Source organism: Psychroserpens luteolus (assembly GCF_021032705.1).
Taxonomy (GTDB): domain Bacteria; phylum Bacteroidota; class Bacteroidia; order Flavobacteriales; family Flavobacteriaceae; genus Psychroserpens; species Psychroserpens luteolus.
Genome location: NZ_JAHVXI010000004.1, coordinates 115344 through 230686 on the forward strand (window position 1 = coordinate 115344; position 115343 = coordinate 230686).

Below are 115343 nucleotides of genomic sequence, written 5' to 3' on the forward strand. Positions count from 1 at the left end.
TGCTATAACAACTGTGATGAATGCTAAAGAAACCCAAAAAGTAATTATCAAAAATGCGAGAGATAAAGTAGAACAATTAGATTGGAACCATATCAAAAAGAAATGGTTTGATATCTTAAAATAAGTGTTAAAAACACACATTAATTATTATATTTACACAACACCCTAACAAACTAATGAGTCGTAAAAAAGATATACATTTCGAGATTTCTGAACGTAAGATATTGTTACGTATTTTAGATGTTTGTCTTGTTCTTTTAGGCTTGTATGTTCTTGAACAATGTGTCGATTATGATTACCTAACTATTTCTCAAGAAAATATTGTTCCGCTCATCGTTTTAGCAATATATATTACCGTTTTTGGAACTATCTTTGAAATTTATGATCTTCAAAAGTCAAGTAAGTTAGATGTCACATTCAGAAACATCGTATTAACCGCATCTACAACAGTACTATTTTATTTGTTGACACCAGTATTGACGCCCTTTCTACCAGAACAAAGATTACAAATAGTTTATTTTTATTTGATTATTATTACAACGATTTTTCTTTGGAGATGGGCTTATATTGTATTTATATCGTCACCTAGATTTTATAAAAAAGTACTGCTAGTAGGAGAAATTTCTAATATTGAAAACATTATTAAGCCGCTTAATCAGTCAGATCCAAATTATAAGATTGTAGGTTTTATCAATTCTGAAACAGAATCTGAATCACCAATTAAATTCAAAGGTTTAAAAGAGTTTGAATCTAATGAGTTAATGAACGTGATCAAAAAAGAAAAAATTTCTGAAATATTGATTGCTAGCTATAATTCTGAAACCATAACTCCAGAAATATATCACGATCTTATAACGCTTTTAGATCAAGGGTTTACTATAAGGGAATATACCCAAGTATTTGAAGAAATCACATACCGTGTCCCAATTCAATTTGTGGGGAAAGACTTTTATAAATATTTCCCTTTTAGTAGAAGTAACCAAAACACGTTGTATCTCTTCTTTCACCGAACTTTTGATATTTTCTTTTCGATATTAGGTTTAGTTTTTGGCTTATGTATTTTGCCTATTATTTTCATCGGAAATTTGATTGCCAATAAAGGACCTCTCTTTTATTTTCAAGAACGTGTTGGTCAAAATGGAAAGTTATTTCAAATCGTCAAGCTTCGCAGTATGATTGTCAATGCCGAAACAAGTGGTGCGAAATGGGCTCAGAAAAATGACTCTAGAATCACAAAGTTTGGTATGTTTTTAAGACGCTCTCGTATTGACGAGATTCCTCAATTTATTAATGTGTTGAGAGGAGATATGAGTATAATTGGACCACGTCCCGAACGTCCATTTTTTGTGAATGAACTCTCTCGAATCATTCCTTTCTATGAAACACGTCATATTGTAAAACCAGGACTTACTGGTTGGGCTCAAGTCAATACTCGCTATGGCTCATCTGTAGATGATAGCCTTACAAAATTACAATACGATTTATTTTATATTAAACATAGAAGTGTTTTCTTAGATATAAATATTATCGTAAAAACACTAAGTACCATTTTATATTATCGAGGACAATAAATAGTAGTTAGTACTTTTCCTTTTTTCTTCGGAAAAACCCAATCAAGAAGACAAAGATTAAAATAAAAATGCTAATTCTGGCAATATAATCTCCTGCCTTAACATAAAATGTAATGTGATCATTAGTGGTAATTTGACCAGATAAAGCCCCTTTTTCATTGTAGGCTAGACTACTAGTAATCTCACCTTTAGCATTTATAATTGCAGAAATACCAGTATTTGCACTTCTAGCAATATCTCTGCGCGTTTCAATAGCTCTTAATCGCGCATAACTCAAATGTTGCTTATGGCCTTGTGTTTCATTCCACCAGGCATCATTGGTGATAATAGACAAAAAGTTAGCATTATTTCTTACATAACCCGTTACAAATTCACCATAAACAGATTCATAGCAAATTATCGGTCCTACTTTGAAATTAGAATTTGACGATGTAAAAACACCTCTATTATCCTGAGTAGTTTTCATGGCAACTGTACCGCCAAGATCAATCATAACATCACCCAGAATTGGTTTTAATATGCTTTGATATGGGAAGTTTTCAATACCGACAACTAATTTTGATTTATTGTATTGTTGGATCGAATCTGACGTGTTTATCAAAATAGCCGAGTTATAATCATCATACCATGTAGTTGTATTGTATTGATTAGTTTGCGAACGCACTTTAGTCTTGTCTTTAAATATGTCAATAAATGAGATGCCTACTAGTAAGTTCGTATTTGGGTGTTTTGTAACGTAGCCTTCAAGTCTGTTTCTCAATAAAGAGTTTTCAAATTGCTTCAGACGTGTGCTTTCTGCTAAAAATGTTTCTGGAGCGATGACAAAATCTGTAGAATCTGTCATCTTCGAATCTGCAAGCTCTTTTAACAGGTCTAAAAACTTCATATTGGTCATGTCATACTTTTCAGAATAAGGATCAATATTAGGCTGTAATGCTATGATATTTACAGTTTCGCCTTTATGAGAATAGGTATTATAGATGACTAATGAAATTCCAATTGGAATACTAATAAGAGCAGCACATTTTAATAAAGTTGATTTTACTACTGCTTTAGACTTTTCTTTTTGATATGAGAGTACACCTTTAAAAACAATGACGTTTAATATCCAAACCCAAAGGGTGCCTCCAAAAGTTCCTGTATACTCATACCACTGTATCCATGTAATAAATTCTGAAAAACCATTACCTAAATTCAACCAAGGCCAAGAAAATTCCCATCCAAGATGTAGTTTCTCAAAGCTAATCCACAGTGCAACTAAAAACAATAGTGCTCGGTTTTGCGATTGTCTTTTTGCATACTTATGATAGAGTAATAGTAAGGTTGCCATAAGCGCTGTATTAACAAAAACAGCAAAACAAGCACCAAATAAACTGGCATGTCTTAACCAGCTAGTTGTTGTAATGTTCCAAATAAAAAAAGCGAGATAGGCGAGTCCAAATATGGCCAGTCCTTTACGTTTCGTATCAGAGAGTCTTAATTGCCGTTCGGCGAGTAGGAGCGGCACAAAACCTATAAAAAGCAGCAGTGGGAACCCATAGGTTGGCCAGCCTAAAGCTAAGAGTACTCCTGAAATTATGACGAGTAAAATTCGGTTCACTATCTAAAGATACTAAAATCGAGTTTTAATGAAAATACATTTGAATATAAAGCAGCGCTTTGGTCTCCAATATCAGTAAAGGCATAATCCAATTGAATACCTCTATATTTAAAACCTAGCCCTAAACTTGGTTGAAAAGTTAGGTTTTCAGAATTATCAATTTGCAATTCATTTTGAAAATTACCAACTCCAGCTCTAAGGAACACGAGGTCTGTGTACCCAAATTCTAATCCTATCGCTGGATTTACACTGGCAAAAGAGGTAGATACAATATCGTTGTTTTCTTCAAATCTTACATTAAGATCAAATGATGTTAATAAGGAGTAATCGTAATGAAATATAAATTTCTTTGAAATTCCAATTTGCAATTTTGGAATGGTAAGTTCTGTTTTTTCAGGAACTGTTTGGTTTTGTCCCTCTATAGCATTTTGAATATCTGCCAGTTTATCGTCATCAAAGGACCAAGCATTGAATGTAGTCGTAATGTCTCTTGCCATGATTCCAAATTTCCAATCATTTCGAGTTTCAAACTGAATACCTGCATCTAATCCAAACCCCCAAGAATTTGCAAAATCCCCAATAATACGACGTACTAACTTTGCATTTACACCATAACTTAAACCATCAAGCGGTAATTTTCTAGCATAAGAAAAAGTTAAGGCATAATCTGCTGTAGAGAATAAACTCACACGATCATAATTAATGTTTCCTTGATCATCTATTAATTGTGTGGTATCTAAAATATCATCCACTCCAAATCTAATAAGTGATAAAGCAATAGCACTTCTATCATCTAAAGGCTTAGCAAAAGCGATATAGTTATAGTTGGCAATATTTGCAAAATAGCTCGAGTGTAAGAGTGCCAATTGGTTGTCTTCAAGATGAACTAATCCAGCGGGATTCCAATACCCTGAGTTCACATCGGCAGTATGAGAAACCACACTATTACTCATACCTAGAGCAGCTGCATCCACACCAATATTTAAAAATTCATTTGAATATTTGGTCTGAGCAGTGCAAAAAAAAGTAATCAAAGTCGAGACAATGAATAAGTATTTTTTCAACAGCAAAATTTTTTTACAAAGATGCACATTATTTTTCACCTATTAAACTGTAAATAACACTAGATATTGTGCATGTTTTGTGTTTGTCGTAAATAGTTTGCTATTTTTACACAAATCTTATTTATGTCTGTGAAAAAATACATTCCTAATTTTATCACCTTACTTAATTTACTCTGTGGAAGTATTGCCGTTATTTTTGCTGTACACAATAACTTTATTGCAGCATCGGCTTTTGTTTTTCTTGGTATTTTCTTTGACTTTTTTGATGGATTGGCAGCGAGAAAACTCAATGTGCAAAGTGCTTTAGGTGTACAATTAGATTCGCTGGCAGATATGGTCACTAGTGGGCTGGTGCCAGGTATTGTAATGTATAAGCTTATAGCAATGAGTATTAATGCTCCCGAGGTAATTACACAAAAGGAGTGGAATGCTAGCTTTAACTTTAGTGATTTACATATAGCGCCTCTTGCGCTCATAGGTTTATGTATTACGTTAGCTTCGGCATATCGTCTGGCCAAATTTAATATTGATGAAGACCAGCAAAGCTATTTTAAAGGCTTGCCAACACCAGCAAATGCATTACTCATTTTATCTTTGCCGCTAATCATAGAGTTTCAAAACAGTAGTTTCGCTACAACCCTTATTTTGAATCAATGGTTTTTAATTGCTTTTACTGTGTTAAGTTGTTATCTACTCAATTCGAATATTAAATTGTTTGCTTTAAAATTTAAAGATTTCAGTTTTGCTAATAATAAGTTCAGATATTTACTTATTGTCTCTACAATAGTACTATTGGCTTTTTTACATTTTTTAGCAATTCCAATAATTATCATCTTGTACATCATTTTATCTCTAATTAAAAAATAACCAATTACTCATGTTAGAAATTATTTTCACGCTATTAATGCTTGTTATGTTGCAGGCTGTATTAGGATTTGATAATCTGCTTTACATTTCATTAGAATCTAAAAAGGCACCGATATCTGATCAAAAACGAGTTAGAAAAGTTGGGATACTAATAGCAATCGTACTTAGGATTGTTTTGCTATTTGTTTTGGTATCTATAATTGAATTTTTTCAAGAGCCATTTTCATTTATGACAGGAAAAATAGAAAACGTACTCGATTTCGCGTTTAATGGTCATAGTTTGATTGTTTTAGCAGGAGGCGGTTTTATAATTTATACAGCTATAAAAGAAATTTGGCATATGATTGGTAAAGCAGATTTGCACGATGACGTAGGAGAAGATTCAAAAAGCAGAAAATCGGCTAATGCTGTAATTACGAGTATTGTTATAATGAATTTAGTATTCTCTTTTGATTCTATTTTAGCAGCAATTGGCTTAACTAACGAAATAGAAAATTCGACAACAGCTTTTATTGTAATGGCTATAGCTATTGTTGTGAGCGGACTTTTAATGCTGTTATTAGCAGATAAAATTTCGACATTTTTAGCAAAAAATAGAATGTATGAAGTGTTAGGGTTATTTATCTTATTTATTGTTGGTATTATGTTAGTTACCGAAGGTGGTCACTTAGCACACTTAAAGATCTTCGGAAATGAGATTGTTCCAATGAGTAAAACAACATTCTATTTTGTGATTGCTGTTTTGGTGGTTACAGACATTGTTCAAGGTCGCTACCAAAAAAGATTAATAGCAGAACAACAACATATTGAATCGCATTCTAAAACTAAAAAAGAAGACGCATAAATCATATATATGAAAGACTTACAATTCCCCATTAATTTCACATTTAATGTGACCACAATTTCTAATGATTTTACAGCAACAGATGCTTCTGGTAGAACTATTGCCTATGTCAGACAGAAAATGTTCAAACTTAAAGAAGACATCAATATCTATAATAATGAGAACAAGAGTAATCTTACACATAACATCAAAGCCGATAAATGGATCGATTTTTCTGCAGCATATAGTATGAAAGATGCTCAAGGAAATGAGATAGGTAAAATTGCTAGAAAAGGTTGGGCTTCCATTTGGAAAGCACATTATGAGCTTATAGATCAGCACCAGAAGTTACAATATCATATTAGAGAAGATAACGCTTGGGTGAAGGTATTAGATGGTGTTTTGGGTCAGATACCACTAATTGGTGGGTTTACAGGCTACTTATTCAATCCTAGTTACACTGTAAGTGATTTAAAAGGACAAGCTGTTTGTCAATTAAAAAAAGAAGCATCATTCTTTGGAAGAAAATTTAAACTCTCAAAGCTTAAACCTATAGATAATGACGACGATGAACGTATCATCTTAGGCTTTATGATGATGGTATTGTTAGAAAGACGTAGAGGATAAAGTGATAAGAAACGCAGCTGTTTTACTGATGTTTATAGTGGTTGAAAACTAAAAGGATTATGAAAAAAATATTAATTGTTTCGGTATTGTTACTTGTTGTGAGCTTTGTTAAAGCTCAAACACTTCAATCACATAATTATAGTACTATTGGTTATATAAAAAAAGATGGTACAATCCAAAATAGCAGTTATTCAACTATTGGTTATATAAAAGATAACGGGACCATCCAAAACAGTAGTTATTCGACTATTGGTTATATAAAAGATAACGGAACCGTCCAAGATAATAGCTATTCTACATTAGGTTACATAAAAAAAGACGGAACTGTTCAAAATAATAGCTACTCAACCATCGGTTACATAAAAAACGATGGGACTGTGCAAGACAATAGTTATTCTACTATTGGTTATGCTAAGGGAATCAAAAAAGAATGGGCTGCTATCACATTCTTCTTTTTCGATTTTAACCAACAGAATTGAATTAAAAAAATGTGTGATTTCGTTAAAATAGAAACGAGTTTTAATGACATGTAATCATTAAATAATGTTTAGAACTCTAGCTTCTTTTTGCGCAGTTCGAAGTTTTGACCTAGATATACTTTACGCACCATTTCATCACTAGCCAACTCTTCTGGGACTCCAGCTTTAAGAATGCTTCCTTCAAACATCAAATAGGTTCTATCGGTAATGGCCAGTGTTTCTTGTACATTATGATCTGTAATCAAAATACCAATATTTTTCTTTTTAAGTTGTGCAACAATACGTTGAATGTCTTCAACAGCAACTGGGTCAACACCAGCAAAAGGTTCATCCAAAAGAATAAAATCTGGATCTGTGGCAAGTGCACGTGCGATTTCGGTACGACGACGCTCTCCACCAGACAAAAGGTCACCTCTATTTTTTCTAATATGACCTAAACTAAATTCATCAATCAAGGATTCCATTTTCCTTTCTTGCTCTTTCTTACTCAATTTGGTCATTTGAAGTACACTCAAAATATTATCTTCAATACTCAATTTTCTAAATACTGAAGCCTCTTGTGCGAGATATCCAATACCGTTTTGAGCACGCTTATACATTGGATAATTTGTAATGTCTGTGCCTTCTAAAAAAATGTTTCCGCCATTTGGTTTTATTAAACCAACTATCATATAGAAAGAAGTGGTTTTACCTGCTCCATTCGGACCTAGCAATCCAACGATTTCTCCTTGCTTTACTTCAAGAGAAACGTCTTTTACAACTTTTCGCCCGCTATAGGACTTCATTAGATTTTTGGCTTTTAATGTCTTCATAAACGCTAAAATAGCAAATTCAAAATGACTCGCTTTTTAATTTATTAAAAGTTTAACTCTGAGATTCTAAGGCATCCCAATATTCATAGGCTTTGCGTAAATGTGGGATAACAATTGTTCCTCCTACCAAAGTAGCAATACTCAAGGCTTCGACAACTTCCTCTTTATTTAGACCAGTTTTGTAGCTAGATTCCAAATGATATTTGATGCAATCATCACAACGCAATACTGTAGATGCTACCAACCCCAAAAGTTCTTTAGTTTTTTTATCAAGTGCACCTTCGGCAAAGGCATTAGTATCTAGGTTAAATATACGCTTGATAATTTTGTTGTTATCGGCGAGAATGGCCTCGTTCATCTTAGAACGATACGTGTTAAATTCAGAAACTGGATCAGACATTAGCTTTTTGTTTTTTATTTTGATTTTTTACAACAACTTTAGAAATGTAAATACTCACTTGATATAAAATTAATATAGGAATAGCCACAATAACTTGACTTGTTACGTCGGGAGGCGTTATGATTGCAGCTAAGATCAAAACAAGTACGAGTGCAAATTTTCGATACTTTCTCATAATCTTTGGAGTCACTAGTCCAATTTTAGTTAAAAAGAAAACTACGATTGGAAGTTCAAAAATGAAGCCAGCAGCTATTGATGATGACCTAACAGTTGAAATAAAGGAGCTCAAGTCAAATTCATTTGATACTTCTGTACTTACTATAAAGTTTCCTAAGAAATTTATAGTAAGTGGAGTCACAACATAATATCCAAATAATACACCTAAGAAGAATAAAAAAGACGACGCTAAAATAAATCCTCTCGAATGCTTACGTTCATTTGCATGTAAACCAGGACTGATAAACTTCCAAAATTGATAGATAATGTATGGAAAGGCTAGAATAAAACCTGCAAAAATAGAGGTCCATATAGCCGCCGAAAACTGACCAGATACACTGGGATTTTGAATTTTAAAAGGAAATTCAGCCGCACAGAACGTGGTGTCTTCTATTCCAACCATTGTTGATATGTCGCACAACCATTGATAGGTTGGAAAGCTCATGCGTTTAGGAGCAAATATGATGTCTTCAAAAATAAAGTCACTAAATATAAATGCTACTGTGCCGCAAATTAATATTGCTACTGTAATACGTATTAAATGCCACCTTAAATCTTCAAGATGATCTAGAAAAGACATTTCCTTTTCTTCGGAATTCTTTTTTGCCATTATATAATACCTTCTTTTATTAGATCATGTAAGTGAATGACACCAGCATATTCACCGTTTTTTTCAACTAGTAGTTGAGAGATGCCATGAGTTTCCATAAGTTCCATAGCATCAACAGCCATGGCATCTTCATCAATTCTTTTTGGGCTACTGCTCATGATATCCTTAGCAGTCAAGTGAAGGAATTCATCACTTTTTGTTAGCATTCGTCTCAAATCACCATCGGTTATTATTCCTGCAATCTTATTATTGTCAACAACAGCAGTAACACCAAGCATTTTTTCTGAAATTTCAACAATAACGTCTCTAGCAATAGTGTGAAGTTCCACTTTTGGTTTTTGATTAACTGATGATAAATCACTTACTCTAAGATACAAGCGTTTTCCAAGAGCACCACCAGGATGATATTTGGCAAAATCTTTACTTGAAAAACCACGTAATTCTAATAAGCAAACGGCTAGAGCATCTCCAATAACCAATTGCGCAGTTGTACTCGTGGTAGGTGCTAAATTGTTCGGACAAGCCTCTTGCTCAACATAAGCATTGAGAATAAAATCGGCTTGTTGAGCTAAAAACGATGAATCATTACCAGTAATAGCAATCATTTTGTTTTTAGCATTTTTAATTAATGGCACTAACACTTTAATTTCAGGTGTATTTCCGCTTTTAGAAATACAAATTACAACATCATCCTCTAAGATCAACCCAAGATCACCATGAATGGCATCGGCTGCGTGCATAAAAACTGATGGTGTTCCAGTAGAATTTAGTGTAGCCACAATTTTATTGGCGATGATAGCACTTTTACCAATTCCTGTAATGATAACACGACCTTTAGAATTGTATATTAAGCTAACTGCGTTAGCAAAATCGTCGGTTAATAAATCACTTAAATTGGCAATGGCATCACGCTCTAAATCTATGGTTTTTCTAGCGGTTTCTAGGATAGATTGTATACTGTTCAAAATTAATTTTTTTTGAGTTTGATGGGTTTAAAGAAATTGTTATCTTTAGGTTTATGCAAATGTATCAAAAATACTAATAGGGATTAATGAGTATAAAAGAAATTGATATACATTCTGCACTCAAACAATACTTCGGATTTACAAAATTTAAAGGCCTTCAGGAAAGTGTTATTAAAAGTGTTGTTGCTGGTGAGGATGTATTCGTTATAATGCCCACAGGAGGTGGTAAATCATTATGTTATCAACTTCCTGCATTGATAAAAGAGGGAACAGCAATTATTGTATCACCATTAATTGCCTTAATGAAAAATCAAGTAGATGCGATTAGAGGTGTTTCAAATGAAGAGGGCGTCGCTCATGTTTTAAATTCTTCACTAAATAAAACAGAAGTTAAACGCGTAAAAGAAGACATTACCAACGGCGTAACAAAACTATTGTATGTCGCACCAGAATCCTTAACTAAAGAAGAACATGTAGAATTTTTGAGATCGGTGACCATTTCATTTATGGCTGTAGATGAGGCTCATTGTATTAGTGAATGGGGACACGATTTTAGACCAGAATATAGAAACCTACGACACATCATTAAACGTATTGGAGACAATATCCCAATTATAGGTCTAACTGCGACGGCAACGCCTAAAGTACAAGAGGATATATTGAAGAGTTTAGATATACAAAATGCCAAAACCTTCAAAGCGTCTTTTAATAGACCTAATTTATACTACGAAATACGTCCAAAAACCAAAAATGTAGATGCAGATATTATTCGTTTTGTAAAGAAAAATGAGGGTAAATCAGGTATTGTTTATTGTTTAAGTCGTAAACGTGTTGAAGAATTAGCACAAGTCTTACAAGTTAACGGTATAAAAGCTGTGCCTTATCATGCAGGATTAGATCCCAAAACGCGTGTTAAACATCAAGATATGTTCTTGATGGAAGATTGTGATGTTGTGGTTGCTACCATAGCTTTTGGGATGGGAATTGATAAACCAGATGTACGTTTTGTAATTCATCATGATATTCCTAAAAGTATTGAAAGTTATTATCAAGAAACAGGACGTGCTGGACGAGATGGAGGAGAAGGTCATTGTTTGGCATACTACGCTTACAAAGATATCGAGAAGTTAGAGAAGTTTATGTCTGGTAAACCTGTTGCTGAACAGGAAATTGGTCATGCTTTGTTACAGGAAGTTGTCGCTTTTGCAGAGAGTTCTGTGTCGAGACGAAAATTCATTTTGCATTATTTTGGAGAAGAATTTGACAACGCTACTGGTGAAGGTGGTGATATGGACGATAATGTGCGCAACCCTAAAAAGCAACATGAGGCCATGGATCATGTTGTGACTTTATTACAAACTGTTGACAAAACAAATGAAAAATATAAATCTAAAGATTTAGTGCAAGTTTTAATTGGCCAAACCAATGCCTTGATTTCTTCTCATAAAACAGATATGCAACCATTCTTCGGAATAGGAAAAGATAAAGACAAGCGCTATTGGATGGCCTTGATTCGTCAGGTTTTAGTTGTAGGATTCCTTAAAAAAGATATTGAAACTTATGGTGTTTTACGATTACCAGATGCTGGTAAAGCATTTTTAAAATCACCAAAATCATTTATGATGACCGAAGACCATGTGTTTGATGAAGGTAGTGACGATGGTATTGTTACGGCAGCTAAAGGTGGCGGAGCAGTAGCGGATGAAACGCTTATGAAAATGCTTAAAGATTTGCGGAAGCGAAATGCTAAACGTCTCGGAGTTCCACCTTTTGTGATTTTTCAAGATCCTTCTTTAGAAGATATGGCGCTAAAATACCCAATTACATTAGAAGAGTTGAGTAATGTGCATGGTGTAGGTGATGGAAAGACAAAAAAGTATGGAAAAGATTTTGTTGCTCTCATTGCTCAATATGTAGAGGATAATGATATTGATAGACCAGATGATTTTGTTGTGAAAAGTACAGGTTCTAACTCTGCAATCAAACTATATATTATTCAAAATGTAGATCGAAAATTACCGTTAACAGACATCGCATCTTCAAAAGGAATGTCTATGCCTGATTTTATAAAAGAAATGGAAGCTATCGTATTCTCTGGGACGAAACTTAATATCGACTACTGGTTAGATGATATTTTAGATGAGGATCAACAGGAAGAAATTCACGATTATTTCATGGAGTCTGAAACGGATAAAATTTCAGAAGCCATTGAAGAATTTGATGGTGATTATGACGATGAAGAACTACGACTATATCGCATCAAGTTTATTAGTGAAGTCGCTAACTAGAATTTATATCATTTAGTAAATACTGGAGTATATTCTAAAAATAAATGTTAAATATTTTTTATAGTTAGGAATCCTAACTATATTTGTTGCGCAATAATGCATAACTAAAAATATATCACATGAGTAAATCAATTTTTTACCACGCAGGCTGTTCGGTTTGTGTGAGCGCAGAACATGACATTGTTAACTTAGTAGGTAAAGACAATGTTGAGATTGTTAATATAGGCGAAGATCGATCTAGAATTTCAGAAGCTGAAAACGCAGGTGTAATATCTGTTCCTGCTTTAGTAACGCCCAACGGACATACATTACATATCAACTTTGGAGCGTCAATGGCAGACGTGAAGGGTTAATTTTTTAATTCATATAGTTAGGATTCCTAATTTAATGGAGTCCTAACTATTCTATATCAACAACAAAATGAAAACAATAATTTTATCAATAACAGCAATATTTATTTTAAGTACAACATGGTCTTGTGCGCAAGACAATCCATATAATAATGACGACTTCAGTATAAAAGAGGTCACTGTAACCCATAAAGCAGATTTAGGCCTAACCGTTTGGGAAATAGCAGTAAAAGGTAAAGCAGCACATACGACTCCAATAAAAGCAGGACAATTAGACGGTGCTCCTGTATTAGGTTATGTATTTCCTACGTCTTTAAAACCGACAGACGTTGGTTTTAATCAAACCAATGGAATAGTAGCACTAGCATTAACATCACATCCCGATTTTGATGATACGCCTCTATGGGATGAAAATAACGACAGGAACTATGATAATGATGGTATTATTTGGCATCCGCATTGGGTGGTTTTACATGAAGACAAAAGAGTGGCTGGCGGACTTTCAGTTAAGCAATTTAAAAAAGCAGATAAGACCGTTGTTTTACCACCAACTAACCCTGGAATGCCTATGTATATGGATTCTCCTGGCTATCCTGTAACAGCAAATGATAGTACAATTAAAGTTGTTGTACCAGATTATAGAATTAATAATCAAGTTGATTTTAATTATGATGGTGTTACCGCTTTTATGAAAGTGAATACGAGTAATGACAATCTACCAATGCTAGGCGTATATAATGTATTTAGTGTTGCTAGTGGAGATTTATCATTGCCTTATAAAGTGAAGAAATAATGAAAGTTTCTGTTTGGGATACCTATGTAAAGCGTGATGACGGACGAATAATGCATTTTGATATTCTGGTGCCTAGTGAAGTTACCGATGAGGTTACAGTGTTTAACTTCGGAAATGAATATTTAAAGCGTAAATCTATTAATAATAAGGTGTTATCTGTAAAAGAGTGTCGTTTATGCCATATCGAACAGGCGACGCAAGACATCGAGCACGAGATTCTAAATAAGGGTTATTTTATTATTGAAATGGAACATTGTGATTAATTTAATTAGGATGACTAACTTTGTCCCGCAATTAAAGCGGGACTTTTTTTATGAAAAACAATAGTATTTTTAATCCAGATCAACAGCAAAAGGACTTGTCAAGTAAAATTGTTACAGGTCTTGAACGTATCTCCGAAGTATTTAAAATATTACTTTGGGAGAAATCAAAAGTTGTGGGTTTGAGTCCAATTCAAATTCAAATTCTTGTTTTTATTGCTTTTCATAAAGAACAGCTGTGTAATGTAAGTCATCTTGCAAAAGAATTTAACGTGACCAAGCCAACAGTTAGTGATGCCATTAAGATTTTAGATAAAAAAGGTCTGATTATTAAAGACTACTCATCTTCAGATAGTCGTCGCTATACAATTCAATTATCTGGAACTGGAAAGACGATGATTTCAGAAATACATGATTTTGCAAACCCTCTTAAGTCTCAACTAGATCATTTTAATCAACCAGAATTAGAAAGCCTATTTGAAACGATTAGTGAGCTTATCTATAAACTCAATAGAACAGGTGTGTTGACTGTGCAACGTACTTGTTTTGGATGTCAATTTTATCAAAAAAATGAAACCTCAGATTATTGCAGATTACTCGAAAAAGAACTGATGAGTAAAGATATTAGACTTGATTGTCCTGAGTTTGAAGAAAAGTAATTGATTATTTTTTCTTCTTGTTATTAATTACTGAAAAAGTAATCTCATGCTTTTTACAGGTCAAGACTAATTCATTCAGTTTTGAATTGGTAATTTTTGCTGCATCTTCTTCTTCAATTTGAAAATCAATTTTAGTAATGCTACGTCCTTTTACATCGGTAGGGTCAGACTCAAATTCAACCGAGTCAGATTCTAACTTTAGCTCAAAGTTTTCACCTATCATAATCAATTGTCCTCCTATTTTTGTTTTGACATGAAAATTTCCAACAATAACCGTTTGAAAGAAATAATAACCGCCAAGTTCGTTTAGCCCAGCATACAAGACATTTTGTTCAGCAATAGCATATGGTTCATGCTCGATGTCGTTAGTAATAGCCTCAATTGTATCTAAAACAGCTTTAGTTTCTGATGGTTTAGAATTTCCGAGGGCAGATTTTAGTTTAGTGAAGAAACTCATGGTATTGTTATTTTAGGCAAAGCTAATCTTATAGCATTCAAATTCCAAATCTTGTTTCTCACTTCTAATAGAGTTTGTTATCTTTGCACCTCAATTTAAATAATACACGATGCAAGACGGTTTATACGCAAAATTTAATACAACAAAAGGCGAAATTTTAGTCGCTTTAGAATATCAAAAAACACCAGGCACAGTCGGTAACTTTGTAGCTTTAGCAGAAGGAAATTTAGAAAATGCAGTGAAGCCTCAAGGTACTCCTTATTATGATGGCTTAAAGTTTCACAGAGTGATTCCAGATTTTATGATTCAAGGTGGTTGCCCTCAAGGTACTGGAACTGGAAATCCAGGTTATAAGTTTGATGATGAGTTTCATCCAGATTTAAAACATGATGGGCCAGGAGTACTATCTATGGCTAATGCTGGACCAGGAACAAATGGAAGTCAGTTTTTCATCACACATGTTGAGACACCTTGGTTGGATAATAATCATACAGTTTTTGGAAAAGTAATTGAAGGTCAAGATGTTGTTGATGCTATTGCTCAAGGTGATCAAATTGATACTTTGGAAATTGTGAAAGTAGGAGCAGATGCTGAAGGTTTTAATGCTATTGAAGCGTTTAGAGTGTTTGAAGGCGCGAGAGAAAAAAGAGTTGAGGCAGAACGTGAAGCTGCAAAAGCTGAGTTAGATAAATTAGCGGCTGGTTTTGAAGAAACTAAAAGCGGATTACGTTACCAAATCATTCAAAAAGGAAGTGGAAAAGCTGCCGAGGCTGGTAAAATGGTATCTGTACATTACAAAGGACAATTGGCAGACGGAACTGTATTTGATTCGTCATACAAAAGAAATGCACCATTAGATTTTCAAGTGGGTGTAGGTCAGGTTATTCCTGGTTGGGATGAAGGGATTTGTTTACTTAACGTAGGTGATAAAGCACGTTTAGTTATTCCAAGCGATCTAGGTTATGGATCTGCAGGCGCAGGAGGTGTGATTCCACCAAATGCAACTTTGGTTTTTGATGTAGAATTAATGGATGTAAAATAATCTAATACCGCACATAAATAAAAAAGCACCAAGACTCTGGTGCTTTTTTATTTATAAATCTAATTGTTTTTATAGATTAAATCTACAATTAACTCTGCGGTATTCTTATTAAAAGTGACTTTATAAGTTGAGTTTTTAGTGTCATTTTCCTTGATGTAAAGTTCATTAACTAAGGTCAATTTATTTTTAGAAATATAATAATCTAAGTCTACTTTGTCTGTATCAATTGTAAATTTCGAAATCTTTTTATTGTTTTCACACGTACATTCTGTTGAAGTTACATCTGGGATATTAATACCAGTCCTTAATTCGATATTATCGATATTAAAACGCTCGCAGGATTGCGAGTTGTAAATATATCTTCCAAAACCTTGTAAACTACCATAGAGTATGAGCATTAAAAGTCCAATTAATGCAATACCAAGAAGTAATTTTTTCATGAGTTGTTGGTATAGTTTACAATAGAACGGATAAGATTATGAGTTATTATTATTTTGAAATTTAGATATAGTATTTTCTACTATTACTAGCTTTTCTGGCTTAAAAACGTTAAATTCAGTATATGATTAGTGTAAAAGAAACCCCTTTTTATGATAAGGTTTTAAAAGAATTCAATTACGATTTTGGAGATATTTTCGTGTTTGATGGTTTTATTCTTTCTGAAATGAAAGAGGGTCTCACAATCGGTTGGGAAGAGCATATGATTAGAATGTCTGAGGATATTGCTCAATTTACAGGAAATGATGGTTCAGATTTTATCTATATATCACATCGTATTCATTCCTATTCCATAATGCCGAGTGACTGGCTTAAGTTTTTTAAACACAGTTATACACTCAAAGGTTATGGTATTGTTGGATATACTCAAGGTAGTATTTTGAATGCCGTTATTGAAAACTTATTTTTTCACAAAAAAATTAAACGCTTTTCCAATTTAGAAACTGCTATTCAATGGGCAACAGATAAAGTTTTAGCAGAATTTGAAGATTAATTGACATTCATTATTCTTCTAAAGTTTCATTACTTTATTATTCATTACTATATGACTTTTGCTAATTATTTGGTTTTCAATAATGTAGATGACACCATAGATTGTAAGCTTAATTTTTCTTAATAATTAAGTTATTTCCAAGTCAATTATTTCAATAAATAATTTTATTTTAATGCTATGATTAGTGTTAAAGATTCTGCTTTATATGATAATGTATTGAAAGAATTCAATTACGATTATGGTAATGTTTTTGTTTTTGATGGCTATGTTATTTCAGAAATTAAACAAGGCATTACCTTTACTTGGGATCATCATGCTAAGCAAATTGTAGAAGATGTGACTTCTTTTTTAGATACAGACGGAAATGATATTGTCTATATTTCTCATCGTATATATTCGTATGCTGTAAAACCAAATGATTGGCTCAATTTTTTTAAGCATAGTTACAGTTTAAAAGGCTATGGTGTTGTTGGTTATACTCAAGGAAGTGTATTAAATACAGTTATAGAAAACTTGTTTTTCCATAAAAAAATAAAGCGTTTTAATAGTTTAGAAGCAGCTGTTCAATGGGCAACGGATAAGGCATTAGCAGAAGTTGAAAATTAAAAAAGCACTCTTTTAAAGAGCGCTTTTTTAATTAAGACAAGACGTTTAGTAATTATTTGCGTTTCGCAATAAACGTTCCGTTAGGCTGTATGGCTTTTAACTCATTAATTTTACCGTCTTCAGATTCTATAAATTCAATTTTAAATCCTTCCAATGTTTTAAATGAGAATTTATGTTTTGCAGTTGGAACCAATTCATATTCGGGTTGCCCTTTGATGAATAAATAAAGCGCTTCATCTTTTATATACACTTTAAATCCTGTTCCCGAAATATCATATTCTCCTGCATACAATTCTAATGTTTTAGAATCTACATCAATCGTATTTGGAGTACGTTTAAATACGATTGCATCTACAGTAGGTTCAATTTTTAATTTAGCCCCAGAAATATCACCAGCATCATTAGAATTAAAAGTGATTTTTAATGATTGTCCATATTCTGTGGTATCTATCTTTCCATCAATAATATCAATAAGTTCAAATGTATCATAATGGTAATGATGGAGATATAGTTTATCTGAATTAACCTCAGTAAACAACGAGTCATTTTCTACCACAATTTCAAATGTTCCATAACCTTTGTCAGAATAGTTTCCAGTATAATCTACATTGATATGTGAAGGCTTTGTGTTTTTTACATTAGATGTTTCCGAATCTTCCTTTGCCTCAGCTTGCGCCTTTTTGTTTTTCTCCTGTCGCTCTATATAACGACCAACCCAATCAGAACGCTCTTCGTTTAACATACGATCTGAAATTGTATTTCTTACCAAAGAAGGAACAGCAGACCCATTTTGATTTGCTAATACGACAATCCCTAAGCTATCACTTGGAAAAAATGCAACATTAGCTGAAAAACCGTTAATATTTCCACCATGTTCCACACGATAATGTCCTTTGAATGATTGTAAAAACCATCCATAGCCATAATTTGCAAAATGGATATCTGGAAAATCCTCATCAGGAGTATTTGGACCAACAACCATCTGTGAGCTCATGGCTTCGTTTATATAATTTTCAGGTATAATCTCCTTATCATTATATTTTCCTTCATTGATCCACGTGATCAACCATTTCGACATGTCGTTTACACTACTATTTATACTTCCGGCTGGAGACATGCCAGCAATATCATAGTAATCCATTTTACTAATGATATCGCCTTTTTTAAGTTCATAACCTAAAGCTGCATTTGAGCTTGATTTCATTTCGGATATGGTCGCATTAGATCTGTTCATATCTAATGGTTTAAAGAAATAATCGTTGATGTTATCTTCCCAACTTTTACCTGTTATTCTTTCGGCAATAACACCTTGGGCTAAAAACCCAAAGTTATTATAATACCATTGTTGTCTAATTCCAGTAAACGGTTCTTGATACTTCATTCGCATTAAAAGGCTATCCTTACTATGTGAAGGAAAATAATACCAGGACCCATCATGTCTAGGCAAACCAGTGCTATGTCGCATTAGATCCTTAATAATGATATTGTTATTCATATCGTCGTTATAGAATTCTAATTCTGGAATATGATCTCTTGGATTGTCATCAAATGATAGTTTATCATCTGCTCTAAGCAAACCTAAAATTGATGATGTGAACGCTTTAGTTGAAGAACCTATTGCAAAAAGGGTATTGGCATCTGCAGGGATTTTATTCTCATAATCTCTGTAACCAAATCCTTTGGCATAGATAATTTTATCGCCTTCAACGACTGCAACAGCAAATCCAGGCGCTTTAGTAGCTTCTAAGATTTTATTTAATTCTTTTTCAACACCTTTAAGGCGTTTATCCTGAGCTGAGATTGTAGATGCTATAAATAGACTGAAAACGAGTAAAGCTAATTTTTTCATTGTTGTGGTTTTTGTTAAAATAGATACTTGATTAGTAGCTATATGAATAGATAAGTTACTCTTTTTTTGAAATTTTTACAATTCATCTATTAAAAATTACAATTCGGTCAAACTCTTTTTTTTAATGAAAGCTTCTATATGATATTTGCCTCATCAATCAACACTGAAAATTTCAGATAAAACAAACCATTATGAATACTGTAATTAAAATTTTTATTTTTCTTTTATTTAGTCAGATACTATCTGCTCAAACCAATTTTGAAAAAGGAATGGAAAAGGCATTTAAGCTTTGGCAAGAAAATAAAACAGATGAAGCAGAAAACATGTTTGAACGCATCTCTAACGCAGAGACCGATCAATGGCTTCCACATTATTATATTGCACAAATCAACAGTTTAAAAAGTTGGGGAGAAAAAGACGAGAAGGTCTTGAAAGCACAGTTAGACAAGGCACAAGAGCATATTAATAGTGCTATGTCGATAAGTAAAGAAAATCCTGAAATATTAGTAATGCAAGCACAAGTTTTAACCAATTGGGTAGCGTTTGATGGGAGAACCTATGGGATGAAATATGGTGGAAAAATAGCAGAACTCTATAGTAAAGCGTATACAATAGCACCAAAAAACCCTAGAGTTGTTTTTGGCAAAGCCGAATGGGGAATGGGAAGTGCTAAATATTTTGGTCAGGATACAAAGCCCTATTGTGCTGAGATAGAAAAATCCATTGAACTTTTTACTAACTTTAAACCTGAAAGTGATTTACACCCAAATTGGGGAAAGGAACGCGCAGAACAAGTTGTTAACTCTTGTAAGGAATAAATATTATGACAAAATCAATTAAAAATATCATTCTAACTTTTATTATCGGATGTATTGTATTCGTTATTGGAAATGCACTTTCAGACGGGTTTGACTTTAAATCGGTTAATGATTTTTTAATTGAATTTGGATTTTACCAATTGTATGCTTTTGCATTAGGTTATAGCAATATGGGATTCTTCGATTATATGGAGAATCGCACTTGGAAAAAAGGCGATACGATTAAACGTATTCTTGTTGGAATCATTGGGTCAACAACCATCACATTGATTGTCCTATTTCTTTTAAGAGTATTTATTTCAGTTATTATTTATGGTACACCCTTTGACGTGTTTATTGAAAGAGAGACATGGGAAGGTTATAGTTTTGGGCTCTGGATCACACTAACCATTGTATCTGTGTTTCATATTATTTTCTTTTATAATAGATATCAAAAGAACAAGATCAAAGAACAAAAGGTTATTGCTGGTACTGCAAGCGCAAAGTTTGATGCTTTAAAAAACCAGTTAGATCCTCATTTTTTATTTAATAGTTTAAATGTACTAACAAGTTTAATAGAAGAGAACCCTAAAAATGCACAAAAATTCACAACCTCTTTATCTAAGGTATATCGCTATGTTCTAGAACAAAAAAATAAAGATTTAATTACAGTAGATGAAGAACTAGATTTTGCCAGAACGTACATGTCGCTCTTAAAGATGCGTTTTGAAGATAGTATCATTTTTGAAATTCCTGAAAATGCATCAAATCCAGAGAGCAAGGTTGTCCCTTTATCATTACAATTACTATTGGAAAATGCCGTGAAGCATAATATGGTTACAACCAATAAACCATTGCATATTAAAATTTTTGAATCTAATGGTATGCTCGTTGTAGAGAATAACCTTCAGCCCAAACAAATAGTAAAAAAGAGTAGTGGTGTAGGCTTAGAAAATATCAAACAACGCTATAACTTATTATCAAATAAAACAGTATCAATCAATCAACAAGCAAATAGTTTTGCTGTAGCAATACCAATGCTTACAAAACAAGTATCAATTATGAAAGCAATAGAACCAAAGTCAAAATTTGACGATAGATATGTAAGAGCACGTAAACGTGTAGAAGAATTAAAAGAATTTTATTACAGCCTGCTGTCTTACTGTATAGTTATCCCTTTTCTAGCATTTATTAATTATTATACATCATGGCATTATCAATGGTTTTGGTGGCCTATGTTGGGTTGGGGAATAGGTTTAGGATTTCACGCCTATAAAGTATATGTAAATGATGGTGTACTAGGAAACAATTGGGAAAAGCGTAAAATCGAAAAGTTTATGCGCGAAGAGGAAGAAAAACAACCTTGGAACTAAAGTTTAGAAATTATGGAAAACAATATAGAACCATACGGAAATAGAGATTCTCAAAGATCTTTTGAGAGAGAAGAAGCCTATTTAAGAGCACAGAAAAAAGTAAAAGCACTTATCGGATTTTATTGGCATTTAGCCTCTTATGTGCTTGTCAATTTATTTATAATCATTGTAATTGTTGTTAATGGTGGAAAACTATTCAGTTTTGGAACATTCGCTACAGCACTCTTTTGGGGAATAGGTTTAGGCTTTCATTATTTGGGTGTTTTTGGAGCAGATTTTTTATTTGGAAAGAACTGGGAAGCACGTAAGATTAAGGAAATGATGGATAAGGAAAATAAACATTGGGAATAATGAAAACAAGTACATCTAAATATCGTGAACGCTATAAATTTGCAGAACGAAGAGTAAAGCGACTTAAAGGATTTTATACGCATTTGATCATTTATATTATTATTAATAGCATAATTGTCTTTAGTAATATTAAAAACTTGGATGATGGTGAAAGCTATTTTCAATGGCACAACTTCATCAGCTTATCAGTTTGGGGAATGTTTCTATTAATACATGCCGCTTCGGTATTTATTCCAAATTTTATTTTTGGAGTACAATGGGAAGAACGTAAGATTAGAGAATTTATGGAAAATGAACGTTAAAACTGAGCGTAATTATATAGTTATGAAATTAAAAAAAGACCAACAAAAGCAATTCATAAAAGCGAAGGAAAAAGTCGAACGCATTAAAATATTCTACTTGCATTTAGTGCTATATATTATAGTTGTCGCGCTCATTTCATATAATTTTTACATTATTGAAGATGGACCATATACTAGTAATATTACAGCATTAAATGTTTCGGTGTTAGTGTTATGGACACTATTTATTGGGATACATGCATGGCGTGTTTTTAAAGGTAGATTTCTTTTTAAGAAAAGTTGGGACGAAAAAAAAATAGATAAGTTTCTAAAGGAAGAAAAGGAGGAAGTTGAGACCACTTTTTGGGAATAAAACCTTTAAGTGACTTTGTAAGTTTAAAACAAAAATTAAATAAATTTAAGGTTAATGAATATCATCATCATAGAAGACGAAAAACCATCGGCAAGACGTTTACAACGAATGCTAGCAGAATTGCAAATTGAAGCTCATACCATGCTGCACTCTGTTGAAGAATCCATAGATTGGTTTCAAAACAATGAGCATCCAGATCTTATATTTTTAGATATTCAACTCAGTGATGGCTTATCGTTCGAAATCTTTGAAACGATAGATATTAATTCGGCAGTTATATTTACTACAGCCTATGATGAATATGCTTTGCAAGCTTTTAAACTTAATAGTATAGATTATTTATTAAAACCCATCGATGAGGATGACTTGGCTAAAGCCGTGTCAAAGTATAAGAATCGCACACCAAAACAGCAATCGGTTACTTTAGATTTTAATGATATTAAAAAGCTATTGGTCAATCCTATAGAACGAGAATATAAAAAGCGTTTTTCGGTAAAAGTTGGTCAGCATTTAAAACTGGTTAATATTGATGATATCGAATGTTTTTATAGTGAAAATAAAGGGACTTATGCTTATACTTCTGAAGGAAGAAACTATTTATTAGATACAACACTTGAACAATTAGAAGATGAACTAGAGCCACATAAATTTTTTAGAATTAGTCGAAAGTTCTACGTTAATATTAATGCAATCAATGATATGGTAAGTTATACCAACTCTAGACTTCAGATTAAATTAAATACATTTAATGACCAAGAGGTTATTGTAGCTAGAGAGCGCGTAAAAGATTTTAAAGAATGGTTGTCTTAAAATATATCGAAAATATCTCCTAGAGAGTCACCTAGTCCGTCTAATAGATCTTCTGTACCAGAGAGCAGACCGCCAAGTAATTCTGTTTCTAAAAAAATGTCGAGCAACAATAATTCTGCAAGGGAAGTGTTCCAATACTCTTTAGATTTTTTCTTGGACTCCGCTTTCCACTCTTGATATTGCTGTTCTGCTTTAGGCGCAATTACCATAGGTTTATTGGTTTCCGAAGTATTAAGCATACGATCATAGGCCTCACGCTTTTTTGTATTGGACAAGATATTAAAGCCTTCTACTAAGAGTTCAAAACGAGCTCTAGCACCTTCAGATGAATTCTTGTCTGGGTGATACATGGCAATCTCTTGACGAAATGCTCTTTTAATCGTTTCTAAATCTGCCGTTTTCTCAATGTTGAGTAGCTGATAGTAGTTTTGTAATTCCATATTAGTTTATCTTATGATCAGTTGCTCTATTTCGGTTTTAAATGTGTGTTTATCGTCTACAGAAAGCAATAATGTCGTATAAGATTTTGGTTTTCCGTAGAGAAAATTTAAATGCTGAGGTGTTTTTAAGTGAATAATAATGTTGCTATTTTCCATTTCACCTAACAGCGATAATGTCTTCGTCTCTTTATTTTTTTTGTCAATAGCTGAGGAGCCAACGAAGTCAATAGTTTTTATAGCCTCAATAGGGATTGTTGTATCACTTAAAATACCAAATCGTAAATGTAGATAATCATTATTAATAACAAGAGGTCGCTTAGGTACAGATCGAATAATACCAATGAGTTGTAAAGCAGAGTAAAAGCTTAACCCTGTAAGTATCCAAGCAAACACTGGACTCCATCTTATAACAAGTAAATGAACTACTGTCATTTCTATTCCAATTACAAAAATGAACGCACTTAAGGTGGTTAAGATTCCCGAATCTTTATAATTAGAAAATTCATTGGCTTTTAATCTTATTTTTTTAAAATTGAAAAAACCATAATAAATAAGAGCAATCTCATTAGCGACTAACTTTGCAGCTCCTTCTGGAAATATTGAAGCACAAGTCTTTTTTAGAATATTATAAAAGTCAGATTGTTGTTTGGATAAGGAACTATAGTATCGTATAGCTTTTCTAACCTTTAAAATTACAATAGAGAAAACGCTTAGCTCTATGATAGGTATTAGCCAGGTCTTAACTAAATCTAAGGTGTCTTGATTTGCAGTTGGAATAGTATACGAAGCCACTACCACGCAAAGTATGAGAAAAGGAGCTATTGTAAGATTTGAGATTTGACGCTTTCTAATTAATAAGAAATAGATAAATGGAATGGTCACAATGAAATCTATAGTTATAAATACAGATAGTTGACTTTGATGCGTTGAAAATGCGCCCGAATTTAAAGTGATTACTAATGCCAATAGGAGAGTGAAGGGAATTAAAAAGGCGATTGCATTTTGCTTTAAAAAGGATGGTTTGGTCATAACGTCTCATTTTAATATCAATTGTTGGACGTTTTTTGCACAAAAATGTTACTCTTTTTTACACTTAAAACTCTAAAAATTACATGTTAGCTGAAATATTTGTCCTTGTATCTCCAAAGTTATAGTTTTCAGAAACAAAAATTTAGCTATGAAACTTAAAATCAGTCTATTATCAATTTTGTGCGTAATTTGTACGCTTAGTTTTGCTCAGGATTGGAAAATATATCCTTACGCACCAGCAGGTCAAGTTGCATTTCCAGTAGATGAAGGTCGTCATACAGCCGAACCTATAGAATGGTGGTATTCAGCAGGCCATGTTGTTGGACAAACATCTGGCAAGAGCTATAGCTTTATGTACACTTTTTTTCATTATCCACAGGCTGGGTTTGACGGATTCCGGATTTTAAATATCACCGATGATGATACTGGGATATTCCTTCAAGATGTAAAGCCTTTAAATTATACGACACTATCTGCTACTGGTTTCGATATTGAAGCTTCGGTTTTTTTAGCCGGAACAGAATTTTGGCGTAATAAAGAGGATATGAGTAATACACCTATTCCTTTTGAGTATGAACTCTTTGCATCAACGACCAATGCTGGTTTAGATATTGAATTTGAAACTTTAAAACGTCCATTAATTTTGGGCGATGATGGTTATTTACTTCAAGGTCAAAGCAATTATACCTACTATTATTCGCAAACGATGAATGAAATTACAGGTTCGATTACATTTAACGGAACTACAGAGACAGTGGTTGGAACGGGTTGGATTGATAGACAATATGGGAATTTTAATCCGTTAACAGGTGAGAAATATGAATGGTTTAGCATGCAATTATCTAATGGTATGGACTTAAATCTATGGAATATCTTTACACCAGACCGATTGATTCCAGATAATGACAAATACAAGATTTTGTCGGCTTACGTTGATGAAAACACGCAATACACGACAGACGATTTTCAGATTGAACGATTGGCATTCAATTGTATGCCAGATGGTGAACAGTGTTATTCAAAACAATGGCGATTGACCTCTGTTGTGAATAATTTAGATCTTATAATCACAACCTTACATGACAATACCGAAGTACAATTACCATTTCGGTTTTTTGAAGGTGCCACCTCAATAACAGGAACCGTAAATGGTGTGTCTGTTACAGGGATTGGTTTTGCAGAGTTGCTTCATGATTACGAAGATCCGGATGTGACCATTACATCACCATCTTCAGGAATTTATGATACGTCAATGCCAATTACTTGGACCCTCAATAATCCAGATGATGGTCGTCCAATTTTTTACGACCTAGAATATAGTATAGATAATCAAAACAGTTTTAACCCTATCGCTACAGCACTAATCACTCCTTCATATTTATGGCAAAACCCTAGTATTTCTGAAGGTGATAACGTGTGGTTTAGAATTTCAGCTTACTCTATAGATGGGGTTTTAAATAATACGGTAGTTAGTGAGTCGTCATCGTCGGCAACATTGTCAACCAACCATTCGTTTTTAAATTCTATAAAAGCCTATCCAAACCCAGCAACCTCTGTTTTTAATGTAACATTTGCTTCAGCGCAATCAGGGCATTATACAATTGTGGACATAAGCGGACGCATTATATTATCTTCGGAAATAGGAAATGTTCAAAGTACGAGCGTTTCAACTAAAGATTTAAAAACGGGAGTTTATTTTATGTTAATTAAGACTGATGAAGGACAGGCGAACTTGCGATTTATCAAGCAGTAATATTAATCTTCGATACGATTATCGTCAAACGCTGATGGTAACAAATTAGGAATCAGTTTGGCAAATAAAGGCAATAGTATCGCACCTCCTGGTAGCATAAAAATAGCCAAGCTTGGAACTGTTTTTAAAATATCGAGAAGCTGATCTTGCATCTGTTTTTGCTCTTCTTTACTGAGATCTGAATGTGTGGATTTTGTAATCAGACGCATTAAATCCTTACTTTGTTTCATCTCTTTAACCAAACGTTTGCTGTTACGTCTAATTAATTTATTTACCAATTGTGATGAATTCTCATAGAAGTTACTGATTGGATTGGTCTGCAAAAATAACATGACTTCCTTTTTATGTTTATCATGAAATTTAGAGACACATAAAATAGAATCCTGTAATTCGGAAAGCTCTATCGTCAAGAGTTTTGCCAATTGTTTTAAAAACTGATATTCTGATTTTTCTAAGATCTCATCATCCCAAACCGACAAACACATGAGGTCGATAAGATATTTTTTTTCATTGAAGTTGATATTGTAATCAATATCGTAGATGAGGTCTTCAATATCAGTATCATCATCTTCAAGGAAAGAGGTAGACGATTCAAAAATATCAATAATCTCTTTGTCATAATCGGTAATCTTGCTTTTCGAATTTAAAGATTGATACAAGGTTCCAACAATGATGCTCTCCAAATTTGCGGCATAGGCCTTTGGATCGATCTGTTCTAATAAATACTTATCAAAGGTTAATACATCAACAAATAAAAGTGAGTTGGTGATTGATTTGTTAAAATTCCGCGTTAAGATGTTATCATCAATTTGAATACGATCATGAATAAGGCGCTCCAACATTGAATGATCACTTTTGCCAATCACCAATTTGTCCCAAAGTGATAGATCAGCAACCTCCAAGGCTTTATAAAAACCTAGTAGATCTTTGATAAATTCTTTTGCTGTAAATGTAGGCTTATGAAAATGATAGATATGATATAAGCCTGTGATGAGATTTACTTTAGCTAATTCATCTTCAGAATAGTTATGAATCTTCTCAATTTTATCAGTAAGACTTACATTAACACCATAGATAAAACCATAGTTTTTTAAACTAACATATAGTTTGGTGTAGTTCTCAAAAGGAATACCCTTTTTAGAAATTTGAGAGCAAAATTTTTCAATCCAACCACTGGAAGATGGGTTCATTTCTTCAATTTTAGATAGCGTAAAGTTAGTTTTTTCTTTTAATAATCTCGTGCTTTTTTAGGTTAACAAAATTTTAACAAAACCCGCTTTGTGATTTTCTCGTAGGTAGAAGAGAGACAAATAAACAATTAACAAAATCTCATTTATTATGAAAAAATCAAAAATTTTAATTGGAGCTGCAGTATTAACTATTGCTGGCTTTTTTACAATCGCAGCCGATCATATTGATGCTCCTGCGGTTATTGGCGGTACAAGTGATATTGCTGATGTTTATGCTTTTCAAGGGCAAAACACTAATAATATAGTATTAGCTGCAACTGTACAAGGAATGCTAAGCCCTGCAAGTACTGCTGGTGCATCATTTGATGAAAATGTGTTGCTAGAGTTTAATGTTGATAATGATGGTGATGCCGTTGAAGATTTAGTGATCCAAGCCATACCTAGAGATGGTAAGATGTATTTCTTTGGGCCAATAGCACCTTCGCAATCTGGATTAAATAGTACTATTTTGGCAGATACTGCCATACGTAATGAGGTTGATATCACAGCATATGGAGGAAGCGCTGTTGTCGAGGCTAACAATGGAATGACCTTTTTTGCTGGTCCGCGTGATGACCCCTTCTTTTTCGATTTCGCTCAGTATAGTGAAATCATTGCTGGGAATGCGACGAGTTTTAACAGTCCAGGATCAGATTCCTTTGAAGGTACAAATGTACTTGCCGTTGTAGTGGAGCTTCCTAAATCTATGCTAGGATCAGGTGATTCTGTAAATGTATGGGTAGAATCAAAAAGAAAACAATAATTACAAATAACTTAAATCAAAACACATGAAATTCAATAATATAAAATTAGTAGCAATCGCATTACTGGTATCATTTTCTGCTTACAATTGTAGTAATGATGACGATAACGGTCCAACAGGTCCAACAGGTCCAAACTTTACTGGAACCTTTGCTCAACAAGATCAAATGGCTAGGCCTGCAATTAATACGGTTTTTGTTGAGATGGTCGATAAGAATACTTTTAATACAACCGTGCCTTCAAATCAAGGCGCTGCTTTTCAATCAAAATTTGAAGCTAAGCTTTTAAGTTTGAACCCAGGCTATACAACCAATGCTTTAGGTTTTGACGCTTCCGCCTTCACAGGAGCTTTAGCAACTGATGTATTAACTGTATCTCTAACAGGAACGACAACATTTTTTGACGGAACGAATGTTTTAACAGGGCGTACTTTAGCAGATGACGTGATCTCAACCGAATTACTATTGATCTTTGGCGGTCCAACAGGAGCTGATAATCCTGGATTAACAGACGATAATGTTGATGCTAATGATAAACCATTTCTGTCATCATTTCCTTACCTAGCGTCACCTTGGTAATGAATTAGTCCTTACTCTGAAATGGGCTATAACAAGCCCATTTCAGAGTTACTTTCAAAACTATACTGATTATAAACTCAAAATACAATTCCAATGAAATATAAACATCTTTATCTAATCACGATACTAACACTAATGCTATGTACTAACTGTGCAAAGACTGCAGAAGCAAAAGTCTCAGATGCCAATGACTATGATGTATATTTAGCTACTACAGAAAATCTAACAGTAGATCGTGCTAAACAAGACGAACTATTCTGGTCTCAAAAACTAGAGCAAGCACCAAACCAATTCCCATATTTGGGAAAATTGGCATCAACCTACACCGAATTGTTTTCAGCTACAGGCGATGTTGCCTACTTAAAAAAGGCAGAAAAAAAATTACTTGAGGTAAACGAAATTACGACCTATGGGAACCCGTCCTATTTAAGAGGCTTGGCTTATAATTACATTTCACAACACCAATTTAAAGAGGCTTTAGAGCTATTAATTAAAGCGGAGTTGCTTGGAGAAAACCTTCAAATGACTCAAAAGATGCTGTTTGATGTATACTTAGAATTAGGGAATTATAAACAGGCACAATCGTACTTAAAACGATTTGAAAACCTTAGTGATTTCGATTACCTCATTCGTTTATCAAAATGGAGTGATCACAAAGGCAATTTAGATGCTGCTATCAAATACATGGAAAAAGCGATGGGAATAGCAGAGTCGTCTAATTTAAAACACCTTAAACAATGGTCGTACACCAATATAGCTGATTTTTATGGTCATGCAGGTGAGATCGATAAATCCTATCGGCATTTTTTAAAGGCTCTAGAACTAGATCCAAACAATGCATACGCAAAAAAAGGAATCGCTTGGATTGTTTATTCCCACGAAAAGAATCCAGCAGAAGCGTTGCGAATATTAAATGACGTAACCCAATCTTACAAAGCACCAGATTATTATTTGCTGAAAGCTGAAATAGCAGATTACATGGGACGTGGTGTCATGAGTGAGGCAGAACTTGGCTTGTATAAAACTGCTATGAAAGATGAAGCTTATGGAGATATGTATAATAAGTACAATGTACTACTACATGTTGACAAAAAAATAAACCTTGAACAGACCATAGCTATTGCTCAAATAGAAGTTGATAATAGACCAACACCACAATCATATGACCTATTGGCTTGGGCTTATTTTAATAATGGGAATTTAGGCGCTGCATTGAACATTGTAGAAAAGCACATTATTGGAGAAACCTTCGAACCAGAAACCTTATATCATGTGGCTGAGATCTATAAAGCTGCTGGAAAGCAAAAAGAGTTAGAGCCGCTAAAAAAGGAACTATTAGCAAGCATCTTTGAATTAGGGCCAACAATGACGTCTAAAATCACGAAACTATAACCCATGAAGACCACTTGGATCACATATTTATTATTTAGTTTAAGTCTTAGTGTGTTTTCACAGGAGTTGCGACCAATGCCACTAGATTTTGAGACTATGATGACCAATGCGGTGGACTTTAATTTTGAAGAACCTATAACTTCAAACGAGGCGTGTCTTTTTCAACTAGGAACTGACTTGTACAATTTGCAAGTATTGAGTTTTACAAAAGATGAGTTTTCATTGAGCATTAACACAAGGCTAGAGGAGGAGTTACCTTATGAGGATAATCGTTATGACTATGCAGGGTTTTATTATCTGGACATTGGGATTAGTTATGCTATCAACACATTTAATTTTAGTTTGTCTGTTGAGAATATATTTAATCTGGATAATGATGGTTTTAGTATTGATCCAATTCTAGAACAATCAAATGGAATTATTAACGAGTATTTCTTTTCTCATGAAACAGATGCTATAATATCGTTTGCAATAAGTTACACCTTTTAATTTAGGGAAGTTGATTGATGAACACTAACATAAGATAGAATTGGTTTAAAGGTATATCATAGATCTCTTATGATATATCAGGGTTTTTTTGTTAGTGGAAAGCACCTGCTCTTTGGAGTAGGTGTTTTCTTTAGTACTCATAATAGGTGATTTTAGTTTTATAAGTTAGTATGACTGATCGTAATGCATCGGATTAAAAAATTTCTTACAGATTTTATCTATAAAATAAAATCCCCATAGTAGACTACAAATTATAAGTATTAATAATGCAGTTTCTGTGTTTAAAACACTTTCCGCATAAGAAAGATCAATATCTAACCCTATACTTGCTATGATTGTTGAAAGAATAGCTAAAACAAATCCACATAGGATCATATATGGAAGGAATTTAGCAGAAAATATATGTTTACGCTTCGAAGTCATTTCGTTTTCAACTTTCAGCGTTACAGCTTCCGAAAATCCAAAAGAAGGCGTGTCTTCATCTACTTTATAAAGTGTAGATTCAATTTGACTAAGCAGCTCAAATTCTCGCATACAATCTTTACAATTGGCAAGGTGCTTTTTTACCAGTAGTGTTTGGTCAGGGCTTGTGTCTCCAACCAAATAGTGCCACAACGTATTACTGTCTATATGTTTCATTTTTAATTATAAAAGATCATTAATTTCATGTTTAAATGCTCTACTAATCATTAACCTAAGAGAATTTCGAGCTCTGTATAATTTTACTTTTACATTACTTATTGTCATTCCTGTAATTTCTGAAATATCTTTTACCGATCTATCTTGTAAGTAATATAAACTTATAATTGTCGCTTCTTGGGTATCTAGTTTATTAATGATTTTCGTTAGTAATTCTTTTCTATTCTCAAGACTGGTTAATACAAAGGGTGTTTCTAACTGTTGGTATACGGCCTCGTTTACTTGGCTAATGTCTGTTTTTTTTATCTGCTTTAGTCGTTTGCGATCAATCGCTTTGGTATAAGCAATTTTAAGTATCCAATTGGGGAATTTGGTATGATCTTTTAACGTTTTCAACAATTTAAATCCTTTTATAAAAACATCTTGTGCTACTTCTTCGGCCTCTTCTCGATTTCTCAAGATTTTTATACAGACAGTAAATACGCTACGCTCATACTTCTCAACCAGCGCGCGATACGCTCTTGGAGAGTTCGAATCGATAATGTTTTTTATTAATAGTTGGTCGTCTGTCATTGATATATTATAAATGACGTGTTTAGATTGCTAAATGGTTACAACTTTTATTTTTTTAATTGTAACCAAAAGTGATTAGCACAACGTCATTACTTATAGAACACCTTTAATTTAATCTTTTTGACATTATGAAACTATTTGCTGTTGCCTTACTATTTCTAACGAGTGTTATTCTCATCGTATCTCTATTTTATATTATTACAAATACACGTCATAAGGAGAGGATGGCTTTAATAGAAAAAAACCTTGATCCTAAGACCTATTTAATCAATCAGTTTATGCCGCAAACATTACGTGCAGGTATGTTATTAACAGGTGTAGGTTTTGGGTTTTTAATTGCACTACTGTTAGACGAATATATTTTAACATCTGTAGATAACCCTGCAATTTATGCAGGTTCAATTCTGCTCTTTGGAGGTTTGGGATTACTGTTATTCTATAAGATCAATAAAAAAAAAGAAGAACATTTAAATCGCTAATTATGAAACTCATCAATCTTAAATCGAACAAATTCATCATCATTATTGTGTTATTAACATCTCTTTTTACTGTGGATGTTCAGGCACAAATACCAGGACGTCAATGGGAACAATATCAAAATGTGACAGACGCGGGATTTTCTGAAGAAAAGCTAGCTTTGGTAAGTCAACAATTCAATAATTCTCAAGGTTCAGCACTTATGGTTGTTCATAGCGGAAAAGTGGTCATTGCACATGGTGATATCACGCGCAGATATATGGTGCATTCAATAAGAAAAGCATTTATGAATGCACTCTACGGCATATATGTAGACAGAGGAACACTTAATTTAGATGCTACACTTCAATCGATGGGTATAGATGATATAAATCCTTTAACGTCAGAAGAGAAAAAAGCGACCATAGAAGATTTACTTTCAGCGCGTTCAGGTGTTTACTTACCGTCATCTTATTCGCCAAGAGGAATGGAAAAAAACCTGCCAGAAAGAGGGAGTCATGCATCTGGTGCACATTGGTATTATAACAACTGGGACTTCAATGTATTGCATACTATTTTTGAACAGCAAAGCGGAAAGGAATTTTCTAAAGCGTTCGCTAAGCAGATTGCAGAACCTATTGAAATGGAGGATTTTAGGCAAGGTGATATTTTCTTAAGGTATGAAAAAGAGCGATCTATACATCCTGCTTATTTGTTTAATATGTCCACTAGAGATATGGCAAGATTTGGAGTGTTATATCTCAACAACGGAAAATGGAAATCTAAACAAGTCGTACCAGCCAATTGGATATTGAAATCTACGTCGATAGTCTCTTCAGATTTAGGAAGATTTGCCGATAGAGAAGGTTTTGGTTATCTGTGGTGGGTTTCTAAAGGGATCAAAGGAGAGCCTATGTATTATACTAGTGGTTCAGGAGGTCATAGAATTATAGTACTGCCTCAGTCAGACTTGGTTGTTGTTCATCGTGCGAACACTTATGAAGGTAGAAATGTAAGCGAAAGTGAGATTAAACAATTGGTAGAAAAAATACTTGAGGCAAAATCGGGAGCAGTAAAAAAAGATGCAGCAACAATTAGGTTAACACCAAGTTATAATTTGCCTAAAACAATAAAACTTGATCGTTCTACTTTGGAAAAATATACGGGAAGCTACAAGCATCCATTTCTAGGGTATTTTAAAGTACGAAACGAAAAGCATAAAATGTTTTTAGACACTAATGTTGGTGTTTTTAGGTTATTTGCTACTAGTACAGATACATTTTTCCCTGAGGATTTAGTGACTCCAATGCAATTTGTACCTGCCCCTGACAAAGAGAGCAAGTACACTATTAAACCAATGTTTTCAAAAGACAAACAGCTACAAAAAGCCATTATGTATTACTAGTAAATACGTTTTAATAACTCCTACCTTATAGTTAGAGAGTGAACTGATAGAAGACACTTACACTTTAGATGTAAGTGTTTTCTTTTTATCTAGTACACGGTTAGATATATGACGATGTTTTTCGTGAGAGATTTATCTAAAAAGAAAAATCTTCTCGTTTCCCATTTCGTACAATCCATGATAGATAATCAACACCTTTATTTGTAAATTGATTTAACGGTTTTTAACAGCAGTTACAGCTGCTTTTAGTCGTTTTGCAAGATCCTTAACTGTTACTGCTTCTGCCAATTTTGGTAAATTAAGCTTATCAATCTCTTCGTCGCTTAGATCTTCCTTTTTTAGTAAACGATCTAATAAACTATGAGCCATTCGTAAATGTATATCGTTTGGAGGTGTTGTGTTTTTAATGCCTTCAATAGTCTTTGGATGTTTGTTCACCTCTACAACTGGGATGTCATTACGTACAGGGTTGCCTTCAAAGACATTTTCAAAGGTTGGCGCATTAGCTGTTCTAGCACCTAAACCCCAACTAGATTTTGGGATGCCAAACATATTAAGTATGGTTGCTATTACTGAAGTGTGATCATATGGTGTATGGCCTTCAGCTCGAAATACTGTGAATTCTTGTACACGTGGCGATATTAATAATAAAGGGACACGTACACCAAAACGTTTGAAGTTAAAGTGTTCTTCTTTTTTATCTGGTATTGGTGTACCATCACTTGCCCAAGGTTCTGTAGCACATGGTGATGGTCCTACATGATCGTAAGTACCACCGTGCTCATCGAAGTTGATGATAAACAAGGTATTTGCCCAGGCCTCTTTATTAAATGTCAAATGATCATAAATCTTTTTTACAAAAGTTTCACCAGGAATTAAATTTGTTGGTGGATGGTAATCGTTTCCATTAATACCAATATCATGGTCGTCAACAGTTATTTCTAATCCCCATTCGGGTTCTAGAAAGCAAACTTTTGGCAAGGTGCCAGCTTTAGCGCGCTTAAAAAAGACGTCTATTTTATCAAAATGCGGATTGAAAATTTCAGGCTGCAATTGGGTCATAATATCTCGGGTATACGTATAGCCTTCAACACCTATAAAATCTTCTATCCAACTACCATGACTATAATAATGCATCCAATCTGATGGTTGATCAAACCCATTATCACTTAATACATTCCACATAGTTTTTTGGTTAAACTGTTTTCCAACAGGTTGACCAGCATGTGGCGGGATATGGCTAAAGTTTCTATTATTTACAAAAGCTTCTAACTGGTCATCGTTATTATAGCCTAATGAATTTCCTGCTGCAGCAAAGGCACGATTACAGTTGGTTTGTGTAGGTACGGAGCAAAAGTAATGATCAGAAACACTAAAGGCTTTTGCCAAGCCATTAAGTACAGGCAGGTCTTTAGGTGTATAGGTTTGCATAATTTGATGTACTTGATCATCATAACTTGCAAAGTCTTTATAAAATCCACTCATTGGAGGTTTTTTTCCACAGGGTTGGTTGACTGCCGTATCAAAAAGTTGCACATTCACATGTTGGTACTTTTCATGTGGATCATGAATAGGAACATTCATATGGTCAACACCTTTTACGACGAAATGTTTATTGCCATATTTGTCATAATTAAAATAAGTGTGTTCTTTGAGCCCGTTATAAGTAGGCTTATCTTGTGGAGGGATATTATTTATTAATGGTTTGGTTTTTTCATCATATAGCCATCCCAATAGTTGGTCTAATGACCTGTTTTCGAGCATTAAATAGACAATGTGTTTGATTTCAGTTTTCATGATATTATAAATTGGTTGGGAGAGCGTTATAGTTATTCTTAAATGTATGATTCTACAGTGACAGTATGTTTTCCATTAGCATCTTCTACAATGATTGTACTAGGAATATTTACCATGCCTAATCCTGAAGTCCATTGCGCAGTATGGTATGTGGCTAAATTAAATCCAGCATTTGAGTTGTTTTGCATAAGTTGGTATTCAAATTTCCCACGAACAGGTTCAAAATAAAGTTTGACTTCAGGTGTTGGGAAATACCAACCATTGGCAATAATTATTAATACATTGTCTCCAGTATTTACATAAGGACGCTTATAAGCTTTATAAGCTAAATCGTGTGCACTTGCTAATACAGGTGTTCCAGATGTTGCTTGTTTGCGATGTTGTTGTAATAACTCTTGTGCTTCTTTTGATTGTAATTGTTGAATAGCATCTTCTTTTGAAATTGACATAACTAAAATATTTTGATGATATCCAAAATTACAACATCATAGTAAAGGTGTTATGCGTATAAACACCTGATTTTCAGTAAAAAAATATCAAATTTGTGTTTGATGCTCTTTAATAACTAATTTCTTTTTCATTTAAGGTTGTGACACCACACCTAAGGTATAGAGTTGTTCCATGGTTGGTGAATCGCTTCCACCAGTTGGTTCTAAGGTGATGCCAAATGCCTGACTTTCATTGTTATTAGCAATGGTAAATATTTTATTATCGTCGTCGTTAAAGTTATCTATGGTGCCTAAACTAGTTGGTGTTAATGGGTTTAAGGTTAGTGACCAGACTTGCCATACTTTTCCAGATGGTGCTTGAGGTAAGCCTTGAGCGTCTAGATATATAGTATTATCGGTTTTATTCCAGTAGACTTTTGCATAGCTGCTTTCAAAATTGCCTTGACCACCTAATGGGATTGAGATAATATCTTTGTCACGTAATATATTAAGTAAGTTCTCTTTTACAGCCAAATCGGTTTTGGCTTGTTCTATTTGTTGTTCGAGATAGAGGTTTTCAATATCCATATCGGAAACCTGAGTTTCCAATTGTTGCTTCTGGTTGATGGTCCATAACAGTCCTGCAACAACAATTAAAGCAGCAGCCCAACCTGTGTAAGCAAACCAGTTGGTTTGTGATTGTGACATCTTTACGACCTTGGTATCATCCTTATCAAATCGTAACTGGTCTTTAATGCGTTGTAAAAGTTGAGTGTTTTCTCCAGGGGATATGGCAGAAGAGAGTTCGATTACAGCAGCTTCGATCTCTAACACTTCTTGAAGAATTTCTGGATGCTCTTGCATAAGTGTATAGATCTCCTTATTCTCTTGTTCTGAAAGAGAACCAGCGACATACTGTTCCAGTATTCCTGAATCTATGTAAGCTTTTATATCCATACTATTCTAGCACCATAGCTCTTAAATCTTTGATGCAATTTCTATTTCTTGTTTTAATCGTTCCTATTGGGATATTGAGTTCTTCGGCAGCTTCTTTTTGGGTATAGCCTTTAAAGTACAAGAACTCTATTATTTTTTTACATTTTTCACCAAGTGCTTTTACATATTTTGTAATGCCAATAGCGTCTATCTTATCATTCAGGTTTTCAGAGCTTTCTAAAATATCTACGAAAAATTCGGCATTGAGGTTTTTGCCAGAATTCTTGAAGGCCTTAGATCGTGTTTTATCAATAGCTGCATTACGAGCAATATTCAAAAGCCACGTAAAAAAACGCCCTTTGCTAGAATTATAAGAATCGGCTCTATGCCATGCCTTAATAAACACATCTTGCATCACCTCTTCAGCAATATCATGATCTCTCACAATATTATAAATCACACCATGCATACTATTACTATACATCGTATAAAGCTTTTCAAAGGCTTTTTCGTCTTTGTTTTGAAATTGTGTAACTAAGGTGTCTAATGACATAAACAACACTATATGAATGTTAAAGATAACAGAAAAAGCTACACGATGGTAGCTTTTCTATGAACTTAATGTTGCGATTCATTATTCTATAATGCCACCACAACTCACACGACTTCCGGCTGCTCCAGAAGGTTGTGATTTAAAATCGTCAACACCTTGGTGTACGATAATCGCTTTTCCAAGAATATCTTTAGTATCATCGCCACAACCAATACACCATTCGTTAGTAACCTTGGTAATGGTTGCATGGCCTTTATCATTTGCTGTAAAGTTACCAATGTCTCCTTTGTGATATCCTGTTTCGTCACCCCATTTTCCATGTTGTTGTCCAGTTGGATTCCAATGTCCTCCAGATGATTTTCCGTCATCAGATGAGCAATCTGCTTTTTCATGAATATGAATGGCATGCTCACCTTCAGTTAAGCCACTCAGAACGGCAATCATAGTCACTACACCTTGATCTTGCGTAAATACCACATTTCCAGTGACACCACTATTGCTTTTAGAATCAAGTGCTAAAGTTACTTTTTTCTTGTCCTTATAATATGCAGGCTCATCAGTAACTGTCGGACGCTTCTTTGTGTTATCTTCAGCTGGTGTTTCAACCTCGGTGGCATCATTAGAGACTTCTTCTTTTTTATCTTTTTTACACGAAAAGTTTAAGCACAAGGCTAACATAGTTATGTATACAATAGAACGTTTCATTAGTTATTTGTTTTAAGTATTATTGAAGTTGAAAGATAATCATTATTTGAAATGATAAAAAACAATTCCATCAAAATTGTTTGAGCCATAGTTTGGGATCTGTGATACCTCGTTTGAGATTTTCGGTAAGCAAAATGGCTTTATCTACTCTAGTCTGCGTCGATTTATAGCGTTTGATTGTATAGATGATGCTGCGTTGCCTGCCTGGTGTTAATGCTTCAAAAATAGTATAGGCCTCATGGTCGCTCATTAAGACTGCATCTAACTCTTCTGGCATGTCTACACCATATTTGGATTGATCTTCAAAGAGTTGCATTTCAAAATAGTCATTCATAAATATACCAAGAGCTTTCTGTTTTTCATTACTAAAATACATCACACATAAACCGTTTTTTTTCGGAATTAAAGCGCCATGATAATTGATGCTCTGTTCCTTGAATGTTACCACAACTTTGACCCGTTTATGATCGTTTTTCAGAAATAAATGCGCAATAGCTTCAGGTAAAATAATACTCTGCTTGTTGGCTAAGGTAACTTCAAAGGGTTCACTTTTAAGCATAAAATATATCCGATTTAATTTATTTTCAAGATATGATATATATCATGTTTTTTGCAAACAAATGCACGTAATTTTGAGTTATAATTGTTATAGGTATGTGCAATTCATTAGTCAATAAGTATAATGTGGCTGGACCACGTTATACAAGTTATCCAACAGTTCCTTATTGGGACAACACATCTTTCTCATTAAAGCAATGGAAAGCGTCATTATCTGTGTCTTTTAACGAAAGTAATAATACAGAAGGTATTAGTCTCTACATTCATTTGCCTTTTTGTGAAAGTATGTGCACGTTTTGTGGTTGCAATAAGCGTATTACAAAGCGTCATGATGTTGAAGGTCCTTACATTAGAGCAGTACTAAAAGAATGGAGTTTGTATTGTAATCTCTTAGATGGGCGACCAAAAATTAAGGAACTTCATCTTGGAGGAGGAACACCAACATTCTTTTCTCCTGAAAACTTAGAATTTTTAATCAAAGGAATTTTGAGAAAAGCAAATCTCGCTGAAGATTATGAATTTAGTTTTGAAGGACATCCTAATAATACAACCCGTGAACATTTACAAACACTTTATAACTTAGGGTTTTCTCGTGTGAGTTTTGGAGTTCAAGATTATAATGAAACCGTTCAAAAAGCAATTCATCGTATTCAACCTTTTGACAATGTAAAGCAAGCAACACTTTCTGCTAGAGCGATTGGTTATACATCTATTGGTCATGATATTATTTTTGGTTTACCATTTCAAACCGAAGCTCATGTTGCTAAAACTATTGAACTCACCAAAACATTGATGCCAGATCGTATAGCATTTTACAGCTATGCACATGTGCCATGGTTAAAAGGAAATGGACAACGCGGATATAAGGAAGCAGATTTACCATCAGGTGCATCAAAGCGTGCACAATACGAGTTAGGTAAAAGTCTACTTAGTGAAACAGGCTATCATGAAATAGGAATGGATCATTTTGCTTTGGAAACCGATTCACTATTTCGAGCAATGAAGACCAATACATTACACCGAAATTTTATGGGGTATACAGCCTCTAAAACACAAGCAATGATTGGTCTGGGTGTATCCTCTATTAGCGATAGTTGGTATGGGTTTGCTCAAAATGTGAAAGGCATTGAAGAGTATTACCATTTGGTAGAGCAAAACATAATTCCGGTATATAGAGGTCATATTTTAAATACAGAAGATCTCATTGTTAGACAACACATCTTAAACCTGATGTGCCATTTTGAAACCCAATGGACTGATAAGTCATTATATATAGATGAACTAAAAGATATAGCCATTAAATTAAAAGAAATGGAAGATGATGGGTTGGTTGAATTTCATAAAGATGCCATCAAAGTAACTCAAAAAGGGCAACCATATGTGAGAAATGTTTGTATGGCCTTTGATGTATTGCTACAACGAAGACAACCAGAAACCAGATTGTTTTCAATGACAGTTTAAATGATTGTTAAATTAATACTTGAGGTTTTGAAAGACCTCTAAAACATGTAACTTACGAACACTTAACCCAAAAACATAATCAAATGAAAAAGATAATAGTACCAATAGATTTTTCCGAATATTCTGAATACGCCCTAGAAACTGCAGCTATTCTTGCTAAACGAAATAATGCTGAAATTTTAGCATTGCATATGCTCGAGATTGAAAAAGGACGTGTAACCGATTCAAGTAATGAGCTCAATGAAAAAATGGTGTTCTTCTTGAAATTGGCCGAACAAAAGTTTGACAATTTTTTATCTAATGACTACCTCGAAGGTGTTAGTGTAACACCTATTGTAAAACATTTTAAAGTATTTAGTGAGGTTGCTGAAGTAGCCAAAGAACACGATGCTGATATGATTGTCATGGGGTCTCATGGCGCTAGTGGTTTATCTGAGATTTTTGTAGGCTCGAATACCGAAAAAGTGGTACGTCATTCTGAAATTCCAGTATTGGTGGTGAAACAGAAACCAGTGAATTTGAGTTTTGATACAGTGACGTTTGCTAGTGACTTTTCTACTGAAATGGTAGAACCTTATTTAAAAGCACGACAGTTGTTCGATAACTTGAAATTAGTCCACGTTAATGTGCCAGGAGAAGGTTTTAGTAGCTCTTCGGAAATGGAAGTGAAAGTGGCCGATTTTCTTAAAAAAGCCGATGGTAATTTAGATAAGCTAAATGATGTGCATTATACATCAGATTATACCGTAGAAAAAGGGATTTTAAATGCTTCTAATCTTTTAGGAGCTGACCTTATTGCTGTTCCTACACATGGTAGAAAGGGCTTGGCTCATTTTTTTACTGGAAGTGTTTCTGAAGATGTTGCTAATCACGCATCACTCCCTGTGATAACGTTTAAAATATAGTTTTAGTTAGTTATTAGGTCAATTACTAAAACAAAAAAAAGCTTGGGCGATTAGCTCAAGCTTTTTTAATTTTCTGATTTACAGACTACTCACTGTCTTCAACTTCAATTTCAGTGCCTTCAGTTTCGCCATCAATTGGCATTTTTTCTTTTTTAAGATGTGTGTCTAAAAATTTAAGAATTCTACTGTAAGATTCAATTTGGTTTTCTTTTTTAACAAAGCCATGACCTTCATCTTCAAAGAGGACATATTCAACAGGCACGTTGTTTTTTCTAACGCCCGCAACAATTTCGTCAGATTCTACCTGCAACACTCTAGGATCTTGAGCACCTTGCAATACAATCAAAGGTTTCGTTACCTTATCTGTGTGAAATAACGGTGAGATACGTTTTAAGCGCACAGAATCTGCAGAAAATGGGTCGCCCAATTCTTTATAAAGGGATTCTCTAAACGATTCCCAATATGGCGGAATACTTTTTAATGTTCGTATCCAATTGGTCACTCCAAATAAATTTACACCAACGTCAAATTCTTCAGGAGTATAAGTTAATGCAGCCATAGTCATATAGCCACCATACGAACCTCCAATGATTCCAATTTTATCACCATCAATTTCAGATTGAGTCGTTAACCAGTTTTTACCTTCAACACAATCTTGTAGATCTTTCTCTCCGTGATTTAGATCATCCATTTGATAGAATGTTTTTCCATAACCACTACTTCCACGATTATTAACGGCTAATACAGCATAACCATGATTAACCATGTACTGAATTAAAGAGCTAAATCCCTGACGTGTTTGTCCTCCTGGGCCACCATGAACCCAAACCATAGCTGGTACTTTGTTTTCTGCCGATGCTTGATGAGGTAAGTAATAAATGGCAGGAATAATAGTGCCATCAAATGATTTATAACGGATCACTTTTGCAGTTACAAGATCTTCAGCATTGATATCGTCATTAAGAACATCTGTAAGCTTGTGTTGTTCTTTAGTATCTAAATTGTAGGTGTATAAATCTGAAGGTGAATTTGAGCCACCAACATACATGCGCATCCATTGTTCATCATCACTAAAACTAACACTCGTAATACTTTTATCACCAAAATCAGGAAGATCTATAGGCATAGACGTTTCAGTATCAATAACTTCTATGGCATTTTTTCCATCTTCATTAACATAAACGACCATATAGGTCCCTTCAGAAGTAAATCCACTTCCCATAATATCCCATTTCTTCTCTACGACTTTTTTCTTTTCTTTTGTCTCCAAATTATAAGACATTAAATATGAAAATTCAGCACCATCATCTGTAGTATAATAGAACATTCCATTGTCTTTTGAAAAATCTTGAGCCGAATTTCCACTTTGTGTATCATTGATTTTTGTCATTTCTTTGGTCTTCGAATCATAGACAAATAGATCACTATCATTCGTATTTACTGTTTTTGAAAGCGCAAAATAATTCTCATCATCAGACATGCCACTAAAATTTAGTCCGTCATTATTTTGATAGATCATTTCTGAAGCATAGTCATCAATAGACATTTTATAAACGTCAAAAAATCGAGGGTCTCTTTTATTTGAACCAAAGTAAAGGTGTTTGTCGTCTTTTGACCAACCATAAAAACTAGATTTGGCTCCTTTTTCTGGAGTGATATCCTTTATTGTGCCATCTAATTCTCTAACAAATAAGTGATCAATTTCATCACCATTTCCATCAGCATTTAATAGCATTCTGTCATCATTTGGAAAATATGAACGTGCAGTTATTGACGTGCTATCCGATTGCGTTATAGGTGTCATTTCACCTCCTGTTGATGGGATCGTATAGACGTTGTAAATTCCGGAACGATTACTCGAGACTAGTAATTTACTATTGTCTGCCGAAAAACTTCCGCCTCCAACGGCTTCGTTATCCATAAATTGTTCAATAGTATATTGCTTAATTTCTCGTTTGGCAATAGCCTTGTCATTTCCGTCCTCTTTACATGAAAGGAGAAGGGCTACTAGGCATAATCCTAAAAGTTTTGTTTTCATAATGTTTGTTTTAGTGTGTTGCTAATCTAATTTAAAAGTCTTTAAGTCTTTAAATGGATTTGTTTGTACCTGTTCCATTTTTGTACGATAAGGAGCCCAAGTTTCAGTGAAGAACGTATTGACTTCATTAAGCACATCTTCTAGAGCTTCTTTTGCGTTTTTAATTAATGTGGTTTCGGTAGTTGTAATACCATTTTGTCTGGAACCTACATAACGTCTCGCCAGACCCAAACGTTGCATCACAGTAACCTCAGGATTTCTTGTAATCCCTTGTCTACTGTCTTCTTTGCCTAAAAATTTATCGACAATACTATCAATACTTTTTACAACCTCTTTAGAAGCTTTAATATCATCTTTGTACTTGTCTTTATCTAATTTACCGAGTAAAGATTGGTAATCTTTAGCAATGTTTTTGTTTTCGATAAGTTGTTTTACAGCATCAGCTGCAGTTTGTTGCATGGTCTCCAAACGCTTTGAAGTATCATAAACGGCATTGATGTTAGCCATAGATACATTAACTCTAGGATCTAGTTTTACGGTTACCATTTCTTCGGAAGACTGATCGCCAAAACTCATCACAGCTTTATAACTTCCTGGCTTTACAGATACACCACCTGGTTCACTAGTACGTTTTCTAATGCGCTTAGAAGGAAAATCTACTCCAGCTTCATTCATAAACCATGTCCATTTGTATAAGCCAGTAGAATCTGGAGCCTTACGTTTTAGGGTTCTTATTAAACGATCACCATCATAAATTTTAAGATGGATAGAATCCCATTTCACTTTTTTAGCTTCTTTTTCTTCTGAAGCCATATCTTTTTTATCTGCTTCTTTATCTTTTTTTCCTTTTTTGTCTTCGGATGCTTTTTTCTTCGCATCGATTTTCACAAAATAGGATAAAATGGCCCCATAACCTCTATTATCTCCATGATACATGGCATCTGCTCCAAAACGACTTCCTGTAGGCTGTTGGTAAGCAGCTTGATAGGCCGTTGGAGGTTCGAAAAGTTCAAGCTTTTGATTGAGTACTTCTTTGTTTTTTGCTAAGGCACGTAACGGACGAATATCATCCAGAACCCAAGCCGCACGACCAAAAGTTCCGATAATTAAATCGTGTTCACGCGGATGAATTACTAAATCTTTTACAGAAACTGTTGGAAAACCATTGGTCCATTTGGTCCACTTATTTCCAGCATCAAATGAAATATAGAGACCGTCATCAGTTCCTAAGAACATCAGATTTTTTTCTATAGGGTCTTCAACAATAGATAAGGTATAACTTTGAGCGTCGTTAGCATCTACGATTCGTTGCCATGTTTTTCCATAGTCTTTTGTTCGGTAAGCATAAGGTGTATAATTAAAGCGTCTGTAATCATTTGCAATGAGTAAAGCTTCACCTTTATTTTTATTAGACGCTTTTATTTGTGCAATCCAACTTCCTGCAGGTAAACCTTTGATGTTTTTTGTAACATCATTCCATGAATCTCCACCATTTGTTGTGTAATGTACTTTTCCATCGTCTGTTCCAACCCATAACATATTGCGTTCGAGCGGAGAAGGTTCAATGACTAAGATTGTTGTATGATTTTCTGCTCCTGTGGCATCCATTGTCAGACCGCCACTTTCAGATTGTTTTTGCTTTTCGGGATCGTTCGTTGTTAAATCTGGAGAAATAACGGTCCATGTATCTCCTTTATCTGTTGATTTGTGAACAAACTGGCTTCCAAAGTAAAGTGTGCTATTATAAAAAGGGTCAATATTAATAGCTGAATTCCAATTAAAACGCAATCTTACTTCTGGATCTGGATGTGTTGGTCTCACCGAATAATTATTTCCTGTTTGCCAGTCGTATCGACTTACAAAACCTTGTTGACTCATCGACCATCCGTATCTAGAATCGTCCTTGTCTGGTACGACATCAAAACCATCACCAAAACTTATTTCTTGCCAATAACTGTTACGAATTCCCTGAGATCTCCATACATAAGCCGGCCCTCTCCAAGAGCCATTATCCTGCATTCCTCCGTAAACATTATACGGAATCTCGTTATCGACATTGATGTGGTAAAATTGAGCCACAGGTAAGTTTCCAATAAAACGCCATGATTTTCCACCGTCTTTCGTGATGTTCATACCACCATCATTACCATCAATCATGAAATTTCCATTTTTTGGATGAATCCACCATGCATGATGATCTGGATGAACACCGTTACTCACGCCATAGGCAGGCATCAATTGTCTAAAGTTTTTTCCGCCATCTTCAGATACATTCACATAGGTATATATAGAATACACGCGATTTTCATTTTGCGGATCTACATAAATTTCAGAATAATAAAATGGACGGTTACCGATATCTCTTTTATTATTGATCATTTTCCATGTAAAACCACCATCTTCACTTTTATATAAGGCATTTTTCTTTGCTTCAACTAAAGCGTAAACAATATTGGGTTTATTAGCAGCTATTGCGACACCAATTCGGCCAAGATTCCCTTTAGGAAATCCTTCTTTATCTGTGATTTTTTTCCAAGTTGCTCCACCATCATGAGTGATATGTAATCCAGATCCTTCACCACCAGAATTAAAAAACCAAGGTTCACGTTTGTGTTCCCATAGCGTTGCAATTAACTTGTTAGGGTTTTTAGGATCCATAATTAAATCTGCCGCTCCAGTTTTATTATTAGCAAATAAGACTTTATTCCATGTTTTACCACCATCTGTAGTTTTAAAAACACCACGTTCTGGATGTTCTCCCCATGGCGAACCTATAGCCGCTACATAAACAATATTAGGATTTGTTGGATCGATAATCACACGATGAATGTGACGCGTTTTTTCGAGTCCCATCGCTGTCCAACTCTTTCCGCCATCTAAAGATTTAAAGATGCCATAACCACCATTTAAACTATTTCTAGGATTACCTTCTCCCGTTCCAACCCAGATGACACTCGGGTTTGATTGCTGAATGGCAACAGCACCAATTGAAGCCGTGACTTCATCGTCAAAAATTGGTGTCCAAGTAATACCTCCAGATTCACTTTTCCAGAGACCACCCGAAGCCGTACCCACATACATAATATCAGGATTACTATGAACGGCGTCAATAGCAGTTACACGTCCAGACATACCACCAGGGCCAATATTACGAGGTTCCATGTTTTTTAATACATCAAGCGAAATATCTTGAGCAAAGAGAGATAATGATGCAAAGAGAAGCATCAGGAAATTTATTTTTTTCATTTGTGTTTGGTTTAGTTGCTTTAAAGATAAGCAAAAGATGTGGTCAAGTTATTGGTTGGTAGAAGCGTACTTAAAGTTTTAACATAAATATGAAAGAAGACTGTATTCATTTTTAATTAGGACAATTTTATCCTTAATATGATAATTGTCATATTTTATGAGGTCTCTGAGTCTTAATTTTGTTAAATAAAATCGATTTAATATGAAAACAGCACTAAGACTAATGCTCGTATTTTTTGTGACACTGCTATTGAGTTGTGGTGGCAAAGAGGAGGAGAAAAAAGAACAGGTTACCGTTGTAAAAAAAGAAAAAACGGTAAAAAAGGATACGCCTAAATCAACTTCAGTAAAGGCTTCAGAAAAAGTAGATCTCACTAACAAAGGTGTAGGACCAATTACCTCGTTAACGTTGAGCGATGGAATAGATCAAACACTGGCAGATGAGGGAGCAGAGGTTTTTAAAAAAATGTGCACAGCTTGCCATAGACCAAACAAAAAGTTTATTGGTCCCGCTCCATCAGGGATTTTAGAAAGGAGAACACCAGAATGGGTTATGAATATGATTTTGGATCCAGAAGGTATGGTTAAAAATGACCCCTTGGCAAAGGAACTTTTAATTGAGTTTAACGGCTCACCAATGGCTAATCAAAATCTCACTGAAGCAGAGGCAAGAGCCGTATTAGAGTATTTCAGAACACTAAAATAACATATTATGAAAACAGCCAAACAATTCTTTTTTGTTCTTGCATTTGTAGCATTGATTTGCTCTTGCAAAAATGAAAATAATGATGCCTCAACGAACACGACCGCTACTGAAACTAAAGCTAAATCTAATGAAAAAACTGGTCAGGCTTTTATTAAAGACGATGAAAGTACGCCAACAGTTTTAGATATAGCGATTGGATCAAAAGATCATTCAACCTTGGTCGCAGCTGTACAAGCTGCAGAGTTAGAAAATGCCTTAGTTAATGCAGGACCATTAATGGTTTTTGCACCAACTAATGATGCTTTCGCTGCTTTACCAGAAGGAACAGTTGACAATTTATTAAAGCCAGAGAATAAAGATGCTTTGGCTAATATCTTAAAATATCATGTGACACCAGGTAACTATTCTAAAGATTTTTTAAAAAAATTCAAAAGACTTGGTCAAGCCAATAATCAATATGTTAAAGTTGAAGTTATAGATGGTGAGCCTATGATTGGAGGAGCGAAGATATTAGGTAGCGTTAAAGCTGGCAATGGTATTGTACATGTTATAGATAAAGTACTGTTGCCACCAACAGAAGAATAAAAACACTAATCAAATTATTAAGAAAACATGAAGAATTTATTTAAATTAAGTATTGCTCTTGTATTCATATTTACAACGTATACAAGTTGTAATAACTCAAAATCATCTGATAGTAAATCAGGTGCATTAGCAGACAATGTTGCCGAAAAAGTTTATGTGGCGCCAGGAGAGCATGATGAATTTTATGCATTTATCTCTGGAGGATTTAGTGGGCAATTATCTGTTTACGGATTGCCTTCTGGACGGCTCTTTAAGGTCATTCCTGTATTCTCTCAAGATGCAGAAAAAGCCTATGGGTACAATGAAGAAACAAAGCCAATGTTAAACACATCACATGGTTTTGTGCCTTGGGATGATGCCCATCACCCAGATATTTCTCAAACTAACGGTGTCGTTGATGGACGTTGGGTATTTATAAATGGGAATAATACACCTCGTATAGCAAAAATAGATCTATCAACTTTTGAGACAACAGAAATTATAGAAGTGCCAAATAGTGCTGGTAATCACAGTTCTTCATTTGTTACTGAAAATAGTGAGTATGTTGTAGCTGGAACACGTTTCTCTGTACCGATTCCTCAAAAAGATATGCCTATTAAAGATTATAAAGGAAACTTCAAAGGGTCTTTAACATTTATCTCTGTTGAACCTGAACATGGTCATATGGATATTAAATTTCAATTAATCATGCCAGGTTTTGATTATGATTTAGCACATCCAGGCCGTGGTGCTTCTCATGGTTGGTTCTTCTTCTCAACATATAATTCTGAGGAAGCAAGTACACTTATGGAAGTAAATGCTTCCCAAAATGATAAAGATTTTATTGCTGCAATTAACTGGAAGAAAATTGAAGAGTATGTCAATAATGGAGGTGGAACAATGATGCCAACAAACTATGCGCATAATGTCTATGATGAAAGTACACACATGGCAACATCTACAATGAAAAAAGAAGTGAGAGTTGTTAATCCGTCTGAAGTTCCTGGTGCAGTATACCTTCTACCTACGCCTAAGTCACCTCATGGTTGTGATGTTGATCCAACCGGAGAGTATATTGTTGGTAACGGTAAATTATCTGCTAATTTAACAGTACACTCCTTTACAAAAATGCTGGATGCCATTGAAAACAAAAAATTCGCAGGTGATGCTTATGGAATTCCAATTATCAATTTTGAAGATGTATTAGCAGGTGTTGTAGAGCAACCAGGGTTAGGACCGTTACATACAGAGTTTGATGACAAAGGAAACGCATATACAACATTCTTTATTTCTTCTGAAGTTGTTAAATGGAAAGTAGGAACTTGGGAAGTTTTAGACAGGCAACCTTGTTATTATTCAGTGGGTCACTTAATGATTCCGGGTGGAAATTCGCAAAAACCTTGGGGTAAATATGTGGTAGCCATGAATAAGATTACTAAAGATCGTTATTTACCAACTGGTCCAGAAGTGACGCAATCTGCACAGCTTTATGATATCTCAGGTGATAAAATGGAATTATTATTAGATTTTCCAACGATTGGAGAACCGCATTACGCTGCTGGTTGCCCTGCAGATTTAATCAAACCCCGTTCTAAGAAGATTTTCAACCTTGAAGATAATAATCATCCATATGTTGCTAAAAGTGAAATGGATACTAAAGTAGTTCGTGATGGAAAAACCGTACATGTTTATATGACCACCATACGTAGTCACTTTGCACCAGATAATATTGAAGGTATTAAAGTAGGAGATAAGGTGTACTTCCATATTACCAACTTAGAGCAAGATTATGATGTGCCACATGGTGTAAGTATGATTGGAGCTAATACTTCTGAATTATTAATTATGCCAGGTCAAACAGAAACTTTCCTTTGGGAACCAAAACAAGTTGGGGTATGGCCATTCTATTGTACCGATTTCTGTTCTGCGCTTCATCAAGAGATGCAAGGTTATGTTAGAGTTTCACCAGCAAATTCTGATACGCCATTAAAATGGTCACTTGGGGAAGACATCGAATAATTAAATAGCATAGGAGGATTTTGTTTTAGTGTTTATTTTCCTATACAAAAAGGCGAGAGTTATTTTTTCGCTCTCGCCTTTCTAATCTAAAACACTAAAAAAAACACTAAATATTTCAAGATGAAAAAGTCAAATATCATCATGTTACTTGCGGCTATTCTGCCATTAGGATTGTTTTTATTTCCACTTTGGAAGATTACATTGGAAGCACCACAATATCCAACACCATTAGGGATGTACATACACATTAATGACTTTTCTGATGCTAATCCACATGACATCAAGAATATAAATTTGATGAATCATTATGTTGGTATGAAGTATATACCAGAAGCGATTCCAGAGTTTAAGATATTCCCTTTAGGTATTATCATTACTAGTGTAATAGGTCTTCTTATTGCATTTAAAGGAAATTATAAATGGTTTTTAGGATGGTTTATTTTAATGATTGCTTTGAGTGCAGCAGGGATGTATGATTTTTATTTGTGGGAGCATGATTACGGTCATAATCTTGACCCTAAGGCAATCATGAAATTTACTAATCCTGATGGGACTCAAATGGGGTTTCAGCCACCATTATTTGGAAGTAAAGACATATTAAATTTTAGAGCACACTCTTATCCGCAATTTGGTGCTTTATTTCTAGCCTTAGGTATTGCAACTTCATTTGTTGCTTTTCTAATTGGAAAGAAAACACATAAAAAATCTATGACTATGTAGACAAGATCAAAACACTAAAACACTAAAATCATGCAAACACTAAAACACTATTCAATTATTGCATTATTACTACTCTTATGTAGCTGTAATGTCTCACCAAAACCTATAGATTATGGAAATGATGGTTGTCATTTTTGTAAAATGACTATAGTAGATAAAGTACATGCAGCAGAAATTGTTACTACAAAAGGAAAAGTATACAAGTTTGATGCTACCGAATGCATGGTAAACTTCCTTGATGAATTTGATACCTCACAAATTAAACTGTATTTATCAAATAATTATACCGAGCCAGAAGCACTTATAGATGCTACTAAAGCTACGTTTTTAATTAGCGAGAATATCCCAAGTCCGATGGGTGCTTTTTTATCAGCTTTTGAGAATAGGACCGATGCAGAAAAGGCAAAATCTGAAAAAGGAGGAACACTTTACAACTGGAGTGAACTTCAAGATCATTTAAGCAAGAATTAAAATTTATTTCAATTAAAATCGAATCTTATGAAACGTATATATATGCTTTCAATACTCTTTGTATGTCTATTTTTAAATGGCGTACAAGCTCAAAACCCAGATCAATGTGTGCATTGCAAGATGACTATTGAAGATAATTTGCATAGAGCTTCGGCTGAAAAAAATGAAGAAATCATTCAGTTTGATGCTATAGAATGTCTTATCAATTATTTAAAAGTTACTAATGAATCATTAGTGTCTTCTATGAAAGTTTCAGATTATAATACAGGAGAACTCATAGATGCAGAAACGGCTATCTACTTAAAGAGTAAATCCATTCCCAGCCCGATGGGAGCTAATCTTTCAGCATTTAAAACTAAAGATATTGCTAAAGATGTTAAATCAAGAAAAGGAGGAGAGATCTATTCTTGGGAAGAGATTAAGTTAAAATTTAAAACTTCAAAATTTGGAGCTTTAGATCATACGCATCATGATCATAATAGACCTGATGCTCATGCACCTATTGGTGTGATGGGAGACCATTTACATCAAAAAGGTGGTTTAATGGTGTCGTTTAGATATATGAATATGGTAATGGATGGGAATAAATTTGGCACCAGTGATATTAGCAATAATGAGATCTATAATAGTTTTATGGTAGCACCTCAAGATATGACTATGGACATGTATATGTTGGGAGTTATGTACGCTCCTTCTAATAAACTCACATTGATGCTTATGCAAAATTATGTTACAAAAAGTATGGATCTTACTGCAAGAATGATGATGAATGAGATGGTTATGTTTAGAGATTTTTCTACGAGTTCTAGTGGGTTTGGTGATTTAAAAATTAATGCGATGTATGGCTTATTTAATAATCACAAAACAGCATTGCATTTAAATGCAGGGATTAATATTCCTATTGGTGGTATTAAAAACAGAGATGATACACCAATGTCAGATAATATGAAACTACCTTATGCTATGCAATTGGGAAGCGGTACTTTTGATATGACATTAGGTGCGACTTTAAAAGGTAATTATACCAATACATCATGGGGAACACAATTTTTGAGTATATTTAGAATAGGAGAAAACAGTGAGGATTATCGTTTTGGAAACCTATATCAACTAAATATTTGGGGTGCTTATAAGCTATCTGACAACTTTAGTATTTCTGCTCGTGTATTAGGATTAACAGAAGGCAATATTGAAGGAATGGATACAGAGCTCAATCCAATGATGGTGACTACGGCAAGTACAGCTAACTATGGTAGTGATAAAATAAAAACCTTTTTAGGTGTTAATGTGTCGTTTCCTGAAACGTCTAGTTTGAAAAATTTTCGCTTGGGTTTAGAGGCAGGGGGCCCAGTATATGAAGATTATAATGGTATTCAGATGAATGAAAATTTAAATCTCAATTTTGGATTAAAATATACTGTGTTATAAATGAAATCTCTGGTTCTACATATCATTTTATGCCTTTCACTACTAGTCAGTAGTATAAGTTTTTCACAAACGGTAGAGGTTTGTGATAGTTGCTCAACGACAACATTAAAAAATGCTATAGCAAAAGCCAACCCTTTTGACACTATAAGTATTAAAAAAGGAACCTATAAAGAGTATGGTATAAAAGTAGACAAACCGTTAACCATTATTGGTGAAGATTATCCTGTTATTGACGGACAATTAAAAGGGGAAGTGATTACTGTTATATCTGATAATGTTACTATAGACGGCCTTTTTGTTATTAATGTTGGAACAAGTTATACTGAAGATTATGCTGCAATTCGTGTTAGAAAGAGTAAGCATTTTGTGATTCAGAATGTGGTTTTAGAAAAACTGTTTTTTGGAATTTATATTGAAAAATCTAGCTACGGAAAATTATATCATAATAAGATTATTGGAGATGCTAAAGAAGAGTATAATTCTGGAAATGGGATTCAATTGTGGTATAGTAATCACATTGAAATTGAGCATAATTACGTAGAGCATGTACGTGATGGGATTTATTTAGAATTTTCTGATGATTGCTTAATCAAAAACAATGTTAGTGCCGAGAATTTGCGTTACGGATTACATTTTATGTTTTCTAATAATGATATCTATCAAGATAATACGTTTGAAAATAATGGAGCTGGAGTGGCAGTGATGTTCTCTAAGAAAATCAAAATGTATAATAATATTTTTAAAGAAAATTGGGGAACCGCATCTTATGGGATGCTTTTAAAAGAGATTAATGATGCCGAAATTATTGGGAATACTTTTGAAGAAAATACTATAGGAATAAACATAGAAGGCTCTAATAGAATTTTGTATAAACACAATAATTTTAAAAAAAATGGTTGGGCTGTTAAAGTCCGTGGCGCTTGTTATACAAATCGATTTATAGAAAATAATTTTCTATATAATTCATTTGATATTGCTTATAATAGTAAGATTAATGACAATGTGTTTGACCGCAATTACTGGAGTAATTATACAGGTTACGATTTAGATAAAGATGGTATTGGAGATGTACCGTACCGACCAGTAAAACTATTTTCATATATCGTAAACCGAACACCAGAAACCATTATTTTACTTCGAAGTTTATTTATAGACATTATTGATTTTTCTGAAAAAGTGTCACCTGTATTTACGCCAGACAATTTATTAGATCATAATCCGCTAACAAAAAAAATAACATGGTAAGTATTCAAGGATTATATAAAAAATTTGGAAAGAACAAAGTGTTAAGTGGATTAGACTTAGAAATAGAAGAAGGCGGCATCTTTGCTGTACTTGGACCAAATGGTTCGGGTAAAACAACATTGATAAAGTCTATTTTAGGCATGGTTATTCCTAATAAAGGAGAAATATCTGTACTTGGGAAAAACATAAAGAACAGTTCTAAGTATCGCAATAAAATTGATTATTTGCCGCAGATTGCCAACTTTCCAAGTAATTTAAAAGTGAAAGAATTGATTAAAATGATTAAAGATTTGCGTGGAAAAACTGCAGAAGACGAATCATTAATCAAGTTGTTTAAATTAGAACCTTTTTTAAATAAAAAGTTAAATACACTTTCAGGAGGCACCAAACAAAAAGTAAATATTGTTTTGACCTTTATGTTTGATAGCCCTCTAATTATTTTAGATGAGCCAACCACCGGATTAGATCCTATTTCTTTGATACGATTAAAGACGCTTATACAAACTGAAAAATCAAAAGGGAAAACCATTCTAATCACATCACATATTATGAGTTTTGTCGAAGAAGTATCAGACGAGATCGTGTTTTTGTTAGAAGGAAACATTTACTTTAAAGGGTCTATTTCAGAATTAAAACAAATGACCAGTCAGCCAGATTTTGAACACGCTATTGCGTCTATATTAACTACTAATCATGTTTAAAATATTAAAATATAGTTTTTTTGATTTAATGCGTAGTCGTTGGAGCTATGTCTACTTTGCATTTTATTTACTACTCGGAATTGTGCTTTTGTTTTTGAATAATGATCTTTCAAAAGCCGTTATAACATTAATGAATGTCATTATTGTGTTAGTTCCTTTAATAGGAACCATTTTTGGTGTCATGTATTATTACAATTCTAGAGAATTTACCGAACTATTATTAGCTCAACCTTTAAAGCGACCATCTATATTTTTAGGTCAGTATTTAGGTGTTGCTCTGTCGCTTAGCATGAGTTTGGTTTTAGGATTGGGAATCCCATTTATATTTTATGGTTTATTGAAGAGTAATGCTATTTGGGACTTTTCACTACTGTTGATTACAGGTGCTTTTTTAACCTTCATATTTACAGCACTAGCGTTTAACATCGCTATGTCTAATGAGAATAAAATTAAAGGGTTTGGATATGCCATTCTGTTATGGCTGTTCTTAGCGATAATTTATGACGGTCTTTTTCTAATGACTCTAATTATGTTTGAAGACTATCCGTTAGATAAGGTGTCATTAATTGGTACGATGCTAAATCCTATTGATTTATCTCGGACGCTTATTCTTTTAAAGTTAGATATTTCGGCACTGTTAGGCTATACTGGAGCAGTGTTCAAACAGTTTTTCGGCACAAGCTTTGGGCTTATTATATCTTTTATTATGCTTATAGTATGGGTAATCTTACCTGTTTTAAGAATACTCTACAAATCGAAACGAAAAGATTTTTAGATCTTTAAAAAAGAGGTTCCAGATGTAATATCTAAAGCCAATTGTTTTAGGTTGGTATTTTCTAACATGTCCTTTAACTCTGTTCGTACAATTTTAAATTTATCATGAACAGGGCATGGATGGCTTTCATCACAGGTTTTTAATCCCAAACCACAGCCACTATAAATAGCATCACCATCAATTGCACTTACAATTTGAGAAAGTTGTATTGAAGCAATATTTTCTTTATCAATTTCAAAACCACCATAAGCGCCTTTGACAGAATTGATAATATTGTGTTTTACTAAGGCTTGTAATATTTTAGCAGTAAATGCTTGAGGAGAATCAATTTCTTCGGAAATCTCTTTCGGACTAACACGTCTGTTCTCAAGAGAGTTAATCGCGATAAAAATAGTGGCTTTGATACCGTACTGACAAGCTTTAGAAAACATTAAATTTAATTTTTTTTGGTAAGATAAAGATACGGAAATATTTAATTAAGACAAAGATGTCTTAATTAGATTAATTGTCTTATAATTTTAAAAATGAATGCTGCTATAACGTACTCAATGCTATTTCTATCATCGTATTAAATGTAGATTCTCTCTCATCAGCTGAGGTATGTTCATTAGTAACTAAAGAATCTGAAATAGTTAATATAGATAGGGCTTTTATATTGTGCTTTGCAGCAATAGTATACAAACCAGCCGTTTCCATTTCGACACAAAGTACTCCAAATTCTGCCCATTTTTTATACGAGTCAAAATCATCTTCATAAAACTCATCAGATGACAAAACATTACCAGCTTTAATACTAATATTATTGACTTTTGCGTATGTCGCAGCCTTCATAAAGAGGTCAAAATTAGCCGTAGGTGCATAATCAGCATTTATGAATCGTGAATTATTGATGCCAGAATTTGAAGAGGCAGACATGGCAATAACGATATCTCTAATTTTTACTTCTTTTTTATAGGAACCAGCCGAACCAACACGTATCAGATTTTTTGCACCATAATTATTAATGAGTTCATGACAATAAATCAAACAAGATGGAATCCCCATACCAGTTCCTTGAACAGAAACACGTTTACCCTTATATTCACCAGTATAACCTAGCATTCCTCTAACATCATTGTAGAGTTTTGGGTTTTCAAAAAATGTTTCTGCAATCCATTTCGCTCGCATTGGATCACCAGGCAGTAAGACCGTTTCTGCAATCTCTCCTGATTTAGCTTCTATGTGTGTGCTCATTTGTGTTCGTTATTTTTCTTTATGAAATTACAAAATAAATCCTGAAAGATCCGATTAAAAACCTTTCAGGATTTAAGGTTTTAATGATGACACATTAAAACTGTTCAATCAAAAAATTTATCAAATCCGTAGTAGTAACAATACCAACCAATTTATTATTATCTACCACTGGCAATGCATGAAATTCTTTTTTTGCAAGCATTTCTGCTACGTCTTTTATAGTAGAATTTGAGCCTACGCTTACTACATTTTTTGCCATTACTTGCTCGATAGTGAACATATTATAAACTACAGTGTCTACATCTTGTTCGCCTTCATCTACGGCATCTGCAAAACTAATTCGCAGTAAATCGGTGTAACTCAACATTCCTATAATTTTATCTCCACTTACTACTGGAATGTGACGAATATTATTTTTTTTGAATAATAATTCGGCAGTTTCCAAATTGTCAGTAAGATTTAAAGTGATGATATCTTTTGTCATTATTGTTGAAATGGGCATTCTTTTTTTCATGATCTTAGGTTTTTAATTCTAAATTAAAGTTACTATAAGATGGGCTGAAATTATATGATATATATCAGCTATAAGTTATTTATTCTGAAGATGTCATGACATACTATTTTTAGCAATAGATTCACACAATGCTAGAGTGTCTTTTATATCATTAAGTGTTGTTCTTGGATTGATTAAGCACATTCTTAGAACAATTTGATTCTGGAGGATAGTCGTCACTAATAGTGCCTCTCTTGATTCCAATATTTTTTGAGATATATGTTGATTGAGTACATCTAATTTTTTTTCAGAGAACGCCATTTCAATAGGATTATATCTAAAATTAATAACCGCTAAGGTTGCAGGAGAAATGACTTCCCAGTTTGAACTTTTTCTTAAATAAGCTTCAACATTTTCGGTAAGATCAATAGAGTAGGATATAGCAGTTTTAAACGCTTCTAGTCCAAATGTTTTCATTGACATATAGAATTTTAAAGCTCTAAAACGTCTAGTGAGTTGAATGCCGTGATCATAAAAATTAATTTCCGAAGTATTACCTTCAATATCACGGAGATATTCAGGTTTTTCGCTAAATGTTTTGCTTAACCATTTATGATTACGTACGAGTAAACATCCCATTTCGTAGGGCTGAAATAGCCATTTATGAGGATCTATAGTTAAAGAGTCTGCCTTTTCTATTCCTTTTAGTAGTAATTTACCTTTTTTTGATAGTACAGCGGCTCCGCCATAAGCACCATCTACATGAAACCAGAGTTTTTCAGTTTTACAAATAGCGGCTATTTCATCTAAAGGATCAACACTACCTGTGTTTGTGGTTCCTGCCGAAGCGATAATACAAAACGGTTGGAGCCCTTTTAATCGGTCTTTAGCAATCGCATTTTTTAATTTATTAATGGCCATTTTAAAGGCAATATCTGTTGGTATGATTCTAACCTGTTCTTTCTTAAAACCTAATACTCTAATGGCTTTTATATTAGACGAATGTGCTTGATCAGACATGTAAATTATGGCCTTTGAAAAGTCATCGCCACAGCGTTGTCTTCTTGCAGTAACCAATGCAGTTAAATTAGCCATTGAGCCACCACTTGTAAAGATTCCTCCTCCTTTTTTCTTAGGGAATTTAAATAATTTCAATAGCCAATTCATGGTTACTATTTCGAGTTCTGCTGCAGCGGGAGAAGCCGCCCAACCGCCAGAAAAAACATTAAATCCTGTAGCTAACGTATCTGCCATAACACTAACATAATTGCTAGGTCCAGGAACAAAGGAATAAGATTTGGGATGTGATACGATATTGCTATTAGGTAATACTTCTTTAACAACGAAATCTAAAACATCTTGAAAATTGGTCTCTTTTTCTGGAGCTTCAATGTTAAAAAGCGTATCCATTTCTTCCCTTGATGCATATGCGACAGGTTTTTTTAGATGTTCTGTATCAAAATGATCAACTATAGAATCAATAACTTGATAACCATAGTTTTTCATTTCCTCTTTGTTTAGCTGTAATTTATGTGTATTATTTAAGTTTTTTGACATAATTGAAATGTATGAATACGTTGTCCCTTAGGGACGGTTTTAAGAAAACAAGATGCTCCTATTTTTAATGACAATCAATAGTACTAGAAGCCATTTCAGCAACTGGAGTAGGAGATAAGTAAGGAATTCCTAACCCCATACCTCGTATAATAAACAACAGACCAATAATGACCACGAAAACAGGGATAGCTTTTTGAATTCGACGCTTAACAGCTGTGTTTAAGAACTTACCAAGATATATTGCAGTTGTCATCAAAGGAATAGTACCAATACCAAATAGTAGCATGTATAAGGCACTGTATGAGGCATTTTGCATAGTTAAAGACGCTATAACTGCCATGTAAACTAAACCACACGGAAGAAAACCATTAAGAAATCCTATAGTTAAAAATGTGTCTGCAGTTTTCTTTTTTAAGGCTTTCCCTAAAGACGTCTTTACTTTTGAAATCAGTTTATATATTGGTTTAGAGAAATTGTATGTATTGAATTTTTGCACTGGGATAAGCACTATTACAATCATTAAAACTCCAATGGCAATAGATAACTGCTGTTGTATTCCAAAGAGGTATAATCCTTTGCCTACGAGACCAAATACTAATCCAATAAGACCATAGGCAAAAAGTCTTCCGAAGTGATATGCAAAGGTTTGAACTATTTTTTTTGTTGAGTTGCTTCTATCCACAGGTAGCATAAAGGCAATAGGACCACACATTCCAACACAGTGGAAGCTTCCTAAAAGACCAAATATGAGAGCAGACCAAAGCATTTAATACACGATTTCTTTTTTGTAGAGATATGATTTTCCTCTATATTGCCAATCCACTTTAATGTTCCAGCGACCATCTAACAAACGCTTGTCAGGTATGAGCAAATTGTGATGAGACAATGAAATTGCAGTTTCAAAGTCTACTTGTTCATTAGATGGTCTGTAAAGGAACACTTTTCCTGTAATTTGACTAATATCCATAGATTCTGGAAAGTTAATTTCCAGTCCTTTTTCTGTTCGTTTCCAAGTAATATTTTGAGCTAGATTTCTAGCGTTCTTTTCTTTGTCGATATCGTTTTGATACTCTAATTCTGCTTTGTAATAATCTTCAGTGACTAATGAGGTGTTATACTTTTCAGATGTATTCATATTAATTACAAAATACATGATGAAGCTTATAAAGCCTATAAATGCCAATACGATTCCTGTTCCCCAATTTAATTTCATAATACTTGGTTTTAATTATAAGTTCTAGGCCCTGAAAAACTAACAGTTGTGGTTTCTATGATTTCAGTATCATTGTAAACTTCAATCATTAGTTTTATAGTATCATCAGAGAGCTCACTTTTTTTGATTTCTATAAATAATGTACCTTCGGCTAAACCTTGAGCTGGAATTTCAAATGTTTCTGAAGTTGAAACCGGTTTAATCTCGCCTTCATACTTCCGTAATTTAAACCTTACATTGCTTATTGTGTCTGTTGTTTTATTTATTAATTTGTAGGTATATACATTACTAATAATATGTCCTTCTTTTAATTGATAGGTTTGTCCAGGCAGCTTTAGAATTTTAGCTTCAACTTCATTTCTCAATAGAAGTAAACCTGTTAGTATACCGACCAAAATGATAAGTACAGCTGTATATCCTTTTAACCTAGGCGTAAATTCAAATTTCTTTTTCTTTTCAATGTTATCTTCACTAGCATATCGTATTAAGCCTTTTGGTAAATTAATGCTTTCCATAATATGATCGCATTCATCTATGCACGCTGTACAGTTAACACATTCTAATTGTGTTCCGTTTCTAATATCAATTCCAGTCGGGCATACATGTACACATTGCAAACAGTCGATACAATCGCCATGACCAAGAGCGGTTCTATCTTCATTTTTCCTAAATTTTTTTCGACCGCTTTCCCCTTCACCGCGTTTATGATCATAAGCCACAACTATAGATTTATTGTCTAGTAGCACACCTTGTAAACGTCCATAAGGACAAGCGATAATACAAACTTGCTCTCTAAACCAAGCAAAGACAAAATAAAATACAGCTGTAAAAATTACAAGTGGAAGCAGCGTACTTAAATGCTCAAATGGTCCTTCGGTGATATATCTAATTAATTTGTCACTTCCAATCAAATAGGCTAAAAACACATTTGCTATTAAAAACGAAATCACTAAAAAAACGAACCACTTTATAAGTCGTTTTTTTATTTTCTCGGCATTCCACTTTTGTCTATCTAGTTTTCGCTGTTTATTTCTATCGCCTTCAATCCAATATTCTATTCTGCGGAAAACCATTTCCATAAAAATAGTTTGCGGACAAATCCATCCACAGAAAATTCGTCCAAAACCAACCGTAAATAGTGTTACAAATACAACACCAATAAGCATTGAAATTACAAATAGATAAAAATCTTGTGGCCAAAACGGAAATCCAAAAATATTAAAACGACGTTCTAGTACATTAAAGAGTAAAAATTGATTACCACTTACTTTTATAAATGGTGCAGCAAATAAAAATGCTAAAAGTCCGTAACTAACAATTTTTCGTCTTTCATAATAACGACCACTTGGTTTTTTTGGATACACCCAAGCACGTTTTCCTTCGTCGGTTACTGTACCAATCGAATCTCTAAATGTTTCGTTCTTGGGTGTTTCCATTATTATTGTTCTGTAGTACTAATAGAGTCTGTTTGTACTTCAATTGTTTCTGGTGCAATGGTGTCTGTCGCTTCAGTTTCTTCTTCTGAAACAGCACTGTCATCAACCCATATTTCGCCTTCTGAAGCTTTAGGTTTTTCAGGTGTTGTACCTTGAAATTTAAGAACGTAGCTAGACACTTGAGCAATTTCCGCAGGACTCAAATTTTGATTCCAGGCAATCATCCCTTTACCGTCACGACCACCTTCGGAAACCGTTTTAAAGACATTGTTGATGCCACCACCTAAAATCCAATACTTATCAGTTAGGTTTGCACCAATTCCACCGCCACCATCAATAGCATGGCAGGCCACACAATTCAATTCAAAAATTTCTTTTCCGCTTGCTAGATCGGCAGGGTCAGTTAGTACAGTTACTGTATTAAAATCGACTAGGTTTTTAGCATTCTTTCTATATTCTTCAAGTTCTATGTTAGCCTGAACAATATTAGCTTCTAACTCTTGGTACTGGTCTGGTCCATTAAAAATGTGATACTTGGCCATATATACAAAACCGAAGATAATAGACGCATAGAAACCATATAACCACCATGGTGGTAAGTCGTTATCTAACTCTTTAATACCATCATAATTATGATCAAGAATAATATCGTGTTCTTCTTCAATAGGTTTTTGTCCTAATGATTTTTTGTACAGTTCTTTAATCCAACTAATGAATTTTGGAGGAGCAGCTCTTTTCGCTTCATATCTAGCTTTAGCTTCCGCATCTAAACTTTGATATAATACATTATCTAGAGCACCAACAATAGCTTCGATCGCAACTAGAATAAGGAATACAAGTACCAAAAATAATGATATCAAAGGTTCTGCTATAAATGCTGGCTCATCGCCAGAATCAATAAAATATTCTGTAAGTCCGAAAATGATAAAGAATACAACAGGTACTCTTATCCATGATGGTATATTTCTCATAATTCTGATGGATTTTGGTTGTCTAATGGAATATTACTCACGGTAGTGATGTATTCTTTTTTTGCAGTTATTACCCACCAAAATAAGATGACAAAAAAACTGAAAAAAATAACTAAAGAGATCAAAGGATAGATTTCTATACCTGTGATACTTTCCATATGGTTTTTTACAAATTTTAGCATAATCTATTCGTTTTCTGTGGTTGTTAATTCTTCTATGTCAGATACTTTAATATCTGTTCCTAATCTTTGGAGATAAGCAATTACAGCTATAATCTCACGTTCTTTTATTTCAATGTATGTTTCACCTTTAGCTAAGGCTTCTTCTTTACCTTCAACGAAAGAGGTAGCTAGATCAGGGTCTTCTTTTAGATTTTCAACTATAGTCTCAGCTTGAGCATTCATTTGCTGTTGTGCAGTATTAATGTCTTCATCTGTGTATGGTACACCCAGTTTGACCATAGCTCTCATTTTAGCTTCGGTTTGTGATTTATCCAATCCGTTTTTAATAAGCCATTGGTAAGCAGGCATTATTGAGCCATCAGAGATTTCTTGAGGATTGTACATATGCTTGAAGTGCCACGAATCTGTATACCTACCGCCTACACGGTGAAGGTCAGGTCCTGTACGTTTACTTCCCCATAAGAATGGATGATCATAAACAAATTCTCCAGCTTTCGAATATTCGCCATAACGAGCAACTTCATTTCTAAATGGCCTTACCATTTGTGAATGGCAACCCACACAACCTTCTCTAATATAAATATCTCTTCCTTCTAGTTCTAAAGGTGTATACGGTTTTACACTGGTTATAGTTGGGATATTGGATTTTACCAATAAGGTTGGAACGATCTGTACGATACCACCAATTAAGATAGCGATTGTAGCAAAAATGGTTAACTTAACTGGTTTACGCTCTAACCAAGTATGCCATCCTTCACCAACAACACGTCTTTTAGAGACACGTTTCAAAGCAGCAGCTTCTGCTAATTCATCACTTACTTTGCTACCATTTCTAATCGTGATAATCACATTTATAACCATGATAATCATACCTGTGATAAATAAAGTACCTCCAATGGCACGCATCCAGTACATAGGCATTATAGCTGTTACTGTTTCAAGGAAATTGCCATATTCTAATCTACCATCTGGACTAAATTGTTTCCACATAGCCCATTGCTGGAAACCAGCAACATACATTGGTAATGCATAGAAAATGATTCCTAGCGTTCCTATCCAAAAGTGTAAATTGGCTAATGCTAAAGAATGTAATTTTGTTTTAAATAACTTCGGAACTAAGTAATAGATCATTCCAAAGGTTAAAAAGCCATTCCAAGCAAGAGCACCAACGTGGACGTGTGCAATAATCCAATCTGTAAAATGCGCCATGGCATTCATACTCTTAAGGGATAGCATAGGACCTTCAAATGTTGCCATACCATAACCTGTTATGGCTACCACCATAAATTTTAAAACAGGATCTGTTCTTACCTTGTCCCAAGCACCACGAAGTGTAAGGAGTCCGTTAATCATTCCTCCCCAAGATGGCATTAATAGCATTACAGAAAATGCAACACCAAGATTTTGTGCCCAACCTGGAAGTGATGTATATAATAAGTGATGTGGACCAGCCCAAATGTAAATGAAGATGAGCGACCAAAAGTGAACAATGGATAACCTGTAAGAGTAAACAGGTCTATTAGCAGCCTTAGGAACAAAGTAATACATCAATCCTAAGAATGGTGTTGTTAAGAAAAAGGCAACAGCATTATGACCATACCACCATTGTACCAACGCATCCTGAACACCTGCATAAACAGAGTAACTTTTAAGTCCGCTAACAGGTATTTCCAAACTGTTGAAAATATGTAAAACGGTAACAGTCACGAATGTGGCGAGGTAAAACCAGATGGCTACATATAAATGGCGTTGTCGTCTTTTTAATATGGTTCCAATTAAGTTCCAACCAAAAACAACCCAGATAACGGCAATAGCAATATCAAAAGGCCATTCTAATTCGGCATATTCTTTTGATGTTGTATAACCTAAAGGCAGAGTAATGGCTGCACCAACAATAATAAGTTGCCAACCCCAAAAGTTTATTTTACTTAAGGTGTCGTTGAACATTCTGGCCTTTAATAAACGTTGCACCGAATAGTAAACACCTGCAAAGATGGCATTCCCAACAAAGGCAAAAATGACAGCATTAGTGTGTAAAGGTCTTAATCGACCAAAACTCAACCAGGAAATACCGTCGGTCATGTTAGGGAATAAAAACATAAATGCCAATAGTAAGCCTATTAACATTCCTACAACTCCCCAAAGCATGGTTGCATAGAGGAAATTTTTAACGATTTTATTATCGTAATGAAACTGTTGAACTTCCATAATAATTTAATTAGTCTTTTTTATTTTAATAGATGGTTTTGGTTGCTCTTTTACGAGTTCGTCGTCAAAAAGCATTCTAACAGAAGGCGTATAGCTATCGTCATATTGTCCTTTTTTTACTGCAGTTATAAACGCAATGAAAAACACAATAGCAACAACAATGCTGATACTTAATAAAATATATATAACACTCATACCTATTAGAAGTTATGGTTCAAAATTACGCTTGAGATGGTTCTTAAAACATGACTTATATCATGTTTGATAATTATTTTTATTTTTTTATGCATGTTTATTTTCATCTATTCTTTCTCATTTATTTTTTTACCCAAAATAGTTGTTGCTATAGTGGTAAACACAACAATACTGATTGAGCTTAATGGCATTAAAATAGCAGCGACAACAGGGGCTAATTGACCAGTTACTGCGAAGTAGAGTCCGATAATATTATAAAGAAATGATAAGGCAAAGCTCCATTTTATGATATCGATGGCACGTTTTGAAGCCTTAATGAATTTATTCAGTTGGTTAAATTTTGAAGCATCTAAAATAGCATCGCAAGCTGGAGAAAATACATTCACATTTTCAGAGAGTGCAATGCCAACATTACTTTGAGCTAAAGCGCCTGCATCATTTAATCCATCACCAACCATTAGTACTTTCGCGCCTTCAGATTGATGATATTTGATGTACTCCAATTTATCATCTGGTTTTTGATTAAAAATGAGTTTGGTTTTTGAGGGCAATAGTTTTTTTAGATTTTCAAGTTCTCCTTCATTATCACCAGACAAGATCACTAAATCATAGTGTTTTTTAAGTTGATTAAATAGTTTTGAGAGACCTTTCCTGTAGCTATTGTAAAATGTGAATTTTCCTTTGTAATGATCATTTGTACTTACGTGAACCGTTGTATTTAAAACTGAAGATTCCGTTGTACCGACAAAACTTGCAGATCCAATTTTGATATGATTGTTGTCATGAGTTGCTTCAATACCTTTTCCGAGGTGTTCTTCAAAATGATTGAGAGCAATAATATGATGTTCATCCAGAATATCATATAATGTTCTACTCAACGGATGATTAGAACCACGAAGCGTGTTTTTTAGTAATATTTCTTCGGAAGATGTGAGTGCTACACCTTCATAATTGGCTGTGCTTTTTTGGTTAGAGGTTATCGTTCCTGTTTTATCAAAAATAATCGTATTCACCGTTGCTAATTGTTCAATAACTGATGCGTTTTTGACATAAAATTTTAGCTTTCCGAAGATACGTAGCAAATTTCCGAAGGTAAAAGGCGCCGATAATGCAATTGCGCACGGACAAGCAATAATCAATACTGCTGTAAATACATTCATAGCCTTAGAAGCATCTGTAGCCAACCAAAATAGGGTTGCTATTACAGCAATGCTGAGTACAGCTATTGTAAATCGTTTACTGATAGCATTGGTTAACGTGGTAAAACCGTCTTCTTTATTCTTGTTAAATACATCATTACTCCACAATTGCGTGAGATAACTTTGTTCAACCGATTTAATGGCTTCCATTTCAATCACTCCTGAAGTTTGCTTTCCTCCAGCATATAATTTATCACCAGATTGTTTGCTAACCGTTTCAGATTCGCCAGTAACAAAACTATAGTCGATTCTTGCTTTTCCATTAATAAGAATGCCATCAACAGGAATAAGTTCTTCATTTCTAATGAGTAATCGATCACCTTTTTTGATATCATAAACTTGAATTGGCGATTCATCACCATCTGATGTTATTTTAGTAACCGCAATTGGAAAGTAAGATTTGTAATCGCGTTCAAATGATAAGAACGTATATGTTTTTTGCTGAAAGAACTTTCCCAATAATAAAAAGAAGACCAAGCCAGTAAGACTATCAAAAAAACCAGAACCTAAGTCGAAGAAGATCTCTACAGTACTTCTAATGAATAGTACAGCAATACCTAAAGCGATAGGCACATCAATATTTAATAACTTAGAGTTTAAACCTTTATAAGCAGATATGAAATAGTCACGACCAGCATAGAAAACTACTGGAATTGAAAAAGCAAACATCAACCAACGAAATAGATGCTTGTATTGCTCTAGCCAGAATTCGCCTACTTCAAAATACTCAGGAAAAGATAAAAACATCACATTTCCAAAGGCAAAACCAGCAATACCTAGTTTATAGATAAGACTTCTATTGACATGTTGTTGCCCAGTTTTAAAATCGTCTAGTGAAATATAGGGTTCGTAACCAATAGTACTTAAAAGTAAGACCGTATCTTTAAGTGTAACCTTTTCTGAATTGTAAGTAATACGAACGGTTTTCTTTCCAAAGTTCACTTGTGAAGTGGTAATATCTTCATTTAATTTATTGAGATTCTCTAAAATCCAAATGCAAGAACTACAGTGAATATGAGGAATATAGAGCGTCGCAATTTGAATGCCTCCATCATTAAATTCAGTGAGCTTTTCGATGATATCATCTTGAGATAAAAAATCGTATTTGCCTTGTATTTCTTTTGGTACAGCGCCAGGAGAAGCCTGCAAATCATAATAACAGGTGAGATCATTTTCTGAGAATATCTCATAAACGGTCTTACAGCCATTACAGCAGAAGTTCTTTTCGTTGAAGGTGATATTTGTATTGTCACAATCATCACCACAGTGGAAACAAGATAACTTGTCCATATTATTTGCTCATTTATACCTGATGCAAAGTTTGAAAATGAACTGTGATTATAATATGATATTTGTCATGTTTTGATTAATTTTACAAGATTACCTAAACATCGATTATGAGTAAATGTGAACAATGTATTATTAGGCAATTCAATTCTCTTAAAGCACTAACCAGAGAAGAGTTAGTGCGAATATCTGGATGTAAGACATCTAGAATTATCAAAAAAGGTGAGGTTATTTTTGAAGAAGGTGATGCCGTTAATGGTGTGTTTTGTGTAAAAGACGGTGTTTGTAAGTTGTCTAAATTAAGCTCTAATGGAAAAGATCATATTGTAAAGTTGGTAGTTAAAGGTGATTTATTGGGACAGCGTTCTTTGGTAGGTGAAGAGTCGGCAAATTTGAGTGCCGTAGCATTAAACGATATGGAAGTGTGTTTTATTCCAAAGAGTGAAATTATGCAAGACCTTCAAAAAAACCCAAAATTCACTTTAGATATGCTTCAGCAAATGGCTCATGATTTGAAAGAATCTGATAATGTGATTGTCGATATGGCTCAGAAATCGGTTAAGAATAGATTGGCCGATGTTCTTATCTATTTGAATGACCATTTTGGAGTTGATGATGATGGTTTTTTAGCCATTAATTTGTCTCGAGAAGATTATGCTAATGTTGTTGGAACTGCAACCGAATCTGCTATTCGAATCTTATCTCAATTTAAAAAAGAGGGTTTTATTTCAACCCAAGGGAAGCAAATAAAAATTGAGAATCTTCATAAATTAAAACTCATCGAGTAGTTTTATAAAAACTTTACCAAAATTAAATTGTAATAGTTGTATTTTTATACAGCTATGAAAGAGAGAACTAATTTCAAAAAAGGCTTTGTTTTTAAATCGTACGAAGCACCTAATCAGTCCCCTTTTGAAAAACTTTTTGAAATCTTTAAAGAGTTGATTACACATACATCTGGAGATTTTGATGAAGCGATTTCTTGGCTTCGAGAATTGGATAAGGAATACGAGCTCACCACAGCCGAATATACTATTGATGATTTCATCGAAGATTTAAAAAAGAAAGGCTACATCAAAGAAGAAATCGATCCTGACGGAAAAGGTGGAATGGCTATAACCGCAAAAACAGAACGTGCTATACGACAACAAGCTTTGGACCATATCTTTGGAAAAATAAAGAGAAGTGGACAAGGCAACCACAAAAGTAAAAGTCCGGGAATAGGAGATGAGCACACAGGTGATTTTAGACGTTACCAATTTGGTGACGCTTTAGATAAAGTCTCTATGACTGAAAGTTTGCGTAATGCGCAAATTAATCATGGTATTGGCGATTTCAGTATTACTGAAGATGACCTCGTCGTAGAAGAAACATTGCATAAATCTCAAATGAGTACCGTTTTGATGATTGATATTAGTCATAGCATGATTCTTTATGGTGAAGATCGTATCACACCAGCCAAGCGTGTAGCCATGGCTTTAGCAGAACTCATTACGACGCGTTACCCAAAGGATACTTTGGATATTATTGTCTTCGGAAATGATTCTTGGCAGATCGAAATCAAAGATCTTCCTTATCTCAAAGTTGGTCCTTACCATACTAATACGGTTGCAGGTTTGCAGTTAGCCATGGATCTACTCAGAAGAAAACGAAACACGAATAAACAAATCTTTATGATTACCGACGGTAAACCAAGTTGCTTGCGATTACCAGACGGACAGTATTACAAGGATAGTAACGGACTCAACCCTTACATCACCAATAAGTGTTATGCTATGGCACAACAGGCAAGGAAATTACATATTCCTATTACTACATTTATGATTGCTCAAGATCGCTACTTGATGCAATTTGTTCAAGAATTTACTAGAGCCAATCAAGGAAAAGCCTTTTACACAGGTTTGAAAGGCTTAGGGGAAATGATTTTTGAAGATTATGAAACGAATAGAAAAAAAAGAATAAGAGGATAAATAGATATGAAAATAGAAACGATAAAAACCTTAGGCGAATTAAAGACATCAGGTTATCAATCTAAATCTATAAAAGATGAATTGCGTGATAACTTAATTGAAAAAATAAAGAATAAAGAGACAGCTTTTGAAGGTGTGCATGGTTATGAGAATACAGTAATTCCTGAGTTGGAGCGCGCTATTCTATCAAGACATAATATTAATTTATTGGGTTTACGCGGACAAGCAAAAACACGTTTGGCGCGTTTGATGTTAAACCTCTTAGATGAGTATATTCCTTATGTAGAAGGCTCAGAAATTAATGACGACCCATTCCAGCCTATTTCACGTTTTGCTACAGAATTAATTGCTGAAATGGGAGACGATACACCAATTTCATGGTTACACAGAAGTGAACGCTTTGCTGAAAAATTGGCAACACCAGATGTGACTGTAGCTGATCTTATTGGAGATGTTGATCCCATAAAAGCAGCAAATTTGAAATTGAGCTATGCCGATGATCGTGTAATTCACTACGGTATGATCCCAAGAGCAAATCGAAGTATTTTTGTTATTAACGAATTACCCGATTTACAAGCTCGAATTCAGGTGGCTCTATTTAATATTTTACAAGAAGGTGATATCCAAATTCGCGGATTTAAATTAAGATTACCATTAGATGTTCAATTCATTTTTACGGCAAATCCAGAAGATTACACTAACAGAGGAAGTATAGTAACACCATTGAAAGACAGAATTGGAAGTCAGATTCTTACACATTATCCTATTGATATTGAAACAGCACGACTCATTACAGAGCAGGAGGCTAAATTGGTCGAAAGCCAAAAAGAATCGGTTATGGTCCCAGATCTTGCTAGAGATTTACTAGAGCAGATTGTATTTGAAGCTCGAGAAAGTGAATATATTGATGCTAAAAGTGGTGTAAGTGCACGTTTAAGTATTACAGCTTTGGAGAATTTGTTAAGTACGGCAGAACGTCGTGCATTAAAAGCAGGTGATGATAAGACGATGTTGCGTTTAAGTGATTTTGTCGGTATTATTCCGTCCATTACAGGAAAAGTAGAGTTGGTGTATGAAGGTGAGCAGGAAGGTGCAGCAATGGTAGCCTATAATTTAATAGGAGAGGCCGTAAAGCGCTTGTTTCCAGAGTTCTTTCCGAAGATAGAAAAACTAAAAAAAGACGATGACGAAACCCCTTATGATGGTATTGTCTCATGGTTTTTTAATCAGCAAGATGGTTTTGAAATTCTTGATGATCTTAGAGATAAAGAGTATAAGGCATTACTCGATGCAATTTCTCCATTAGATGATCTTTTAGGTGAGTACCAGCCTAATTTAAGAAAGGAAGATAGTTATTTTGTTAAAGAATTTGTGCTTTGGGCATTAGTAGAATTTAAACAGCTCAGCAAATACCGTTTTACCGAAGGCATTCAATTTAAAGATCCTTACGGAAGTTATATAAGAGGGATTTAACTACCAAGTATCTCTACTTTTAATATTTGCTTCACAAAGTTTTATAATCTCTGCGATTCTTTTTTGTCGCGTCACCTCACGTTTTGCCTGATTTAACCAGTATAGATAACCTTTTCTATATGAAGGCGCGAAGTTTTTAAAATTTTCAAAGGCCTTAGAGTTTTTATCAAATTCTAACTGCAACTCGGTAGGCACGATTCCTTTTTCTACGTTGTCTAATGCTGTCCAACTGCCATTCTTTTTAGCTATTTTTATACTATTTAATCCACTTTCATGAATTAGATTTTTAGCAGAAAGTTCTTTAATGTGTCTTTTGTTTAAGGCGCTCCAAACACTTTTAGGTTTTCTCGGACAAAAATATTGCCTGCGTTTTCCATTACCAAGACTTTTAACAGTAGAATCAATCCAACCATAACAAAGCGCTACTTTAACGGCTTCTTCCCATCGCATCGAAGCCTCTTTGTTTTCAACTTTATAAAAAATTAAGTAGATGCCTGTTGAAGAATTGTGGTTCTCAAGGAGCCAATTACGCCATTCTATGTCTGTTTTGAAGTAGTATTCCATGGTTTTTTAAAGACTTTACTTACAATTTTAACGTATCAAAATCGCTAAAACATTGATTATGTTGTTTTTACGATTTTTGGGTTTTTATAGGCTTAGTGCTGTTTTTTAGCGATTTTTTTAACATTTATGTGTATTTCGTCGAATATTTTGTGCATTTAATCGATTTATTCTGTATACTTGTATTGCGTAAGTTTACATTTACGCCGTTATTGAAATTGTGATTTATATCACTTTTAAATATTTGGCCCCAAGCCTATGAAACAAAAATACCTATTTAATGTAGTTCATACTACAGCGTTATGTTCTTTTCTTTCCAAGTCTGTTCAGCAGATAATTTTAGGATCGTTTTGATACATGTCGTAATACCCAAATTGGTAATACACTTTCATAATATTTATTCAATATCTAATTAATCCAAAATACTTTTCATAGCTAGAAAGTATTTCCCTCATAGTGCTATGTGTTAGCTATAGTTAACACTGCATAACCTAATTAAACTAAAAATAAGGGATTTACTATGGTGCAATGCACCTTAAAAATTATTATGTATGAAAGCTATTAAGAATTTTGGTAGACCCGCTATTACCAAATTATGTATTTTAATTATCTTCTTTTTGTTCAATACCATTACTGTATTTGGACAAGTGGTGAGTGAACAAGCATATGAAGCTCCAGAAACTTCTGTTGTCATCTCAACTTCACCTGGTAATGTGAGTACACAATTACAACTATGGATGAAGGCAGATGCTTCAACAAGTACAACTACAAATAATCAACGTGTGAATACTTGGGGAGATAATTCTTCAAACGCGTTTAGTATTGTAAAGGGATCAACTAACGGTCCTACCTATATAACAGATGCTATTAATTTTAATCCAGCACTACGATTTACAAGAAGTGGTGGAGAGTATATGAAAATAGCAACAGCTTCTATCGCAGGAACAGGTTTAGATATAACACCATCTCCTGATGCTGCCATAACAAATCCTTCAAGTATGTCAATCTTTGCGGCTTTTTTAACCGATCAAAGTGGTGCAGGAACAATATTATCAAGAGCAACTGGGAGTAGTAGAAGTTATCAATTATGGTTAGGAGATAGAGATCGTGTAGTGCATTATACACTAGGAAGAACTTCAGGAACCAGCCAATCAGATCCCAATAGTGGAATTAACTACGGAATTACACATGCTAGAAATGATCCAAAAATTTCATCTTTAGTTGTTGATATTAGTGGAGCCTCACTAGCAAATGATCCTAATGAAGCATCAGGGAAAATAAAGAAATATGTAAACGGATACCTCGATCCATTAACAACTTACACAGATGGTGATGCTGGTTTTGGTACTGGAGAAACCACAGATAAAGATGTTATCATTGGTGGAAGAAGAAATAATAGCAATACAGATATTGGTAATTTATTACAAGGAAGAGTTGCCGAAATCATTGTTTATGACAGAGCATTAACAGCAGCTGAAAGACAAAAGGTTGAAACTTATATGGCCATTAAGTATGGCATTACTCTTGGCTATAATGATGAATACTACAGATGGGAAAACTCACCAAACCATACAACTACTTTTGGATATTCTGGAACTAGTAATGATTATGTGCTTTCTAATGGAACTTATGCTTGGACTGGATCGGATAACTCCGGATTTGGATATAATGTTTTTGGTATAGCAAGAGATGATGACTCTGGTTTATTACAATTAAAATCTAAGAGTGTTCATGTTGCAGAAATAACTAAGGAAACCTCAGTATTAACTATAGAAGATGAATCTAATTCTATTTCTAATGATAGAGATTATTTATTGGTTGGAAATAATGGAGCAGCAATTCAGTTGCAATCTTCAGTAGTTCCTGAGAGAGTATCTTCTACCATTGGTAGAATTTGGAAAGCTAGAGAAAGTTCTAATGATGTTGGTACTATTAGATTGGATTTTGATTTAAGTCAATGGAGTATATCTGGTAGTACAGATCTAGAATTGATTATTTCAAGCAATAGTGACCTAACTAATTATAAAAATATTACTGGAACATATAATGCCACGACTAAAACCGTAAGCTTTACTGGATTGAATTTAGAAGATGGCGACTATTTCACCTTAGCGAAATTAGTAGAAATGAATGATTCATATCATTTCAATTTTGATGGTGTGTCTAACTATGTTGACCTTGGCGATAACTACGATTTAAATACTGGTAGTTTTACAATGTCTGCTTGGGTAAAAAGAACAAGTGGCACAAACAGATCTATCATCTCTAAGAGGACAAGTAATAATGCCGAAGGCTATGATTTTAAAATTGCTAACAATGGAAAATTTCAGGTGACATGGAGAGATGCTACCTCAAGTTTGCAATATCTTATTTCGTCGGTTGTTATTCCAACTGGAGAGTGGCATCATTTAGCATTTACGTATAACGGAACTAAAGGGACGCTTTATGTAGATGGTGTTGCTGATGGTTCTGGTGTTAAGCCGGCTCCAGCTGCATCTACATCGTCTTTTATGATTGGAGCTTCTGGAGAAACACCTGGTCGTTTTTTTAATGGAGATATTGACGAAGTTAGGATATGGGATGTTGAACTGTCTGAGGACCAATTGCGATTTATAATGAATCAAGAAGTTGAACAATCTGGTAGTAATGTAGCAGGTTCATATTTTATATCACAAGGGATTACACCTACAAAAAATGATATTTCTGCCATACCATGGACAAACTTAAAAGGTTATTTTCCGTTTTCACATTTAAGAGGAAATTGCTTATTTAATAAATCATCACAAACCACACTAAATGGTAGATTATACAATACACCTAATAGTGCTATTGATACTCAAACGGCTCCATTACCTTACAAGTCTACACAAAATGGAAGCTGGGAATCAAGTTCTTCTTGGGTGAATGGTTCAGGGCAAACAATTCCTGGAGCGACATCTATATCTAACGCTGCCATTTCAGTAGATTGGAATATTGTCGAAACATCTCATAATTTAACAATGGATAATGCTTCTATTACTTCAAAAAATAGATCATTTCTAGCTTTGGTTGTGAATTCAAATAAAATTACAGTCGATGGAAATAATTCGACAAATACTGGATATGGTTTAACAGTAACTCATTATTTAAGATTAAATGGTGATATTGACTTACAAGGTGAATCACAATTAATTCAATCTGAAGCTAGTGACTTGGAAGTTGCAAGTTCTGGGTCTGTGGAAAAAGATCAGCAAGGAACTAGAGATATGTTTACCTATAATTATTGGTCATCACCAGTGGGTGTGTCGAGTACGACAGCTAATAATACCAACTATTCTTTGACTAGTGTATTTAGAGACGGAACAAACTCTTCATCACCATTAAGCATAAACTTTATTACAAATTCATACGATGGTACGTCTGGATCACCAATTGGTATTGCAGATTACTGGGTATGGAAATTTGCAAATCAACCAGACGATAACTATTCTGCATGGCAGCATGTAAGAAGTACAGGAACTTTAAAACCAGGTGAAGGTTTCACAATGAAAGGTGTTGCCAATACTTCTGGTAATGTATCACAAGAGCAAAATTATGTTCTTAACGGAAAACCAAATAATGGAGATATCACATTGCCAATTAGTGCAGGAAACGATTATCTAGTTGGTAATCCTTATGCTTCTGCTATTGATGCACATGCCTTTATTCTAGATAATGCACCAACAATTGAAGGTGCAGGGAATACAACAGGTACGATCTATTTTTGGGAACATTGGGGTGGAGGATCTCATATTTTAGCCGAATATCAAGGCGGTTATGCAACCTATAATTTAGCAGGAGCTGTTCCGGCAGCAGCTTATGGTACTGCTGATGAAGATGTAGATCAAAGTAATTTAATAGGTACTAAATTACCTGGGCGATATATTCCAGTTGGACAAGGGTTCTTTGTCGTTGGTGAAAATACTGGAACGATTAGATTTAAAAATAGTCAGCGCGTATTTATGAGTGAAGCCACAAGCGCTTCAACATTTATGCGTAATGCCGCACCTAATCAGATTTCCGAAGATAGTGAAACTGAAACTGAGCCAGAGACTGAAGGTGGCTTAAGAATGAAGATTGGATTAAAATTTAATTCTTCTGGAACCTATACAAGAAAGATATTGGTAACTGCCGATGAGAATGCTACTATGGATTATGATTGGGGATACGATGCTGAATTATATGATATCCAAGCAGATGATATGTATTGGTTAATAGCTGAAGGTAAATATGTGATTCAAGGTATTAATAGTATGACCATTGAAACAGTTCTCCCTTTAGGGGTTAACGTTAACGATACTGGATCTAATACAATTTCGATTGATAAATTGGAAAACATACCTGAGGATATGGATATCTTTTTACATGATATCGAACTTGGATTGTATCATAATTTAAAAGAAGGAGACTATGAGGTAACCTTATCTTCGGGTATACATTTGAGTCGTTTTGAGCTTGTGTTTAATAATCAAGATACATTAGGAGTTGAAACAGCAGAGTTAGATGATGATACCATACAGGTTATTTATGATGGCGAAGCTGATGTTATTTCTGTACTAAACCCTAAACATTTAATTATTGATAGCATAGAACTGTTTACCATTCTTGGTCAGTCTGTATATGCATCAGATGATTTTGTAAATGAAAGTGAAATTAAAATAAAAACAGGTACATTAAGTGCTGGAGCTTATATTGTAAAAGTCGAAACCGAAACTGGAGGTTTCTCAACAAAAGTTATAGTTAATTAGATAGTTTTTTGAATTTTATGTCAACTTAAAGATCACCTTTTTTGGTGGTCTTTTTGTTTTTACTGAATACTATGTTCGTTATGTGCGAAATTTCGATGATTTTTAAGCTATGTATTCTGATATTCAATCATTTATATGTTGTTAAATAAATGTCACTTAATCGATATTTTATGCAATTTCAATCATTATAACGAGTATTTTATGCATCTAAACGAGTATTTCACAGCACCTCATATTGCCGTTCTATATTTGAACTGTTATTGAAATTGTGTGTTACATACAATTAAATATTTGGCCCCAAGCCTATGAAATAAAATACCTATTTGACTTTCATAATATTTCTTTCAATTTCAAATTAATCCAAAATACTTTTCGTAATAGCGAAGTATTCTCCCTCAATGTGTAAATACTAAATGTCAATTTAGTTCGCGCACAACATTTAATAAAAAAACAAGAGAATTTAACTAAGCAATGATGTAAGGCATCATTAAAAACCTACTATTATGAAAACGATTACAAATTTTCAAATTTCAAAAACAACAAGAGTATCTGCTTTACTTTTTTGTATTGCATTAATGTGTTCAAATTTTGTATTTGCTAATACGCCTAACGATCCAGACCTAAGAAAGAAAATAGGTTTACAACTTAATTCTGCTGGAACTTACGAAAGAGAAATATTAGTTGTAGAAGATGAAAATGCAACAGAAGGATACGATGCAGATTATGACACTGCAATTGACAATATACAATCTGATGATATGTATTGGTTAATTGATCAAGGAAAATATATTAACCAAGCTATTGGTGAAATTAACGAAGAGACTGTAATTGCTTTAGGCATTCACACAAATACAAGTGGAATAAACACAATTTCAATTAACAAATTGGAAAATATTCCAAACGCAATGAAGATTTTTGTTCACGATATTCAAACAGGTATATATCACAGTATTAAGGATGGTGCATACGAAGTTAATCTTCCAGCTGGTCTTTACTTAAACCGTTTTGAAATTGTATTCATGCAACCAGAGACATTAAGTACGACAGATTTTGATGCAGATAAATCATTAGATATAATGTTTGATACATCTGCAGATCAAATTAAGATATTAAACAATGCAAATTTAAAAATAGATACTGTTGAAGTATACTCTATCCTTGGACAATCTGTTCACAGATCGAATGCTTCAAACGCAAATAACGAATTAAGTATAAACACTAATACAATGACAACTGGTGCTTATGTTGTGATTGTAAAAGCTGAAAACGGTATTAACTCGAAAAAGATTTTAGTTAATTAGTTAGTTTTTTTATTTTAAGTCATCAAAAAGGCTATCCTAATGGGTAGCCTTTTTGTATATCATACAGTATTAAAATATCTATTATTTTATCTCATGATCTTATTAGGAAACACAACAACGCTTTCAAAACCATCAGCATCAACAGCAGCAACGCCAAAGTAAAAATTATCTATAACGATGCCATCCAAAGTAAACTCGGTGACATTACCTACATATCTGCTATGATCCCAAGTTGGAGATGTGGTATCTCTCCAGTAGATCTTATAACCTTTGGCACCATCAACGGCATTCCATTTTAGTTTTACCGAGGCTTCTACAATTCCGCCGATTTCAACAGTTGATGGAGCAGGAGGTGCCCAAGCTAAGCTTGCCATATTGATAGCATTTACAGCAGTCAATTTTTTAGCATACCCAAAATTTACATGCTCAAACGTATCGCCATAAGCAACACCATTTTCGGTGCGAATATCTTGATGTTGCTGGGTATAATTTTCATGGGCTTCCATAATTCTAATACCAGGATAACCGAGATCATTAAAAGGTCTGTGATGTCCACCACGACCAAAACGGTCTAGTCGATAAACCATCATAGGATTCATCTCTGGCATGTATGTTTTTACAGTATTATGTACATAACGCGCTAGCTGACGCGAAGTACCATCAACTTCACCACCAAAAAAACGACGACCTCGTGCTTGACGTGCTAATATCTCAGGATCTGTTTCGGCAGTGGTAATAGGTTCAGAAAAAATTCGGAATGTTCGATTATCAATTACGCCATCTACACCTTCAATATTACCAATCATATCATTATTTAAAACACCAATAATGTCCCAACCTTGCTCTTTGGCATAGGCTGCTAATCCAGCACCACCAAATAAACCCTGTTCTTCACCAGATAGACCTACATAAACGATACTACTTTCAAATTGATATTTAGATAACACGCGGGCAGCTTCAATAGCTCCAGCCATCCCAGAAGCGTTGTCATTAGCACCTGGAGCATCTGTAGTGAAATCCATAGTGTTACTAGCACGTGAGTCGATATCGCCACTCATAATAACGTAACGGTTAGGATATTTGGTCCCTTTTTGAATGGCAACCACATTAACCACCCAAGCATCTTTTGGTACACGACGATTACCTTCTTTGGTGACAAAATCTTTTTGGTAAAATACATTCAGGCAGTTATTACAACCTTTTGAAATGGTTTCAAATTCATTCTTTATCCATCGTCTTGCAGCACCAATACCTCTTGTGTCACTAATGGTGTCACTAAAGGTGTTACGAGTACCAAAATCGGCAAGAGTTTTAACATCCTGTCTTAGACGTTCTTCGGAAACCGCATCAATAATGTCGTAAATATTTGGGCTGGTTTGCGCGAATGTAAATGTACAATAGGTTAAAAACGCTAGGGTTATTAATCGTTTCATAGTATTTTTAGTTGCTTTTATTTTGTGAGTAATAAAGTTCCGAAAATATCTGCATCTATCCAACCTCGGTTTTTATCGTCACCTTCGACAGCGATAGATCCAATAAAATTCTCACGATTTGCACTAGTGTCATTATCACAGTATGCTAATGCAAAGCCAACTTTTTTATTGGGTTTTAAGGTAATAGATGTATGAACACCATCATCAGTATAGGTGTCATCGTACAATAATATTTTAACTTCCCATATAGAGATATCTCCTTTAGTTTCTCTTTTGGATTCTATATGCGAATTATAGAGTTTGCCTTTTTCCGAAGTAGACATATCCACAACATTTCCATCTAGTGCAATATGATACGCAAAGGCATTGTGAGTAAATTGATGATCTCCGCCACTATTGTTTTCGTCAATAAAAATCTCTAAACAGTCATCGTCCCACCATGCTTTGAGAGGGTCTGGTTCTTTATCTAAAAGGACATCATCTGTTATTTCGGCTAAGAGATAAAGTGCCTCATTGGTCCAAGTGAGTTTGTAACGACCAGAAAAGTCGTTTTCAGAATATGAGGAGCCCAACCATAATTGATCAATGGGATACCAATTTGCATTCTCCCAAGCATTTTCATCAGCCTTACCATCTAATACGATATTGGTTTTGGATTTTTTGATGTTTAAAAGTTGATGTTCTGGTTTCATTGTAACGCTATTGGTTGCCTTGTTTGAATTTTGCTTACAGCTAAATACAATTACAATGAGAACTACTAAACACGAAACCTTTCTCATCGACTTTTCTTATAATTAAATTTTACGATCTCAACTTCTCCTTTATCATTTTTAATGTCGACATAGACGTTCATTTCGGTATCGCTTACTTTTTCAAAACTCATACCTTCAAAAATCACTTGAGTTGGTGTGATTTTTTTTAATGGAAAATCAACAGTTTCATTTTTGGTTTCCCATCCTTTGAGATCATTATCAAAATGTTTTAACTGAAGAACCAATGAATTTTCTACTTCTCTAATGATTTCAATTTCATAGAAAGATACCTTTCCATCATTAATCAATTTAAAAGTAGCCATCATAGAACCTCCAGAGGGTTCACTCCAATTTTCTTCTGTTTGGCCACCAAAGGCTTCACCTTTCCAATTGCCTGAAATCCATTTGATGTTTTCAAGCTTTGGAGCAAGAGAGTCTGTTGTAGCTTTTGTTACAGTTTGAGAAAACCCTAAAAAGCTAATGCAAAAAACGAGTATAAATATGTATTTCATTTTAAATCTTTTAATTAAACACCTTATTACTATAACGTTTGTAAGATGCATAATGTGGACATTTTTGCTCAAATATAGATCAATTGATCGTGTTATTGAATAAAAGTCACTTTAACAATCTTTCCATTTTCAACTTCATAAATTGCTACCGCATTAAAAACTTGTCCATTAGCTGTGACTTGTTCTTCGTCAATAACTTTGTTACCAATCACAATACGTTTTTTTATATAAGCCCTTAAATCTGGAACGCGATCAAACCAGTCTTTATAACCTTTTCGCATTGCTTCTTTTCCTTCTGTACTTAAGGTGTTTGGATAATTGTAAAGTTTTATATCATCTGCATAGTCAGCCATAAACGCATCAATATCTCTTGCATTGTAGGCTTCCAAATTTCTTTGAACAATGGCTTCGACCTTAGAGGTTGCGGTGTTACTTTCAGTTGTAGACTCTTCAGATTCGTTGGTTTGAGTTTGTGTTGTTTCTTCAGTAGTTTTTGTATCTGTTACAGTGGTGTTAGTAATATCTCCAGCGATTAATAGCTTCGTGCCTTCAGGATTTACAGCCAAACGTGTAATTTTAGTAATGCCGTTTGCAGTTAAATCGGCAACTTTTTTCCAGTTATTATCTTTTTGTAAAGTTAATTTATACAATACACTATCTTTTCCAGAAAGAATGGTTTTACTATCTAACCAACAAATATCTTCAACACCTGTCATCGTATTAGCAATCACTTTTGTGGCACCAGAAATTGGATTTAATGACTTTATTTGCCATTGGTTTTCATTGTCTTTGGAAATGTAACTCACTAGGTTTGAATTTGGAATCTTATGAAATGAACGTCCAACATTTAATTGATATTTTCGACTTTTACCTTCTTCTAAGTTTGTCGTATATAAATTTAAATTGTCCTCTTCGATAACTGCTGATACGATAGTTTGTTCATCATACCAGGTGTAATAAGCAACTACTAGATCTTGGATGAGTTCATTAGAATCACCATTACTCATATTGTATGCATAGAGGCGTTGTTTACCATCTTTATCTAAACGTACTGCAGAGACTTCATTTTTATTTGGAATTTTAAGTGGTGTGTATTCACCACCTTCTGTGAAATTGAGCCAAGATTTAGAATCATAGCGCATATCATATTTGGCAATATCGGTTTGACCATTTCTAGTCGAAGCAAATAAAATGTAGCGATCATTTAGAAATGAAGGCTGATTATCGTAGCCTTCATTATTTGATAAATTCTTGGCATTTTTTATTTCAATTTTTGAACTATTCGCTTCTAAATCGAATAGAAAAACTTCGGTATTCGCTTGAGAATATAATGCTAAGGTTGTTAGAAATAGGAGTAGAGTAACTAAAGATTTCATGAGTAATGATTTAGCATAAAGATATAAAAGTTTTGATAGGCATTTTATAAAAAACTTGTACAATCAAATTTTATTACTACATTTGTAGTATTAAAACTATAATTGTGGATATAAAACAGTTAAATAAATCGGAATTACAAATCATGAAATATCTATGGATTTTAAAAAAGGGATTCATGAAAGATATCGTTGAACAATTCCCAGCGCCTAGACCTGCATATACTACTATTTCTACTCTTTTAAAGCGTATGTGCGATAAAGGTTATATTGGTTTTGAGCGTTTAGGAAGAGACAAACAGTATTATCCAATTTTAAAGAAAAATGATTATTTCTCTAAGCAGGTCAATGGTATGATTCAGCATTTTTTTAATGATTCAAAATCTCAGTTTGCATCATTCTTTACAAAAAATGCAGATTTATCTGTAACAGAATTAGAGGAATTGCAAGAGTTATTACAGCAAAAAATTAATCAAAAAAAGAAATAAATGATCGACTACTTATTCTATACATTGGTGAGTTTAGGCGGTTCCTTTTTGGTGTACCATTTTGTTCTAAAACAGCAAAAGACCTTTCAGTTTAATCGTGCTTATCTGCTTATAACTTTAATATTATGCTTGTTAGCACCACTAATGGAAATTGAGATATTAGATACAGTACCAAGCATCACAGAGCTATCCATACAGCATTCAGAAAATAATGCGATTGCTCATCAAGCTATGAATGGTGTGACCGTATCTGAAATTAAAAAACCAGACCATACAATATATGATATGATTTGGTATGTGTATTTAGCTATTTCGTTATGCTTTGTATTTAGATTCATAAAAAATCTAGTGAGTATCATTACACTTACAAGACAAGATCATGTACGCCATGCTAATCTTAAATTAATAGAAGGAAATGAAAGTAAAAATCCCTCAAGTTTTTTTAATTATTTGTTTATCAATTCAGACAGTCTAGAGGATGACTATTATTCAAATTCTATGATTCAACATGAGGTTGTCCATTGTAATCATTGGCATAGTTTAGATGTGCTCTTTATAGAGTTTGTCTTATGTGTATTGTGGTTTAATCCTTTTGTTTGGTTGTATAAAAAGGCGATTACACAAAATCATGAATTTATAGCCGATCATTTTACTATAAAGTCGGGTATAGATATCGACACATATTCTCAACTCATCATTGGGTCTAATCCTACGGAATACCGCGTTCCTTTTACTAGCGGATTTAATTTCATTCAAATCAAAAACAGAATTATTATGTTACATCAATCAAAATCATCAGTTTTCAAACGTACATTAAAGGTTACAACTGCTTTACTTTTATTTTCTGGAATTTTTATGCTTAGTTCATTTAAAGATTTAAAAAAGCCTATAGTTGTTGTTATAGATGCCGCACATGGTGGTAGTGATCCAGGACAATTAAACGAAAAAGGACATTTAAATGAAAAGGATATTGTTCTAAATATTTCTAATGCTTTGGCACAATATAGTAATGAGGATATCAAGATCATTACGTTAAGAGATGAGGATAAGTTCTTGTCTTTAAATGATAGAGTCAAGTTTATTAATGCTCAAAAGCCAGATTTATTGATCAGCCTTCACTGTAATGGCTATAAGGATAAGTCGGAAAATGGTGTCGAAGCTTTTTATTATTCTAAAAATGAATATGAGAAAAAATCATATGACTACAGTGAAATCTTGATCAAAAATCAATTGAAATCATTTTCTGATCGAGGTGTTGTAAAGCAAGCAAGCTTTTATATACTTAAAAATAGTAATTGTCCAGCTGTACTATTAGAACTCGGTTTCATTACTAATGAAAGAGACAGAGCAATCTTAACTGATAAAAACCATCAAAAAATTATAGCTAAATCAATTTATAAAAGTTTAGAAGATATTAGAGGGCGTAATTAGTTTTAATAAATAACAATTGAAAAAAAGCCAATCCCACAAGTGGATTGGCTCTCCATGTTTAGAAAATTTGAATTAGTCTCAATTTTGCTAACATTAATTGTCTAATTAAGCACAGAACTCCATGTTATCGTTCATAATGTACTTAAGTCGACATCTCAAACTAAAAAAAAAATCTTTAAAAACAGTATTTGTTTTCTGCTTTAACTTTTTCTGCAATTTCATTGCGTAAGTCTACAATGTCTGGATAGTTTTGGTACTTTGTAAAACGTTTAAGTCCCATTAACATCATACGTTGTTCATCTCCTTCTGCAAATGAAATAATACTTTCTTTTCCTTTTCCTTCTACAATACTTACGGCATTGTATAAGTATAATTTAGACATGGCAATTTGTACTTTTTGAGCGGCTTCACCAAAGCGTTTCGCATTTTTCTCGGTTCTTAAAATCGTAGACTCAGCCATATAGATTTCGATTAAGATATCAGCAGCTGCAATTAATAACTGTTGATGCTCTTCTAAATCTTGTCCGAATTTTTGAACAGCAGCACCAGCAACCATTAAGAATACTTTTTTAAGTTTGGCGATCATTGCTTTTTCTTCAGAAAACAACTCAGAATAATCAGGAGTTTCAAACGAAGGAATCCCCATTAATTCTTCCTGTACTTTCATTGCTGGACCTAAAAGGTCAACATGACCACGCATAGCTTTCTTCACAAGCATTCCAACTGAGAGCATACGGTTAATTTCGTTTGTTCCTTCATAGATACGTGCAATACGAGCATCTCTCCAGGCTGCTTCCATTGGTGTTTCTTCAGAGAATCCCATTCCACCAAAGATTTGGATACCTTCATCGGCGCAATTTTGAACATCTTCAGAAACAGCAACTTTTAAGATAGAACATTCAATAGCATATTCTTCAACGCCTTTCAATTCTGCTTCTTGATGTGTATTTCCTGAGGCTTCACGAATGGCGATACGATCTTCAATGTTTTTTGCAGCTCTATATGTTGCAGATTCTCCAGCATAAGCACTAGTTGCCATTTGTGCAAGTTTTGTTTTGATGGCTCCAAAATCTGCAATAGGTGTTTTAAACTGCTTACGTTCGTTGGCATAGTTTACTGCAGTTGTAAGAATGCGTCGTTGTGAATCTAAACAAGCAGCAGCTAATTTAATACGACCAACATTTAATGCATTCATAGCAATTTTAAATCCTTCACCACGACCAGCTAACATGTTTTCTACAGGAACAACAGTATCATTAAAAAATACTTGACGTGTAGAACTTGCACGAATACCTAATTTATGTTCTTCTTCTCCTAAAGTAATTCCATTAGGTTTTTCTCCATCATATTCAACAATAAATCCGGTAATATTTTTATCATCTTCTATACGTGCAAATACAATCATAACACTACAAAAACCTGCGTTTGATATCCACATTTTTTGTCCGTTGATTTTATAGGATTTACCATCTGCTGATAATTCGGCTGTCGTTTTACCAGAGTTGGCATCAGATCCAGCTCCAGGTTCGGTTAAACAGTAAGCACCAAACCATTCACCAGAAGCTAATTTTGGTACATATTTTTGCTTTTGTTCTTCTGTTCCATAGAGTGTAATTGGCATTGTTCCAATTCCAGTATGTGCACCAAAGGCTGTACTAAAAGAACCTGTACCACTAGAAATATAGTCACAGGTTAAGCACGTAGATACAAACCCCATTCCCAATCCACCATAAGCTTCAGGAACAGCAACACCTAAAAACCCGAGTTGCCCAGCTTTTACCATGCATTCTTCAGTTAAGGCATAATCTTTTGCTTCAAAACGTGCCTTATGTGCTATAATTTCGCGGTCATTAAACTCCATAACCGCTTCTTTCATCATTTTTTGTTCTTCTGAAAAATCTTCAGGTGTAAATACATCCTCACATTTGGTTTCTTTTACCAAAAATTGGCCTCCTCTTAAGATATCTTTTTCTGTTGTTTCCATTGCTATATTTTTGTTTTGTTCTTTCTGTTAGTTTAAAAATTCGAAGATACCACAGGCGCCTTGACCTGTTCCCACACACATGGTTACGGCACCATATTTTCCTTTCATGTCGCGCTTACGCATTTCATCAAATAACTGTACCGATAGTTTGGCACCTGTGCACCCAAGTGGATGCCCTAGAGCGATTGCACCTCCATTAACATTAATAATGTCTGGATTTAAATCTAATTCTCTAATAACTGCTAATGATTGCGAAGCAAAGGCTTCGTTGAGCTCGATTAATTCTAAATCTGATTGTTGTAATCCTGCTTGTTTCAATGCTTTTGGGATGGCTTTTACAGGGCCAATTCCCATGATACGAGGTTCTACTCCAGCAGCAGCATAGTTTACTAAACGTGCAATAGGTTCAATATTTAATTCTTTAACCATATCCTCACTCATCACCATAACAAAGGCAGCACCATCACTCATTTGAGATGAGTTACCTGCCGTTACACTTCCTCCAGCAGCAAAAACTGCTCTTAGTTTGGCTAAGGCTTCTTTATTGGTTCCTTTTCTCGGACCTTCATCTTTAGTTACAGTGTAAGACTTTGTTGCTTTTTTTCCATTCTCATCAATATAAGTTTGATCAACTGTAATAGGAACGATTTGATCTTGAAAACGATTTTCGGCTTGTGCTCGTAATGCTTTCATATGAGAGTTGTATGCAAACTCATCTTGATCTTCACGAGATACTTTAAATTGATTAGCAACAGCCTCTGCTGTATTTCCCATTCCCCAATAATATTCTTCATGGCCAGCTTTAACAGTATCATAATTTAATTCTGGTTTGAATCCAGTCATAGGAACAGAACTCATACTTTCTGATCCTCCAGCAATAATACAATCTGCCATTCCAGCTTGGATCTTAGCTGTTGCAATACCAATAGTTTCAATTCCTGAAGAACAAAAACGGTTCACAGTTACACCAGGTACATCGACACTGTTTAATCCAATTAAAGAAATAAATCGAGCCATGTTTAGACCTTGTGAACCTTCAGGCATTGCATTACCTACAATAACATCATCAATTCTTGAGACATCTAGATTAGGTAATTCTTTCATCATATGCTGAATGGTTTCAGCACCTAACTCATCGGCTCTTTTAAAACGGAACACGCCTTTTGGTGCTTTACCAACTGCTGTTCTATATGCTTTTACTATATATGCTTGTTTCATTGTCTTAGTTTCTTAAAGGTTTTCCTTTGGTTAACATGTGTTGGATTCGTTCTAAGGTTTTACGTTCAGTACATAATGAAAGGAATGCTTCACGTTCTAAATCCAATAAATATTGTTCTGTAACCAACGTTGGTTCAGATAGATCTCCACCAGCCATCACGTATGCTAATTTATTAGCTATTTTTTGGTCGTGTTCACTAATGTAGTGACTCGCTTCCATAGCATCTGTTCCTACCAAGAACATACCTAAGGCTTGTTTTCCAAGTACTTTTATATCCTTGCGTTTTACAGGTTGTGTATAACCAGCATCAGCGAGTAACTTAGCGTGAGCTTTTGCAGTCGCAATTTGTCTATCCTTATTAACAACGACGATATCTTTTCCTTTTTGAAGTACACCTAAATCAAATGCTTCATAAGCTGAGGTTGCAACTTTAGCCATACCAATAGTCAAGAAATATTCTTGTAGTACATTTAGCTCAACATCACCTTTTCTAAATGTGTCTTGAGCTCTTAAAGCCATTTCTTTAGAGCCTCCACCGCCAGGAATAACACCAACACCAAACTCTACAAGTCCGATATAAGTTTCAGCGGCTGCAACAACTTTATCTGCGTGCATTGATAACTCACATCCACCACCTAATGTCATGCCATGAGGAGCAGAAATGGTTGGAATAGAGGAGTAGCGCATACGCATCATGGTATCTTGGAAATATTTGATAGCCATATTCAATTCGTCATATTCTTGCTCGGCTGCCATCATGAAAATCATTCCAATGTTGGCGCCAACTGAAAAATTAGCCGCTTGATTTCCTACCACTAAACCAGCAAAATCTTTTTCGGCTAGATCTATAGCTTTATTTAATCCAGCTAAAACATCACCACCAATCGTATTCATTTTAGATTGGAATTCTACATTAAGAATACCATCACCTAGATCTTCAACAACAACACCTGAGTTTTTAAACACTTCATTAGATGCTCTAATATTGTCTAAAATGATAAAGCTATCTTGACCAGGAATTTTTTCTTGAGATTTTTTCGGAATGTCATATGCATAAGTGGCACCAGCTTTAACACTGTAGAATGATGTACTTCCCGAAGCTAACATGTCATTTACCCAAGCATTAGGTTCTAGTCCTTCGGCTTTCATGATCTCAATTCCCTTTTCTACACCAATAGCATCCCAAATTTGAAAAGGTCCATGTTCCCATCCAAACCCAGCTTTCATGGCATCATCTATTTTATATAGATCATCTGTAATTTCAGGAATACGATTTGACACATAGGCAAATAATGCAGCAAAGCTTTTACGGTAAAATTCACCAGCTTTATCTTTTCCTTTGACTAATACTTTAAAACGGTCAACAACCTTATCGATAGATTTTGTTAGCTCTAAAGTGGCAAATTTTGCTTTTTGAGCAGAACGGTATTCTAATGTATTAAGGTCTAGAGATAATATTTCTTTTTTACCTTCAGCAGATACATTTTTTTTATAGAAACCTTGTTTCGTTTTACTACCTAACCATTTATTTTCCATCATAGTGTTGATGAAATCTGGCAATTGGAACAATTCATGACGTTCGTCATTTGGACAGTTTTCTCTAATCCCATTGGCTACATGAACTAAGGTGTCTAAACCAACAACATCAACAGTACGGAAGGTTGCCGATTTTGGACGACCTATTACAGGGCCTGATAATTTATCTACGTCTTCGATAGTGAGATCTAAATCTTTTACTGCATGAAATAGACTCATGATACTAAAGATTCCAATTCTATTTCCAATAAATGCTGGTGTGTCTTTGGCAACAACTGATGTCTTTCCAAGGAATTGTTCACCATAGCCATTTAAAAAATCTAAAACGGATGCATCTGTTTTAGGTCCTGGAATGATTTCAAATAATTTTAAGTATCGTGCAGGATTAAAGAAGTGTGTTCCACAAAAATGCTTTTGGAAATCATCGCTTCGTCCTTCACTCATAAATTTAATAGGAATACCTGATGTATTTGATGTAATTAATGTTCCAGGTGTTCTATGTTGCTCTAGTTTTTCAAACACTTGCTGTTTGATATCTAAACGCTCAACAACAACTTCCATAATCCAATCTACATCTTTTACTTTTGCAATATCATCTTCTAGGTTTCCAGTAGTGATTCTATTTTTAAAAGATGGATGATAAAGAGGTGCAGGTTTTGATTTTATTGAAGCAGTTAAGGCATCATTAACCAATCTATTTCTTACGACCTTATCTTCTAAAGTTAAGCCTTTAGCTTTTTCTTTATCATTTAGTTCTCTAGGAACGATGTCTAATAGTAAGACATCAACACCAATATTAGCAAAATGACAAGCGATACCGCTTCCCATAATTCCCGAACCAATAATGGCAATTTTTTTAATTCTACGTTTACTCATCTTATTTTAAAATGTGTTCTTTTTGGTTGTATATCTGTTTGTTGGAAATCATATTATTAATGACTTCAGCCACTTTATAAAAATTGGCTAGCTCTTCTTCCGAAACATTATCTCTAATTGTTTCGTTAAATGTGAGTACTTTTTCTCTTGAATAAGCTCTCTTTTCTCTACCAAATTCTGTGAGGTGAATTAAGACACCACGACCATCTTCAGGATTAGGTTTTCTTGTAATTAACCCTTTTTCTTCCATGGTTTTAAGTGTGCGTGATAAACTCGTAGCTTCCATTCCCATTTTTGGGCCAAGAGAAGTGGAAGGTGTCCCATTTTCAGGATCAATACTTAGTAAAGCGAAACCTGTGGCCATCGTGGTGTCAAATTGAGATGCTTCTTCATTATACATCTTATTGACCGCTAACCAAGTGGTTCTAAGTACATAGTCAATCGTTTTATCCTTCATAATTTGAATTTTGGAATCCAAATATACTAAAAAATACTATGCACGCATAGTAATTGTGAAAAAATTATGCATGCATAGTATCTTGAATACGTATTCAAAATGATATGAAAAGTCTATACGTTAATATCTAAAATTTCTTTTCTTGATTTAATGCCAAGTTTAGCGTAGATATTACTTGCGTGCGACTTAACAGTGCTTAAACCAATATTCAATTCGTCGGAAATCTCCTTATTTGATTTTCCGTCTTTTATTAGTGAGAAAATTTTTCGTTCTTGAACACTTAATGATCGTAGTTTATTTGACTTTCTAACCACGAAAAGATAATAACTCAATACTATTCCACCAAGAAAACAGACCAAGCCAATAGAAATATTCATATAAGACTTTTCTTCTTTTGGAAGCGGTAAACTGTTTCTAAACTCTTTAAAATAGGTTGATGAATTTCCTTCCCATTTTATAAGGTAGTCGGTATAAAACTGTTTATTAATGTCATAGTTAGTTTCATACTTACTTTTATAAAGAGCATAGAGCGATACTAATGCATTAGAAGAGGTGTCGGCAACAAATCGAAGTTTTTCATTAATTCCCTTAGTAATGAATTCACGCTTAAGATAGGTCTCTTCGACACTTGTACTATCAACAAAGCGTGCTATTTTATTAATTTCAGAAAGCGCAAAATTTGGCAGATCTCCTTCAATTTCAGCGAGATAAAAAGGCGTCTGACTTTTGTTTTTGCTTACATAGATATTAGAGCTTTTTTTGGTGATAAGAAACATATGGTTTTCATCTTTTCCACCAATAATAAGAGAAGCTGGAGGTGCGTTCTTTTTTGCAATATGAACTCGATATAAATGTTCTTTCTCAGGTAAAAATGACGTGTCAAATTTAAAGTTACCATTAGTATCAATATCTGCAACAGACACAATCATGGAGTTAGACATCGTAAACATTTTATTAAACGACGGAATCAATGATAAATAGACTTTCTTGCTCCAAGTAGAATCTAATTGAATAGAACCTTTAATAGTATAATGCTCTTGTTCACTTTGTGATGAACATAATAAACAAGAGCAAATTATAAATATAAGAGATGTGTGCTTTAATAGGCTGGTTTTAAGCATTAATATACAAGTTTACATTTGTTGTGAAGATTGAATTTCTACACGACCAGTAGCATTTATCGGAATAAAAACAATTTTCCAGTTTCCTTTTTGTGGTTTGTTTATGTATTTATTGATTTGACCAGTAACCCCATCTTTGAGCATGCTGAATAAAGATCCGTCATCCTCTGACTCTATACTTTCTACTGAAAATTCGCCTTGTTTTTCATCTGAAGGGTCATAAATCACAATAGAAACGCTCCCTTTTTTTACTGCACAATTAATAAAAAGTTGCAATGCAGTTGTATTTTCAGAGAGTTTGATATTGACGCTTTGAGTTTTAGAAGACGCCTTAAATCCAAGATTTCTAGTCGTTTTAAATTCTGTTTGTGCTAGAGCTCCAAAACTTAAGAAAAGTGTGAAGATGATTACTGTAATAGATTTTGAAAATTTCATAATATTCGTTTTTTAGATTAATACCGCAAATGTATATCTAAAGCACTTCCGTCTCAAGTTTATAAGGTTGAAAAACGGTCTAATAAAGTAGTAATAATGGTTGTAACCCTTTAAAAACAGGCTATTGTCTGTATATTTTATCATAAAGGTCTTGATAGATTCCTTTTATAACATCACGTTTCATTTTCATTGTAGGTGTTAAATGCCCTCCATCTATAGACCAAACATCGGGAGTGAGTTCGAAACGTTTGATCTGTTCCCATTTTCCGAAGTTTTTATTATACTTATTGATTTCCTTTTGAATGCGTTTGATGACAATATCTGAGGTTGCAATCTCCTCATCTGATGTCCCAATTTTATGGTCTTTGTGATCTATCCAATCTCGAATAAAATCAAAATTTGGTTGTATAATTGCCGCAGGCATTTTTTCACTTTCACCAACAACCATTATTTGTTCAATGAAAAGCGATTGCTTCATGTCGTTTTCTAGGAGTGGCGGAATCACATATTTTCCACCAGAGGTTTTAAACATCTCTTTTTTACGCCCTGTAATCTTTAAAAACCCGTCTTGATCTATTTCGCCTTTGTCACCTGTATGAAAGTAATCACCAGTCATAACGCTAGCTGTTTTGTCTGGGTCTTTGTAGTATCCTTTCATAACATTAGGACCTTTGATTAAAATTTCTCCATCTTCAGCAATTTTAACTTCTACGTTTTTAATCACTTTTCCTACAGTTCCTATCTTAAATAAATTATTGGCATACATTTCTACAGAAACTACGGGAGATGTTTCAGTTAAACCATAACCTTGCATGACTTTCATTCCTGCAGCAGAAAAAATTCTAGATAATCTTGGTTGTAGCGGTGCACTTCCCGATACCATAGTAGATAATTCGCCGCCTAATGCTGCTCGCCACTTACTAAAAATTAATTTACTAGCAATCTTAAGTTTAAACTCGTACCAAGCCCCATTTTTACCATAAGGTTCCCATTGTTCACCTAATTTCACAGCCCAAAAGAATAAGCCTTTCTTAATTCCTGAAAGATCTTCTCCTTTTAGCATGATCTTATCGAAAACTTTTTCAAGTAGTCGTGGAACTACACTCATTAAATTGGGTTTTATCTCTTTAGCGTTATCGCCAATTTTGTCAATACCTTCAGCAAAATATATTGTAGTACCAGCATATTGATAGATATAAATAAGAACACGTTCAAAAATATGGCATATCGGTAAAAAGCTAAGTACTCGTGTTTGACTACCGCTAGTTATTGGTAATCGTTCAGAAGCATCTAATGCATTACTCGTAATGTTGTGGTGAGTAAGCATGACACCTTTAGGTTTTCCTGTAGTACCAGAGGTATATATTATAGTGGCAAGATCGTGAGGGTCGACATTATCTTTTCTAGCTTCAACATCAGGTTGTGTGCTTTCGTCTTTTCCAAGTTCAAAAAGTTCAGAATAATGTTTACAACCTTCAATATGATCAAAAGAATACACATCTTTTAATTTCGTATTTGCTTGGACTTTTCTAACTTTTTCTAAAACTTCAATATCCGAAACAAAGCAATATGTAGATTCACTATGATTGAGAACATATTCATAATCTTCGGCACAAATAGTTGGGTAAATTGGAATGTTTTGAGCTCCAGTTTGGAGGATTCCGACATCCATAATATTCCATTCGGTTCTATTTGTTGTTGAAATAACAGCAATCTTATCATTTTTTTGAATCCCAAGTTTTAGTAAAGCCCTACTTACTGCATTAGCTTTATCTAAGTAATCTTTTGTCGATGTTTTAATCCATTTTCCATCATATTTTGTTGCTAATGCTGCATCTAAATTATGAACCTCTAGTTGATAGTATGGAAAATCAAATAATCTTGTTATTTCTGTCATTATGTTTGATAAGATTGTAGTATTGCAAAATATGAAATTAAAAGTGAATTTCAAATGTGTAAATGAAAAAAGGAGCTGCAATGACACAACTCCTTAATTTATTGAATTTTAACTAAAATGAAATAGTCAAGTCTTTTTACTACAAATAACTAAAAACTAATAAACCCTTACTATTAATTTTACAAACTGACTTACATTTCAGAAAGTAAATTTATAATTTATAAATAGTATAATGGTGTAAAAAATCGTAACTAATTATTTTTAAAAACTGCTTTTAATAATGGATAATCTTTTTTGAAATAGGATTTAGGAGTTTCATTCATAAATAACTTGAAATCTTTAGAAAAATGAGACCGATCGTAATAGTCAAACATAAACATAAGATCCTTTATAGCAATCTCTTGATTTTCATATTTCCGCATTAGTTTTAAAAAACGGTACAGTCTCACATATTTTCCAGGTGTTAGCCCTACAATTTTTTTGAACTGAGTTTCCAGTGTTTTTTGAGACATATTAATATGCTCCAAAATGCTATGAACACTTAAAAGGCCTTCTTTGTTTTTTATGAGATCTATAGCTATATCAATACTTTTGGTAGTTTTATTTGTTGTGAGATCTAGTTTAGAAAAGAAATCATCTAAACGTTTAACCATATCTTCTGGATCAGAAAAATTCTCAAATAGAGGTTTCATTTTAGAATATAATTCTGGATGAAAATCTAATAACGACATATGCTTATCCTGTAATTTGGAAATGTCTGTGTTTAAAATTTTGAATAGTGCAGTGGGATGAAAGCTAACTCCAAACGACATGGCTTTAGATAAACAATGTAATTGGTAAGATCTAAAAAATTGCCCGCTAATTGTAATATCAGAAATACGCATTTCCTTTGTATTCAAAACTGCTTTTTGATCGCCATAAAAAATGTTCGTCAAGTGCGTAAGTCCGATAGGTAATACAGTAGATTGAAATGGAACAGCATCTTCAGAAAAAGACAATTGGTAATATTCCTCTATGAGATGAGGAACTTTGTTTTCATAATAATTCAGCGTCATTGATCAGGATTAATTGTAGGTAAAGTAATACATTAATCTGAATTAAGAAAGCAATGGGCTAAATTTTAAATCTAAATTATAATTATTTGTTTTCTACCCATGTTCTAGCATTTACAAACGCTTCAATCCAAGGCGATACATCATCTTGCCTGTTTTCTGGATAATGAGCCCAATTCCATTGAAATGTCGAACGTTCAATATGTGGCATCATCACTAAATGACGTCCAGTTTTATCACACATCATTGCCGTATTATAATCTGATCCATTTGGATTTGAAGGATATGCATCGTAGCCATATTTTGCAACAATGTTGTAATCTTCCTCGCGATTAGGAAGATTAAATTTTCCTTCACCATGACTAATCCAGACACCCAAAGTTGCATCTTTCAAAGTGGATAGCATTACAGAGTTATTCTCTTGAACAGTAACTGATGTAAATGCACTTTCATGTTTTTTAGAATCGTTGTGTAGCATTTTGCCATGTGTATCGTGCTCAGGATTAATTAATTCTAATTCCATGAATAATTGACAACCATTACAGATGCCAACCGACAGTGTGTCTTCTCTTTCAAAGAAATTTTTAATGGCTTTATTTGCATTGTCGTTATATTTGATGGCTCCAGCCCAACCTTTTGCAGATCCTAAAACATCACTGTTAGAAAAACCACCAACAGCACCAAGAAACTGAATATCTTCGAGTGTTTCGCGCCCAGAAATTAAATCGGTCATATGGACGTCTTTAACATCAAAGCCAGCCAAATACATGGCATTAGCCATTTCACGCTCTGAGTTACTTCCTTTTTCACGAAGAATTGCCGCTTTAGGTCTAGGTTTGGTTGCATCTATAATGGGTAACTGTCCGGTAAATTGCTTCGGAAACGTATAGGTTAATGGTTGCTTCGAATAGTTTTTAAAACGTGCTTCGGCCAAGTCATTTGCGGTTTGTTTTTGATCCAATAAGAAAGAAGTCTTATACCACATATCTCGTAATCTGGATACGGTCATTGTAAATACTTCATTATTATTTATAATACCTAGAACATCTGCATCAGTAACTTTTCCAATATTGAAAAATTCGATATTAGCTTCTGAAAGGATGTGTTCTATAGACTGGTCTTTAGCTTGAAATACGATACCAGAATTCTCAGCAAATAATAGTTTAAGAGAATCTTTTTCCCCTAAAGCAGTAAGGTCTAATTCTGCTCCTAAATTGGTGTCGGCAAAACATAATTCCAATAATGTTGTAATTAAACCACCAGAAGCCACATCATGTCCCGCTACAATTTGCTGATCTTTAATTAATTGTTGAATTGTATTGAAAACAGTCTTTACATACAAGGCATCTTGTACATTTGGAACATCATTTCCAATCTTATTTAAAATTTGGGCAAAAGAACTTCCGCCCAATTTAAAATGGTCTTGAGATAAATTAATGTAATAGATTTCTCCAGCGTTTTTATTAAACACAGGCTCAACTACATTTTTAATAGTATTGCAATTCGCTGCCGCAGAAATAATAACAGTTCCTGGAGAGATTACTTCCTCGTTTGGATATTTTTGCTTCATCGATAATGAATCTTTTCCTGTAGGAACATTAATTCCTAAATCGATAGCAAACTCTGAAATTGCTTTTACAGCTTTGTATAATCTCGCATCTTCACCTTCATTTTTACATGGCCACATCCAGTTGGCAGATAATGAGACGCTTTTCAAACCATCTTTTAAGGGAGCCCAAATAATATTGGTTAATGCTTCGGTAATGCTATTTCTACTTCCCGCTTCTGGATTGATTAGTCCCGAAATAGGCGAGTGGCCAATTGATGTGGCAATACCTTCTTTTCCATTATAATCTAAAGCCATGACACCAACATTATTTAATGGTAGTTGTAATGGTCCAGTACATTGTTGCTTGGCAACTTTTCCACCTACACAACGATCTACTTTGTTGGTCAGCCAGTCTTTACAAGCGACGGCTTCAAGCTGTAAAACTTGATCCAGGTAACTATAAAACTCGTCAGGATTATAAGCGACATCGCTGTAAGTTCTATGTAAAGACACATCAGTCATTATCGTTTTTGGAGAACTACCGAACATATCTTCCAATGCTAAATCCATTGGTTTATTACCTTTAGTTTCTGATTTAAAGCAAAAATGTTTATCATCTGTTACATTTCCGACGGTATATAATGGAGAACGTTCACGTTCAGCAATTTTACTGATATGATCTAAGTGTTTTTCAGCAATTAATAATCCCATGCGTTCTTGAGATTCGTTTCCAATAATTTCTTTATCAGAAAGTGTAGGATCACCTACAGGTAATTTATCTAAGTCTATACATCCGCCTGTGTCTTCAATTAATTCACTTAAGCAATTAAGGTGTCCACCAGCACCATGATCATGAATAGAAATGATATGGTTGTTTTCACTTTCTACCATACCGCGTACCACATTGGCTGCACGTTTTTGCATTTCAGGATTTGAACGTTGTACTGCATTAAGTTCAATTCCTGTAGAAAATTCTCCTGTATCTGCACTAGATACAGCAGCACCTCCCATTCCGATGCGATAATTTTCACCACCTAATACTACAATTTTGTCACCAGATTCAGGTATGGCTTTAATAGCTTGGTCTAATTTTCCGTAGCCTATACCACCAGCTTGCATAATCACTTTATCAAAACCTAACTTTCTGGCATCCTCTTCATGTTCGAAAGTAAGTACAGAACCACAAATAAGGGGTTGCCCAAATTTGTTTCCAAAATCTGAAGCACCATTACTCGCTTTAATCAAAATATCCATTGGTGTTTGATAGAGCCAAGGTCTAGCTTCTAGTTTTTGCTCCCAAGGACGATTCTCTTCTAAACGCGAATATGATGTCATATAAACAGCTGTTCCAGCTAAGGGTAATGAGCCTTTTCCTCCAGCAAGTCGATCGCGGATTTCACCACCAGATCCTGTAGCTGCACCATTAAAAGGTTCTACGGTTGTAGGGAAATTATGTGTCTCAGCTTTAAGAGAAATAACAGATTCAAACGATTTGGTTTCATAAAAATCAGGAACATCTGCGCGCTTAGGAGCAAACTGTTCTACTTTAGGTCCTTTAATGAAAGCAACATTATCTTTGTAGGCCGAAACAATATCGTTTGGATTTTGCTTAGACGTCTCTTTAATCATTTTAAAAAGTGATGTAGATTTTTCTTCTCCGTCAATCACAAAGGTGCCATTGAAAATTTTATGACGACAATGTTCACTATTCACTTGTGAAAATCCAAAAACTTCTGAGTCGGTTAGAGGACGTCCTATTTTTTTGGAGACACCTTCAAGATATTCTATTTCTTCGTCATTTAAAGCTAAACCTTCTTGTTGGTTATAAGCAGAAATATCTTCAATGTTTAATATGTCTTCAGGTTGTATATCGATGGTGAACGACTCTTGATTTAATCCGTTATATTTTTCGGAAATCATTGGGTCATACCCTTTAAAATCTTTTGAGCAGGCTTCAAACTCTTCAATACGAATAATGCCTTTTATTCCCATATTTTGAGTAATCTCAACAGCATTGGTACTCCAAGGTGTAATCATTGCTGCACGAGGACCAACAAAAAAAGCATCGAGAGATGCTTGTTCTAGTTTAGGTTGGTCGCCAAATAGCCACGTTAATTTAGCTATGGTTTCAATTGATAATTCTTTTGTTGCTTGAACAGCAAATACCTTGCTGTTTTGGTTTCCGAAGAAATGAATCATTATTTCGTATTTTGTGTTGTTTTTTGAAAGCACAAATTTACACTTTTTCAGTGTAACTTATTTAGATAATAGCATTGAAAATTTTGAGTTATCCACCAATTAATTCACAATCAATACTGTGTTTATTGTTCTTATTTTTTTACTTTTAGATAACTTAAACCAATTCTATGTATACAAGACGGATATTTCCTGTTAAAGGCGTTATTAAATGGACGCGTCGTCATATTTTTTTATTCTTTATTCTTTCCACTATTCCAGTAGTTTTATTTGATGTTGTTGGACTTAAATGGCTTCATGTGCCTTGGTTACCTTTAGGAGTTATGGGTACAGCCGTAGCATTTATTGTTAGTTTTAAAAATAACGCATCGTATGATAGGCTATGGGAAGCGCGTAAAATTTGGGGAGGCATTGTTAATGCATCGCGTTCATGGACAATCATGGTCAAAGATTTTATTAATAATGATCATACCAAAGAACCTTTATCTGATGAGAAATTGCACACCATTCATAAAGAGTTAGTGCATCGTCATGTGGCATGGTTAACAGCATTACGTTATCAATTAAGAGCAGATAAACCTTGGGAGCAACATTTGAAGGCGGGAAAGTCTAATCGAGAATTTAGAGAGAAGCATTATCTTGTTTGTGAAGATACCATTCCTATTGAAGACGTTATTAAAGATTATATTTCTGAAAATGAATACAACGAAGTATTTGCTAAAGGTAATAGAGCTTCACAGCTATTAGGTATTCAATCTAGACGCTTAAAAGAACTAAAGCAAAATGATTTAATCGAAGACTTTAGACATATGGAATTATCAAATATGTTGGTGGAGTTTTATGCGTTACAAGGAAAAAGTGAACGTATAAAGAACTTCCCTTATCCAAGACAATTTGCAACACTCAACTATATGTTTGTTTGGCTCTTTATTATTTTGTTGCCTTTCGGAATTATGGAAGGATTTGAAGATATAGGACAACACATTGTGACAGATTTGGAAGGACATGCAACTCATACATCTACGTTACATAGAATACAAGAATTTATTGCTCAGCATTTTGTTTGGTTTTCTATTCCGTTTAGTACACTTTTAGCTTGGGTATTTCATACAATGGAAGCTATAGGAGAAAATACTGAAAATCCTTTTGAAGGTGGGCCAAATGATGTGCCAATAACTAATATGAGTCGTGGTATTGAAATAGATATTAGACAGCTCATTGATGATACTAATATTCCTGAACCTTACGAATGGAAAAATGATATTATCATGTAAAAAAAAGCGACTCCTGAGAGTCGCTTTTTTTTTAGTATATAAACAAATATTATTGTCTAATTAACTTTTTTGTAATACTTCCTTTAGATGAATTTAACTTCACTAGGTAAACACCTTTTGATAATTCCGAAATATTTAATTTCTTTTGGTTTGAAGTTATTTGTCCAATCTTCACTTTCTTACCTAAAATATCATATACTTCTACGGCAAGGTCTTGGTTAGAATCAATATTAACTTCATTACCATTTGCTGGATTAGGATACATCTTTATAACATCTACCGTTTCAAATTCCTCAACAGATAATGAATTTTGCCAAATATCTTGAACATATTGTGGGTTATCTATAAAAGGATTTCTATTATTTTGCTGAGCAAAAATGGCATTATTTCTATCAATTTCTCTTTGAGAAACAGGATCATTAGTATGCCAATCATATAAAATATCTAAAAAGGGTTGATCAATGGCTTGATTCGTTGAGCCATCAAACATCACATAGTTAAATCCATTCATTTGATCTTCGTAACGGGTTACAAAGAAAAAATACATTCTAGCGATATCTCCTTTAAATTCATCAATAGGTTCAAAAACATCCCCTGTATATCCAGCAGAAACTCCAGAATTAAGATTATCTCCTCTTAGAGTTCCGTTAGAATATTCATCATGTTGATTTGATGTGTTAACAAAACTATATGGTAAGTTACCTCTTTGCGCATTTACGTATTTATCAGATGGAACCACAAAATGTGCATCATTTCTCATAGGAGATGCACTACTAAAAGAAGACTGAGGAACAGTGTGTTCTCTATTATAACGTTGGCCTTCAGCTGTTCCCATAGTACCGTCATCTTGGTTAATACCATATGTGTATTCATAACTATCAGGTAAGTTTGTACTCGTGTTATCTGGGTTTTGTATCACTCTTTCAGAGTACATGTCTAATAGTGTACCATTATTTTCAAAGTACAAATCAACATCAGAGTTTTGGAACGTTGTGTATAAAGCAGAATACCCTAAGTCAAGAGCAAGATATTCGTTTGTTAGTCCGTCATTATTGTTGTCAATAATATCTTTTAACTGAGATTTTAAAGTAAATCCGGTTCCAGTAGCCGAATCATAATATCCGGCAGGAGCTTGGGCATAGGTTGTTGCCGCAATTAATAATGTAAAAATTAAGTAAAACTGTTTCATTTATTTGGGTGTTATTTTTTCTTTTTTTCTAATAATGCCATATAAAATCCGTCATAGCCAGATTTGTGAGATAGTACACTTTTGTCTTTTACAAAGATAAAGTCTTTTCCTTGATCTGACGATAAAAACGAATCAACTTGTTTTTTGTTTTCAGAAGGAAGTATAGAGCAGGTCGCGTATACAAGCTTTCCACCATCTTTAACAATCCTAGAATACTGTTGCAAAATCTCTTGTTGTGTTATTTTAATATTATCGATAAACTCAGGTTGTAATTTCCACTTGGCGTCTGGGTTTCGTCTAAGAACACCTAAGCCAGAGCAAGGTGCATCAATTAAAACGCGATCGGCTTTATCATATAACTTCTTAACAACTTTAGTAGATTCTATAGGTCTTGTTTCAATATTAAAAGCACCATTACGCTTAGCTCTACGTTTAAGTTCATGTAATTTATTGGCATAAATGTCTAAGGCAATAACCTGACCTTTATTTTCCATAAGTGAAGCCAAATGCAATGCTTTTCCTCCTGCACCTGCACAGGTGTCTACCACTCGCATTCCAGGTTTAACATTCAAAAATTCTGCTACTAATTGCGATGATGCATCTTGAACTTCAAAAAAGCCATTTTTAAATGACTCCGTTTGAAATACGTTTGCTCTCTCTCTTAGTTTAAGCGCATTTGGATAGCCTTTAATTGATTCTGTCTCTATATTGTCGTCAAATAAGAGTGCTTGTAATTTCTCCTTTGTAGTTTTGAGTGTGTTTACTCTTAAGATCACATCGGCTTGCTGGTTAAGCGCGGCGATTTCTTTAGTCCAAATAGACTCGCCTAATTCTTTAGCGCCTAATTCATCCAACCAATCTGGGATAGATTCTTTAAATTTTCTTGTTTGAGATAATTCATCAAAACGACCTTTGATTTTTCGTTGAGGCGTATTTTCAAAATATTTCCAATCAGGTAATTTGATACCTCTTAAGGTTGCCCAGACTGCAAAAATGCGCCATAAATTATCGCGATCGTAAGGCGCTTTAACTTCGGCAATTTCTGCATATAATCGTTTCCAACGTACTATGTCGTAGGTTGTTTCGGCAACAAAGGCACGATCACGACTTCCCCAACGTTTATCACGTTTAAGTAGTTGTTGAATGACTTTATCTGCATATTTGCCTTCATTGAAGATGAGTGTTAACCCATCAATAACCGCAAAGCATAAGTTTCTGTGTAAACGCATTATAAAAAATTAAGCATGCAAAGGTACGTTAAAAGTTTATAAGTTTTTACCTTTATTTTGAAGTGTTATTTTAAAATGGACTTTACACTTACTATTTTCAATTTCACATAAAATAAGACGTTAATATGAAAGGCTTCATGATTATGTCATGAAGCTTTTTTATTTTTATAGAAATTTGATACTTATGAAAAAAGTGCTACTCCTTTTAATAGGTCCGATTTTAATCATTTCTATATATGGTTTCGGATTAAATAGACAGAATAAGAAAATACATCAATTAGATAAAAAGCAATTTACTAAGGTAGAGATCGAAACGATTGTTCAAGATTCGATGTTGAATGTTAGAGCCATTGAATTAGTTGATGGTTTAGAAGGTCTAGCATTTTTAACATCAAAAGGTGAATTTGGTGCTATAGGTCCAAAAGGGGTTTTTGAGTTTTTAGCTAATGAGGAGTTATATGCATCTAAAAATTATGATATTGTATTTCCTATTTCATTAACATATGATTCAATTGTTCCCAATTTTAGGGCGTTGTCGGCAACAGAGAAACATGGCTATGGTATTAGTATTGGTTCCCCTGCACTAATCTATAAACTCAATATTGAAGAAGATAAGATTAAGGTTGTTTATAAAGAAGAGCATCCTAAAGCGTTTTATGATTCTATGGAGTTTTGGAATGATCAAGAGGGTATTGCTATAGGAGATCCAACTGATGATTGTATGAGTGTGATTATCACACGTGATGGTGGGAATACATGGACCAAGTTATCCTGTGATGATATACCAAAAGCGAAAGAGGGAGAAGCTGCTTTTGCTGCAAGTGATACAAATATTGCAATAGTAGGAGATAAGGTATGGGTAGCTACAGGTGGAAAGTCGAGTCGCATTTTATATTCGGCAGATAAAGGAAAAACTTGGGATGTTTTTGAAACGCCTATTGTTCAAGGTTTGGAAACTACAGGAATGTATTCTATTGATTTTTATGATGAGAACAATGGTTTTGCTATAGGCGGTGATTATACAAAACCAGCCGATAGTAGTGCTAATAAAATTAGAACACAAGATGGCGGAAAAACTTGGCAATTAGTAGCTAAAAATCAATCACCTGGTTACAGAAGTTGTGTTAAATATATACCTAATAGTAACGGTAAAGCACTAGTTGCTGTAGGATTTAAGGGGATTGATTACTCAAGCGATTATGGAAATACTTGGACTCATTTAAGCGATGAAGGGTTTTACACGATTCGATTTTTAAATGATAGTGTGGCTTATGCTGCGGGACGTGGTCGTGTGTCTAAGTTGACCTTTAAATAAAAAAGAAGCCTGTTTAGGCTTCTTGAATGTTAAGGTGTATTCTTTTTAAATTTTTCACGTCGTTTTTTCAACTCTCTTAGCATTTGAGCTTTAAACTGTTCTTCTACTACTTTAAGCAAGATGATTTTTTTAGCAGGTATCACCTTCAGTAAATCGTTTACTTGTTTGGTTTGTAGATTGTGCTTTCTGTTTTCAAGACCGATTAAGTCTTTAAGTAGTTTATTGGCTTCAGCATCTGTTAAGGCATCAAAATCTAAGCCTCTGCGTATACTTTGTGCTTCTTTTCTTAAGACTTCCTTTTTTTCTTCTATAGCATTATATACTGGCCAAAACTTCTCAGCTTCATCCGATGTAAGTTCTAGTTTTTCAGTGATGAATGCTACTTTTAGTGCTTTTAATCGCTCTTGTCGTTCTTTTCTTTGTCCGAACGCACTAAGTGTTAATGCGATAAACAATACAGTTATAAGTGTTCTTTTCATAATAATTATTCTATAATCAGGTCTTCAAGTTCTACATTATCTAACAGATAAGTTTCTATTGAATTTTCAGATATATCGTTTTCTATAAAATTGTCTTTGTTTAATTCGTCTTCCGTTAAAAGCGATGCTAATTCGTAGGTTGAATACTCTTCTACCTCTATATAGTTTTCTATAGACGCGGTGTCGAGATTTTCCCAAGTTACATTTTCACCATTGTTGAAAAATACATTAAACATTAAGATTAAAGATGCAGCAATAGCAGCGGTATACATTATTTTTTTCCAACTCACTAACGACACAACTTTTGAGTCATTTTCCGAAGAGATCTTATTCAATATGTCTTTTTCTATTGAATCAAAATAGGATTCGGGAACATCAAAACCAGATTGGTCAATTTTATCTATTAACTTCACTTCATTAAGAATTTGCTCTTCTACTTGAGAAAAGTAATCCTTAGGTGTTTTAAACCCTGAAGTTTTAATAGTATCTAATTTTTTCTGTTTCATAATTATAAGACTCTTAAGTCTGTAATTGGTTTAATCTTGGGTTAAAAAGGCTTCTATTTTTTTTACTGCAATATGGTAAGATGCTTTAAGCGCACCTTCACTAGTTTCTAAAATATCAGACATCTCTTTGTATTTTATATCCTGAAAATATTTCATATTAAAAACCATTTGCTGTTTTTCTGGCAAGGTCGCAATTGCTTGCTGCAATTTATACTGAATGGCATCACCTTCAAAGTAAACATCTGCTTTTATGTTATTAACCAAATGTTGATGTGTTTCTTCATTAGCTATATTTAGACGTTTTGCATTTCTGTTAATATGAGTGATAGACTCATTAGTAGCAATACGATACATCCAAGAATACAGTTTACTATCTCCTTTAAAGTTATGGATATTTTTAAAGATTTTGATAAATGTGTTTTGCAATACGTCGTCGGCATCGTCATGGGATTTTACGATATGGCGTATATGCCAGTACAGACGTTCCTTATAGAGCTTTAAAAGTTCTTTAAAGGCGGCTTCTTTAGTAGATGAGTTTGATAAGCGCTGTATAAAATCTTGTTCGTTATCCAATAAAACTATTTTTTATTTAGACGTTTCAATGTAATGAAAGTTTAATGAAAAAAAATATTTTTTTTAAAACATTGAAGTTCAATAGTTTAAATAAAATATCATCGATAAAGTGTAAAAAAATAGCGATGAAATGCATTTTTTTCTTGCATACTACATTTATTTCATCTATGTTTGTCAAAGCCTAACCTACTTTAATATTACCATTGTCCCCAAATATGGTAATAGAAACGAAAAGGATGCAATTTGTATTGCATCCTTTTCTGTTTTTTGTTTTTATTTTCTTCGGAAATTGTTACTTATTCAAAACTTTGCATATCAACTAATTTCTTATAAACACCTTGTTTAGCTATGAGCTCATCATGAGTGCCTTGTTCGGCTATTTCACCTCTATGCATTACAATGATCTCGTCGGCATTTTGAATCGTTGATAATCTGTGAGCAATAACAATCGACGTTCGGTTTTTCATCATATTTTCCAGAGCAACCTGAACTAAGCGTTCACTTTCAGTATCAAGAGCAGACGTTGCTTCGTCTAAAATCATGATAGGTGGATTTTTTAAAACTGCTCTTGCAATGCTTAGACGTTGCTGTTGGCCGCCAGAAAGTTTTCCTCCAGATTCTCCAACACTATGATCGATTCCTTGAGGTAAGTCTTTTACAAATTCCCAGGCGTTGGCTATTTTGAGAGCTTCAATAATATCATCATCTGTTGCCTCTTCTTTTCCAACAAGAAGATTGTTTTTTATAGTATCATTAAACAAAATAGAATCCTGATTAACCAAACCAAGAAGACTTCTTAGGGATGCTTTTGAAAGGTCTTTAATGTTATTGCCATCAATTAGGATTTCTCCTTCAGTAACATCATAAAAGCGGGTTACTAAATTGGCAATGGTTGATTTTCCACTTCCAGATTGACCAACTAATGCTATGGTCTTTCCTTTTGGTATATTAATGCTAAAGTTTTTAAGTACAAGTTCCTCTTCATACTTAAATGATATATTGTTTACTGAAATCTTATCTTCAAAATCAGATTTTAGTATCGGATTTTCAATTTCAGTAATTGTATTTTCAGTTTCTAAAAATTCTAGAATTCTATTAGCAGCACCATCACCTCTTTTAACACTATAACTTGCTTTGGCAATTGCTTTTGCAGGTGTAAGGATATTATAAGCTAGTGTGATGTAGCCCACAAAAAAACTGGCCTCCATAGTTTTGTCTACAAAGACTAAATATCCGCCATAAACCAATAGCGTGCCAATGACTATGATACCTAATAATTCACTTAAAGGTGATGCTAAATTTTGTCTGTTTAATACACTATTTGAGTATTTATAAAAACGGTCATTACTAGATTCGAATTTTCTAGCGAACATTTTTTCTACATTAAAAGCCTTGATAATTCTAAGTCCGCTCATTGTTTCTTCTAATACAGAGAGAAACACACCTTGTTCATTTTGTACTTTTAAGGATCCTTTTTTAAGAGATTTACCAATTCTGGAAATAATAAATCCAGATATAGGAATAAAGACAAGAACAAACAGTGTTAGTTTTAAACTCAAGATGAGCATGGTAATTAACGAAAATAGTATAGTCAAAGGTTCTCTTACAATCATTTCTAAAATCGCCAAGAAAGAGTTTCTCACTTCATTTACATCTGCACTTACACGTGAAATGGTATCACCTTTAGATTTTTCAGAATAGAACGCCAACGGCAATGACACAATTTTGTCATACAAGGTATTTCTTATATCCTTTAGAATACCATTGCGTAAAAAAGTAATGAAATACATCGCCAGATAATTAGCTATGTTTTTTAGGAAGAACATTGTAATAATGATGCCTACCATTAGCATCAATACTTTAAATTCTCCATGTTTTTCTATACTATCTACAATGAAATAATTGAGATAATTTTCACCATAATCCTTTAACTCTGAAATGCCTTTATAGATTGGTTTTTCAGTAACGACTCTTTGATCATTGAAAATAACCTTAAAAACAGGAATAAGCGCCACAAACGACAGTGTGCTAAAAAGTGCATATAAGACGTTAAAAAAGATATTTAAATAGGCATATCTCTTATAAGGTAACGCAAATGGTATGAGTTTTTTAATGTAATCCATTAACTGAGTTTCATATCTTTTAAGATGGCATCAATACGAGCTTCCAATTTTTGTTCCGTAGGCTTAAATGCTGCCATATTGTCTAAGCTTGTATTAACACTAATATAGAATTTTATCTTAGGTTCTGTTCCACTTGGGCGCAGCGCAATTTTACTACCATCTTCGGTATAATAAATAAGGACATTAGATTTAGGAACGTCTAGCGCAGTTTCTTCTCCAGTACTTATGTGTTTAATAGTTGACAATTGGTAGTCTTCAATACGTACTACTTTTGAACCATTCACCTCTTTTAACGGATTTTGACGTGCATCGATCATCATTTGTTTAATCTCTTGTGCACCTTCAATTCCTTTTTTAGTGAATGATACTAAACGTTCTTTATAAAACCCATGTTCGATATACAAGTCGATTAGTTCTTTATACATACTAATCCCTTTGGCTTTTGCCTGAGCCGCAATTTCACAAGCTAAGAGGGTTGATGTTACAGCATCCTTGTCTCTAACAAAATCACCTACCATGAATCCAAAACTTTCTTCACCACCTCCAATAAAATCAACATCAGGGAAGTCTTTGATCATTTTTGCTATCCATTTAAAACCTGTAAGTCCAATTTTACATTCGACACCATAGGCGTTGGTTAAAACAGACATCATTGGAGTTGATACAATTGTTGAACCCACAAACTGATTCCCATTTATACGACCAGAATCTCTCCATTGTTTTAATAAAAAGTTGGTCATTAAAATCATGGTCTGGTTTCCATTGAGAATCACCAATTCATTGTCTAGATTTCTAACAACGACACCAAGACGGTCACAATCAGGATCTGTACCTACTACAATATCACCATCTACTTTCTCTGCCAGTTCTATAGCCATTTTTAAGGCTTCTGGTTCTTCAGGATTTGGAGATTTGACTGTAGGGAAATCACCATTAGGTTCACGTTGCTCTTCAACGATATGAACATTAGTATATCCTGCGCGTTCAAGAGTGTCTGGTATTGCTGTTATTGATGTGCCATGCAAAGACGTAAAGACAATGTTTAAGTGTTCTTTCGCTTCTTTTGTTGTATTGAAACTACCATTTTTGACAGCATTATCAATAAATACATCATCAACAGCTTTTCCTATATATTCAATATTTTGGTCATTAGCTTCAAATTTTATTTCGGCATAATCCAAACGATTTATTTCGGCAATAATCTCAGCGTCTTGAGGAGGAACGAGTTGTCCGCCATCTTGCCAATAGACCTTGTAACCATTATATTCAGGAGGATTATGAGATGCAGTTAATACAATTCCACAATGACAGCCTAAATGTTTGAGCGCAAATGATAATTCAGGTGTTGGACGCAAATCTTCAAAAAGATAAACATGTATTCCATTAGCTGAAAATACATCGGCCACAACTTTTGCTAATGATTTACTATTATGTCTGCAATCATATGCTATAGCAACCTTTAACGTTTCCGAAGGAAATTGCACTTTAAGATAATTGCTCAGCCCTTGCGTGTTTTTACCAAGTGTGAATTTATTTATACGATTGGTACCAATTCCCATGACGCCTCGCATTCCGCCAGTTCCAAATTCGAGATCTTTGTAGAAGCTCTCTTTTAATTCGGTTGGGTTATTTGCTATTAAATCTTTTATAAAATTTTGAGTCTCTTGATCAAAAGTTGGTGTTAACCATGTGTTGACACGTTCTAATAGTTGAGGTTCAATATGTATCATATGTATTAATTATGCTGCAAAAATACGTAATTCAATAATTTTGAATGACTAAGGTTTCGATAATTTAGGCTGGTCTTAAAAATTAAGTTCTTGTTTTATCAAATAGCGACTTCTATCTCTTTTAGAACGTAAGATTAATTCGCCTAAAAATCCAGCCACGAAAAATTGAGAACCAAGAATCATTGTGGTGAGTGCTATGTAAAATTGTGGACGATCTGTAATTAATCGTCCCGAAGGATTTAAGAATAACTTATCAATTCCTAGATAAAACGCAAAAGCGAATCCTATCCCAAACATGATAACACCTAAAGCCCCGAACAGGTGCATTGGACGTTTTCCAAAGCGGGATAAAAACCAAATGGTTATTAAGTCTAAAAAACCATTAATAAAACGATCCATACCAAATTTAGTCTCTCCGTATTTTCTGGCCTGATGCTGTACTACTTTTTCACCAATATTAGTAAACCCTGCATTTTTGGCTAGTACAGGAATGTAACGATGCATCTCTCCATTAACATCAATGTTTTTAACAACGCTTTTATTGTAAGCTTTAAGTCCGCAATTGAAATCGTTAAGTTTAACACCAGAGGTTCTTCGAGCTGCCCAATTGAATAACTTAGAAGGAATATTTTTTGCGATTACAGAATCATAGCGTTTCTTTTTCCATCCAGATACCAAATCAAATTTCTCGACAACGATCATATTGTATAGTTCTGGAATTTCTTCAGGATTATCTTGTAAATCTGCGTCCATTGTAATTACAACGTCACCTTCTGCTTTAGCAAATCCAGCATGGAGTGCTTGTGATTTTCCGAAGTTTTTTAAAAAACGTATCCCTTTAACATTGCTGTCTTTTTGAGATAATTGCATAATAGTTGACCAAGATTCATCTGTGCTACCATCATCAATAAAAATGATTTCATAAGAAAAACGATTGGATTGCATGACTTTTGCAATCCAATCGTGTAATTCGGTTAATGACTCTTGCTCATTAAGTAGTGGTATGACTACTGATATGTTCATGTAGTGATTTTGAATGTTTAAAGTTCAAAAATACTGAAATTATTTAAGCTTCATTTGGGTCTTTTTTCTTCATGATTAAAGACACAATTAATCCTATAACAATAAAGAATACTAAACTTTGCGCTAAAGATCTTAATTGTGTTGCAGGTGCAAACATGTCTTGACCTTCCATTTCTGCTATAGCTTCGTTAATATCACTCTGTGGTGCTCCAAAACCTTCCATGAAATCTCTAGTTTTAGTTATGACCATTTCTTTTATATAATCTGCAGTATCAGGATCAATGTAATTATAAAGAATAACTGTCGTAATTGTGCTAATAGTTACTGCTATGGCAATAGGAATGAAATAAGCAGTAAACGCTTGTTTGAACGACATAAACCCTCCTAATATACTTTTTGCTTTTGCACTAGAGATCACACCTACCGCTATAATTGTTAATGGAATAACTAGAATATTTATCCAAAAATTGACTACCATTTCCACATTAATGACATAGCATAAAACAGTATATAAAACAAGGGCTAAAGCTAAGTATATGCCATAGTTAATCGATGACGATTTAATTGATTTTTCCATAATTGTTAGTTGATTATTTAGTGATTACGTTAGTTAGTATCTATATGTTTATATTTGTTACAAATATCTTCCAAATAAAAAAAGAAATAAATTATTGGTAATTTACAAAAATTACTTAAATTTGCACCTCCAAAATAGTAAGGATTTTAAAGTTTAAAGAGATGAAAAAAGGAATACATCCAGAAAATTATAGATTAGTAGCATTCAAAGATATGTCTAACGACGACGTGTTTTTAACTAAATCTACTGCTGAGACTAGTGAAACAATTGAAGTTGATGGTGTTGAGTATCCAGTAATTAAATTGGAAATTTCTAGAACGTCTCACCCATATTATACTGGTAAATCTAAATTAGTAGATACAGCAGGACGTATTGATAAGTTTAAAAACAAATACGCTAAGTTTAAAAAATAAGCTTAAGCTATATGATATAGAAAGCCTTCAGGATTTGTCCCGAAGGCTTTTTTGTTTTATATAATTGATTTACTTTTAACATCTAACTACTAATTATCATGAATTATATTCTTTTTGATGGTCCATCACGTCCTAATTTATTGCCTTTTACTTTTACAAGGCCAGTAGCAGATATTAGAGTAGGCATACTTACCATTAGAGAAAAATGGGAAAAACATTTAGGCTTTACCATTACGACATTAACCGAAGAGTATTTGTCTGAAAAGTATCCAATGGTTGAAATGGATGAAAATGTCATGATAAATGCATCCTATTTGCCTAATAAAGAATTGGTGGCTATTATTAAAGGTTTAGAAGAGAACCAAGCTGTATTTCAAAATGAGGATGTTATCGCATTTTTTTCAAAAGATACTCAAGATGAAATTAATTTTGAAACTTATGAAGCTATAGAGTATAATGAGCCCGTTTTGAAAATTGAACATACTTGGGATATTTTTGCAACTAACGGTGATGCTATTCAAGCCGATTTTGATCTGTTAATACGAGATCGTCAATCACAACCCATACCAAGTTCTAATCAAGCTCTTGGTGCACAAAACATTTTTATTGAAGAAGGAGCCAAACTTGAATTTGTAACATTAAATGCTAATTCTGGTCCTATTTATATTGGCAAAGATGCCGAAATTATGGAAGGTAGCATCATTAGAGGTCCTTTTGCTTTATGTGATCATTCTACTGTAAAGTTAGGTGCTAAGATTTACGGACCTACTACTGTTGGACCTCATAGTAAAGTAGGTGGTGAAGTTAATAACTCAGTTATTTTTGGATATTCAAATAAAGGTCATGATGGATTCTTGGGTAATTCGGTGTTAGGCGAATGGTGTAATCTCGGCGCAGATACCAATAACTCAAATTTAAAGAATAACTATGCCGAAGTCAGACTTTGGGATTATCAAACAGAAGGTTTTGCAAGAACAGGATTGCAGTTTTGTGGGCTTATGATGGGTGATCATAGTAAATGTGGAATCAATACCATGTTTAATACTGGTACAGTTGTTGGAGTAAGTGCTAATATCTTCGGAAGTGGATTTCCAAGAAACTTCATTCCTAGTTTTTCATGGGGAGGACATTCTGGTTTTACAACATATGTGACCAAAAAAGCGTTTGAAGTTGCTGAAGTTGTTATGAAGCGGCGAAACATTGATTTTTCTGAAGTTGATAAAACCATTTTGGAACATGTTTTTGAAGAGACAAAAAAATGGAGAAAAAGCTAATATTAAATTATAGAAACATGAAGTTTATTTGCAGTATCATTTTAGTATTGACAATTAATTTCGGGTTTGCCCAAACCTACACAATTAAAAACCTAAAGATTAACGACGATAAAAGTCAATATGGTGTCGTTTTTTATAAAGGAGATAAGGTATACTATACCTCTTATATGCTTGATAACAGAAATAGAGCAAGACGAGATCACGACAAACGATTAATCTATACAATGTTTGAAGCTGAAAAAACTAAAGATGGTGAAATTATCAACTCTAAACAGTTTATTAAATCTGAAGATTTTGTTTTTAATACCTCAAGTGCAGGTTTTAGTCCTGATGGTAAGTATATGTATATCACGACAAATTTCATGAAACGTGGTAAATCTTATAAGCGAAAATTAAAATCAATTAATCTAAATATTCAACGTGGTGAATATATAGAAGGTCGTGGTTGGACCAATTTTGAACCCTTGCCATTTTGTGATCCAAAATATAATTATGGACATGCAGTATTAAGTCCAGACGGATCTACAATATATTTTACATCAAATGCACATGGCGCTCATGGACAAACAGATCTTTTTAAAGTGAAAATATTAGGTGATGATAAATATGGAGAGGTTGAAAATTTAGGTAAAAAGATCAATTCACCACGCAAAGATATGTTTCCATTTGTGAGCAAGGATAATATACTATACTTTGCATCAGATCGTGTTGGTGGTGTTGGTGGATTGGATATCTACAGCTATGATCTAAAAGGAGATCCAGAAACTGAAGAGCCTCAATTGTTACCAAAACCTATCAATAGCAGAAGTGATGATTTTTGTTATATTATTAATGAAAGTAAGACCGAAGGTTACTTTTCATCACGACGACCTAAAGGAAAAGGGGAAGATGATATTTATTATTTCACGATAAACTAGGTTTATTTCCTTAGTTTTGGTGTACTAACCATTAATTTAAATAAAACCATGCTAGAAATTCTACTCATAATATTCATTGGAAGAAGTTTTTTTAGATTAGCAGAAGAACACAATCAAAACAAGTGGGTTTTTGCAATTCTAGGCGTTGTAGCTTACTATGCAGCTGCATTGATTGGTGGTGTCCTTTTAGGAATTGCAGATGAAATTTTTGGATTAGGTATTGACTGGGAAAATACGTTATTATTGACAATAATAGCTTTGCCAATAGCACTTGGCGCTGTATATCTTTTATATTCGCTTTTGAAGAAAACCTGGAAAAAAAATGTTGTTATCGACACAAATGAAATTAAGGATATCGGTAAAAGCTCAGATAATATATAATATCCCTATTTATTTTTTTTAACGCGTTTTAGGTCTAATAAATTAATTGGATTTATTCCTAACCCAGTTACGTTTTTTCTTGTAAACCTCACCACTTCATCATAAAACAAAGGAACAACAGGTGTGTTTGCCATTACTAGACTGTCCATTTTTGTATACAATGCTTCACGCACTTTGGTATCTGTTATGGTAAAAGCACTTTGATACCATTCATCAAATGTCTGACTTGTAAAATGTGTATAGTTTGGGCCATTAGGCGCAAAATTCTTACTTGAATAGAGTGATAAATAATTTTCGGCATCCGGATAATCGGCAACCCAACTCGCTCTAAACATATCTAATTTGCCATTAGCCTTTGCGTCTTTTAATGTTGCAGCTGGAACGACATCTACATTAACTGTTATTCCAATTTTTTGTAATTCTCGTTGGATGTATTCACAAAAGCTTAAATAATTACTAGTCGTTGTAATTGTAATCTCTGGGCTATTGATTCCAGTATCTGTTTTAAATTGCTGTACCAATTGCTTTGCTTTTTCAGGCTGAAAACTAAATCCTATAGCTTCACTATATCCTGGTAAACCTTTTGGAATAAAACCACCATGAGCAGGAATACCAATGCCATTGCGTAAATAGGTCATCATTTTTTGTTTGTCGAATCCATAATTTATGGCTTGACGTAAGGTTAGCGATTGCATTTCGGGAATTTCTGAATCCATAAAAAACGCCAAATATTCAGTATTTAAATAAGGTCCTCGAATCATATTCACATCTGGCTCGTAGCTATCACGTAAATTACCGCTTGCAGTTAAAATCTCATCTTTATATGAGGCATCCAACCCAGACACAAAATCAATGTTTCCTTGAGCAAATTGTAGAAATTCACTCTGCTTATCTGGTAAAAAAGTTATTGCAACAGCTTCCAAATATGGTAATTGATCTCCATTGATATCTGTTTCGAAATACTGATCATTTCTTCGGAAAACGAGCTTCAAATTTTCTTCCCAACGTTTTAGTTTAAATGGACCTGTTCCAATTGGATTGGCTCTAAAATCGCTATTATAGTATGTTACAATTTCTTTTGGTACCACAGAACAGTATTTCATTGTAAGCTTTCCAATAAAAGAAGGATCTGGAGATTTTAAAATAATCCTCAAAGAATCATTTTTTGCCTCAATATTCCAGAGATTATTAACCACCCAACTGCCTGGAGAAGCCGTTTTACTATCGCATAATCTAAATAAACTATATTCAAAATCGTTAGCGGTTACGGTTCGTGTAGAATCTTTTCCAAATAATTGATGAGGATGAAATGTAACATCGTCTCGAAGTGCAAACGTATAAGTGAGTGCATCTTCGGAAATCGTCCAGTCTTTTGCAATACAGGGCTGAACGTTTAAATTCTCATCCATTTGAACCAAACCGTTAAACAACTGATTGATGGCCCAAATATCAGCATTGTCTTTAGCAAAAGCTGGATCTAAAGACCCGATGTTTTTGTGCTCATTATATCTAAATACGAGATGGTCTTTTGTTGAATTCGTATTATTTCCGCATGAAAAAAACAGGGAAATAACTGAAAGCAGAAAAAGTATGTATTTAAAGTTGTTCATAGATTAACCTTCAGGTAGTGATTTCCATTTCTTTATGACTTTCGAATATAAAAAGATAAATATAAGCGCAATTGTAAACAGCACAAAACTCCAATTCTCTTCGAGAGCACCCAGTATAGTAGGACATTGAAGACTTTGTTTATGCAAAAAGATATCCATATCACAGGCGTCATTTTGATGCATTGAAATGATAGCAAGAATTAAAAAAACATATAAGGCAAAACCGAAAATTGATATATTCACACAAATAGCCACGATGAGTTTTTTGACTTTATCAATAAAAAATATTGGAATGGCTAAAATTAACGAGCCCAGGAAAAATCCAAAATACGACATGAAATAAATAGCTTCATTATCACTACCTCGCACAGCATAAAATAGTAATACCGTCATTAATATGACGAAAAGCGTAAGTAATCCAACAGTGATAATGCTAAATAATAATGGTTTTAGCCCTGTAATTCTAAACATAAAGATGATAATAGCCAAAATAAATGTAAACCACATCGAAAAATGAATACTCTCCATAAAAGGGTTGCTACTCTTGACATATTCAATATTTCTAAATACATTTTCTAAGGCATCGTTATCATAATGGAAGTCAGATAAGTGATCTTCATAAAACTTTTGAATTTCCGTTTGTTCCAACGAGACCGGACTCACATAATCATAATCATCTTTAGGAGTATTTCTAATAAAGTGTTTGACCTCAAAATCATCTTCGGGATGATAAACCATCTCGAGCCATTGCTCTGCAGATAGGTTATGATCAATTTTATAATGGTTTGAAAACCTTAAAAAGTCTTCCAATAAAGTTTTGATTTCTAAACGATTGTTGCGTTTAAGAAGTTCATAATTTCTTTGGTTTCTCAATTGATGTCGTATCGAAAACTCTGGCCTATTATAATAATTATCATAATCATAACTTCGATAATTATTGTAACTAAATAAGTGAAAGTCATCATTAAGCGTGTCATTTATAGATACATAAAATGTCGAAGACATATTATAGTAACTAGGTTTCGCCGATTTTAGAAACGAGCTATAATCAACGACAGA

General features: G+C 33.9%; 110 protein-coding genes (2 of these 110 cut by a window edge). 51 read left to right on the forward strand and 59 right to left on the reverse strand.

What is annotated here, in order from left to right; genetic code table 11:
- Both KWG70_RS11450 and KWG70_RS11455 read left to right on the forward strand, forming a co-directional pair.
- Positions 1-124: the final stretch of a glycosyltransferase family 4 protein gene (locus tag KWG70_RS11450; RefSeq protein WP_230936169.1), read on the forward strand. It extends 887 nt beyond the left edge of the window; only the last 124 of its 1011 coding nucleotides appear in the window; its start codon lies beyond the left edge, outside the window; the stop codon is at positions 122-124.
- Positions 125-176: 52 nt separating this feature from the next.
- Positions 177-1571 (forward strand): sugar transferase, encoded by a 1395-nt coding sequence (locus KWG70_RS11455; RefSeq protein WP_230936170.1) that lies wholly within the window; start codon positions 177-179, stop codon positions 1569-1571.
- Between the two features lie 7 nt (positions 1572-1578).
- Here KWG70_RS11455 and lnt read toward each other — a convergent pair whose 3' ends face one another.
- Complete coding sequence (gene lnt / locus KWG70_RS11460) at positions 1579-3171, reverse strand: apolipoprotein N-acyltransferase (RefSeq protein WP_230936171.1); 1593 nt, start codon at positions 3169-3171, stop codon at positions 1579-1581.
- Positions 3171-4235, reverse strand: coding sequence for a putative type IX sorting system protein PorV2 (locus KWG70_RS11465; RefSeq protein ID WP_298758789.1), 1065 nt, complete (start codon positions 4233-4235; stop codon positions 3171-3173). Before KWG70_RS11465 ends, lnt begins: the two co-directional genes overlap by 1 nt.
- A 123-nt stretch (positions 4236-4358) precedes the next feature.
- Between KWG70_RS11465 and KWG70_RS11470 the strand changes: the two genes are divergently transcribed.
- From KWG70_RS11470 to KWG70_RS11485, 4 genes are read left to right on the forward strand one after another with little or no spacing between them, the layout of a single operon-like run.
- Positions 4359-5102, forward strand: coding sequence for a CDP-alcohol phosphatidyltransferase family protein (locus KWG70_RS11470; RefSeq protein ID WP_230936173.1), 744 nt, complete (start codon positions 4359-4361; stop codon positions 5100-5102).
- A gap of 10 nt (positions 5103-5112) precedes the next feature.
- Entirely contained in the window at positions 5113-5946 is an 834-nt protein-coding gene (locus KWG70_RS11475) for a TerC family protein (RefSeq protein ID WP_230936174.1), read from the forward strand.
- 9 nt (positions 5947-5955) lie between these two features.
- A complete protein-coding gene (locus tag KWG70_RS11480) occupies positions 5956-6552 on the forward strand; it encodes an LURP-one-related/scramblase family protein (protein WP_230936175.1) in 597 nt (198 codons plus the stop codon).
- Positions 6553-6611: 59 nt separating this feature from the next.
- On the forward strand, positions 6612-7031 hold the full coding sequence (locus KWG70_RS11485) for a 5-fold beta-flower protein (protein ID WP_230936176.1): 420 nt from the start codon (positions 6612-6614) through the stop codon (positions 7029-7031).
- Between the two features lie 68 nt (positions 7032-7099).
- On the opposite strand, the gene lptB is transcribed toward KWG70_RS11485, so the two are convergent.
- Genes lptB through KWG70_RS11505 form a run of 4 tightly spaced genes read right to left on the reverse strand, consistent with a single transcriptional unit; the run spans position 7100 to position 10034 of the window.
- Positions 7100-7843 (reverse strand): LPS export ABC transporter ATP-binding protein, encoded by a 744-nt coding sequence (gene lptB / locus KWG70_RS11490; protein WP_230936177.1) that lies wholly within the window; start codon positions 7841-7843, stop codon positions 7100-7102.
- 52 nt (positions 7844-7895) lie between these two features.
- Positions 7896-8243 (reverse strand): carboxymuconolactone decarboxylase family protein, encoded by a 348-nt coding sequence (locus KWG70_RS11495; protein ID WP_230936178.1) that lies wholly within the window; start codon positions 8241-8243, stop codon positions 7896-7898.
- The gene (tatC, locus tag KWG70_RS11500) at positions 8236-9069 is read right to left on the reverse strand and encodes a twin-arginine translocase subunit TatC (RefSeq protein ID WP_230936179.1); all 834 of its coding nucleotides are present in this window, start codon (positions 9067-9069) and stop codon (positions 8236-8238) included. Before tatC ends, KWG70_RS11495 begins: the two co-directional genes overlap by 8 nt.
- Positions 9069-10034, reverse strand: coding sequence for a KpsF/GutQ family sugar-phosphate isomerase (locus KWG70_RS11505; protein ID WP_230936180.1), 966 nt, complete (start codon positions 10032-10034; stop codon positions 9069-9071). Before KWG70_RS11505 ends, tatC begins: the two co-directional genes overlap by 1 nt.
- 86 nt (positions 10035-10120) lie before the next feature.
- Here KWG70_RS11505 and KWG70_RS11510 point away from each other — a divergent pair, with 86 nt between their 5' ends.
- The 5 genes from KWG70_RS11510 to KWG70_RS11530 all read left to right on the forward strand — a co-directional run bounded on the left by KWG70_RS11510 (position 10121) and on the right by KWG70_RS11530 (position 14384).
- On the forward strand, positions 10121-12322 hold the full coding sequence (locus KWG70_RS11510; protein ID WP_230936181.1) for an ATP-dependent DNA helicase RecQ: 2202 nt from the start codon (positions 10121-10123) through the stop codon (positions 12320-12322).
- Between the two features lie 119 nt (positions 12323-12441).
- Positions 12442-12675: a thioredoxin family protein gene (locus KWG70_RS11515; protein ID WP_230936182.1), complete on the forward strand. Its 234-nt coding sequence runs from the start codon at positions 12442-12444 to the stop codon at positions 12673-12675.
- A 67-nt stretch (positions 12676-12742) separates the two neighbouring features.
- Positions 12743-13465 (forward strand): hypothetical protein, encoded by a 723-nt coding sequence (locus tag KWG70_RS11520; protein ID WP_230936183.1) that lies wholly within the window; start codon positions 12743-12745, stop codon positions 13463-13465.
- Positions 13465-13728 (forward strand): DUF2024 family protein, encoded by a 264-nt coding sequence (locus tag KWG70_RS11525; RefSeq protein WP_230936184.1) that lies wholly within the window; start codon positions 13465-13467, stop codon positions 13726-13728. Before KWG70_RS11520 ends, KWG70_RS11525 begins: the two co-directional genes overlap by 1 nt.
- Positions 13729-13778: 50 nt before the next feature.
- Entirely contained in the window at positions 13779-14384 is a 606-nt protein-coding gene (locus KWG70_RS11530; protein ID WP_230936185.1) for a MarR family winged helix-turn-helix transcriptional regulator, read from the forward strand.
- 4 nt (positions 14385-14388) lie between these two features.
- On the opposite strand, the gene KWG70_RS11535 is transcribed toward KWG70_RS11530, so the two are convergent.
- Positions 14389-14841, reverse strand: a complete 453-nt coding sequence (locus tag KWG70_RS11535) for a hypothetical protein (protein ID WP_230936186.1) — start codon at positions 14839-14841, stop codon at positions 14389-14391.
- Between the two features lie 109 nt (positions 14842-14950).
- On the opposite strand from KWG70_RS11535, the gene KWG70_RS11540 reads away from it, so the two are divergent.
- Entirely contained in the window at positions 14951-15883 is a 933-nt protein-coding gene (locus KWG70_RS11540; RefSeq protein ID WP_230936187.1) for a peptidylprolyl isomerase, read from the forward strand.
- A gap of 59 nt (positions 15884-15942) precedes the next feature.
- On the opposite strand, the gene KWG70_RS11545 is transcribed toward KWG70_RS11540, so the two are convergent.
- Positions 15943-16323 (reverse strand): hypothetical protein, encoded by a 381-nt coding sequence (locus KWG70_RS11545; RefSeq protein WP_230936188.1) that lies wholly within the window; start codon positions 16321-16323, stop codon positions 15943-15945.
- Between the two features lie 122 nt (positions 16324-16445).
- Here KWG70_RS11545 and KWG70_RS11550 point away from each other — a divergent pair, with 122 nt between their 5' ends.
- Positions 16446-16874 carry a hypothetical protein gene (locus KWG70_RS11550; RefSeq protein ID WP_230936189.1) on the forward strand — a complete coding sequence of 143 codons (429 nt, stop codon included), beginning with the start codon at positions 16446-16448 and terminating at the stop codon, positions 16872-16874.
- Positions 16875-17051: 177 nt separating this feature from the next.
- Positions 17052-17480 carry a hypothetical protein gene (locus KWG70_RS11555; protein WP_230936190.1) on the forward strand — a complete coding sequence of 143 codons (429 nt, stop codon included), beginning with the start codon at positions 17052-17054 and terminating at the stop codon, positions 17478-17480.
- 52 nt (positions 17481-17532) lie between these two features.
- Here the strand turns inward: KWG70_RS11555 and KWG70_RS11560 are convergent, their stop codons facing one another.
- Positions 17533-19329, reverse strand: a complete 1797-nt coding sequence (locus tag KWG70_RS11560) for a serine hydrolase (protein WP_230936191.1) — start codon at positions 19327-19329, stop codon at positions 17533-17535.
- Positions 19330-19520: 191 nt separating this feature from the next.
- Between KWG70_RS11560 and KWG70_RS11565 the strand changes: the two genes are divergently transcribed.
- The 6 genes from KWG70_RS11565 to KWG70_RS11590 are packed head-to-tail and all read left to right on the forward strand — an operon-like array spanning position 19521 to position 23314.
- The gene (locus tag KWG70_RS11565) at positions 19521-20147 is read left to right on the forward strand and encodes a tetratricopeptide repeat protein (protein WP_230936192.1); all 627 of its coding nucleotides are present in this window, start codon (positions 19521-19523) and stop codon (positions 20145-20147) included.
- Positions 20148-20152: 5 nt separating this feature from the next.
- Positions 20153-21499 (forward strand): 2TM domain-containing protein, encoded by a 1347-nt coding sequence (locus KWG70_RS11570; RefSeq protein WP_230936193.1) that lies wholly within the window; start codon positions 20153-20155, stop codon positions 21497-21499.
- A gap of 12 nt (positions 21500-21511) precedes the next feature.
- Positions 21512-21850, forward strand: coding sequence for a 2TM domain-containing protein (locus KWG70_RS11575; RefSeq protein ID WP_230936194.1), 339 nt, complete (start codon positions 21512-21514; stop codon positions 21848-21850).
- The gene (locus KWG70_RS11580; protein WP_230936195.1) at positions 21850-22152 is read left to right on the forward strand and encodes a 2TM domain-containing protein; all 303 of its coding nucleotides are present in this window, start codon (positions 21850-21852) and stop codon (positions 22150-22152) included. The genes KWG70_RS11575 and KWG70_RS11580 overlap by 1 nt, the downstream gene beginning before the upstream one ends.
- 22 nt (positions 22153-22174) lie before the next feature.
- A complete protein-coding gene (locus KWG70_RS11585; protein WP_230936196.1) occupies positions 22175-22504 on the forward strand; it encodes a 2TM domain-containing protein in 330 nt (109 codons plus the stop codon).
- Positions 22505-22558: 54 nt separating this feature from the next.
- Positions 22559-23314, forward strand: a complete 756-nt coding sequence (locus KWG70_RS11590; RefSeq protein ID WP_230936197.1) for a LytR/AlgR family response regulator transcription factor — start codon at positions 22559-22561, stop codon at positions 23312-23314.
- On the opposite strand, the gene KWG70_RS11595 is transcribed toward KWG70_RS11590, so the two are convergent.
- Both KWG70_RS11595 and KWG70_RS11600 read right to left on the reverse strand, forming a co-directional pair.
- Positions 23311-23754 carry a J domain-containing protein gene (locus KWG70_RS11595; RefSeq protein ID WP_230936198.1) on the reverse strand — a complete coding sequence of 148 codons (444 nt, stop codon included), beginning with the start codon at positions 23752-23754 and terminating at the stop codon, positions 23311-23313. The two genes, KWG70_RS11590 and KWG70_RS11595, sit on opposite strands and share 4 nt — an antisense overlap.
- 6 nt (positions 23755-23760) lie before the next feature.
- Positions 23761-24783: a hypothetical protein gene (locus KWG70_RS11600; protein ID WP_230936199.1), complete on the reverse strand. Its 1023-nt coding sequence runs from the start codon at positions 24781-24783 to the stop codon at positions 23761-23763.
- A 148-nt stretch (positions 24784-24931) separates the two neighbouring features.
- On the opposite strand from KWG70_RS11600, the gene KWG70_RS11605 reads away from it, so the two are divergent.
- A complete protein-coding gene (locus KWG70_RS11605; protein ID WP_230936200.1) occupies positions 24932-26536 on the forward strand; it encodes a lipocalin-like domain-containing protein in 1605 nt (534 codons plus the stop codon).
- Between the two features lie 2 nt (positions 26537-26538).
- Here the strand turns inward: KWG70_RS11605 and KWG70_RS11610 are convergent, their stop codons facing one another.
- Positions 26539-27726 carry an LETM1-related biofilm-associated protein gene (locus tag KWG70_RS11610; RefSeq protein ID WP_230936201.1) on the reverse strand — a complete coding sequence of 396 codons (1188 nt, stop codon included), beginning with the start codon at positions 27724-27726 and terminating at the stop codon, positions 26539-26541.
- Positions 27727-27874: 148 nt separating this feature from the next.
- On the opposite strand from KWG70_RS11610, the gene KWG70_RS11615 reads away from it, so the two are divergent.
- The 4 genes from KWG70_RS11615 (at position 27875) to KWG70_RS11630 (ending at position 30986) form a co-directional block, all read left to right on the forward strand.
- Positions 27875-28528 (forward strand): DUF4331 family protein, encoded by a 654-nt coding sequence (locus KWG70_RS11615; RefSeq protein ID WP_230936202.1) that lies wholly within the window; start codon positions 27875-27877, stop codon positions 28526-28528.
- Between the two features lie 25 nt (positions 28529-28553).
- On the forward strand, positions 28554-29105 hold the full coding sequence (locus tag KWG70_RS11620) for a DUF4331 family protein (protein WP_230936203.1): 552 nt from the start codon (positions 28554-28556) through the stop codon (positions 29103-29105).
- 93 nt (positions 29106-29198) lie between these two features.
- On the forward strand, positions 29199-30497 hold the full coding sequence (locus KWG70_RS11625; protein ID WP_230936204.1) for a tetratricopeptide repeat protein: 1299 nt from the start codon (positions 29199-29201) through the stop codon (positions 30495-30497).
- A gap of 3 nt (positions 30498-30500) precedes the next feature.
- Entirely contained in the window at positions 30501-30986 is a 486-nt protein-coding gene (locus tag KWG70_RS11630) for a hypothetical protein (RefSeq protein ID WP_230936205.1), read from the forward strand.
- A 165-nt stretch (positions 30987-31151) separates the two neighbouring features.
- Here the strand turns inward: KWG70_RS11630 and KWG70_RS11635 are convergent, their stop codons facing one another.
- A complete protein-coding gene (locus tag KWG70_RS11635) occupies positions 31152-31625 on the reverse strand; it encodes a zf-HC2 domain-containing protein (protein ID WP_230936206.1) in 474 nt (157 codons plus the stop codon).
- A 6-nt stretch (positions 31626-31631) separates the two neighbouring features.
- A complete protein-coding gene (locus KWG70_RS11640) occupies positions 31632-32198 on the reverse strand; it encodes an RNA polymerase sigma factor (RefSeq protein ID WP_230936207.1) in 567 nt (188 codons plus the stop codon).
- Between the two features lie 128 nt (positions 32199-32326).
- On the opposite strand from KWG70_RS11640, the gene KWG70_RS11645 reads away from it, so the two are divergent.
- Together KWG70_RS11645 and KWG70_RS11650 are read left to right on the forward strand one after the other, a co-directional pair.
- Positions 32327-32677: a DUF6249 domain-containing protein gene (locus KWG70_RS11645; RefSeq protein WP_230936208.1), complete on the forward strand. Its 351-nt coding sequence runs from the start codon at positions 32327-32329 to the stop codon at positions 32675-32677.
- A 2-nt stretch (positions 32678-32679) separates the two neighbouring features.
- Positions 32680-34059 (forward strand): serine hydrolase, encoded by a 1380-nt coding sequence (locus KWG70_RS11650; RefSeq protein ID WP_230936209.1) that lies wholly within the window; start codon positions 32680-32682, stop codon positions 34057-34059.
- A 213-nt stretch (positions 34060-34272) separates the two neighbouring features.
- Here the strand turns inward: KWG70_RS11650 and KWG70_RS11655 are convergent, their stop codons facing one another.
- The 6 genes from KWG70_RS11655 to KWG70_RS11680 all read right to left on the reverse strand — a co-directional run bounded on the left by KWG70_RS11655 (position 34273) and on the right by KWG70_RS11680 (position 39037).
- A complete protein-coding gene (locus KWG70_RS11655) occupies positions 34273-35856 on the reverse strand; it encodes an alkaline phosphatase family protein (RefSeq protein WP_230936210.1) in 1584 nt (527 codons plus the stop codon).
- 38 nt (positions 35857-35894) lie between these two features.
- Positions 35895-36305, reverse strand: a complete 411-nt coding sequence (locus tag KWG70_RS11660) for a hypothetical protein (RefSeq protein WP_230936211.1) — start codon at positions 36303-36305, stop codon at positions 35895-35897.
- 132 nt (positions 36306-36437) lie between these two features.
- Positions 36438-37241 (reverse strand): anti-sigma factor, encoded by an 804-nt coding sequence (locus KWG70_RS11665; protein ID WP_230936212.1) that lies wholly within the window; start codon positions 37239-37241, stop codon positions 36438-36440.
- A 1-nt stretch (position 37242) separates the two neighbouring features.
- Positions 37243-37773: an RNA polymerase sigma factor gene (locus KWG70_RS11670; RefSeq protein ID WP_230936213.1), complete on the reverse strand. Its 531-nt coding sequence runs from the start codon at positions 37771-37773 to the stop codon at positions 37243-37245.
- 81 nt (positions 37774-37854) lie between these two features.
- Positions 37855-38478, reverse strand: coding sequence for a superoxide dismutase family protein (locus KWG70_RS11675; RefSeq protein WP_230936214.1), 624 nt, complete (start codon positions 38476-38478; stop codon positions 37855-37857).
- Between the two features lie 70 nt (positions 38479-38548).
- Entirely contained in the window at positions 38549-39037 is a 489-nt protein-coding gene (locus KWG70_RS11680; RefSeq protein WP_230936215.1) for a YdeI/OmpD-associated family protein, read from the reverse strand.
- Between the two features lie 95 nt (positions 39038-39132).
- Between KWG70_RS11680 and hemN the strand changes: the two genes are divergently transcribed.
- Positions 39133-40497 (forward strand): oxygen-independent coproporphyrinogen III oxidase, encoded by a 1365-nt coding sequence (gene hemN, locus KWG70_RS11685; RefSeq protein ID WP_230936216.1) that lies wholly within the window; start codon positions 39133-39135, stop codon positions 40495-40497.
- A gap of 83 nt (positions 40498-40580) precedes the next feature.
- Complete coding sequence (locus KWG70_RS11690; RefSeq protein WP_230936217.1) at positions 40581-41402, forward strand: universal stress protein; 822 nt, start codon at positions 40581-40583, stop codon at positions 41400-41402.
- Positions 41403-41487: 85 nt separating this feature from the next.
- Here KWG70_RS11690 and KWG70_RS11695 read toward each other — a convergent pair whose 3' ends face one another.
- Positions 41488-43440 carry a S9 family peptidase gene (locus KWG70_RS11695; RefSeq protein WP_230936218.1) on the reverse strand — a complete coding sequence of 651 codons (1953 nt, stop codon included), beginning with the start codon at positions 43438-43440 and terminating at the stop codon, positions 41488-41490.
- A gap of 21 nt (positions 43441-43461) precedes the next feature.
- Positions 43462-46686, reverse strand: a complete 3225-nt coding sequence (locus tag KWG70_RS11700) for a WD40/YVTN/BNR-like repeat-containing protein (RefSeq protein WP_230936219.1) — start codon at positions 46684-46686, stop codon at positions 43462-43464.
- A gap of 202 nt (positions 46687-46888) precedes the next feature.
- Between KWG70_RS11700 and KWG70_RS11705 the strand changes: the two genes are divergently transcribed.
- The 9 genes from KWG70_RS11705 to KWG70_RS11745 all read left to right on the forward strand — a co-directional run bounded on the left by KWG70_RS11705 (position 46889) and on the right by KWG70_RS11745 (position 55315).
- On the forward strand, positions 46889-47392 hold the full coding sequence (locus KWG70_RS11705; RefSeq protein ID WP_230936220.1) for a c-type cytochrome: 504 nt from the start codon (positions 46889-46891) through the stop codon (positions 47390-47392).
- A gap of 6 nt (positions 47393-47398) precedes the next feature.
- On the forward strand, positions 47399-47977 hold the full coding sequence (locus tag KWG70_RS11710; RefSeq protein ID WP_230936221.1) for a fasciclin domain-containing protein: 579 nt from the start codon (positions 47399-47401) through the stop codon (positions 47975-47977).
- Between the two features lie 27 nt (positions 47978-48004).
- Positions 48005-49975, forward strand: a complete 1971-nt coding sequence (nosZ, locus tag KWG70_RS11715) for a Sec-dependent nitrous-oxide reductase (RefSeq protein ID WP_230936222.1) — start codon at positions 48005-48007, stop codon at positions 49973-49975.
- Between the two features lie 120 nt (positions 49976-50095).
- Positions 50096-50695: a hypothetical protein gene (locus tag KWG70_RS11720; RefSeq protein ID WP_230936223.1), complete on the forward strand. Its 600-nt coding sequence runs from the start codon at positions 50096-50098 to the stop codon at positions 50693-50695.
- 30 nt (positions 50696-50725) lie between these two features.
- Positions 50726-51166 carry a nitrous oxide reductase accessory protein NosL gene (locus tag KWG70_RS11725; protein ID WP_230936224.1) on the forward strand — a complete coding sequence of 147 codons (441 nt, stop codon included), beginning with the start codon at positions 50726-50728 and terminating at the stop codon, positions 51164-51166.
- Between the two features lie 27 nt (positions 51167-51193).
- Complete coding sequence (locus tag KWG70_RS11730) at positions 51194-52594, forward strand: nitrous oxide reductase accessory protein NosL (protein WP_230936225.1); 1401 nt, start codon at positions 51194-51196, stop codon at positions 52592-52594.
- Complete coding sequence (locus tag KWG70_RS11735) at positions 52595-53839, forward strand: nitrous oxide reductase family maturation protein NosD (RefSeq protein ID WP_230936226.1); 1245 nt, start codon at positions 52595-52597, stop codon at positions 53837-53839.
- The gene (locus KWG70_RS11740) at positions 53833-54540 is read left to right on the forward strand and encodes an ABC transporter ATP-binding protein (protein ID WP_230936227.1); all 708 of its coding nucleotides are present in this window, start codon (positions 53833-53835) and stop codon (positions 54538-54540) included. Before KWG70_RS11735 ends, KWG70_RS11740 begins: the two co-directional genes overlap by 7 nt.
- Positions 54533-55315 carry an ABC transporter permease gene (locus tag KWG70_RS11745; protein ID WP_230936228.1) on the forward strand — a complete coding sequence of 261 codons (783 nt, stop codon included), beginning with the start codon at positions 54533-54535 and terminating at the stop codon, positions 55313-55315. The genes KWG70_RS11740 and KWG70_RS11745 overlap by 8 nt, the downstream gene beginning before the upstream one ends.
- Here the strand turns inward: KWG70_RS11745 and KWG70_RS11750 are convergent.
- From KWG70_RS11750 to KWG70_RS11805, 12 genes are all read right to left on the reverse strand, one after another.
- On the reverse strand, positions 55312-55746 hold the full coding sequence (locus KWG70_RS11750; RefSeq protein ID WP_230936229.1) for an RrF2 family transcriptional regulator: 435 nt from the start codon (positions 55744-55746) through the stop codon (positions 55312-55314). The two genes, KWG70_RS11745 and KWG70_RS11750, sit on opposite strands and share 4 nt — an antisense overlap.
- A gap of 103 nt (positions 55747-55849) precedes the next feature.
- Complete coding sequence (deoD, locus tag KWG70_RS11755; RefSeq protein ID WP_230936230.1) at positions 55850-56548, reverse strand: purine-nucleoside phosphorylase; 699 nt, start codon at positions 56546-56548, stop codon at positions 55850-55852.
- Positions 56549-56642: 94 nt separating this feature from the next.
- On the reverse strand, positions 56643-57062 hold the full coding sequence (locus tag KWG70_RS11760) for a CBS domain-containing protein (RefSeq protein ID WP_230936231.1): 420 nt from the start codon (positions 57060-57062) through the stop codon (positions 56643-56645).
- Between the two features lie 93 nt (positions 57063-57155).
- Positions 57156-58598 carry a pyridoxal phosphate-dependent decarboxylase family protein gene (locus KWG70_RS11765; protein ID WP_230936232.1) on the reverse strand — a complete coding sequence of 481 codons (1443 nt, stop codon included), beginning with the start codon at positions 58596-58598 and terminating at the stop codon, positions 57156-57158.
- 64 nt (positions 58599-58662) lie between these two features.
- On the reverse strand, positions 58663-59364 hold the full coding sequence (locus KWG70_RS11770; RefSeq protein ID WP_230936233.1) for a sulfite exporter TauE/SafE family protein: 702 nt from the start codon (positions 59362-59364) through the stop codon (positions 58663-58665).
- Positions 59365-59811: a FixH family protein gene (locus KWG70_RS11775; protein ID WP_230936234.1), complete on the reverse strand. Its 447-nt coding sequence runs from the start codon at positions 59809-59811 to the stop codon at positions 59365-59367. It lies immediately after the preceding gene.
- Between the two features lie 11 nt (positions 59812-59822).
- Complete coding sequence (ccoG, locus tag KWG70_RS11780) at positions 59823-61247, reverse strand: cytochrome c oxidase accessory protein CcoG (protein WP_230936235.1); 1425 nt, start codon at positions 61245-61247, stop codon at positions 59823-59825.
- A 2-nt stretch (positions 61248-61249) separates the two neighbouring features.
- Positions 61250-62218: a cbb3-type cytochrome c oxidase N-terminal domain-containing protein gene (locus tag KWG70_RS11785; protein ID WP_230936236.1), complete on the reverse strand. Its 969-nt coding sequence runs from the start codon at positions 62216-62218 to the stop codon at positions 61250-61252.
- On the reverse strand, positions 62215-62400 hold the full coding sequence (locus KWG70_RS11790) for a CcoQ/FixQ family Cbb3-type cytochrome c oxidase assembly chaperone (protein WP_230936237.1): 186 nt from the start codon (positions 62398-62400) through the stop codon (positions 62215-62217). The genes KWG70_RS11785 and KWG70_RS11790 overlap by 4 nt, the downstream gene beginning before the upstream one ends.
- Before the next feature lie 3 nt (positions 62401-62403).
- Positions 62404-64608, reverse strand: a complete 2205-nt coding sequence (gene ccoN, locus KWG70_RS11795) for a cytochrome-c oxidase, cbb3-type subunit I (RefSeq protein WP_230936238.1) — start codon at positions 64606-64608, stop codon at positions 62404-62406.
- Positions 64609-64614: 6 nt separating this feature from the next.
- On the reverse strand, positions 64615-64803 hold the full coding sequence (gene ccoS / locus KWG70_RS11800; RefSeq protein ID WP_230936239.1) for a cbb3-type cytochrome oxidase assembly protein CcoS: 189 nt from the start codon (positions 64801-64803) through the stop codon (positions 64615-64617).
- A gap of 107 nt (positions 64804-64910) precedes the next feature.
- The gene (locus tag KWG70_RS11805; RefSeq protein ID WP_230936240.1) at positions 64911-67292 is read right to left on the reverse strand and encodes a heavy metal translocating P-type ATPase; all 2382 of its coding nucleotides are present in this window, start codon (positions 67290-67292) and stop codon (positions 64911-64913) included.
- A 107-nt stretch (positions 67293-67399) separates the two neighbouring features.
- On the opposite strand from KWG70_RS11805, the gene KWG70_RS11810 reads away from it, so the two are divergent.
- From KWG70_RS11810 to KWG70_RS11820, 3 genes are read left to right on the forward strand one after another with little or no spacing between them, the layout of a single operon-like run.
- A complete protein-coding gene (locus tag KWG70_RS11810; RefSeq protein ID WP_230936241.1) occupies positions 67400-68077 on the forward strand; it encodes a Crp/Fnr family transcriptional regulator in 678 nt (225 codons plus the stop codon).
- Between the two features lie 54 nt (positions 68078-68131).
- Positions 68132-69259, forward strand: a complete 1128-nt coding sequence (locus KWG70_RS11815; RefSeq protein ID WP_230936242.1) for a vWA domain-containing protein — start codon at positions 68132-68134, stop codon at positions 69257-69259.
- A 6-nt stretch (positions 69260-69265) separates the two neighbouring features.
- The gene (locus KWG70_RS11820; protein WP_230936243.1) at positions 69266-70732 is read left to right on the forward strand and encodes a sigma 54-interacting transcriptional regulator; all 1467 of its coding nucleotides are present in this window, start codon (positions 69266-69268) and stop codon (positions 70730-70732) included.
- Here the strand turns inward: KWG70_RS11820 and KWG70_RS11825 are convergent, their stop codons facing one another.
- Complete coding sequence (locus KWG70_RS11825) at positions 70733-71296, reverse strand: YdeI/OmpD-associated family protein (protein ID WP_230936244.1); 564 nt, start codon at positions 71294-71296, stop codon at positions 70733-70735. It abuts the gene before it with no gap.
- 548 nt (positions 71297-71844) lie between these two features.
- Here KWG70_RS11825 and KWG70_RS11830 point away from each other — a divergent pair.
- Together KWG70_RS11830 and KWG70_RS11835 are read left to right on the forward strand one after the other, a co-directional pair.
- Positions 71845-76059: a LamG-like jellyroll fold domain-containing protein gene (locus KWG70_RS11830; RefSeq protein WP_230936245.1), complete on the forward strand. Its 4215-nt coding sequence runs from the start codon at positions 71845-71847 to the stop codon at positions 76057-76059.
- A 503-nt stretch (positions 76060-76562) separates the two neighbouring features.
- Positions 76563-77360: a T9SS type A sorting domain-containing protein gene (locus tag KWG70_RS11835; protein WP_230936246.1), complete on the forward strand. Its 798-nt coding sequence runs from the start codon at positions 76563-76565 to the stop codon at positions 77358-77360.
- Between the two features lie 86 nt (positions 77361-77446).
- Here KWG70_RS11835 and KWG70_RS11840 read toward each other — a convergent pair whose 3' ends face one another.
- The 4 genes from KWG70_RS11840 to KWG70_RS11855 all read right to left on the reverse strand — a co-directional run bounded on the left by KWG70_RS11840 (position 77447) and on the right by KWG70_RS11855 (position 81433).
- A complete protein-coding gene (locus KWG70_RS11840) occupies positions 77447-78793 on the reverse strand; it encodes a M28 family peptidase (RefSeq protein WP_230936247.1) in 1347 nt (448 codons plus the stop codon).
- A 17-nt stretch (positions 78794-78810) separates the two neighbouring features.
- A complete protein-coding gene (locus tag KWG70_RS11845) occupies positions 78811-79485 on the reverse strand; it encodes a CBM9 family sugar-binding protein (protein WP_230936248.1) in 675 nt (224 codons plus the stop codon).
- 83 nt (positions 79486-79568) lie between these two features.
- Positions 79569-80057 (reverse strand): DUF6265 family protein, encoded by a 489-nt coding sequence (locus tag KWG70_RS11850; protein WP_230936249.1) that lies wholly within the window; start codon positions 80055-80057, stop codon positions 79569-79571.
- A 92-nt stretch (positions 80058-80149) separates the two neighbouring features.
- Entirely contained in the window at positions 80150-81433 is a 1284-nt protein-coding gene (locus KWG70_RS11855) for a nuclear transport factor 2 family protein (protein WP_230936250.1), read from the reverse strand.
- Positions 81434-81537: 104 nt separating this feature from the next.
- On the opposite strand from KWG70_RS11855, the gene KWG70_RS11860 reads away from it, so the two are divergent.
- Positions 81538-81918, forward strand: a complete 381-nt coding sequence (locus KWG70_RS11860) for a BlaI/MecI/CopY family transcriptional regulator (protein ID WP_298758576.1) — start codon at positions 81538-81540, stop codon at positions 81916-81918.
- Positions 81919-83349, forward strand: a complete 1431-nt coding sequence (locus KWG70_RS11865; RefSeq protein WP_230936252.1) for an N-acetylmuramoyl-L-alanine amidase — start codon at positions 81919-81921, stop codon at positions 83347-83349.
- Between the two features lie 175 nt (positions 83350-83524).
- Here KWG70_RS11865 and KWG70_RS11870 read toward each other — a convergent pair whose 3' ends face one another.
- From KWG70_RS11870 to purL, 9 genes are all read right to left on the reverse strand, one after another.
- A complete protein-coding gene (locus KWG70_RS11870; protein ID WP_230936253.1) occupies positions 83525-85333 on the reverse strand; it encodes an acyl-CoA dehydrogenase family protein in 1809 nt (602 codons plus the stop codon).
- A 27-nt stretch (positions 85334-85360) separates the two neighbouring features.
- A complete protein-coding gene (locus KWG70_RS11875; protein ID WP_230936254.1) occupies positions 85361-86551 on the reverse strand; it encodes an acetyl-CoA C-acyltransferase in 1191 nt (396 codons plus the stop codon).
- A 4-nt stretch (positions 86552-86555) separates the two neighbouring features.
- Positions 86556-88964 carry a 3-hydroxyacyl-CoA dehydrogenase/enoyl-CoA hydratase family protein gene (locus KWG70_RS11880; protein ID WP_230936255.1) on the reverse strand — a complete coding sequence of 803 codons (2409 nt, stop codon included), beginning with the start codon at positions 88962-88964 and terminating at the stop codon, positions 86556-86558.
- 1 nt (position 88965) lies between these two features.
- Positions 88966-89421 carry a MarR family winged helix-turn-helix transcriptional regulator gene (locus KWG70_RS11885; RefSeq protein ID WP_230936256.1) on the reverse strand — a complete coding sequence of 152 codons (456 nt, stop codon included), beginning with the start codon at positions 89419-89421 and terminating at the stop codon, positions 88966-88968.
- 113 nt (positions 89422-89534) lie between these two features.
- Entirely contained in the window at positions 89535-90542 is a 1008-nt protein-coding gene (locus KWG70_RS11890) for a helix-turn-helix domain-containing protein (protein WP_230936257.1), read from the reverse strand.
- Positions 90543-90554: 12 nt separating this feature from the next.
- Positions 90555-90977, reverse strand: coding sequence for a hypothetical protein (locus KWG70_RS11895; protein ID WP_230936258.1), 423 nt, complete (start codon positions 90975-90977; stop codon positions 90555-90557).
- Between the two features lie 121 nt (positions 90978-91098).
- Positions 91099-92874 (reverse strand): AMP-dependent synthetase/ligase, encoded by a 1776-nt coding sequence (locus KWG70_RS11900; protein WP_230936259.1) that lies wholly within the window; start codon positions 92872-92874, stop codon positions 91099-91101.
- Between the two features lie 251 nt (positions 92875-93125).
- Entirely contained in the window at positions 93126-93929 is an 804-nt protein-coding gene (locus KWG70_RS11905) for a helix-turn-helix domain-containing protein (protein ID WP_230936260.1), read from the reverse strand.
- An 82-nt stretch (positions 93930-94011) separates the two neighbouring features.
- Positions 94012-97674 (reverse strand): phosphoribosylformylglycinamidine synthase, encoded by a 3663-nt coding sequence (purL, locus tag KWG70_RS11910; protein ID WP_230936261.1) that lies wholly within the window; start codon positions 97672-97674, stop codon positions 94012-94014.
- Between the two features lie 167 nt (positions 97675-97841).
- On the opposite strand from purL, the gene KWG70_RS11915 reads away from it, so the two are divergent.
- The gene (locus tag KWG70_RS11915; protein WP_230936262.1) at positions 97842-98945 is read left to right on the forward strand and encodes a bestrophin family protein; all 1104 of its coding nucleotides are present in this window, start codon (positions 97842-97844) and stop codon (positions 98943-98945) included.
- Between the two features lie 49 nt (positions 98946-98994).
- Here KWG70_RS11915 and KWG70_RS11920 read toward each other — a convergent pair whose 3' ends face one another.
- Positions 98995-100134, reverse strand: a complete 1140-nt coding sequence (locus tag KWG70_RS11920; RefSeq protein ID WP_230936263.1) for an endonuclease — start codon at positions 100132-100134, stop codon at positions 98995-98997.
- A gap of 11 nt (positions 100135-100145) precedes the next feature.
- A complete protein-coding gene (locus KWG70_RS11925; protein WP_230936264.1) occupies positions 100146-101363 on the reverse strand; it encodes an RsmB/NOP family class I SAM-dependent RNA methyltransferase in 1218 nt (405 codons plus the stop codon).
- 184 nt (positions 101364-101547) lie between these two features.
- Between KWG70_RS11925 and KWG70_RS11930 the strand changes: the two genes are divergently transcribed.
- Positions 101548-102678: a WD40/YVTN/BNR-like repeat-containing protein gene (locus KWG70_RS11930; RefSeq protein ID WP_230936265.1), complete on the forward strand. Its 1131-nt coding sequence runs from the start codon at positions 101548-101550 to the stop codon at positions 102676-102678.
- A 29-nt stretch (positions 102679-102707) separates the two neighbouring features.
- On the opposite strand, the gene KWG70_RS11935 is transcribed toward KWG70_RS11930, so the two are convergent.
- The 7 genes from KWG70_RS11935 to KWG70_RS11965 form a co-directional block, all read right to left on the reverse strand.
- Positions 102708-103157, reverse strand: a complete 450-nt coding sequence (locus tag KWG70_RS11935) for a hypothetical protein (protein ID WP_230936266.1) — start codon at positions 103155-103157, stop codon at positions 102708-102710.
- A gap of 5 nt (positions 103158-103162) precedes the next feature.
- Positions 103163-103663: a hypothetical protein gene (locus tag KWG70_RS11940; RefSeq protein WP_230936267.1), complete on the reverse strand. Its 501-nt coding sequence runs from the start codon at positions 103661-103663 to the stop codon at positions 103163-103165.
- 30 nt (positions 103664-103693) lie between these two features.
- A complete protein-coding gene (locus KWG70_RS11945) occupies positions 103694-104236 on the reverse strand; it encodes an RNA polymerase sigma factor (RefSeq protein ID WP_230936268.1) in 543 nt (180 codons plus the stop codon).
- A gap of 296 nt (positions 104237-104532) precedes the next feature.
- Positions 104533-106359 carry an ABC transporter ATP-binding protein gene (locus KWG70_RS11950; protein ID WP_230936269.1) on the reverse strand — a complete coding sequence of 609 codons (1827 nt, stop codon included), beginning with the start codon at positions 106357-106359 and terminating at the stop codon, positions 104533-104535.
- Entirely contained in the window at positions 106359-108089 is a 1731-nt protein-coding gene (locus KWG70_RS11955; protein ID WP_230936270.1) for a phospho-sugar mutase, read from the reverse strand. The genes KWG70_RS11950 and KWG70_RS11955 overlap by 1 nt, the downstream gene beginning before the upstream one ends.
- Before the next feature lie 75 nt (positions 108090-108164).
- Positions 108165-109112, reverse strand: coding sequence for a glycosyltransferase family 2 protein (locus tag KWG70_RS11960; RefSeq protein ID WP_230936271.1), 948 nt, complete (start codon positions 109110-109112; stop codon positions 108165-108167).
- A gap of 43 nt (positions 109113-109155) precedes the next feature.
- Positions 109156-109689, reverse strand: coding sequence for a DUF4199 domain-containing protein (locus tag KWG70_RS11965; RefSeq protein WP_230936272.1), 534 nt, complete (start codon positions 109687-109689; stop codon positions 109156-109158).
- 161 nt (positions 109690-109850) lie between these two features.
- Between KWG70_RS11965 and KWG70_RS11970 the strand changes: the two genes are divergently transcribed.
- From KWG70_RS11970 to KWG70_RS11985, 4 genes are all read left to right on the forward strand, one after another.
- Positions 109851-110102, forward strand: a complete 252-nt coding sequence (locus KWG70_RS11970; protein WP_230936273.1) for a type B 50S ribosomal protein L31 — start codon at positions 109851-109853, stop codon at positions 110100-110102.
- Between the two features lie 98 nt (positions 110103-110200).
- Positions 110201-111376 (forward strand): GlmU family protein, encoded by a 1176-nt coding sequence (locus KWG70_RS11975; protein WP_230936274.1) that lies wholly within the window; start codon positions 110201-110203, stop codon positions 111374-111376.
- Positions 111377-111393: 17 nt separating this feature from the next.
- Positions 111394-112293 (forward strand): TolB family protein, encoded by a 900-nt coding sequence (locus KWG70_RS11980; protein WP_230936275.1) that lies wholly within the window; start codon positions 111394-111396, stop codon positions 112291-112293.
- 48 nt (positions 112294-112341) lie between these two features.
- On the forward strand, positions 112342-112674 hold the full coding sequence (locus KWG70_RS11985) for a hypothetical protein (RefSeq protein ID WP_230936276.1): 333 nt from the start codon (positions 112342-112344) through the stop codon (positions 112672-112674).
- Positions 112675-112679: 5 nt separating this feature from the next.
- Here KWG70_RS11985 and KWG70_RS11990 read toward each other — a convergent pair whose 3' ends face one another.
- On the reverse strand, positions 112680-114284 hold the full coding sequence (locus KWG70_RS11990) for an ABC transporter substrate-binding protein (RefSeq protein ID WP_230936277.1): 1605 nt from the start codon (positions 114282-114284) through the stop codon (positions 112680-112682).
- A gap of 3 nt (positions 114285-114287) precedes the next feature.
- Positions 114288-115343 carry the 3' portion of an MFS transporter gene (locus KWG70_RS11995; protein WP_230936278.1) on the reverse strand. Its footprint extends 729 nt past the window's final position, so the window shows 1056 of its 1785 coding nt (coding positions 730-1785); the start codon falls outside the window, past its right edge; its stop codon occupies positions 114288-114290.

What these genes read in the sequence shown, in the direction of transcription:
- KWG70_RS11455 (WP_230936170.1), top strand. Translation starts at nt 177, where the DNA reads ATGAGTCGTAAAAAAGATATACATTTCGAGATTTCTGAACGTAAGATA.
- KWG70_RS11470 (WP_230936173.1), top strand. Translation starts at nt 4,359, where the DNA reads ATGTCTGTGAAAAAATACATTCCTAATTTTATCACCTTACTTAATTTA.
- KWG70_RS11475 (WP_230936174.1), top strand. Translation starts at nt 5,113, where the DNA reads ATGTTAGAAATTATTTTCACGCTATTAATGCTTGTTATGTTGCAGGCT.
- KWG70_RS11480 (WP_230936175.1), top strand. Translation starts at nt 5,956, where the DNA reads ATGAAAGACTTACAATTCCCCATTAATTTCACATTTAATGTGACCACA.
- KWG70_RS11485 (WP_230936176.1), top strand. Translation starts at nt 6,612, where the DNA reads ATGAAAAAAATATTAATTGTTTCGGTATTGTTACTTGTTGTGAGCTTT.
- lptB (WP_230936177.1), bottom strand. Translation starts at nt 7,843, where the DNA reads ATGAAGACATTAAAAGCCAAAAATCTAATGAAGTCCTATAGCGGGCGA.
- KWG70_RS11495 (WP_230936178.1), bottom strand. Translation starts at nt 8,243, where the DNA reads ATGTCTGATCCAGTTTCTGAATTTAACACGTATCGTTCTAAGATGAAC.
- tatC (WP_230936179.1), bottom strand. Translation starts at nt 9,069, where the DNA reads ATGGCAAAAAAGAATTCCGAAGAAAAGGAAATGTCTTTTCTAGATCAT.
- KWG70_RS11510 (WP_230936181.1), top strand. Translation starts at nt 10,121, where the DNA reads ATGAGTATAAAAGAAATTGATATACATTCTGCACTCAAACAATACTTC.
- KWG70_RS11515 (WP_230936182.1), top strand. Translation starts at nt 12,442, where the DNA reads ATGAGTAAATCAATTTTTTACCACGCAGGCTGTTCGGTTTGTGTGAGC.
- KWG70_RS11520 (WP_230936183.1), top strand. Translation starts at nt 12,743, where the DNA reads ATGAAAACAATAATTTTATCAATAACAGCAATATTTATTTTAAGTACA.
- KWG70_RS11525 (WP_230936184.1), top strand. Translation starts at nt 13,465, where the DNA reads ATGAAAGTTTCTGTTTGGGATACCTATGTAAAGCGTGATGACGGACGA.
- KWG70_RS11530 (WP_230936185.1), top strand. Translation starts at nt 13,779, where the DNA reads ATGAAAAACAATAGTATTTTTAATCCAGATCAACAGCAAAAGGACTTG.
- KWG70_RS11535 (WP_230936186.1), bottom strand. Translation starts at nt 14,841, where the DNA reads ATGAGTTTCTTCACTAAACTAAAATCTGCCCTCGGAAATTCTAAACCA.
- KWG70_RS11540 (WP_230936187.1), top strand. Translation starts at nt 14,951, where the DNA reads ATGCAAGACGGTTTATACGCAAAATTTAATACAACAAAAGGCGAAATT.
- KWG70_RS11545 (WP_230936188.1), bottom strand. Translation starts at nt 16,323, where the DNA reads ATGAAAAAATTACTTCTTGGTATTGCATTAATTGGACTTTTAATGCTC.
- KWG70_RS11550 (WP_230936189.1), top strand. Translation starts at nt 16,446, where the DNA reads ATGATTAGTGTAAAAGAAACCCCTTTTTATGATAAGGTTTTAAAAGAA.
- KWG70_RS11555 (WP_230936190.1), top strand. Translation starts at nt 17,052, where the DNA reads ATGATTAGTGTTAAAGATTCTGCTTTATATGATAATGTATTGAAAGAA.
- KWG70_RS11560 (WP_230936191.1), bottom strand. Translation starts at nt 19,329, where the DNA reads ATGAAAAAATTAGCTTTACTCGTTTTCAGTCTATTTATAGCATCTACA.
- KWG70_RS11565 (WP_230936192.1), top strand. Translation starts at nt 19,521, where the DNA reads ATGAATACTGTAATTAAAATTTTTATTTTTCTTTTATTTAGTCAGATA.
- KWG70_RS11570 (WP_230936193.1), top strand. Translation starts at nt 20,153, where the DNA reads ATGACAAAATCAATTAAAAATATCATTCTAACTTTTATTATCGGATGT.
- KWG70_RS11575 (WP_230936194.1), top strand. Translation starts at nt 21,512, where the DNA reads ATGGAAAACAATATAGAACCATACGGAAATAGAGATTCTCAAAGATCT.
- KWG70_RS11580 (WP_230936195.1), top strand. Translation starts at nt 21,850, where the DNA reads ATGAAAACAAGTACATCTAAATATCGTGAACGCTATAAATTTGCAGAA.
- KWG70_RS11585 (WP_230936196.1), top strand. Translation starts at nt 22,175, where the DNA reads ATGAAATTAAAAAAAGACCAACAAAAGCAATTCATAAAAGCGAAGGAA.
- KWG70_RS11590 (WP_230936197.1), top strand. Translation starts at nt 22,559, where the DNA reads ATGAATATCATCATCATAGAAGACGAAAAACCATCGGCAAGACGTTTA.
- KWG70_RS11595 (WP_230936198.1), bottom strand. Translation starts at nt 23,754, where the DNA reads ATGGAATTACAAAACTACTATCAGCTACTCAACATTGAGAAAACGGCA.
- KWG70_RS11600 (WP_230936199.1), bottom strand. Translation starts at nt 24,783, where the DNA reads ATGACCAAACCATCCTTTTTAAAGCAAAATGCAATCGCCTTTTTAATT.
- KWG70_RS11605 (WP_230936200.1), top strand. Translation starts at nt 24,932, where the DNA reads ATGAAACTTAAAATCAGTCTATTATCAATTTTGTGCGTAATTTGTACG.
- KWG70_RS11610 (WP_230936201.1), bottom strand. Translation starts at nt 27,726, where the DNA reads ATGAACCCATCTTCCAGTGGTTGGATTGAAAAATTTTGCTCTCAAATT.
- KWG70_RS11615 (WP_230936202.1), top strand. Translation starts at nt 27,875, where the DNA reads ATGAAAAAATCAAAAATTTTAATTGGAGCTGCAGTATTAACTATTGCT.
- KWG70_RS11620 (WP_230936203.1), top strand. Translation starts at nt 28,554, where the DNA reads ATGAAATTCAATAATATAAAATTAGTAGCAATCGCATTACTGGTATCA.
- KWG70_RS11625 (WP_230936204.1), top strand. Translation starts at nt 29,199, where the DNA reads ATGAAATATAAACATCTTTATCTAATCACGATACTAACACTAATGCTA.
- KWG70_RS11630 (WP_230936205.1), top strand. Translation starts at nt 30,501, where the DNA reads ATGAAGACCACTTGGATCACATATTTATTATTTAGTTTAAGTCTTAGT.
- KWG70_RS11635 (WP_230936206.1), bottom strand. Translation starts at nt 31,625, where the DNA reads ATGAAACATATAGACAGTAATACGTTGTGGCACTATTTGGTTGGAGAC.
- KWG70_RS11640 (WP_230936207.1), bottom strand. Translation starts at nt 32,198, where the DNA reads ATGACAGACGACCAACTATTAATAAAAAACATTATCGATTCGAACTCT.
- KWG70_RS11645 (WP_230936208.1), top strand. Translation starts at nt 32,327, where the DNA reads ATGAAACTATTTGCTGTTGCCTTACTATTTCTAACGAGTGTTATTCTC.
- KWG70_RS11650 (WP_230936209.1), top strand. Translation starts at nt 32,680, where the DNA reads ATGAAACTCATCAATCTTAAATCGAACAAATTCATCATCATTATTGTG.
- KWG70_RS11655 (WP_230936210.1), bottom strand. Translation starts at nt 35,856, where the DNA reads ATGAAAACTGAAATCAAACACATTGTCTATTTAATGCTCGAAAACAGG.
- KWG70_RS11660 (WP_230936211.1), bottom strand. Translation starts at nt 36,305, where the DNA reads ATGTCAATTTCAAAAGAAGATGCTATTCAACAATTACAATCAAAAGAA.
- KWG70_RS11665 (WP_230936212.1), bottom strand. Translation starts at nt 37,241, where the DNA reads ATGGATATAAAAGCTTACATAGATTCAGGAATACTGGAACAGTATGTC.
- KWG70_RS11670 (WP_230936213.1), bottom strand. Translation starts at nt 37,773, where the DNA reads ATGTCATTAGACACCTTAGTTACACAATTTCAAAACAAAGACGAAAAA.
- KWG70_RS11675 (WP_230936214.1), bottom strand. Translation starts at nt 38,478, where the DNA reads ATGAAACGTTCTATTGTATACATAACTATGTTAGCCTTGTGCTTAAAC.
- KWG70_RS11680 (WP_230936215.1), bottom strand. Translation starts at nt 39,037, where the DNA reads ATGCTTAAAAGTGAACCCTTTGAAGTTACCTTAGCCAACAAGCAGAGT.
- hemN (WP_230936216.1), top strand. Translation starts at nt 39,133, where the DNA reads ATGTGCAATTCATTAGTCAATAAGTATAATGTGGCTGGACCACGTTAT.
- KWG70_RS11690 (WP_230936217.1), top strand. Translation starts at nt 40,581, where the DNA reads ATGAAAAAGATAATAGTACCAATAGATTTTTCCGAATATTCTGAATAC.
- KWG70_RS11695 (WP_230936218.1), bottom strand. Translation starts at nt 43,440, where the DNA reads ATGAAAACAAAACTTTTAGGATTATGCCTAGTAGCCCTTCTCCTTTCA.
- KWG70_RS11700 (WP_230936219.1), bottom strand. Translation starts at nt 46,686, where the DNA reads ATGAAAAAAATAAATTTCCTGATGCTTCTCTTTGCATCATTATCTCTC.
- KWG70_RS11705 (WP_230936220.1), top strand. Translation starts at nt 46,889, where the DNA reads ATGAAAACAGCACTAAGACTAATGCTCGTATTTTTTGTGACACTGCTA.
- KWG70_RS11710 (WP_230936221.1), top strand. Translation starts at nt 47,399, where the DNA reads ATGAAAACAGCCAAACAATTCTTTTTTGTTCTTGCATTTGTAGCATTG.
- nosZ (WP_230936222.1), top strand. Translation starts at nt 48,005, where the DNA reads ATGAAGAATTTATTTAAATTAAGTATTGCTCTTGTATTCATATTTACA.
- KWG70_RS11720 (WP_230936223.1), top strand. Translation starts at nt 50,096, where the DNA reads ATGAAAAAGTCAAATATCATCATGTTACTTGCGGCTATTCTGCCATTA.
- KWG70_RS11725 (WP_230936224.1), top strand. Translation starts at nt 50,726, where the DNA reads ATGCAAACACTAAAACACTATTCAATTATTGCATTATTACTACTCTTA.
- KWG70_RS11730 (WP_230936225.1), top strand. Translation starts at nt 51,194, where the DNA reads ATGAAACGTATATATATGCTTTCAATACTCTTTGTATGTCTATTTTTA.
- KWG70_RS11735 (WP_230936226.1), top strand. Translation starts at nt 52,595, where the DNA reads ATGAAATCTCTGGTTCTACATATCATTTTATGCCTTTCACTACTAGTC.
- KWG70_RS11740 (WP_230936227.1), top strand. Translation starts at nt 53,833, where the DNA reads ATGGTAAGTATTCAAGGATTATATAAAAAATTTGGAAAGAACAAAGTG.
- KWG70_RS11745 (WP_230936228.1), top strand. Translation starts at nt 54,533, where the DNA reads ATGTTTAAAATATTAAAATATAGTTTTTTTGATTTAATGCGTAGTCGT.
- KWG70_RS11750 (WP_230936229.1), bottom strand. Translation starts at nt 55,746, where the DNA reads ATGTTTTCTAAAGCTTGTCAGTACGGTATCAAAGCCACTATTTTTATC.
- deoD (WP_230936230.1), bottom strand. Translation starts at nt 56,548, where the DNA reads ATGAGCACACACATAGAAGCTAAATCAGGAGAGATTGCAGAAACGGTC.
- KWG70_RS11760 (WP_230936231.1), bottom strand. Translation starts at nt 57,062, where the DNA reads ATGAAAAAAAGAATGCCCATTTCAACAATAATGACAAAAGATATCATC.
- KWG70_RS11765 (WP_230936232.1), bottom strand. Translation starts at nt 58,598, where the DNA reads ATGTCAAAAAACTTAAATAATACACATAAATTACAGCTAAACAAAGAG.
- KWG70_RS11770 (WP_230936233.1), bottom strand. Translation starts at nt 59,364, where the DNA reads ATGCTTTGGTCTGCTCTCATATTTGGTCTTTTAGGAAGCTTCCACTGT.
- KWG70_RS11775 (WP_230936234.1), bottom strand. Translation starts at nt 59,811, where the DNA reads ATGAAATTAAATTGGGGAACAGGAATCGTATTGGCATTTATAGGCTTT.
- ccoG (WP_230936235.1), bottom strand. Translation starts at nt 61,247, where the DNA reads ATGGAAACACCCAAGAACGAAACATTTAGAGATTCGATTGGTACAGTA.
- KWG70_RS11785 (WP_230936236.1), bottom strand. Translation starts at nt 62,218, where the DNA reads ATGAGAAATATACCATCATGGATAAGAGTACCTGTTGTATTCTTTATC.
- KWG70_RS11790 (WP_230936237.1), bottom strand. Translation starts at nt 62,400, where the DNA reads ATGCTAAAATTTGTAAAAAACCATATGGAAAGTATCACAGGTATAGAA.
- ccoN (WP_230936238.1), bottom strand. Translation starts at nt 64,608, where the DNA reads ATGGAAGTTCAACAGTTTCATTACGATAATAAAATCGTTAAAAATTTC.
- ccoS (WP_230936239.1), bottom strand. Translation starts at nt 64,803, where the DNA reads ATGAGTGTTATATATATTTTATTAAGTATCAGCATTGTTGTTGCTATT.
- KWG70_RS11805 (WP_230936240.1), bottom strand. Translation starts at nt 67,292, where the DNA reads ATGGACAAGTTATCTTGTTTCCACTGTGGTGATGATTGTGACAATACA.
- KWG70_RS11810 (WP_230936241.1), top strand. Translation starts at nt 67,400, where the DNA reads ATGAGTAAATGTGAACAATGTATTATTAGGCAATTCAATTCTCTTAAA.
- KWG70_RS11815 (WP_230936242.1), top strand. Translation starts at nt 68,132, where the DNA reads ATGAAAGAGAGAACTAATTTCAAAAAAGGCTTTGTTTTTAAATCGTAC.
- KWG70_RS11820 (WP_230936243.1), top strand. Translation starts at nt 69,266, where the DNA reads ATGAAAATAGAAACGATAAAAACCTTAGGCGAATTAAAGACATCAGGT.
- KWG70_RS11825 (WP_230936244.1), bottom strand. Translation starts at nt 71,296, where the DNA reads ATGGAATACTACTTCAAAACAGACATAGAATGGCGTAATTGGCTCCTT.
- KWG70_RS11830 (WP_230936245.1), top strand. Translation starts at nt 71,845, where the DNA reads ATGAAAGCTATTAAGAATTTTGGTAGACCCGCTATTACCAAATTATGT.
- KWG70_RS11835 (WP_230936246.1), top strand. Translation starts at nt 76,563, where the DNA reads ATGAAAACGATTACAAATTTTCAAATTTCAAAAACAACAAGAGTATCT.
- KWG70_RS11840 (WP_230936247.1), bottom strand. Translation starts at nt 78,793, where the DNA reads ATGAAACGATTAATAACCCTAGCGTTTTTAACCTATTGTACATTTACA.
- KWG70_RS11845 (WP_230936248.1), bottom strand. Translation starts at nt 79,485, where the DNA reads ATGAAACCAGAACATCAACTTTTAAACATCAAAAAATCCAAAACCAAT.
- KWG70_RS11850 (WP_230936249.1), bottom strand. Translation starts at nt 80,057, where the DNA reads ATGAAATACATATTTATACTCGTTTTTTGCATTAGCTTTTTAGGGTTT.
- KWG70_RS11855 (WP_230936250.1), bottom strand. Translation starts at nt 81,433, where the DNA reads ATGAAATCTTTAGTTACTCTACTCCTATTTCTAACAACCTTAGCATTA.
- KWG70_RS11865 (WP_230936252.1), top strand. Translation starts at nt 81,919, where the DNA reads ATGATCGACTACTTATTCTATACATTGGTGAGTTTAGGCGGTTCCTTT.
- KWG70_RS11870 (WP_230936253.1), bottom strand. Translation starts at nt 85,333, where the DNA reads ATGGAAACAACAGAAAAAGATATCTTAAGAGGAGGCCAATTTTTGGTA.
- KWG70_RS11875 (WP_230936254.1), bottom strand. Translation starts at nt 86,551, where the DNA reads ATGAAACAAGCATATATAGTAAAAGCATATAGAACAGCAGTTGGTAAA.
- KWG70_RS11880 (WP_230936255.1), bottom strand. Translation starts at nt 88,964, where the DNA reads ATGAGTAAACGTAGAATTAAAAAAATTGCCATTATTGGTTCGGGAATT.
- KWG70_RS11885 (WP_230936256.1), bottom strand. Translation starts at nt 89,421, where the DNA reads ATGAAGGATAAAACGATTGACTATGTACTTAGAACCACTTGGTTAGCG.
- KWG70_RS11890 (WP_230936257.1), bottom strand. Translation starts at nt 90,542, where the DNA reads ATGCTTAAAACCAGCCTATTAAAGCACACATCTCTTATATTTATAATT.
- KWG70_RS11895 (WP_230936258.1), bottom strand. Translation starts at nt 90,977, where the DNA reads ATGAAATTTTCAAAATCTATTACAGTAATCATCTTCACACTTTTCTTA.
- KWG70_RS11900 (WP_230936259.1), bottom strand. Translation starts at nt 92,874, where the DNA reads ATGACAGAAATAACAAGATTATTTGATTTTCCATACTATCAACTAGAG.
- KWG70_RS11905 (WP_230936260.1), bottom strand. Translation starts at nt 93,929, where the DNA reads ATGACGCTGAATTATTATGAAAACAAAGTTCCTCATCTCATAGAGGAA.
- purL (WP_230936261.1), bottom strand. Translation starts at nt 97,674, where the DNA reads ATGATTCATTTCTTCGGAAACCAAAACAGCAAGGTATTTGCTGTTCAA.
- KWG70_RS11915 (WP_230936262.1), top strand. Translation starts at nt 97,842, where the DNA reads ATGTATACAAGACGGATATTTCCTGTTAAAGGCGTTATTAAATGGACG.
- KWG70_RS11920 (WP_230936263.1), bottom strand. Translation starts at nt 100,134, where the DNA reads ATGAAACAGTTTTACTTAATTTTTACATTATTAATTGCGGCAACAACC.
- KWG70_RS11925 (WP_230936264.1), bottom strand. Translation starts at nt 101,363, where the DNA reads ATGCGTTTACACAGAAACTTATGCTTTGCGGTTATTGATGGGTTAACA.
- KWG70_RS11930 (WP_230936265.1), top strand. Translation starts at nt 101,548, where the DNA reads ATGAAAAAAGTGCTACTCCTTTTAATAGGTCCGATTTTAATCATTTCT.
- KWG70_RS11935 (WP_230936266.1), bottom strand. Translation starts at nt 103,157, where the DNA reads ATGAAAAGAACACTTATAACTGTATTGTTTATCGCATTAACACTTAGT.
- KWG70_RS11940 (WP_230936267.1), bottom strand. Translation starts at nt 103,663, where the DNA reads ATGAAACAGAAAAAATTAGATACTATTAAAACTTCAGGGTTTAAAACA.
- KWG70_RS11950 (WP_230936269.1), bottom strand. Translation starts at nt 106,359, where the DNA reads ATGGATTACATTAAAAAACTCATACCATTTGCGTTACCTTATAAGAGA.
- KWG70_RS11955 (WP_230936270.1), bottom strand. Translation starts at nt 108,089, where the DNA reads ATGATACATATTGAACCTCAACTATTAGAACGTGTCAACACATGGTTA.
- KWG70_RS11960 (WP_230936271.1), bottom strand. Translation starts at nt 109,112, where the DNA reads ATGAACATATCAGTAGTCATACCACTACTTAATGAGCAAGAGTCATTA.
- KWG70_RS11965 (WP_230936272.1), bottom strand. Translation starts at nt 109,689, where the DNA reads ATGGAAAAATCAATTAAATCGTCATCGATTAACTATGGCATATACTTA.
- KWG70_RS11970 (WP_230936273.1), top strand. Translation starts at nt 109,851, where the DNA reads ATGAAAAAAGGAATACATCCAGAAAATTATAGATTAGTAGCATTCAAA.
- KWG70_RS11975 (WP_230936274.1), top strand. Translation starts at nt 110,201, where the DNA reads ATGAATTATATTCTTTTTGATGGTCCATCACGTCCTAATTTATTGCCT.
- KWG70_RS11980 (WP_230936275.1), top strand. Translation starts at nt 111,394, where the DNA reads ATGAAGTTTATTTGCAGTATCATTTTAGTATTGACAATTAATTTCGGG.
- KWG70_RS11985 (WP_230936276.1), top strand. Translation starts at nt 112,342, where the DNA reads ATGCTAGAAATTCTACTCATAATATTCATTGGAAGAAGTTTTTTTAGA.
- KWG70_RS11990 (WP_230936277.1), bottom strand. Translation starts at nt 114,284, where the DNA reads ATGAACAACTTTAAATACATACTTTTTCTGCTTTCAGTTATTTCCCTG.